We start from the raw sequence: 110,831 nt of genomic DNA, 5'->3' as shown, positions 1-110,831 counted from the left end.
GAGCGCCGCGACCGCCATTCTCCACTCGAAGGCGATGGCCAGATAGATCACCACGAGGATCATGAAGACCGCGAGACCGGTCCATGCCTTGTTGGCGATCTGCTCACCCCAGCTGGGGCCGACCAGCTCCGCCGCGATCTTGTCCTCGGCGATGCCGAGGTCCTTGGCGAGCTCGGAGCGGACCTGGTCGGACTTCGCGGTGTCGAGGCCGCCGACCTGGATGCGCAGAGCGCCGCTGCCGAGCTCCTGGACCAGCGCGTCGTGGCCGGAGGCCTCTTCCGCGTACTCCCGGGCCTGGGAGACCGAGACCTCGGACTTCGGGGTGGTGAAAACGGCACCGCCCTGGAACTCGATGCCCATGTTCAGGCCGCGGACGGCCAGCGCCACGATCGCCGTGATGGTGATCAGGATGGACAGGCTGTACCAGAGTTTGCGGTTCCCGATGAAGTCGTAGGCGACCTCACCGCGGTTGAGCCGGGCGCCGAGACTGTCGCGCTTCTTCGCCATCTCACGCCTCCTTCGGGTGATCGACGGGGGCGGAGAGACGGCGGGAGCGGCGCAGCGGCGGCTTGGCGCCGAGGCGCTTCGGGTCCAGTCCGGACCAGGGGTGACCCTCGCCGTAGAACTTGGTGCGCGCGAGGAGCGTCATCAGCGGCTTGGTGAAGAGGAACACCACGACCACGTCGAGCAGGGTGGTCAGGCCGAGGGTGAACGCGAAGCCCTGGACCTTGCCGACGGTGACGACGAAGAGCACCGCGGCGGCGAGGAACGACACGAAGTCGGAGACGAGGATCGTACGGCGGGCACGCGGCCAGGCACGCTCGACGGCCGGGCGCAGGGTGCGGCCCTCGCGGACCTCGTCGCGGATGCGTTCGAAGTAGACGATGAACGAGTCCGCGGTGATACCGATGGCGACGATGGCGCCACAGACGGCCGGCAGGTTCAGCGCGAAGCCGATGGCCGGGCCGAGCAAGGACATGATCACGTACGTGAGGAGGGCCGAGACCCCGAGGCTGAGCAGCGCGATCAGGGACAGTCCGCGGTAGTAGACCACCAGGTACAGCACGACCAGGGCGAGACCGATGGCGCCGGCGATCAGACCGGCCTCCAGCTGCTCGCCGCCGAGGGCGGCGGTGACGGTGTCGACGCTCTGGGTGTCGAAGGAGAGCGGCAGGGCGCCGTAGGACAGGATGTTGCCGAGGTCCTGGGCGGACTGCTGGTTGAAGCTGCCGGAGATCTCCGCGTTGGCGCTCAGCGTCGTCCGCACGGACGGGGCCGAGACGACCTCGCCGTCCAGGACGATCGCGAACTGGTTCTGCGGCTCCTGCTGCTGCGAGAGCTTGCTGGTGATCTGCGAGAACTTCTTGGCGCCCGCGTCCGTGAACTCCATGTTCACGATCCACATGCCGCGCTGCTGGTCGAAGGTGCCCTGAGCGTCGTCGACGTCCCTGCCGTCCACCTCGGCGGGACCGAGGAGGTACTTGGCGTCGCCCTCGGTGGAGCACGCGACCGTAGGCTGCTCCGCCGGAACGGTACGGGCCGGGTTGGGCACGACCTTCTTGTCGCCGGACTTCTCGGCCTTGGGAGTGCAGTCGAGCGCGGCGAACTGCTGCTCCAGCTTCGCGGTCGCCGCGTCGGCCGGAGGTGCGGTCGTCGCCGTGGGGCTCGGAGACTTCGAGGCGTCCGGCGAGGTGGCGGAGGCGCTCGGGCTGGGCGCCTTCTTCAGGGCGTCGCTGACGGCGCGGCCCTGCGTGGTCGCACTTGAGGAGGGAGAAGCCGACGTGCCCTCGCCGGCCTTCGTCGAAGACGTGGCCGACGGGCTCGCGGAGGAGCCGGCCGACGGCGTCGCGGACGGCGTGGCGCTGCCGGACGGCGTCGGGGTCGTCGGCCCGCTCGGGGCCCAGGTGAGTACGGGTCGGAAGTGCAGCTGAGCGGTCGTACCGACCTGCTCACGGGCCTGCTTCTCGTTCACACCGCGGGGGATGTTGACGATGATGTTCTCGCGGCCCTGCGTCTGGACTTCGGCCTCGGAGACACCCAGACCATTGACACGGCGGTCGATGATGCCGACCGCTGTGTTCATGTTGGTCTCGTTGACGGCCTCTTCCTTGCCCGGCTCGGCCTTCGCCTTGAGCGTGATCGACGTACCGCCCGCGAGGTCGATGCCCAGCCGCGGTGTGGTGTGACCCGACCAGAACATTCCGCCCGTGAGCGCGACCATGGCGATCAGGATCAGAGCCAGGGCACGCCCCGGCCTGCTCTGGCCCCCCGCCGGCCGTCGGCCCTTCTTCGGTGCTGCCACCTTGTCGTTTCTCCCTGTCCAACCGTCCCGCGCCGGGTGTGCGCGGTGCGGCCACGAAGTGTGTGTGGGGACCTGCCCCCGCAGACGTGGAACCGTGCCGGGGACCGCGGACGCCTGTGGGCGTTCCCGCGGTCCCCGGTCGCGACTACTTCGCCTCGGTCCCGCCGTCGGCCTTGCCGTCCTTCTTGACCTCGGCGTCGGCCTCGACGGCCTCGGCCTTCTTGGTCAGGTCGGGCTTGGCGTCCTCGACAACCTCGTCCGCCGCGACGGGCTCGGCCGTCTCGGTCAGGGAGGAGGCGTCGTCCGGGACGACGGTCTCGGCGTCCGGCTCGTCACCGTGGACGATGCGGTTGTACTCGTCGTCCGGGAGAACGGCGCCGATCGCGTTCTTCGCGTAGACGGCGTGGACGCCGGGAGCGACCTCGAGGAGGACGGTCTCGTCGCCGATCTCCTTGACGGTGGCGTACATCCCCCCGATCGTGCGGATGCCGGTGCCGGGCTGCATCTCGTCGCGCATCTGCGCGGCCGCCTGCTGCTTCTTCTTCGCAGAGCGGGTCATCAGGAACATGGCCCCGATGAGGACGATGAAGGGGAGGAGGGTCACGATACTCACGGGACGGGTTTCCTTCGCACGGACGCGGAGAACCCGCGGCCTGATCTTCGGGGGTGGGCGTGCCGGCCAGAAAGGTCGGCATCGGCGGAGTCTAGGCGAGTCCGCATCATTGGAACAACGTCCAGCATCGCACCGTGGTTCCTCACCCGACGAGTCTCCGCGCCGTCACGCCCCGAAGAGCCCCTGTTGTCCGCTTCCTGGCGCGCCCGGGGCCCCGGCCTGCGGAGGAACGAGTCCGAGATGGGTCCATGCCGCGGGAGTGGCGACCCGGCCACGGGGCGTACGCGCCAGGAGTCCTTCGCGTACGAGGAAGGGCTCGGCGACCTCCTCGACGGTCTCCCGCTCCTCCCCCACCGCCACCGCGAGGGTCGACAGGCCGACGGGGCCGCCGCCGAAGAGCTTGAGCAGGGCCTCCAGGACGGCCCGGTCGAGCCGGTCGAGGCCGCGGCCGTCGACCTCGTAGACGGCGAGGGCGGCGGCGGCGATCTCGCGGGTGATCACCCCGTCGGCCCTGACCTGGGCGTAGTCGCGGACGCGGCGCAGGAGGCGGTTGGCGATCCGGGGGGTGCCACGGGAGCGGCCGGCGATCTCGGCGGCTCCGGCGGTGTCGATCTCGACGTCGAGGAGTCCGGCGGAGCGGTGGATGACGCGCTCCAGCTCGGCGGGGTCGTAGAACTCCATGTGGCCGGTGAAGCCGAAGCGGTCGCGGAGCGGGGGCGGCAGGAGTCCGGCCCGGGTGGTGGCGCCGACCAGGGTGAAGGGGGGCAGCTCCAGGGGGATGGCGGTGGCGCCGGGGCCCTTGCCGACGATGACGTCGACGCGGAAGTCCTCCATCGCCATGTAGAGCATCTCCTCGGCGGGCCGGGACATGCGGTGGATCTCGTCGAGGAAGAGGATCTCTCCCTCCTGGAGGGAGGAGAGGATCGCGGCGAGGTCGCCGGCGTGCTGGATGGCGGGGCCCGAGGTGATCCGGATCGGGGCCTTCATCTCGGCCGCGATGATCATCGAGAGGGTGGTCTTGCCGAGTCCCGGGGCGCCGGAGAGCAGGACGTGGTCGGCGGTGGCCCCGCGCTGGCGGGCGGCCTTGAGGACCAGGTCGAGCTGCTGGCGGACCTTCTCCTGGCCGACGAACTCGTTGAGGTCCTTGGGACGCAGCGCCGCCTCGACGGCCTGGTCGTCGCCGTCGGCGGAGGCGCCGACGAGGCGCGCCTCGTCGTCCCCGGTGGTGTCGTCGTCCCAGTTCACGGAATGTCTGCCTTCTCGGTGCGGTGCGGTGCGGTGGTCGGTCGGCCGGGCGCCGGCCTGTTCCCGGCCGGGGGCCGGGGGGCGCGGTTCGCGGTCAGCGGGCGCGGTTCAGGGTCTGGAGGGCCGCGCGGAGGAGCTGGGGAACGGGCGCCGAGCCGCCCGCGGCGATCGCGGCCTCGGCCTGGGGGGTGACCGCGGCGACCGCCTCCTCCGCCTCGCGGCTCGCGTAGCCGAGGCCGATGAGGGCGGCGGAAAGCTGCTCCGTCCACGGCGCGGGACCGGCCGCCGCGCGCTGGGCGCCGACCAGGGCGCCGGTGCCGAGCGGCTGGCCCAGCTTGTCCTTCAGTTCGAGGAGGAGCTTCTGCGCGCCCTTCTTGCCGATGCCGGGGACGGCGGTCAGGGCCTTCTCGTCACCGGTGGCGACGGCGAGGCGCAGCGCGTCGGGGCTGTGCACGCCGAGCATGGCCTGGGCGAGGCGGGGTCCGACGCCGCTGGCGGTCTGGAGCAGTTCGAAGACCTGGCGCTCGTCGTCGTCGGCGAATCCGTACAGCGTCAGGGAGTCCTCGCGGACCACCAACGACGTGGCGAGCCGGGCCTCCTGACCGAGCCTCAGGCCGGCGATGGTGTTCGGCGTGCACTGGACGGCCATGCCGATGCCGCCGACCTCGACGACCGCGGTGGTGGGGGCGAGCGCGGCGACCGGGCCGCTGACGAAGGCGATCATGCGGAACGGCCTTTCGATGCGTGATGGGCGGCGACGGCCTGCTGGAGGCGGTTCTGGGCCGGGGCCCGCCAGATGTGACAGATGGCCAGGGCGAGGGCGTCCGCCGCGTCGGCCGGCTTGGGCGGGGCGGAGAGCCGGAGCAGCCGGGTCACCATGGCTCCGACCTGGGCCTTGTCGGCGCGTCCGCTGCCGGTGACGGCGGCCTTGACCTCGCTGGGGGTGTGCAGGGCGACGGGGATGCCACGGCGCGAGGCGCAGAGCATGGCGACGGCGCTGGCCTGGGCGGTGCCCATGACCGTACGCACGTTGTGCTGGCTGAACACGCGCTCCACGGCGACCAGTTCGGGCGAGAAGCGGTCGAGCCACTCCTCGATGCCGCGCTCGATGCCGACCAGGCGTATGCCGATGTCGTCGTCGGCGGCCGTCCGCACGACGCCCACGCCGAGCATGGTCAGGGGCCGACCGGCGACGCCTTCGACGACACCGACACCGCACCGGGTCAGCCCCGGGTCGACACCCAAGACACGCACAGTCCCTCCATCCCTCGGCAACCGCCTGAAGGCTACCGGCTGCCACTGACACCACCGCCGACCAGCGGCCCGGTCGGCGCTCCGGCGGGGCAGGAGCCGAGGCGTTTCAGCTTTACCTCCGTGATCAACAGTCACTATGATCATCAGCGTTCGCACGTTTGACCGACGTGCAAACGTACGATTCGGTCGGATCTCGACCATCCAACTCACACAGGGGGATACATGCGTCGCATGTCCAAGATCGGCGTCACGGGCGCCGCGCTCGCTCTCGCCACCGTGGGCCTCAGCTCGCCCGCCCAGGCGGCGTCCTCGGAAATTCACCGCGGAAAGACCGGCTGCTTCAGCTGGTCCTGGGCCGAGGGCTGGACCACCACCACGGTGTACTACCGCAACACCTGCTCCTACGAGGCCTCCATGAACGTGTGGTGGCAGGACGGCAGGACCAGCAGGATGAAGAAGGTCACCGCCGCTGGTGGCGCTTCGGGGAGCGTCAAGAACTCGGGCGACTTCAAGCGGATCGACTGAGCGTGATCCCGTCTCCCGCTGAGTCCTGACCCAGCCGGGATTTCTATGAGCGGCTCGCCGGTGTTCCGGCGGGCCGCTGTCGTTCGCCCCCAGGGCCCGGCCCTCGGGACAGTCGGCTCGAACGGCCCGACAGAAACAGGCCGGACCGACGGATACCCGTCGGTCCGGCCTGTTCTGTCTGCGGGTGCGGCCCCTGCGTCAGGCGTCGACCTTCTCCATGACCTCGTCGCTGACGTCGAAGTTGGCGAAGACGTTCTGCACGTCGTCGCTGTCCTCCAGCGCGTCGATCAGCTTGAAGATCTTGCGCGCGCCCTCCTCGTCCAGCTCGACCTGCATGGTCGGGAGGAAGTTGGAGTCGGCCGAGTCGTAGTCGATGCCGGCCTCCTGGAGGGCGGTACGGACGGCGACCATGTCGGTGGCCTCGCTGATGACCTCGAAGCTCTCACCGAGGTCGTTGACCTCTTCGGCACCCGCGTCGAGGACGGCGCCGAGGACGTCGTCCTCGGTCAGCTCGCCCTTGGGCAGCACGATGACGCCCTTGCGGTTGAACAGGTACGAGACCGAGCCGGGGTCGGCCATGGAGCCGCCGTTGCGGGTCATGGCGACGCGGACGTCGGAGGCGGCACGGTTGCGGTTGTCGGTGAGGCACTCGATGAGCACCGCGACACCGTTCGGGCCGTAGCCCTCGTACATGATCGTCTCGTAGTCGACGCCGCCGGCCTCGAGGCCGCCGCCGCGCTTGATCGCCGAGTCGATGTTCTTGTTCGGGACCGAGCTCTTCTTCGCCTTCTGCACGGCGTCGAACAGCGTCGGGTTGCCGTCCAGGTCAGCACCGCCGGTCCGGGCGGCGACCTCGATGTTCTTGATCAGCTTCGCGAAGAGCTTGCCGCGCTTGGCGTCGATCACGGCCTTCTTGTGCTTCGTCGTAGCCCATTTAGAGTGGCCGGACATCTGCCTGTCTCCTTCGCGTAACCCATTTCAGAACGAACCCCAGAGATCCTACCGGGACCTCGTCACCGCGCGGAGCGCACCATGTCGACGAACAGGGCGTGGATGCGGTGATCACCGGTGAGCTCGGGGTGGAACGAGGTCGCCAGGGCCGGGCCCTGTCGTACGGCCACGATGTGGCCCCCGTGCTCGGCGAGCACCTCGACCTCCGCGCCGACGGACTCGACCCACGGGGCGCGGATGAAGACGCCCTCCACCGGGCCGTCGTCGACGCCGGTGACGGTGACGCCGGCCTCGAACGACTCGTTCTGGCGGCCGAACGCGTTGCGGCGGACGATCATGTCGATGCCGCCGAAGGTCTCCTGGCCCGAGCGCGGGTCGAGGATCTTGTTCGCCAGCATGATCAGGCCGGCGCAGGTGCCGTACACCGGCATCCCGGCCGCGATGCGTTCGCGCAGCGGCTCCATCAGGCCGAAGAGCACGGCCAGCTTGGAGATGGTGGTGGACTCGCCGCCGGGTATGACGAGGCCGTCGACCTCGGCGAGCTCCTCGGGGCGCCGGACCGGCCTGGCCACGGCGTCAGCCGCGGCCAGGGCGATCAGGTGCTCCCGTACGTCGCCCTGGAGAGCCAGGACACCGATCACGGGTGTGGTCATGAGTGACTACCAGCCGCGGTTGGCGTAGCGCTCGGACTCGGGGAGGGTGTCGCAGTTGATGCCGACCATGGCCTCGCCCAGGTTGCGGGAGGCGTCCGCGATGATCTTCGGGTCGTCGTAGAAGGTGGTGGCCTTCACGATGGCGGCGGCGCGCTTGGCCGGGTCGCCCGACTTGAAGATGCCGGAGCCGACGAAGACGCCCTCGGCGCCGAGCTGGCGCATCAGCGCGGCGTCGGCGGGGGTGGCGACACCACCGGCGGAGAACAGCACGACCGGCAGCTTGCCGAACTCGGCGACCTCCTTGACGAGCTCGTACGGGGCGCGCAGGTCCTTGGCGGCGGCGAACAGCTCGTTGTTGTCGAAGCCGCGCAGCCTGGCGATCTCGTTCTTGATCTGGCGCAGGTGGCGGACGGCCTCGACGACGTTGCCGGTGCCGGCCTCGCCCTTGGAGCGGATCATGGCCGCGCCCTCGGCGATGCGGCGCAGGGCCTCGCCCAGGTTGGTGGCGCCACAGACGAAGGGGGTGGTGAAGGCCCACTTGTCGGAGTGGTTGACCTCGTCGGCCGGGGTGAGGACCTCGGACTCGTCGATGTAGTCGACGCCGAGGGACTGCAGGACCTGCGCCTCGACGAAGTGGCCGATGCGGGACTTGGCCATGACCGGGATGGAGACCGCGCCGATGATCTCCTCGATCATGTTCGGGTCGGACATCCGGGCGACGCCGCCGTCCTTGCGGATGTCGGCGGGGACCCGCTCGAGGGCCATGACGGCGACGGCGCCGGCGTCCTCGGCGATCTTCGCCTGCTCGGCGTTGACCACGTCCATGATCACGCCGCCCTTGAGCTGCTCGGCCATGCCGCGCTTGACGCGCGCGGTGCCGGTCTCGGGAGACTGGGTGCTGTTGGGAAGCGTGGTGGACACGGGGACCTCACTCGTGAAAGCGGTGTTGAGACAAGAGTGAGGAAACAGGCCACCACCAGTCCACATCAAGGGCCAATGGGTAGCCGGTGGATCGTTTTGGCTGTTTCGCAGGCCGGAGCGGGTCAGGCCGGGCGATCGGCAAGGGCGACGGGCGGCTCATCGTCCATTTCGAAGGCGAGCGGAAACGGGGCGTGGCCTGCCAGCCGGAACCAGCGCACCGTGCGGTGGCGGCGCAGCGCCCGTGCTGCGCGGACGGCGTCGTTGTGGAACCTGCGGGCCATCGGAACGCGGCGGACGGCGGCCGCGAGCTCGCCCGCGGCGTCCTCGCCGCCGGGGGCCTCCCGTACCGCCTCGACCTGCTCGGCCTCGCCGAACACGGCCCGCAGCGCCTGGCTCAGCTCGCTCTCGGCGACCTCCCGGTGGTCCTCCTCGGCCTGCCGGGCGGCGTGCGCGGCCTCGTAGAGCACGATCGAGGCGGCCGGGTCGAGCACTCCGGACGTGGCCAGCTCCTGGGCGACCGAGGCGCGGCGCAGCAGCTGGGCGTCGAGGGCGGCGCGGGCGGCGTCGATCCGCGAGTGCAGCCGGTCGAGCCGGCCGGCGGTCCAGCTGAGGTACAGGCCGATCGCGATCAGCGCGACGACGGTCCAGATCAGGGTTACGGTCACGGGCGCACAGGCTACCGTCGCGACGACAGGCCCCCTTCCCGGAGGTCACGGTCGTGGGCGCACCGGACGGTCGCCACCCGCCCGCCCGGCCGGCCCCGCGAGCCGTGTGTTCACCGTCGTGCCACTCCTTCGGGCCGAGCGGGCCCGGGGGACGCCCAGTCCCACTCCGTCGGACCGGGCGGGCCCGGTGGGCGCTCAGTCTCACCCCGTCGGGGAACGCTCAGCCCCACCCCGTCCGACCGGGCCGGCCCGAAAAACGTTCAGCCCCGCCCCGTCAGGCCGGGCGGGCCCGACTGGACGCTCAGTCCCGGCCAGGGCCGGGCGGCCCCGAAAACGCTCAGTCCCGTCCCAGGCCCAACCGCGCCCGCAGGCCCACGCGTTCGTCCGTCGCCACCGACGCCGCGCCGTCCGTCACCGTCTCGTAGACCGCGAGGATGTCCGCGCCCACCGTCGACCAGTCGAAGCGCCGCACATGCGCGCTGCCGCGCCTGCTCAGCTCCTTGCGCCGCACCTCGTCGCCGAGGAGCCGGACCGCCGCGTCCGCCAGCGCGTCGGCGTCCTCGTTGGCGAAGAGTTCGCCCGCGGCGCCCTGGTCGAGGACCTGGGCGAAGGCGTCCAGGTCCGAGGCGAGGACCGCCGCGCCCGCCGACAGCGCCTCGACGAGGATGATGCCGAAGCTCTCGCCGCCCGTGTTCGGGGCCACGTAGACGTCGACGCTGCGCAGCAGCCGCGCCTTGTCCTCGTCGCTGACCATCCCGAGGAACTCGACGCGCTCCCGCATCTCGCGCGGCAGGGAGGCCACCGCCTCCTCCTCGTCACCGCGCCCGGCGACGAGCAGCCGTGTCTCCGGCCGCTCCGCGAGGATCTTCGGCAGCGCCTTCATCAGGACCGGAAGGCCCTTACGGGGCTCGTCGATCCGCCCGATGAAGCCCAGGGTCTGCCCCTGCCACTCCTTCTTCGGCTCGGCCCGGGCGAAGAAGTCCACGTCGACACCGTTGGGGATGACGACCGCGTCGCCGCCGAGGTGCTCGACCAGGGTCCGGCGCGCGTACTCGCTCACCGCGATCCGTGCGCTGATCTTCTCCAGCGCGGGCTGCAGGATCGGGTACGCGGCGATCATCGCCCGCGAGCGCGGGTTCGACGTGTGGAAGGTCGCGACGATCGGCCCCTGCGCCGCCCAGCAGCTCAGCAGGCCCAGCGAGGGCGAGGCCGGCTCGTGGATGTGGATCACGTCGAAGGTGCCGTCGTGCAGCCAGCGCCGTACGCGGGCCGCCGACAGGAAGCCGAAGTTCAGCCGGGCCACCGAGCCGTTGTACGGCACCGGCACCGCGCGCCCCGCCGAGACGACGTACGGCGGCAGCGGTGTCTCGTCGTCGGCGGGGGCGAGCACCGAGACCTCGTGCCCGAGCCTGATCAGGTGTTCGGCGAGGTCCCGGATGTGGAACTGGACGCCGCCCGGCACGTCCCAGGAGTAGGGGCAGACGATTCCGATCTTCACGTCCGTCGCTCCTCTCCGAGCGGCTCGCGCTCCTCCAGGTCCTTCAGCCACAGCCGCTGGAGCATGTGCCAGTCCTCCGGGTGGTCCGCGATTCCGGCGGCGAAGGCATCGGCCAGCGCCTGTGTCATCACGGACGTCTTCTCGGCCCGGGTACCTGACTCGGGTACGTCGACGGGCGTATGGATCTGCCCCCTCATGACCGGGGTGTCGTCGTACCAGAGGGTCACCGGAAACAGCAGCGCGCCCGTCTGCTGGGCGAGCAGCGCGGGGCCGGCCGGCATCCGCGCCGTCTCCCCGAAGAAGGTGACCTCGGTGCCCGAGGCCGACAGGTCACGGTCGGCGACCAGGCAGATCAGGCCACCGTCCCGCAGCCGGCGTGCGAGCGTTCCGAAGGCGGAGCCTCCGGAGTGCGGCAGGACCTCCATGCCCAGCGACTCGCGGTAGGCGACGAACCGGTCGTACAGCGTCTCCGGCTTGAGCCGCTCCGCGACCGTCGTGAACGGCACGCCGAGCGAGCGGGTCACCCAGACGCCCGCGAGGTCCCAGTTGGCCAGGTGCGGCAGCGCGAGGATGACGCCACGGCCCGCGGCGAGACCGTCCTTCAGATGATGGACGTCCTTGATGTCGATGCCGCTGTCGACCCGTTCCCTGCTCCAGGTCGGCAGCCGGAAGGACTCCATCCAGTACCGCATGTACGAGCGCATGCCGGCCTTCGACAGCTCACGGAGCCGCTCGGGGCCGGCGTCGGGCACCACACGCGCGAGGTTCGACTCCAGCCGCAGCACGCTCTTGCCGCGCCGCTTCCAGGCGGTGTCGGCGATCCTTCGGCCGAGCCCGGCGGCCACCGGCTCCGGCAGCTTCTTCACGGTCGCCCAGCCCAGCCCGTACAGGCCGTCCGTCAGCCGGTCCTTCATCCCGCTCATGACGTCGCCTCGTTCCCCCGCGCACCGGGCGCGTCCGCGGCCGCGTCGGCCTCGGCCGATTCCCGTCGTACCGTGACCACTCGCTGACCGAGGGTCACCGCGCTGCCCGCGGCCACGATCCAGAGCGCGATCGGCAGCAGGACGTCGACACCCGGCACGCCGAAGGCGTGCAGTCCGGCGAGGCCCGCGGCGACGAGGGAGATCACGAGCCGCTCGGCCCGCTCCACCAGCCCGTTGACCGCGACCGGCAGGCCAATCGATTCACCACGCGCCTTGGTGTACGAGACGACCTGACCGCTGGCCAGGCAGAAGATGGAGACCGCGCACAGCACGTTGTCGTTGCCGGTACCCGCGTACCAGAGCGCGAAGCCACCGAAGATGGCGCCGTCGGCGACCCGGTCGAGGGTCGAGTCGAGGAACGCGCCCCAGCGGCTGGAGATCCCCGCCTGGCGCGCCATGTTCCCGTCGACGAGGTCGGAGAAGACGAAGAGGGTGATGACGATCGTGCCCCAGAAGAACTCCCCCCTGGGGAAGAAGACCAGGGCTCCCGCCATCACTCCGGCCGTGCCGATGAGCGTGACCGCGTCGGGGCTGACGCCCCGCCGGAGCAGAAACGCGGCGAACGGTGTGAGGACACGCGTAAAAAATGCACGCGCGTACTTGTTCAGCATGGCCTTCCCGAGGTTCGGTGGGCCGCGGTCCCTACGACCACCGGCCCGCCCATCGTAGCCAGCGAGCCTTCCGGCGGACCGCGGGGCACCCGCACGCCGCGTCGGGTACGACGTATGGACGCACCATGACGTCGGTGCAAAGCTCGAAGGACAACCGCGGGCACCGCCGGAGCTGCCCAGCGTCTCCCCCTGCGCCCGCGTCCCGCCTCACCGCGCGAGCGAGCGGTGCAAGCGATCGGGAGGACCCCTCATGGGCGACAAGGCGAACGCACACTCCGGAGCCGCCGGCAGGGCTCCAACGGCCGACCGGCCCTCGGCCGTACGGAACGTGGTGCTGGTCGGCCACAGCGGATCGGGAAAGACGACGCTCGTCGAGGCGCTGGCGCTGACCGCGGGGGCGGTCAACCGGGCCGGACGGGTCGAGGACGGCGGAACGCTCTCCGACCACGACGAGATCGAGCACCGCCAGCAACGTTCCGTACAGCTCTCCCTCGTCCCGCTCGAATGGGACGGGGTCAAGATCAATCTCCTCGACACACCCGGATACGCCGACTTCGTCGGGGAGCTGAGGGCCGGTCTGCGCGCCGCGGACGCGGCCCTCTTCGTCGTCTCGGCCGCCCAGGAGGCGGACGCGATCGCCGGGTCGACCCGCATGGTGTGGGAGGAGTGCGCGGCCGTCGGCATGCCCCGCGCCATCGTCGTCACGCACCTGGACACCGCCCGCACCGGCTTCGACGAGCTGACCTCGGTCTGCTCCGCCATGTTCGGCGGCGACGATCCCGACGCCGTACTCCCGCTGTACCTGCCGCTGTCCGGCGCGGAGGCACCGGACGGGCACGCGCCGACCACCGGTCTGGTCGGGCTGCTCTCGGAGCGGATCTTCGACTACTCCACGGGGGTACGGCAGGAGAACGCACCGGACGAGGGGCAGCGGCCGCTGATCGCCGAGGCCCGCAACCGGCTCATCGAGGGGATCATCGCCGAGAGCGAGGACGAGACCCTCATGGACCGCTATCTCGGCGGCGAGGACATCGACATCACGTCGCTGATCGACGACCTGGAGAAGGCCGTCGCCCGGGGCACCTTCCATCCGGTGCTCGCCGCCGCGCCCGCCGCGGACGGCGGCAAGCAGGGACTCGGCACCGTCGAGCTCCTCGATCTGATCACCGGCGGATTCCCGACCCCGCTGGAGCGTGAGGCTCCCGCGGTGACCACGCCCGACGGCGTCCCGCGGCCCCCGGTCACCTGCGATCCCGAGGGGCCGCTCGTCGCCGAGGTCGTCAAGACCGCCTCCGATCCGTACGTCGGCCGGATCTCGCTGGTCCGGGTCTTCTCCGGAACCCTGCGCCCGGACGAGACGATCCATGTCTCCGGGCACGGGCTCTCCGACCGCGGGCACGAGGACCACGACGTCGACGAACGGGTCGGCGCGCTGACCGCCCCCTTCGGCAAGCAGCAACGCCAGCTGAGCAAGTGCGTGGCGGGCGACCTCGCGTGCGTCGCCAAGCTCGGCAGGGCGGAGACCGGCGACACCCTCTCCAGCAAGGACGACCCGCTCCTGATGGAGCCCTGGACGATGCCCGACCCCCTGCTCCCGCTGGCGATCGAGGCCCACAGCAAGGCCGACGAGGACCGTCTCTCGCAGGGTCTGGCCAGGCTGGTCGCCGAGGACCCCACGATGCGTCTGGAGCAGAACCAGGCCACCCACCAGGTCGTCCTGTGGTGCCTGGGCGAGGCTCACATGGACGTGGCGCTGGAACGCCTGCGCAACCGGTACGGAGTGCAGGTCGACGCGGTGCCGTACAAGGTGGCGCTCCGCGAGACCTTCGGCGCGGCGTCGGCCGGGCGGGGCCGGCACGTCAAACAGTCCGGCGGCCACGGCCAGTACGCGATCTGCGAGATCGACGTCGAGCCCCTGCCTACGGGGAGCGGGATCGAGTTCGTCGACAAGGTGGTCGGAGGGGCCGTTCCGCGCCAGTTCATCCCCTCCGTGGAGAAGGGCGTGCGCGCCCAGGCCGCGCGCGGGGTGGCCGCGGGGCACCCGCTGGTCGACGTGCGGATCACGCTGCGCGACGGCAAGGCGCACTCGGTCGACTCCTCCGACGCCGCGTTCCAGACCGCGGGTGCGCTGGCGCTGCGCGAGGCGGCGGCCGAGGCGGACATCCAGCTCCTGGAGCCGGTCGCCGAGGTGCGGGTGCTCGTCCCGGACGAGTACGTGGGCCCGGTGATGAGCGATCTCTCCGGGCGTCGCGGCCGGGTCGTCGGCACCGAACAGGCGGGTCAGGGGCGGACGTTGGTGTGTGCCGAGGTCCCCGAGATCGAGATCGGGCGGTACGCGGTCGACCTGCGGTCGGTCTCGCACGGCACCGGCCGCTTCGACCGCTCGTACGCCCGGCATGAGCCGATGCCGTCCCATGTCGCGGAGAAGGTCCGGGAGAAGGCGGGGAAGGGTTCCTAGCCGCTCCGCGTCGGCCGAATGCCGTCCGTCCAACTCCCTTTCGCCAGGGCGGCATTCGGCCGACCCGTGACGCATCCGCCGGTACCCGGTTACGCTGTGGTGCCCAGCTCAGCAGGTGTGCGGGGCGCGGTAGTCGGGAACAGGCCGCAGAGGGATACGCGGTGAACCACGCGGGCACGCGGCGATGGGGGCATCAGTGACGATCGGCAGTTTCGGACCCGGGGCGCAGATTCCCCTGCAGGGCTCGGACGGACAGACGGCGGCGACCCACGCCCTGGCCTCCGCCGCGTACCGCGACAGCCCGGTGGAAGCGATCCTGGACGCCAACAGCGAGTGGCACAAGTCCAAGGTCACCGACGGCAAGTGGCAGAAGCTGTTCCGGCCCGACCTGGGCGAGGCCTTCTCCCGGGCGGTCCAGGTGCGGATGCTCGGCGGTGCCCGGAAGGCGCTCATCCAGTCCTTCGGCACCGAGCCGCAGCCCGTGGTCGAGCACTGCCTGGCCGCCACCCGTATCCGCAAGCAGCGCGACGTGCGGCTGACCCTGGTCACCTTCGTCTTCGGCGTCCTCTTCCTGCCCGGTCTGCTGCTCTGGCTCGGCGTCATCCAGCTGCGCCGCATGGTCGCCGGCACGGAGAACAAGCGCACGAGCGCGGTGGGCTCGGTGATCCTGGTGGTGGCGGGCCTGATCGCGGTGGGCTTCCTGATCAAGCTGCCGCTCGACGGCCCCCTGTCGGTCTATCTGCGGGCCATGATCGTCGCGCCGGTCGTCGGCTGGTTCCTCGCCAAGCGGATCTGCGAGTCCACGGCCCGGGATCTGCGCGAGCGCTGGACCGCGCTGCTGAGCGGCGGGGGCATCGGGGCCAAGATCCCCGAGGCGGTCCCCCAGGACCCGGGCGAGAAGGCCGCCGAGGAGCTGCGTCAGAACCTGGAGAAGCTGTCGGCGGAACAGCAGTCCAACATCGTCTTCTACGCGGGCCCGAAGGGAATACTGGGCATGGGCACCCGCTGGGGCAGCTGGACGCTCGCCGAGGAGCTGATCCCCAAGGACGGGCGCGAGATCCACGACTTCCGCGCCTGGGACGTCGTACGGAAGATCCACGACCAGCTCACGATGCTGGAGCGGGGCTCCCTGAAGACCGGTTTCCCCAAGCCGACCGTCAAGCACTGGATCGTCTCGCCGGTCGGCGAGGGCGCCGACGAGGTCGCCAGGCCGGACGGTGACAACATCGTGCACTTCCAGGTCAAGCCGCACGAGATACAGCGCATCTGCAACGACCAGCAGTTCGGCGCCGGCAACCGGCACTACCTCGGCGTGCAGTTCACGCTCTGGGACGGGCAGCTCGTCCTGACGATGATGATCACGGTGACCTCGCTGCACCACACGCTGCGCGTGGAGGTCACGGGGCACGCGCTCGGCCCGGTCCACTCGCTCTTCACCTCCAAGCCGGCGGCGAAGACCAAGGACGTCTCCAAGACGGTCAAGTTCTGGGAGACCCGGACGGTCCAGCTGCCGCTCCTGGAGACGGACGAGATCGTCCGCAAGGCGGTCCGCGCCCCGCTGACCTGGTTCCCCCAGGTCCTGGACTTCCTCGGCGGCAAGCTCGTCCTGCCGGAGCCCTTCGGGCTGCGGCACGCCTGGGCCGCACAGCCCTGGCGGCACCGCTTCATGGCGGACGACGCGATCCGCGCCGCGACGCCGGTGATGCGGGCGGTCCACGCCGCGACCATCCAGGTGCTCGACGATCACGGCGTGGACACGGAGCGCTTCACCAACCGCTCGCTGATTCTGAGCGGGGCGGTCCAGGACCCCGGCACGAAGAAGGCCGACGTCTACGACGCGTAGGGGCTAGGCCAGTTCCGAGGAGGCCGGCCAGGCGGCGGCGAGCATCGTGCGGGTGTCGGCGAGGAGCTGCGGCAGCACCTTGGTGTGTCCGACGACCGGCATGAAGTTGGTGTCGCCGCCCCAGCGAGGCACGATGTGCTGGTGCAGGTGGGCGGCGATGCCGGCGCCCGCGACCGTGCCCTGGTTCATGCCGATGTTGAAGCCGTGCGCGCCGGACGCGGTGCGCAGGGCGATCATGGCCCGCTTGGTGAACTCGCCGAGCTCGGCGGTCTCGGCCGCGTCCAGATCCGTGTAGTCGGCGACGTGACGGTACGGGACGACCATCAGGTGCCCGCCGTTGTACGGGTAGAGATTGAGCACGGCGTACACATGCTCGCCGCGCGCCGCCACGAGGCCGTCCTCGTCCGACTTCGACGGAATCACGCAGAACGGACAGCCGTCCTCGGCCCCCGGCCCGGTCGGCTTGTTCTCGCCCTGGATGTACGCCATACGGTGAGGCGTCCACAGGCGCTGGAACGCGTCCTGCGTCCCGACTCCGATCTGCTGCTCCGGCTCAATCGTCATGCTGTGCAGCATATTGCTTCGCCCGTTCGGAACGTGTCGCCGGGGCGAAGCTCCCCCGCTCCCGGAGATGCTGATCCGATGGACGAGAGGCCGGAGAAGCAGGAACGCTGGGACCGCCGCATGGAGACACCGCTCGCGGTGGCGTCCCTGCTCTACCTCGCCGGGTACACGGTGCGGGTGCTGGCCCACGGCATGGCCCAGGTCTGGCTGGACGTCTGCCTGGCGGTCACACTCACGGCCTGGAGCGTCTTCGTCCTCGACTACGCGGTACGGCTCCGGCTCAGCGGCCTCGGGCCGCTGCGCTTCGTCCGCGCGCACGTGCTGGGCACGGTGGTCCTGATCCTGCCGCTGCTGCGGCCCCTGCAGATGGTGAAGATCTACGAGCGGATCCAGCGCCGCCGCGACCAGCCGCGTCTGACCCTCTACGCCCGGGTCATGGCCTACTCCAGTCTCACGGTGTCGCTGCTCGGCTTCGCGGGCGCGCTCGCCGTCCTCCAGCACGAGCGCGGGGCCCCGGGCGCCACGATCCGTACCTTCGGCGACTCCCTCTGGTGGGCGGCGGAGACGCTGACCACGGTCGGGTACGGGGACGTGACCCCGGTGACCCCGACCGGCAGGGTCATCGCGGTGGGCATGATGGCGTGCGGCGTCGCCCTGATCGGGGCCGTGACGGGTTCGTTCTCGTCCTGGCTGATCCAGTCGTTCACGCGGGAGGACGAGAAGAGGCCCCCGGGTGGTACCCCGGGGGCCTCCTGAGCCTCTGCGCTCGGCGGGTCAGATCTGGACGCGCTCCTCGACGACCTTGGCGATCTTGGCGATGGCCTCGTCGACGGGGATGCCGTTCTCCTGCGAACCGTCGCGGTAGCGGAAGGAGACGGCGCCGTTGGCCATGTCCTCGTCACCCGCGATGATCATGAACGGGACCTTCTGCTTCTGCGCGTTGCGGATCTTCTTCTGCATCCGGTCCGAGGAGGCGTCGACCTCGACCCGCAGGCCCCGCTTCTTCGCCTGGGCGGCGAACTCCTGGAGGTACGGGATGTGGGCGTCGCCGATCGGGATGCCGGTCGCCTGGACGGGGGCCAGCCACGGCGGCATGGCGCCCGCGTAGTGCTCGAGCAGGACGGCGAAGAAGCGCTCGATGGAGCCGAACAGCGCGCGGTGGATCATGACCGGACGCTGCTTGGTGCCGTCGGGGCCGGTGTACTCCAGGTCGAAGCGCTCGGGCAGGTTGAAGTCCAGCTGCACGGTCGACATCTGCCAGGTGCGGCCGATGGCGTCGCGCGCCTGCACGGAGATCTTCGGGCCGTAGAACGCGGCGCCGCCCGGGTCGGGGGTGAGCGGCAGGCCCTGCTTCTCAGCCACCTCCTGGAGGACGGCGGTGGCCTCCTCCCAGACCTCGTCCGACCCGACGAACTTCTCCGGGTCCTTGGTGGACAGCTCCAGGTAGAAGTCGGTCAGGCCGTAGTCGCGCAGCAGGTTGAGGACGAAGGTGAGCGTCTTGTCGAGCTCCTCCGCCATCTGCTCGCGGGTGCAGTAGATGTGCGCGTCGTCCTGGGTGAAGCCCCGGGCGCGGGTCAGGCCGTGCACGACGCCGGACTTCTCGTACCGGTACACGGTGCCGAACTCGAAGAGGCGCAGCGGCAGTTCACGGTACGAACGCCCGCGCGCGTCGAAGATCAGGTTGTGCATCGGGCAGTTCATGGGCTTGAGGTAGTAGTCCACGCCCTCGTCGAGCTGCATGGGGGGGTACATGCCCTCGGCGTACCAGTCGAGGTGGCCCGACTTCTCGAACAGCTTGCCCTTGGTGGCGTGCGGCGAGTAGACGAACTCGTAGCCCTCCTCCTCGTGGCGCTTGCGCGAGTAGTCCTCCATGACCCGGCGGATGATGCCGCCCTTGGGGTGGAAGACCGCCAGGCCGGAGCCGATCTCGTCCGGGACGGAGAAGAGGTCGAGCTCGTTGCCGAGCTTGCGGTGGTCGCGCTTCTCGGCCTCGGCGAGGAAGTCGAGGTGGGCCTTCAGCTCGTCCTTCGACGGCCAGGCGGTGCCGTAGATGCGCTGGAGCATCGGGTTCTTCTCGCTGCCGCGCCAGTACGCGGCGGCGTTGCGCATCAGCTTGAACGCCGGGATGTTCCGGGTGGTGGGCAGGTGGGGGCCTCGGCAGAGGTCCTTCCAGCACAGCTCGCCGGTCTTGGCGTCCAGGTTGTCGTAGATGGTCAGCTCGCCGCCGCCGACCTCGACGTTCGCGCCGTCGTCGGTCGACGCGGAGCCCTTGATGCCGATGAGCTCCAGCTTGTACGGCTCGTCCGCGAGCTCCTCGCGGGCGCCCTCGTCGGTCACCACACGACGGGAGAAGCGCTGGCCTCGCTTCTGGATCTCCTGCATCTTCTTCTCGATGGCCTTGAGATCCTCGGGGGTGAACGGCTTCTCGACGTCGAAGTCGTAGTAGAAGCCGTCACGGACCGGCGGGCCGATGCCCAGCTTGGCCTCGGGGAAGAGCTCCTGCACGGCCTGGGCCATGACGTGCGCGGTGGAGTGGCGCAGGATGTCGAGACCGTCCGGGGAGGAGATCTCGACGGGCTCGACGACATCGCCCTCGGCGACGACGTACGTGAGGTCCTTCAGCTCACCGCCGACCCGGGCGGCGATCACGGACCGGTCGTCGGCGAACAGCGCGCCGGCGGTGCTGCCCGCGCTCACCGCCCGATCCTCGGCTCCTGAGGCGGACTGGACGGTCACACGGACATCAGACACGGATGCTCTTTCCATAAGGGCGCAGGCAGACACGACGTGCCGGCGTCGACGGTGCGCGGCAGAGACGAGGTGCCGCGTCGCAGCAATCCTAAGGGCTCGGTTCCCCTCCGGGCGCTGAGAGCCGGGCTCGCAGCGCCTGAGGTGCGGGTCCTCGGAGGGTCACTCCCCCGGGCCGCACGCCTCCTCGAAGAAGTCCAGGTTCTCGTGGAGCGACTTCATCAGACGGTCCCGCTCCGCCTCGTCCACCTGCACCGGTACGACCCCGGAGGCGTCCGTCAGCCGCCGGAAGCCGCCCCGGCTCTCCAGGCGCCCCACCACCCGGATCGGCAGCCCGACCAGATGTGCGTGGCCGGCCGTGCGGTACGACTCCTCGTCCAGGGTCACCCGGACGTGCGGCACCTCCGCGCCGCCCAGGACCCGCAGCCGTACGGTTCCCTCGCCGCGCGGGCCCGAGCGGCGCATGCGGACGACGGCGCCCGTGATCCGCACCGGCACGGACGGCTCGTCGGTCAGATAGCGCGCACTGGCCTCGCGCAGGGCCGGCAGGTCGCCCGCCGAGAACTCCACGGGCTCGGGCCGGGGGGCGCACCCCACGGGCGTCCCGGCGGCCGGAGCCCACTCCAGCGCGATCCTGGCTCCTTCGGTGCCCCGCACCAGCGCGACGAGCGCCTCGGTCAGCTCACGGCTCACACCCGCCTCGACCGCGGCGTCGAAGGCCTCCATCCCGCCCGTCGCGCGCTGGTAGTCGGTGGCCTCACGCGCCGCGTACAGCGCGTGGTACAGCCGTACGGCGATGGCCCGGCCGGAGTCGACCGGTACGAACGCGGTCAGGCCCCGGCCGCCCGGCGCCGCCCCCACGACCACCGCCTCCAGGGACGCCTGGGCCTGCCGCCGGTGCCGGGCGCCGTAGTAGCCGGCGCGGCCGCGGACGGCCAGCGCGCCGGCGAGCAGCAGCTGCCGGGCGGCCGACCTGAGCTGTTCCTGGACGGTCCACGGGACCGTGCCGGCGGGGCCCGGCGGCACGTCGCGCCACCAGCGGATCTCGTCGCTGGGCACGGTCAGCCCGACCAGGACCTCCCGGGCGGAGGGCGCCGCGCTGCGCTGGAGCGCGGTGAGCGCCTCGCCGAGCAGGTCCTCGCAGTCGGGAAAGGCGCGGCTCTCGGGCACGAGGAGGCTGGTGGCGCCCGAGGTGCCGCCCGGTCCCGGCGGTGTCCAGCGGCTGTAGCGGCCCGCGGCCCCGCCGCGCCGCCGCCAGCCGTGCCGGGCGAGCAGCGCGCCGAGGACCAGCGGGTCGACGCGTCCGGGGTCGGGGAAGCCCCCGGCGTCGGCCCAGGGGCCGCCGGGGTACTCGCCGGGAGCGGGGTGGGGGCGGAACGGTGGCAGAACGGGGCCGTAGCCGGCCCCGCCCTCCGGTTCGCCGATCGGCCGGTGCATCAAGGTCTCCCTCCCACGCCGACCCGGGTCATGATCTCGCACAGAGCCCGGTCGTCGAAGATCCGTGCCGTCGGTACGCGCACGGTCGTCCGCCGCCGCCCCGTCACCGGGTGGCCGGCCAGGTTGATCCAGTAGCAGCAGTGCCGCAGGTCCAGTCGGTCGTGCCCGGCCCGCAGCCAGTCCTCCCGGTCACGCGGCACGATCATCACGACCAGGATCTTGTGCACCGAGACCGGGGTCCGCGCCAGCTTCACCAGGTGGTCGTTGTCCAGAGTGAAGGAGAACGCGGGGCCGGGCGGCCGCGGCGGCAGCTGGTAGGTGCACTTGAGCTGCACCTTGATGGTCACTTCGTCGTCCACGGTGTGGCCGGGAGCGCTGTGGCTCACGTGCCAGTCGATGCCGTTGTCCGGAAACGGCTGCGACAGCGAGCAGCCCGCCGCCGCCGCGACCGCGTGCAGATATCCCACCTGGAGCGTCTCCATGCAGGCGGTGGTGGCCAGTGAACCGCGCAACGGTGCTGCCCGCTGAGGTGGCAGCCCTCCCGATTCGGGCTGGGCGAGCGCCATGTCAATTCCCTTCCCCGTCATCTGTGTTGTCACCGGTTCGCGTAGGGGGCAAACAGCCCGGGTATCACCGATTCGGGCAGAGGGATCGCCATCTGCCGCACATGTGCGAGGAGTTCGGGGATGACGCACTGGTACGAAGGGCCCCTGGCCGCATTCGACACGGAAACCACGGGAGTTGACGTCGAGCAGGACCGCATCGTGTCGGCCGCTCTCGTCGTCCAGGACACGGCCGGCGGACGTCCGCGGGTCACGCGCTGGTTGGTCAACCCCGGGATTCCGGTGCCGCCCGCGGCCACCGAGGTCCATGGACTGACGGACGATCACCTACGGCGGAACGGGCGCTGGCCGGCGCCCGTGATGGAGGAGCTGGGGCGGGCGCTGGCCGAGCAGTGCGCGGCGGGCCGGCCGCTGGTGGTGATGAACGCGCCCTTCGACCTGACGATCCTGGACCGCGAGCTGCGCCGCCACCGCGCCTCCTCGCTCGGCCGCTATCTGGAGAACGCGCCGCTGTGCGTGCTGGATCCGCGCGTGCTCGACAAGCACCTGGACCGGTACCGCAAGGGCCGCCGGACGCTGACGGATCTGTGCGCGCAGTACGGCGTGCAGCTGGACGGCGCGCACGACGCGGCGGCCGACGCGACGGCGTCGCTGGATGTCGTACGGGCGGTGGCGCGACGGTTCGCGTCCCGGCTGGAGCGGCTGTCGCCGGCGGAGCTGCACACCCTTCAGGCGATGTGGCACGCGGCGCAGGCGCGCGGGCTGCAGGCGTGGTTCACACGCAACGGGACGCCGGAGACGGTGGATCCGGCGTGGCCGCTCCGTCCGGAGCTGCGGACGGCCGCGTGAGGCGTCGGTCGCCCCTGACATGCGGAAGGCCGGTCCGTCTTTCGACGGACCGGCCTGTCCCGGTGGGCGATACTGGGATCGAACCAGTGACCCCTTCGGTGTGAACGAAGTGCTCTCCCGCTGAGCTAATCGCCCGGGAACGGGTTGAACCATACAGGTTTCCGCTGGGTTCCTTCAAACCGCGCGCAGGTGCGCCGCAAGGCCCCTCCGCCCGGCGCGCATCATCAGGGCGTGGTTGGCGCGGAAGACGGGCCGGCCCGGGACGGCGAGCCGGCGCATCAGGGGGCTGGTCACCTCGACCTCCTGCTCGTAGAGCGCGCGGGTCCCCGGGCCCCGGGAGGTCAGCGTCCAGCGCGCCCACCCCTCCAGATCGCCGTGGAGGGCGATCTCCAGGACGTGGGCGACGGGATCGCGGCGCTGGGCCTCGGCGGTGACGACGAGGTCGTACGGGAGGAAGGAGCGGAACCGGGCGGTGCCGGTGACGTCGTCGACGGGGACGACCTCACGGACCTGGGGCCACCAGCCCGGGTACTCCTCGGCGCGTTCGAGCACGGCGTAGACGGCGTCGGGCGGGGCGGCCAACAGCCAGACGCTGCGGAAGCGGTAGCGGCACCAGTCCATGACCCCAGTGTGTACGTACTCAGGCCCGGAGATGAGTACCCGCGCGCATGGCGCCGGAGTGTGGCCCGGCGCACACTCCGGGCATGGACAACGCTCTCCCGCCCGCCGACGAACTGGTGCTCGTCGACCGCGAGCTGGCCCGACTCGACGCCCGCAGGTCCCAGTTGCTGACCCGCCGGGCCTGGCTGCTGCGGGTGCTGCACACGCCGGTCGCGCTCCCGGCGCCGGCGAGGCCCGGCGCTCGGCCGGTCGCCGACTCGACGCCGCGCAGCGCCCAGAACGTGCTGCTCACGCTGGGCGGGGTGCTGCTGACGATCGCCGCGCTCGCCTTCACCCTGGTCAGCTGGGGCTCGATGGGGATCGGCGGTCGTGCGGCCGTACTCGCCGTCGTGACGTCCGCGGCGCTGACGGTGCCGGCGGTCCTGCTGCGCCGGGGGCTCGGCTCGACGGCGGAGGCGGTCGCGGCCCTGGGTCTCGTGCTGATGGTCCTCGACGCGTACGCGCTGCGCCGGGTGGCGTTGCCGGAGGCCGACGGGGCGGCCTTCACAGCCGTGGCCTCGGCGGTCCTCGCGGGCGCGTGGACGGCCTACGGGGCGGCGCTCGGGCGGCTGCGGACTCCGCTGCCGGTGGCGGTGGTGACGGCCCAACTGCCGCTGCCGCTGGGTGTTCTGGCCCTGGACGGCGGCCCGCTGGCCCTGGCCTGGGCGGCGCTGGCGACGGCGGTCGGGGATCTGGCCGTGGTCCTGTTGGCGAAGCCGGCGGCGGTACGGATGACGGCGGCCCTGGGGGCCGGTGCCCTGGGCGGCTGGGCGCTGCTCACGGGCGGTGGCCTGTCGCTCTCCTCGGCGCTCCCGGCGGGCGCGCTGCTGCTCGCCTGCGCGGCGGTGGCGCTGTGCGTGGCGTGGCGAGCGGCCCGGGCGGCGGTGGCCGCGTCGGTGGTGGCGGGGCTCGCGGTGGTCTCGGCGGCGGGCGGTGCGCTGCGTCCGGTGCTGCCGGGCGACTGGGAGGTGCCGGGGTACGTGCTGTGCGCGGTGGCCCTGGCGGCCGCGCTGCGGTCGGCGGCCCCGCGCGCGGTACGGACGGGCCTGGCCGGGGCGGGCGCCGGGGTGCTCGCCCTGGGCGTGATGTGGGCGCTCCCGCCGGTGGCGGCGGGACTGCTCGCCCCCGTGGCGCGGACGACACCGGTCTGGTCGGGGGCGCACGGGGACCCTGTCCTCGCCGGGTACCCCTCGACGGCCCCCGTGGTGCTGATCGTCGCCGCGATCGCCGTCGCGGCCCTGCCCCGCCTGTGGTCCCGTTGCGCCGCGCTCTTCCTGGTCTGGGCGACGCTGACGGCGCTCCCGGTCTCCTCAGAGCTCCCGTACGCGCCGACGCTGGCGCTCCACCTCGCGACGACCACGGCGGCCCTCTTCCTGGCGATCCGCCCGGAGACGCTCGCCAGGGGCCTCCACGTGCCTGCCGCGCCGCGTCCGGAATCGGGTGCGTCGGCGGCCGGCGGAGAGCCGGGCACGGCGGGGCGCGACGCGTCCGGGGACGGCGACGCAGCAGGGCGGACCGGCTCCGACGCCGGGCAGGGGTCGCGGTGGCCCGGTTGGGCGCCCGTGGGTGTCCCGGTGGCCGCTTCGGCGCCCGTGTCGCCCCGGGAGGTGTTCGGATGGAGCGCGTTCGGCTGTGGGCTGGCGTCCGCCGCCGGCGCGGTCGCGCTCGCCCTGGACTCGCGAGGGGCGACGTTCGGCACGCTCGGCGTGCTGACGGCGCTCTTCGTCGCGGGTGCCCTCCTCGCGGAGGGCGCCCGGCGGACCGTGGCCGCCTGTCTGGCGGTCGTCGTGACCGCCGGGCTGGTCTCCGCCGGGGCCGCCGCGGCCGAGTTCCCGGACCACCACACCGCCCTGGCCCTGCTCCTCGTGCCGGCGGCGACCGCCCTGCTCGGCGCGCGGCTTCGCCGCCACTTGCTCGCCCTGCCCGTGGAGATCACGGGCGCGGCGGTCGGGGTGCTCGCGATCGGCCTCGCGGCGGCGTCGCGCCCCGCCGTCCTCGCGCTCGTCCTCGCCCTCGGCGGCGTGATCGCCGCCGCCACGGCCCTCAGGCCCGAGCGCCGGCCGTTCGCCTCGTGGACGGCGGGAGCCCTCTTCCTCGTGGCGACCTGGGTGCGCCTGGCCGTCTGGGACGTGACGACACCGGAGGCGTACACGCTGCCCGTCACGGTGCCCGCCCTCGTGGTCGGTGTGCTGCGGCGGCGCCGCGACCCGGAGGCCTCCTCCTGGGTGGCGTACGGCCCCGGCCTCGCGGCCACGCTCGTACCGAGCCTGTTCGCCGCCTGGGCGGACCCGGACTGGCCTCGCCCGCTGCTCCTCGGCGTCGCCACGCTCGTGGTGACGCTGCTGGGGGCGCGGTTCCGGCTCCAGGCGCTGCTGGTGCTCGGCGGCACGGTCCTCGCCCTCGACGGGCTGCACGAGCTGGCCCCGTACGTCGTCCAGGCCGTCGGCGCTCTCCCCCGCTGGCTGCCCCCGGCGCTCGCCGGTCTGCTGCTGCTCGCGGTCGGGGCGACGTACGAGCAGCGGCTCCGGGACGCCCGCCGGCTCCGGGAGCGGCTCGGCCGCATGCGGTGACCCGACGCCCGACGGGAAACGCCGAAGGCCCGGAGACTGGATCCAGTCTCCGGGCCTTCGGTCCGGGTGGTGGGCGATACTGGGTTCGAACCAGTGACCTCTTCGGTGTGAACGAAGCGCTCTCCCACTGAGCTAATCGCCCGGGCGCACCGCAAACATTACCGCATGTCAGCCGGTGCCCCGGACCGTCCTCAGGTCAGTCGTTGATCTTCCACGGCATGACGAAGCCGTACTTCCACAGGTAGAAACCGAGCAGCGCGGCGATGATCACCAGGCCGACGGTCGTCAGGATGATGTTGCGCCGCCGGACCTTCGGATCGAGGGCGCGCTGAGCGGCCTCGGTGACCTTCCTCTTCGTCCAGCGGAGCACGAGCTGCGCCCAGACGAACTCGGTGGCCCAGATCGCCATGCCGCCGAAGATCACCAGCCAGCCGGGGCCGGGCAGGGGCAGCATGACGACGCCCGCGCCCACCACCGCCAGCCCGACGATGAAGACGCCGACCTGCCAGCTCACATGCAGGCTCCGCCGGGCCTTGATGAACTCGGGGGCCCGGGATCCCAGCTCGGATTCCCCGTCGGCCGCGGACTCCCCGGTGCGCTCGTCACTCTCCGCATTCATGGTCACCAACTTACCCGACGGAACGTCCTCACTCATTTGGCGGTATTACCCAAAGTTACACACCCCCATACGAGCTACCTGAACGATCACAAAACAGACAGAGGGGTTTACAACGGCACCGTAGGTGGCATGTCGATTTCGCCGACGTGCGAATCCCCGAGCGCACACTGAGCGAAAGGCCCTGGCGCTTATGAACACCACGGTCAGCTGCGAGCTGCACCTGCGCCTCGTTGTGTCGAGCGAGTCCTCACTGCCTGTACCCGCGGGCCTGCGGTATGACACGGCCGATCCGTATGCCGTGCACGCCACCTTCCACACCGGAGCCGAGGAGACGGTCGAGTGGGTCTTCGCCCGCGACCTTCTCGCCGAGGGGCTGCACCGGCCCACCGGCACCGGCGACGTCAGAGTCTGGCCGTCCCGCAGTCACGGTCAGGGCGTCGTCTGCATCGCGTTGAGTTCCCCCGAGGGCGAAGCCCTGCTCGAGGCCCCGGCGAGGGCCTTGGAGTCGTTCCTGAAGCGGACCGACGCCGCGGTCCCACCGGGCACCGAGCACCGTCACTTCGACCTCGACACCGAGCTCTCCCACATCCTGGCCGACAGCTGAGCCAGGCCGAGAGCCGCACGGCGCCGTCCGACTCGGGGCGACGGCGCCGCGCGGACAACCCCATACGGCAGACATCGGCGTCCTCACCGCGCAGCCGGCGCGGAAGAGGGCGCCGCTGCCCGTTCCCGGCCCGCGGCCCGATCCCGGCTCGCGGCCGACGGTCCCGGGCCCTCCGGTCGGGGCCGGGTTTCGGTCCCGTTCCGGCCCGCTTTCGGACCCCTCCCGGCCGGGCGCGGCGAAGCCGCTAGAGTCAGCGCAATTCCGCGGGCGTCCGCCCGCAGCCGGCCAGGGAGCGAATCGTGCTGATCCCCCACGACACCCGGATCGCCCTCGACACCGTCGTCGATCTGATGAACACCGCGCCCCAGGGTGACCGCGACGACGAGCTCGTGGACGTCCCGTCGCTGCGCACCTTCGTTCGGGCCCACGACATCAGCGACGTGGGCACCCTCGACGAGGACGACCTGCGGGCCGTCCAGGAGGTGCGGGCCAGGTTCGCGGCGGTCTTCGCGGCACAGGACACCCGGATCGCGACCACGCTGATCAACCAGCTGGTGGCCGCCGCGGGCACGACGCCGCAGCTCACCAACCACGACGGCTACGACTGGCACGTGCACTACTTCGCGCCGGGCGCCTCGGTCGCCGACCACCTCGGCGCGGACTGCGGGATGGCGCTGGCGTTCATCATCGTCGCGGGCGAGCAGGAGCGACTGAGGCGCTGCGAGGCTCCCGACTGCGGCCGCGCCTTCGTCGACCTCTCCCGCAACCGCTCGCGGCGCTACTGCGACAGCCGCACCTGCGGTAACCGGCTCCACGTCGCCGCGTACCGCGCGCGCCGCAAGGAAGCCGCCGGCTGAGAAGCCGTGAGCCGCCCCGCGGCGGCGGGCCGCCTCACAGCAGGAAGAGGTCGTGCACGGCGGCCGTCAGGAGCAGAAAGCCGATCACCGCCAGGAAGATCATCAGCGGCGGCTGGGAGAGCGCGAAGAGGCAACCGCGCGGTTCTTCGGTGGGGGCGGGAACATGATCCCGGGAGGTATCGAGCATCTCGGGAGCGATCATGGCGCAGCGCGCCCCGCGACCGCCCGCAACACGCCCCTCGTGAGCGGGAGTTCATCACATCCCGTGGATGCCCCGCATGTCAGATCCCGTGCTTCTTCAGAATGGCCTCGATGTCGCTGAAGTCGTCCCCGGCCTTCGTCTCCTGCGGCTTCGGGGTCGCACCGCGCTGCCCGCGGCCCAGCGAGGGCGCGGACGCGGCCGGTGCGACCGTTCCGGGCCGCTCACCCGTCGCGAGCTGCTCGGCCTTCTTCCGGCCCGACCTGCGCCGCTCGACGGCTCGGCTGGACATGAAGAGCAGCCAGGCCACGCCGAGTACGCCGAAGCCCGCCCAGGCGGTCGGGCTGAAGGCCGTGTCGAAGGCCCACTCCACCGCCCCCGTCATCACCAGGCCGATGGGCACGAGGGAGTAGGCGGCGATCCGTGTCGCGGCGAGGAAACGCTTGCGGTACGCCGTGATCGCGGCGATGCCCATGCCCGCCACGGACACCGCGGAAAAGATGGTCTCGGCGAGCATGCGATCCTCCTGGGCCGGGCGATACGTCCCTTCCATCCTGCACCGCCGGCACGCCCCGCGGCCATCTTCCGGGGCCTACCTCAGGGAGATCTCCGGGTCACCCCTGCCGGATCTCCTCCCCAGGTCCCGGTTGGGCCGTGCCCGCGCGGGCTGGAAGACTGCCCTCATGAGCGACTCCACCACCCCGTCCGCCTCCCCCGTCACTGTGGAGGCCTGGTTCGACCTCCAGTGCCCCGACTGCTTCCGCGCGCTCGACGACGTACGCGCGCTGCGCGAGAAGTACGGCGACCGGGTCGACGTACAGCTGCGGCACTTCCCGCTGGAGAAGCACAAGCACGCCTACGCCGCCGCGCAGGCCGCGGAGGAGGCCGCCGACCAGGGCAAGGGCTGGCCGTACGCGGAGGCGCTGCTCGCCAGGACCGCGGAGCTCGGCGAGCGCGGCGAGCCCGTGCTCCTGGAGATCGCGGCCGAACTGGGCCTGGACGCCGAGGAGTTCGACACCGCCCTGATCGACGGGCGCCATCTGCTGACCGTCGACGCCGACCAGGCCGAGGGCAAGGCGATCAAGGTCACCGGAACCCCGACCTATGTCGTCGGCGGCGAGCGGCTGGACGGCGGCCAGAGCCAGGACGGCCTGCGCGCCCGCGTCGAGGAGATCGCCGACCGTCTGCTCGCCGCCTGACGCACTCCCCAGACGGGGGGCGCCCTAGAGCAGGGCCTTGTAGCTGTTGACGTACGTCGTCCGGTAGCCGAGCGACTCGTAGAGCCGGATGGCCGGGGTGTTGCCGGTGAAGACATGGAGTCCGAGCAGGCGCTCCCCGGCGCCGAGCGCGACCCGCTCGGCGACCAGCATCAGGGCCCGGCCGTAGCCCTGGCCCCGATGGGCCTCGGCGACCTCGATGTCGTAGACGTAGCTCCCGGACACGCCCGGTTCCAGATCGCGGGCGGCCGTCCACACCTGGCCGACCGTCGCGCCGTCCCGCACCGCCACGCTGATGGCCACCCCGGGCGAGTCCAGCCCCTGCGGCAGCAGCTCGCGGTGGCTGGCCTCGGCCTTGGCGCGCGCCTGGTCCGCGGGGACCCCGCGCTCGATCCAACTCCGCGCGTAGCCCTCCTTGGCCTTCGCCTCCCACACGACGAACTCCGCCGCCGTCATCGGCCGGACCTCGACCCCGGGCGGCAGCGCCGGCGGCTGAGCCGGGAGCTCCTTGGCCATGTTCCGGCCGCGCTCGGTGTAGCCGAGCACCCGCGCCATCCTGAGCGCCGCCTCCGCCCGCGACGGTACGGAGATCTGGACCTCGCCGCAGCCCCAGCCGCGCAGCACCTCCTCCGCGGCGAGCGCCGCGACGGTGCCCCGGCCTCGGCGGCGGTCCTTCTCGTCGATGCCCAGATCCGCGATCACCCCGGCCCGGGCGCCGAAGCCCGCCGCGGTGGCGAGCCGTACGGAGCCGACGCGACGGCTGTTCACACAGACGTCATAGGTGCGCGAACGTCCGCCGTCGGCGGTCTGCTGAAGCGGCTCGGCCGGCCGCAGGGTGGTGGTCATCACGGGTGTTCTACCCAGACTCCGGCCGTCCGTCATCAGGTTTTGCGCGACGTGGTTCCGCCCCGCGGCCGTTCTACGCGAGGCGCGGATCCCGGTCCGCCGCCGCGCGCTCGTCGAAGATCCTCATCGCCTTCGCCGTCACCGGCCCCGGCGCGGGCGTCGTCCCGCGGTCGTCGACGCGGTGCACGGCCTGGATGTCGCGGAGGGTCGAGGTCAGGAAGATCTCCTCGGCGCTCCGCAGGACGTCCAGCGGCAGATCCGTCTCCTGCGCGCCGGTCCACTCCACCGCGAGGGCGCGGGTGATCCCGGCCAGGCAGCCGGAGGAAACGGGCGGGGTGTGGATGCGGCCGTCTAGCACCACGAAGACGTTGGAGCCGGTGCCCTCGCAGAGCTGCCCGACCGTGTTGGCGAACAGCGCCTCGGAGGCGCCCTGTTCGTGCGCGCGGGCGAGCGCGACGACGTTCTCGGCGTACGAGGTGGTCTTCAGACCGGTGAGCGCGCCGCGCTCGTTGCGGGTCCAGGGGACCGTGATCACGGCGGTGGAGTCGGGGCGGCGGCCGGACTCGCCGAGGGCGACCACGAGGCTGGCACCGGCGTCGCCGCGCTCGGAGCCCAGCGGCGAGAGTCCGCCGGTGTACGTGATGCGGAGCCGGCCGAGCTCCATCGGGTTGGCCTCCAGGACGGCGGCGCAGGCGCGGCGGACCTCGTCGAGGTCGGGGTCGGGCAGGCCCAGACCGCGTGCGGAGCGGGTGAGCCGCTCCAGGTGCAGGGTGAGGGCGAAGAGCTCGCCGCGGACGGCCTTGACCGTCTCGAAGACGCCGTCGCCGACGGTCAGCCCGTGGTCCAGTACGGACACCTGTGCTTCCTCCGCGTCGCGCAGTCCGCCGTTGACCCAGAGTTTCATCGCGATATGGCCTTTCCGCTCGCCTCGTACCGGCCCGACGCTACCGCCAGCAGGCGCGACGCCTTCAATTCGGTCTCCGCCCACTCGCGGTCGGGGTCGGAGCCCCAGGTGATGCCGGCGCCGGTGCCGAAGCGGAGCAGACCCTCGGGGCGGTCAATCCAGAAGGTCCGTATGCCGACGGCGAGCTCGGCGGTACGGCGGTCGGCGTCGACCCAGCCGATGCCTCCGCAGTAGGGGCCGCGGGGGGCGGTCTCCAGGGCCTCGATGATCCGCAGGGCGCTCGACTTGGGGGCGCCCGTGACGGAGCCGGGCGGGAAGGTGGCGGCGAGCAGCTCCGGCCAGCCCGCCTTCTCGCCGAGCCGGCCGCGGACGGTGGAGACCAGGTGGACCAGGCCGGGGTGGGGCTCGACGGCGCAGAGCTCGGGGACGGTGACCGAGCCGGTGGCGCAGACCCGGCCGAGGTCGTTCCGCACGAGGTCCACGATCATCACGTTCTCGGCGTGGTCCTTCTCCAGCAGGTCCTCGGCGGTGCGCCCGGTGCCCTTGATGGGGCCGGACTCGACGGTGGCGCCGTCGCGGCGCAGATAGAGCTCGGGGGACGCGGTGGCGATCTCCACCCCGTGGGCGGGCAGCCGAATCGTTCCGGCGTACGGCGCGGGGTTGCCGCGGGCCAGCAGCGCGGTGAGGGCGTCGACGTCGGCCGCGTCGGGGTCGGGCAGCGGCGCGGACATCACGCGGCAGAGGTTCGCCTGGTAGACCTCACCGCGCGCGATGTGCGCGCGGATGGCGCGGACGCCCGCGGTGTACGCGGCGCGGTCGAGGGACGACGTCCAGTCACCGGCGCCGGGCCCGCGCCAGGCGCCGGGGGTGGGGGCGGGGACGGGGTCCACGCGTACGTCGCCGAAGCGGGCGCAGGTCAGCCGGCCCTCGAAGTCCGCGGAGACGGCCCAGAAGCCGACGGAGTCCAGGGCCGCGGGGTCGCTGGTGACGTCCCGCAGGTCGGTCGCGACGAGGCCGCCGAAGCGGGCCAGAGGAGCAAGGTCGTGCACGAATCGAGTCTAGGCGGGTGGGACGCGCGGGCGGGCCCGGCCGGGAGGGGGCGCTCTCCTGAGGCGGCTGCGCGCCACCTCGGGGACACGGGGAGTGAACGTCGCGCGAACGCTCCCGGCCACGCGGCTCCGTGCGCGGCTCAGCACGCTGCGGAAACGCGTTTTTGTGCTGGCCCAGGAATCCGCTAGAGTTCAACACGTCGCCGGGACGCGCAAGCGGAACGGAACCGACAAGCGGACGTGGCTCAGTTGGTAGAGCATCACCTTGCCAAGGTGAGGGTCGCGAGTTCGAATCTCGTCGTCCGCTCGATGTGGGGGATCTTCCCGAACCCCTGTATTCACTCCTGGTGGAGTGGCCGAGAGGCGAGGCAACGGCCTGCAAAGCCGTCTACACGGGTTCAAATCCCGTCTCCACCTCCAAGCGCGATTAGCTCAGCGGGAGAGCGCTTCCCTGACACGGAAGAGGTCACTGGTTCAATCCCAGTATCGCGCACGCAGAACAACCGAAGATCCGGTCCGCATGGACCGTCCCGCGCGATTAGCTCAGCGGGAGAGCGCTTCCCTGACACGGAAGAGGTCACTGGTTCAATCCCAGTATCGCGCACGCAGCAACACCACCCCTGGTCCTGTATGGTTTGGGACCGGCCCGCGCGATTAGCTCAGCGGGAGAGCGCTTCCCTGACACGGAAGAGGTCACTGGTTCAATCCCAGTATCGCGCACCATACGACGGAGCCCCCGGTCGCCTCTCGCGACCGGGGGCTTCGTCGTACCCGCTCCTCGTCAGGAGGAGAAGAGCATCCGGCCGAAGCCGCGCTGGTGGTGGTGACCGCCGTGGTGGCCACCGTGGTGCGGGGCGCCCCAGGCGGGCGCGACGGGCGCGGCCTGGCCCGGGTAGGCCGGCGGGGCGGGCGCGGGCGGGGCCTGCTGGACCCACTGGGACTCGAGCCGGGTCAGGGCCTCCAGCTCGCCGTAGTCCAGGAATATCCCCCGGCAGCCGCTGCACTGCTCGATCTGGACACCGTTGCGGTTGTACGTGTGCATCGCCGCGTGGCACTTGGGACACTGCATGGTCGGCTCAACTCCCTGCCGTTCGAATGGTGCTCTCAGCTTATGGGGACGCAGGCCGGGCCAACTCGGTTCGGAGCGAGCCTATTCGGGCGCACGTGTCGATCATCACCTCCTCGACCTCGTCGAGGGGGCGCTCTTCGGCCGTCGACTTGGCGAGGGCGAGCGCGGCGGTCTGGACGGTCAGGGCACGGGCGGGGATGTCGAGTTGGGCCCAGGGGTCGTGCGCGGCGACGGCGGGGCCGCCGGCCCGCGTGTACGCGTCGAGGAAGCGGGACCAGACGTCCGGGGACAGGATGCCGGCGGCGAACCAGGCGGCGGGGCGCGCCAGGTCCCACGCGGGGTCGCCGAGGCCGAGGTCGTCCACGTCGATGAGGACCCAGGGGGCGCCGGGGGTCCGCGGGTCGCGCACGAGCTGACCGAGATGGAAGTCGCCGTGGCAGAGGAGGTCGTGGGCCACCGTCTCCTCGGGGAGTGTGCGCCAGGCACGGAGCACGGTCCCGACGGCGGAACGCGGGGCGCCGGAGCGGAGCATCCGCTCGACGGCGAGGGCCGCCTTGACCGGCGCGCGCATGGGCGGCAGGCCGGGGGGCGGCGTGGTCCGGTGGAGCCGGGCGAGGAGCCGGGCCGCGTCCTCCCAGGGGGCGGCGTCGGGATCGGCGGGGTCGACGGGAACGCCGTAGGGCCAGGTGGTGAGCGGCCGGGCGGCGACAGTGGGGGTGGGTGGGACATGGGGCGGGAGCAGGATCCCGCCCAGCGCGTCGAGGGCGGCGACGGCGATCCTGGCGGCGTGCTCGTCGGGGTCGAGGCCGGGGGCGTGGGCCTTCACGACGACCGCTCCGTGGCGCACGACGGTGCCGTCGTCGCGGTCGGCGAGGACGGTACTGGCGTGCGGGGCGCACGGGCAGGCCGCGTCGGCCCGGTGCGCGGCGTCCCGCGCGAGGTCGCTGAGCTGTTCGAGTTGGGCATGCTCCACGCGGGGAGCGTACGCAATGCGGTGGCGCTGCGGGGGCGGTGGCCGGTGCGGGGGCCCGGCGCGCTCCTCCCGGGGCACGTGCGCAATGCGGGGGCTCCCCGGCGCGCTCCCGTCCGGGGCCCGGGCTTGCCCGGAAGGGCGCTCGGGCCGGGGGCTCGACGACCGGGAACGCTCGGCGGCCGGGAACGCGCGAGGGCCGGTCAGCTCCCCAGCTGACCGGCCGCACGCTGCCGTCCGCCGCACCCCCGTCCCCACGGGGTTGTTGGCCGGATGTCCCCGACCCGGGCCGCTCTCCCGGGTCCGGGGCGCCGTTCAGCGCCCCAGCATCACGCCCACGGACGACGCCTGTGTGACCACTGCGTCCCAGCCGCCGAAGACGACGACCAGCAGGGTCGCGAGAGGGAGGACCATGGCGGTCGCCACCAGGGGGTGACGGCGGCCCGAAGGTCGGGTGGTGAACCGCGGTGCCGGGTACGCCATGAGTCCTCTCCTGTCCTGTTCTGGAGCGGCGGGTGTCTGACCTCGGGGGACGAGTGCTGCACCCGCCGCTTGACCTCAACACTAGGGATCGGATGCCGCCCGGACGTCATGCCCGCGTACCGATCTCCGGGCCTCCCGGAGGATGAGGAGCACCCCACGGCGTACTCCCCAGGGTGGAGGGCGCGGCCTAGGTCTGAGGGTCTTCCCTGAGAGGGACCGGCTGCTCGACCAGTGCGAGGACCCGGCTCGCCATGAACCGGGCCGTCCGGACGACCACCCCCGTGCGCGTGACTTCGCTCACTTCCACGACCCCGCGCCGTACGGCCGTCTCCACCCTCCGGCCCGCCCGGCTTGCCACCACTTCGTACGTCCGTGTCGTGTCCCCCGCGTCCACGACTATCTCCACGCGATCACCCTTCATCGACCGAATCCCCCTTCTGCGATTGGATGTTGGAGAATCCCGCGGCCCGGACGGGCGTCCGTTCCGCCGCCCTGACCACCCCTCAAGTGTCCTCCCCAGCACTGACAATCGATCCGCGCGCGAGGGCGCGGCCTATGAGCACACCGGGTCGTCACTACGTAAGCTGTGCCACGTCGAACGGACGAGGGGACGGACATGGCGATGATGCGGCTCCGGCGCGAGGATCCGCGGATCGTCGGGTCGTTCCGGCTCCACCGCCGGCTCGGGGCCGGTGGGATGGGGGTCGTGTACCTGGGGTCCGACCGGCGCGGGCAGCGGGTGGCGCTGAAGGTGATCCGGCCGGATCTCGCCGAGGACCAGGAGTTCCGGTCGCGGTTCGCCCGGGAGGTCTCCGCGGCCCGGCGGATCCGGGGCGGCTGTACCGCCCGGCTGGTCGCCGCCGATCTGGACGCCGACCGCCCGTGGTTCGCCACCCAGTACGTGCCCGGACCCTCCCTGCACGACCGGGTCGCCGAGGAGGGCCCGCTGCGGGCCGCCGACGTGGCCGCCATCGGGGCCGCGCTGTCGGAGGGCCTGGTCGCCGTCCACGAGGCCGGTGTCGTCCACCGGGACCTCAAGCCCTCGAACATCCTGCTGTCCCCCAAGGGCCCCCGGATCATCGACTTCGGCATCGCCTGGGCCACCGGCGCCAGCACCCTCACCCACGTGGGGACGGCCGTCGGCTCCCCCGGCTTCCTCGCGCCCGAGCAGGTGCGGGGCGCGGCCGTCACCCCGGCCACGGACGTGTTCTCGCTCGGTGCCACCCTGGCGTACGCGGCGATGGCGGACTCGCCCTTCGGCCACGGCAGTTCCGAGGTCATGCTCTACCGCGTCGTCCACGAGGAGCCGCAGCTCGGCGGCGTACCGGACGCGCTGGCGCCGCTCGTCCGGGCATGTCTGGCCAAGGATCCCGAGGACCGGCCCAGCACACTGCAACTGTCCATGCGGCTCAAGGAGATCGCCGCCCGCGAGGCCCAGGGGCTGCCGACGGCCCGTCCGCCGGCGCAGCGGGAGCGTACGGAGGAGTCGACCGGGAGCCGGCCGACGGAGCGGTACACCGAGCGCAGTACGCAGGGGCGGACCCAGGGCCCTGCCTCCCGACCGTCGTCACCGCGTACGGGCGGCGGCTCCTCGCGCGCCTCGCAGTCCCGGCCCAACGGGCGCCCCTCGCCCTCCCGCCCCGGTGGCGCGCGCACGACCTCGACGGGCCGCCGCCCCGCCAACCCGCGGCTGCTGCGGCAGCGGCTCTTCGTCTTCGTCGTGGTGACGCTCGTCGTCGCCCTGGGGATCGCGGCGGCGCAGGCCCTCCAGGGCTAGAGCCCGCCCCGGGCGTCGCCGGTCAGTCCTGCGGGCGGCCGCTCGCCACCGCGTAGAAGGCCACGGCCGCCGCCGCGCCCACGTTGAGCGAGTCGACCCCGTGCGCCATCGGGATGCGGACCCATTCGTCCGCCGCCCGCAGCGCCTGCGTGGACAGTCCGTCGCCCTCGGCGCCGAGCATCAGCGCGGCCCGCTCAAGCTTGTGCGGGGCCGCCACGTCGATCGGGGAGGCCTTCTCGTCGGGGGTGAGGGCGAGCAGCTTGAACCCCGCCTCCCGCACCGCCTCCAGACCGCGCGGCCAGGTGTCCAGGCGGGCGTACGGGACGGAGAAGACCGCGCCCATGGAGACCTTCACGGACCGGCGGTAGAGCGGGTCCGCGCAGTCCGGCGACAGCAGCACCGCGTCCATCCCGAGGGCGGCCGCGCTGCGGAAGATCGCGCCGATGTTGGTGTGGTCGTTGACCGACTCCATCACGGCGACCCGGCGGGTGGTACGGAGCAGGTCCTCGGCGCTCGGCAGCGGCTTGCGCTGCATGGAGGCGAGGGCTCCGCGGTGCACGTGGTAGCCGGTGACGCGCTCGGCGAGCTCCGGCTGCACCGCGTACACGGGGGCCGGGACCTCGTCGATGACGTCGCGCATGACATCGACCCACTTGGCGGAGAGCAGCATCGACCGCATCTCGTACCCGGCCTGCCTGGCCCGGCGGATGACCTTCTCGCCCTCGGCGATGAACAGACCCTCGGCGGGCTCGCGCCTGCGGCGCAGCTCCACGTCGGTCAGGCCGGTGTAGTCGCGCAGGCGCGGGTCGTCGGGGTCGTCGATCGTGATGAGTTCGGCCACGAGGTGATACTGCCTTGTCCGGGATGCGGTGCCAATGTCGTGCGAGGGGGAGTTCGGCCCCGGGTCACCTCACCAGCTTGTCGGGGCCCTCCGTGACCACGTCGCCGATGACGATGACGGCCGGGGGCCGGACCTCGTGGGCCCTGACCGTCTCCGCGACCGTGGCCAGCGTGGCGTCCACCCGGCGCTGCGTGGCCGTGGTGCCCTCCTGGACCAGGGCGAGCGGGGTCTCGGGGGACTTGCCGTGCGCCACGAGCGCCTCGGCGATCTTCCCGATCTTGTCGACGCCCATGAGGATCACCAGCGTGCCGGTGAGCTTGGCGAGCGACGCCCAGTCCACGAGGGAGCGCGGGTCGTCGGGCGCCACATGGCCGCTGACGACGGTGAACTCGTGGGCCACCCCGCGGTGCGTGACCGGGATGCCGGCGGCGCCGGGGACGGAGATCGAGCTGGAGATGCCGGGGACGACCGTGCAGGGGATGCCCTCGGCCGCCAGCGCCTGGGCCTCCTCCATGCCGCGGCCGAAGACGAAGGGGTCGCCGCCCTTGAGCCGTACGACCGACCTGCCCGCCTTGGCGTGTTCGATCAGCGCGTTGTTGATGGCCTCCTGCGCCATGAACCGGCCGTACGGGATCTTCGCCGCGTCGATCACCTCGACGTGCGGGGGCAGTTCGTCGAGCAGGTCGCGGGGGCCGAGGCGGTCGGCGATGACGACGTCGGCCTCGGCGAGCAGCCGGCGGCCGCGGACCGTGATCAGGTCGGGGTCGCCGGGGCCGCCGCCGACCAGCGCCACGAACGGGGTACGGGAGCGGTGCTGCGGGGCCGCGAGGGAGCCGTCCCGCAGGCCCTCGACGATCGCGTCCCGCACGGCGGCGGAGCGGCGGGGGTCGTGGCCGGTGAGGACGGCGACGGTCACGCCTTCGCTGCGGCCGGTGGCCGGGGTCCAGGCGGTGGCCGCCTCGGCGTCGTCGGAGCGCACGCACCAGGTCTTGGTCCGCTCGGCCTCGGCGGACGCGGCTGCGTTGGCGACGGGGTCGCTGGTGGCCACGAGGGCGTACCAGGCGTCTGCGATGTCCCCGTCCTCGTAACGGCGCCTGACCCAGGTGATCTCGCCGGCCTCGGCCATCGCCTCGACGGACGGGGTCGCGGAAGGGGAGACCAGGGTGACGTCGGCACCGGCCGCGATCAGGGCGGGGAGCCTGCGCTGCGCGACCTGGCCGCCGCCGAACACGACGACGCGCCGGCCGGAGAGGCGGAGTCCGACGGGGTAGGCGGGGTACGCGGCGGTCTCGACGGGGTCGGCCATGGGTGTACGGCTCCTCGGAGAGGCGGGGTGCGGGGGCCGCTGCGGCGGTGAAGCGGCTGGTGGGGACCGGTGCCCACGATATCGGTCACCGGGAGGGGGCGACCCTGTGACGGATGTCCCCCAGGGCAGGGCCCCGGGCCCGGCGGCCCACGGGCACGCACCGCCCCCGTGGGCTGTGCCCACCCGTTCCGCCGGGGCGGAAGGGTGGGCACACCGGTCACGGGGGGGCTGGCGCGGGGGTTACTTCTCCGTCACGCCCGCCGAGTCGAACGTGGCCACCTCGTGCATCGCGCGGGCCGCGCTCTGCACGATCGGGAGTGCCAGGAGGGCGCCGGTGCCCTCCCCCAGGCGGAGGTCGAGGTCGACCAGGGGACGCAGACCCAGCTTGTTCAGGGCCGCCACGTGGCCCGGCTCGGCGCTGCGGTGGCCGGCGATGCAGGCGGCCAGGGACTCGGGCGCGACCGCCCGGGCCACGAGCGCCGCCGCGCCCGTCGAGACGCCGTCCAGCACGACCGGGGTACGCAGCGAGGCCGCGCCCAGGATCAGGCCGACGAGCGCCGCGTGCTCCAGGCCGCCGACCGCCGAGAGGACACCGACGGGGTCCGCCGGGTCCGGCTTGTGGAGGTCGAGGGCGCGGCGGACCACGTCCACCTTCCGGGCGTGCATCTCGTCGTTGATGCCGGTGCCGCGACCGGTCACCTCGACCGGGTCGACCCCCGTGTACACGGAGATCAGCGCGGCGGACGCGGTGGTGTTCGCGATCCCCATCTCGCCGGTCAGCAGGGCCTTGTTGCCCGCCGCCACGAGGTCCCGTGCGGTCTCGATGCCCACCTCGATCGCGGCGAGCACCTCCTCGCGGGTCATGGCGAGACCGGTCGTGAAGTCACCCGTGCCGGGACGGACCTTGCGGGGCAGCAGGCCGGGGGTGGCCGGCAGGTCCGAGGCGACACCGACGTCGACGACGCAGACCTCGGCGCCGACCTGGTTCGCGAAGGCGTTGCAGACCGCTCCCCCGCCGAGGAAGTTCGCGACCATCTGGCCGGTCACCTCCTGGGGCCAGGCGGTGACGCCCTGGGCGTGCACGCCGTGGTCGCCGGCGAAGATCGCGACGGCCGCGGGCTCCGGGATCGGCGGCGGGCACATCCGGGAGAGCCCGGAGAGCTGCGCGGCGATGATCTCCAGCATGCCGAGCGCCCCCGCGGGCTTCGTCATGCGCTTCTGCCGCTCCCACGCCTCGCCGAGCGCCTTGGCGTCCAGCGGGCGGATGTTGGAGACGGTCTCCTGGAGCAGGTCGTGCGGCTCCTCGCCGGGCAGCGCCCGGCGGCCGTACGTCTCCTCGTGGACGACCCAGGACAGCGGGCGGCGCTTGGACCAGCCCGCCTGCATCAGCTCGGGCTCCTCGGGGAACTCGTCGACGTAACCGACGCACAGGTACGCGACCACTTCGAGGTGCTCGGGCAGGCCGAGGGCCCGCACCATCTCGCGCTCGTCGAAGAAGCTGACCCAGCCGACGCCGAGACCCTCGGCGCGGGCGGCGAGCCAGAGGTTCTCGACGGCGAGGGCCGAGGAGTACGGCGCCATCTGCGGCTGCGTGTAGCGGCCGAGGGTGTGCCGGCCGCCCCGGGTGGGGTCGGCGGTCACGACGATGTTCACCGGGGTGTCGAGGATGGCCTCGATCTTCAGTTCCTTGAACTGCTTCGCCCGGGCCTTCGGGAGCGACTTGGCGTAGGCCTCGCGCTGGCGCTGGGCGAGTTCGTGCATGCTCCGGCGGGTCTCGGCGGAGCGGATGACGACGAAGTCCCAGGGCTGGGAGTGGCCGACGCTGGGGGCCGTGTGGGCGGCCTCCAGGACGCGCAGCAGCACCTCGTGCGGGATCGGGTCGGAGCGGAAGCCGTTGCGGATGTCGCGGCGCTCGCGCATGACGCGGAGCACGGCCTCGCGCTCGGCGTCGTCGTACCCGGGCGCGGGCGCGCCGACGGGCTCATCGACGCCGGGCTCGTCAGCAGCGGGCTCGTCGACGCCGGGCTCTTCAGCACCGGACTGGGCGCCCGGCTCCTCGTCGAGGGGCTGCTCCTCGGCCACGGGCTCCTCGGCCACGGACTCCTCAGTTGCGGCCTCCGCCGCGACGGGCTCTGCGGCTACGGCGGGCTCCGCGGTCTCCGCGGACTCTCCGGCGGCGGCGGGCTCCACGGCCTCTGCGGCCTCCGTGGGCTCCGCGGCGGCCGGGGCCGGCTCGGTGGGGGGCTCGTCGATCGCGACCGCCTCGTCGGGCAGCGGCTCCGCCACGGGCTCCTGCGCCGGGGCCTCTTCGACCTGCGCGACCTGCTCGGTGGGCTCGGACGGTTCGACCTGCTCGGTCGGCTCGGACGGCTCGACGGCGGGTTCCGCCGCTGCGGGCTCCTCCGCCGCCGGAGCTTCCGCCACCGGCTCGACGACGGGCTCGGGCTCGGCCACGGTCTCGACCGCAGCCTCCGCCCCCGTCTCCACCTCGGGCTCGGCCTCGACAGGAGCCTCGGGCTGCTCCTGCTCCTGCTCGGGCGTCACGGGCTCGTGCACCGCCTCGGCGGCGGCTTCCTCGACCGGAGGTACGGGCACGGCGGCGGCCGGGCCGCCGTCGCGCGGCGCGGGGACGGCCGCGGGGGCCTCCTCCACGGGCACGTCGACCGGAGCGGCCGCCTCCACGGGCCGGGCCTCCGCCACGGCGGGAACCTCGGCGACGGGCTGCTGGACGGGCTGCTCGGCCACCGGGATCCCGGCGGCCGGTGTCGGCGCCAGGTGCGGGGTCGTCGGGACGGTGCCCTCGACCTGGACGAACTGGCCGACCGTTTCTGCGGGCATCGGCTGCTGCACGGGCCCCTGGGGCTGCGCGTCCCACGGAACGGCGCCCTGCGGCGGGATGTCGCCGCGCTGCGGCCCGACCGGAGCGGCCGGCTGCTCCTGCGGGTCGTCGAGGTACTCGGGGCCGGTCGCCGGCGGGCCGGGGATCCGGGCGGGGATCGGGGTGGGCGCACTCGCGGCGGCGTGGGCCGCGACGGGCGCGGGCGCGGCTACGGCGGAGGCGGGGCCGCGGTCGGCGAGGGACCGTACGACTCCCCCGTTGTTCTCCGGCACCGGCGGGCCCATGTGCAGCGGGCGGCGGGCGGGCGGCGGGGTCGGCGCGGCGGCCGGCGGCGGCACACGGACACCACCGAGGTCGACCGAACCGGAGTCGCGGCCGGCCGCCTCGTGGGCGCCGGTGTCCAGGATTCCCGGCTCGTAGCCGTGGTCGGTCACGACCTCGGCCGCGTACGGCTCCTGGTGCGTGACGGGCACGCCGTGGGCGGGGGTGGAGAGGAGCTGACCGGACTCGACGGGCATCGGCACGCCGTGCGAGGGGGTCGGCACGCCGTGCGCCGGGGTGGAGAGACCGTGGACGGACTCCGGAGCGGCGGGGACGCCGTGCGCGGGGGTGGAGACGGCCTCGTGGGCGACCGGGGCGACGGGCGGGGCCATCGGGGCCTGGGCGGCCAGCGCGTCGGCGATCGGCCCGGCCAGCGGGTCGGTGAGCGGGTCGCCCATCGGCGGCAGCTGGCCCTGCATCATGCCGGGTGCGGGGACGGTGACGGGCGGCGCGGGCACGGAGCCCGGCTGGTGCTCGCTCCAGGCGCCCTGGGCGCCCGGCATCAGAAGCAGGTCGTCGTCCTCGGCTGCGCTCTCGGAGGGGTCCAGGAAGGTGTACGCGCCCGGAGCGGGGATGCCCGGCTGCTCGACCATGCCTGCGTTCTCCGGCAGCCCCTCGCCCGGGACCTGGCCGGTGTCCGTCATGCGTACCCCTCGCCCATCGGTTGTGCTCCTTCAGACCTTCGCCCGTCAACAAGAACGAGCGTGCGCGCCGTGCGGCACGAATGACGCGCGGACACCCCAGCATTGTCGCGGCCGTCGGCCGTCATGACAGGCGGATCCGCCACGGTTTGCTGTGGACTGCGCCACGTCGCGCGTCCCCCGGTCGTCGCGTACCACACAGCGACCTGAAGAGGTCCCTACATCCGGACATGGGCGAACAAAGCACCGAAGGTCCGGGTGCGGTACGACGATCGGCCAGCCTACCCGGCCCCGCGGTGCCGCTCGGTCACGGGTGGGGTGCTCCCAGCGACGCTAGGGGGAGGTCGACCGGCGTCCGGACAGCAGGAAGACGACGGAGCGGTCGCGTTCCGACCAGTCGCCGGGATCGAGGCCGACGCTCTGCAGGAGGGCGCATTCGACCGTGTAGCCGCCCTCGGAGAGGGCGGCGCCGATGGCTTCGGCCTCGTCGCGGGTGGAGGCGTGGGCGACGATCCGCTCGGGCCTGCGGTCGGTGCAGGCGGTGACGACGGGCACGCCGCCGCCCCCGATCCGTACGACATCGGGTTCGGGGAGCCGTTCCAGGACGTGCGGGGCCCGGCCCCTCACGGCCTGGAGCTGGACGCCGTGGCGGCGGGCGGCCGCCTCCGTGCGGGCGCAGGCGTCCGGGTCGGCGTCCACGGCGATGACGGCGGCGCCGAAGCGGGCGGACTCGACGGCGAGCGCGCCGCCGCCGCAGCCGATGTCCCAGACGAGGTCGCCGACGCGGGGGCCGAGGCGGGCGAGTTGGGCGGCGCGCAGGGTGGGGTCCTCGCCGCTGCCGCCCCGGGCGGCGGAGGGGTCGTCCGGGGGGAGGGCCCAGCCGCGTACGGCCGGGGTCTCCTGGCCCATGATCCAGCCGCCGGGCGGGGCGCCGGCCGTGCCGCCGATGACGATGACCACGTTGGGGTCGCGCCAGGCGTGGTCGGCGGCCTTGTCGGAGGTGAGGACGGTGACCTGCTCGCGGTCGGTGCCGAGCTCCTCGCAGATGACGAAGGTGCGGTGGACGCCGTCGAGGAGGAGGGCGAGTTCGGCGGGTCCTGCGCCGGGCGAGGTGAGGACGGCGACCTTGGGGTGGGCCCGGCAGACGTTGACCGCACGGCGCAGGGTGCGCTGGTGGGCGACGACGATCCGGGCGTCGTCCCAGGGCATGCCGGCGCGGGCGAAGGCGGCGGCGACCGAGGAGACGGCGGGTACGACCTCGACCTCCAGGCCGTGCTCGGGGGCGCGCAGGGTGCGGACGACGCCGAAGAAGCCGGGGTCCCCGTCGGCGAGGACGACGGCGGTGCCGCGGTGGCCGGCGATGCGGCGGGCGGCGAGGTCGACGCTGCCGAGGCGGATGCGCTCGGCTCCCGGCGGTACCTCGGGCAGCGCGAGGTGGTGCGCGGCGCCGGCCACGAGCGTGGCGGCGGAGAGCGCGGACCGGGCCGCTGGGGTGAGGGGCGAGCCGTCCCAGCCGATCACCGTGACCCGGTCGGCCATCGTCGTCTGTCTCCTGAGGTCTTGTCGCAGGTCGGGGGCGTGTCGAGGGTACCCGGGATCGGTTGCGGGCTCAGCTCCAGTCGGTGAAGGACGAGTAGCCGGCCTCCGCCATCTGGTCGGCGACCCCGTCGAGGTCCTCGGGGAGCAGGCCCCAAACGATGAAGTCGGTGCGCAGGTCGGCCCATGTGCCGTCCTCGGTGCGGGTGCGGGCTATGCACGCGCCGCGCAGGACTCCTTCGCTGATGCAGCCGATCTTCTGGGCCACCTGCTGGGAGGCGGTGTTGTCGGCCGCGGTGCGCAGCTCGATGCGCTCGAACCCCTGGTCGCCGAAGAGCCATTGGGCGGTGGCGAGGGCGGCCTCGGTGGCGTATCCCTCGCCGCGGGCCCAGGGAGCGACGATGTAGGAGATCTCGGTGGAGCGGACCCGCCAGTTGGTGTTGCTGAGCTGGATGATCCCCACCAGGCGCTGGGTGAGGAACTCGGTGACGGCCAGGTCGAGGCCTCGGCCTTCGGTGCGCTCGGTGGGGGCGTACTCGGTGATCCAGCGGAGCGCGGCGTCCTCGGTGTAGGGCTGGGGGACGGCGGTCCAGGCCGCGACCATCTCGTCGTTCATCATCTCGGCGAGGGCGGGGGCGTCCGCCTCTTCGAGCGCGCGCAGCACCAACCGGTCCGTGTTGATGGAGATGTCCGGAAAGGTGGTAGTCATGCGCAGCTCCATGCCGTGGACCGTCCGAATCGACCGTGAACGCACAGCATGCAGCATGCAGCTGCCGGTGTGCATGGCCGGGTCCGATGTGGCGTCAGATACGGCGGGATGCGACGAAGGCCCCGCGCACCGGACGGGATGCGGGGGCCTTCGTTGCATGTACTGTACTGCGGGCCTTACTTGGCGACGGCACCGAAGGCCGGGACGACCGAGCCGTTGTAGGTGTCCTCGATGTACTTCTTCACCTCGGGCGAGTTGAGGAGCTTCGCGAGCTTCTGCACGCGCGCGTCCTTCTCGTTGCCCTCCTTGACGGCGAGGAAGTTGGCGTACGGGTTGCCCTCCGCCTTCTCCAAAGCGATGGCGTCCTTGGCGGGCGAGAGCTTGGCCTCGATGGCGTAGTTACCGTTGATGACGGCGGCATCCACGTCGTTCAGGGCGCGGGGCACGGTGGCGGCCTCCAGCTCCTTGAACTCCAGACCCTTCTTGTCCGTGATGTCCGAGAGCTTGGCGTTGGTGCCGACGCCGTCCTTGAGCGTGATGAGACCGTTCTCGGCGAGCAGCTGGAGCGCGCGGCCGCCGTTGGTGGTGTCGTTGGGGACGGCGATGGTCTGGCCGGCCTTGATGTCCGAGAGCGCCTTGACCTTCTTGGAGTAGAGGCCGAGGGGCTCCAGGTGCACGTTGACCACCGGGACGACGTGGGTGTTGTTCTTCTTGTTGAAGTCGTCGAGGTACGGCTTGTGCTGGAAGAAGTTGGCGTCGACCTGGCCGGACTCGGTGGCGGTGTTCGGCAGGACGTAGTCCGTGAACTCCTTCACCTCCAGCTTCAGGCCCTCCTTCGCGGCGAGGTTGTCCTTGACGAAGTTGAGGATGTCGGCGTGCGGCGTCGGGGACGCGGCGACGACGAGCGGCTTGTCGGCGGAGCCGGCCGAGTCCTTCGCGGAGGACGGGTCCGACGCGGTGCCGCAGGCGGTGAGGCCCAGGGCGAGCGCGGCGGTGGCGGCGATACCGGCGGTGAGCTTGATGTTCTTACGCACGAAAAGTGCCTCTTTCTGGTGGTGCGGTGGACGCCTGGACAACGAGTCCGGGCTTTTCTTCGACGAACGAAGCCTGGGGGTGGGGCGGTGGCTCAGGCCGTGCGTCCTCGGCGGGCGAGGAGGCGGACGGCGAGGTCGCCGATGAGCTGGACGACGGTGACGATCGCGATCAGGACGACGACGGTGACCAGCATGAACTGGGTGTCGAAGCGCTGGTATCCGTAGGTGATCGCCTTGGAGCCGAGGCCTTCGCCGCCGACCGCGCCGGCCATCGCGGAGTAGCCGACGAGCACGATGACGGTGGTGGTGACGGCGGAGACCAGCGAGGGCAGCGCCTGGGGCAGCAGCACCTTGCGGACGATCGTCGGTACGGAGCCGCCCATGGACTGGACGGCCTCGACCAGCCCGTGGTCGACCTCGCGGATCGCGGTCTCGACGAGGCGCGCGAAGAAGGGGATGGCGCCGATGGCGAGCGGCACGATCATCGCGGTGGGGCCGATGAAGGTGCCGACCACGAAGGTCGTGAAGGGGATCAGGGCGATCAGCAGGATGATGAACGGCAGCGAGCGGCCGATGTTCACGATCACGCCGACGACCTTGTTGACCACGGTGTTCTGCAGCAGGCCGCCCTTGTCCGTGAGGACGAGGAGGATGCCGAGCGGCAGTCCGCCGAGGACGGTGACGACCGTGGCCCACAGGACCATGTAGAGGGTGTCGACGGTGCCCTGTTCGAGGAGGGGCTGCATCTCCGACCAGGTCACTTGGCACCTTCCTTGACGAGTACGGCGCCGGCGGCGGCGTCCTCTTCGACGACGTCGACCTGGAGGCCCTGCTCGCGCAGGAAGCCGACGGGCACGACGTTCTCCTCGTAACGGCCGGGCAGTTCGATCCGCATCCGGCCGATCTGCTTGCCGCCCACGGTGTCCATGGCGGCGCCGAGGATCGAGATGTCGATGTTGTACGTACGGGAGAGCTGGGAGATCACCGGCTGGGTGGCGGCCTCGCCGTGGAAGGTGACGTCGACGACCGTGCGCTCGGGGCCCGTGGCGGCGCCGCTGACCGGGAAGAGCTCGGCCGCCAGCTCGGAGCCGGGGGTGGCGAGCAGTTCGCTCACGGTGCCGGACTCGACGATCCGGCCCTTCTGCATCAGCGCGGCCGAGTCGCAGATCGTCTTGACGACGTCCATCTCGTGCGTGATGAGCAGGACGGTGAGGCCGAGCTGCCGGTTGAGGTCGCGCAGCAGCTGGAGAATGGAGCGGGTGGTCTCCGGGTCGAGCGCGCTGGTGGCCTCGTCGGAGAGCAGGACCTTGGGGTTGCCGGCCAGGGCGCGGGCGATGCCGACGCGCTGCTTCTGGCCGCCGGAGAGCTGGCCGGGGTAGGCCTTCGCCTTGTCGGCGAGGCCGACGAGGTCGAGGAGTTCCAGGGCGCGGCGGGTGCGCTCGGCGCCGGAGACCCCGAGGATCTCCAGGGGAAGCTCGATGTTGTCCTTGACCGTGCGGGAGGACAGCAGGTTGAAGTGCTGGAAGACCATGCCGATGCTGCTGCGGGCGCGGCGCAGGTCCTTGCCGGCGCGGCGGCCGGAGGCGGCGAGCGCGGTGAGGTCGACGCCGTCCACGGTCACGGTTCCGGAGGTGGGGCGCTCCAGGAGGTTGACGCAGCGGATGAGCGAGGACTTGCCGGCGCCGCTCTGGCCGATCACGCCGTACACCTCGCCCTCGCGGACGTGGAGGTCGACACCGTCCAGAGCGGTGACCTGGCGGCCTCGCGACTCGTAGACCTTGGTGAGGCCCGAAGTGGTGATCACAGGGGTTTCCGTACTGTCGAGTGCGCGGCGCGGGGTCCGCCGGGCACGGGGCATTCGTCGTTCGGACAGTCAGGCGCAGAAGGGCCGGCTCCGGTGGTGACCGAAAGGCGGTGTGTGCGCGGGGCGGGCACGGTCCGGCGCCGGTTCGGGCGGTCGGATCGGCTCGGCCGTCGGGGTCTCGCTTCGGGGCGTGAGACTCAGGCGGGGGCCCTCAGAAGGCGCACATTCGACACATACAACGAGCACCGGGCGTCGTGATCGCCTCGGTCGCAAGGGTGCGGCTGCTCGTCGTGGTCATGTCTGCAAGTAAAGCACGCACCTGTCCTGCCGAATCGGGGGTGTCCGAATAGCGGACGTCGTTGAGACACCATGCGGACACCCCGGCCGACCGTCACGCTCCGGCGGTGATCCCCGCTCCCCCGTCGGTGGCCTGCGCGGATACCTCCCACAGGACGCTCACGACGGCAGCGGCTTCGGGCTCGGATCGGTCGTGGGTTGTGGTCAAGGCCACGGTCGCCCGCGCGTCCGCAGGACTGCGGCCCGGCCGGCGGCGAGACCCGCGGGAGCCTCCCCTTCACGGGTCTCGACCCTACGGGGCGGGTGGGGGGCGAGCGCATCGGGCCATTCGGCCCGTAATACCCTCGGGCCCATGCTTGACGCCCTGACGGTCGCGGTCTCGGTGGCCGCGCTCGCCCTCGCCGCCTGGTGCGGCTTCGCCTTCTCCCGCGACCAGCCGACCAAGGACTGGCACTTCATCGGCATGGCCGTGGTGACCTTCCTCGCCCTGGTGCAGCTGGTCGTCGGCATCGTGCGGCTGTCGAGCGGCGAGAAGGCCGAGGAGGGGGCGACGATCTTCGTCGCGTACCTCCTGGGCTCGCTGTGCGCGGTACCGGCGGCCGGCTTCATGTCGCTCACGGAGCGGAGCCGCTGGGGCTCGGCGACGGTGGCGGCGAGCGGGGTCGTCCTTGCGGTCCTCGAGGTACGTCTCTTCGACATCTGGACGGTGGGCTGATGACCGCGACGCAGGAGACCGGCGCGGGCACGCGCCTGGTCAAGGGGCCCGGCATGCTGCTGGTCTGGCTGTACGGCGTGATGTCGGTCGGCGCGGTCTCGCGCTCGATCTACCAGATCGCGACCGAGTTCGACCGGGCGCCGCTCGCCTACGCCCTGTCGGCCGTGGCGGCCGTGGTGTACGCCTTCATCACGTACACGCTGGTCAGGGGCGGGGAGGCGGCCCGCAGGGCGGCGCTGGTGTGCTGCGCCGCCGAGCTGGTGGGCGTGCTGACCGTGGGGACCTGGACGCTGGCCGACCCTTCCGCGTTCCCCGACGCCACGGTCTGGTCGGACTACGGCTACGGCTACATCTTCATCCCGGTGCTGCTGCCGGTCACCGGGATCTGGTGGCTGCGGCGTTCCCGGGCGACCGTCGCGAGCGCCTCCTAAGCCGCCTTCTCCAGGGTCACCAGGGTGAGCCGGGGGCCGATCTCGCGCACGGCGACCTGTTCGTACCCCTTGCTGCGGTACAGCCGCAGGTTGCCCTCGCTGCGGTGGCCCGTGAAGAGCTGGAAGCGCTTGGCGGTGGGGGTCGGGTCGCCGGCGAAGTGGCCCTCGATGGCGTCGAGCAGCCGGCCGCCGAGGCCGTGGCGCCGCATCCGCGGGTGGACGATGAGCTTGGCGATCCGTACGGTGCCGGCCTCGTCGACCCGCCCGCGTACGGAGGCGACGACCTCGTCGCCGAGGCGCGCCACGAGCCCGTGTCCCTGCGCGAGTTCGGTCCGCAGGGCGTCCAGGGTCTGGGTGAGCGGCTCGATCGAGTAGTCGCCGTAGAGCTCGGCCTCGCTCTGGTAACAGAGGTACTGCAGCTTGAGTATGTGCTCCGCGTCCTGCGCGTCCGCCACTGAGATGGTCACGCTCATGCCCATGTGCGCATGCCTCCCGCTCACCCGGTCCATCGGTCGGTCTCCCGCACCCTTCCCCTCGGGGTCGCCGCGGGAACCTCTGCAGCCAGCATTCTGCGCAGGCATCCCAGGCAACGGGAACGCATCGGCCCCAGACTGCCCTGTGAGATACCCAACTCCCCTGCGATTTCCCGGTAGGTGGGGTCGGCCGGGTCGAGCATCGCGGTGAGCAGGCGCGGGCAGTGGCCGGGGGTGCGGCGGACGGCGGCGCGGACGACCCGTCGGCGTTCGGAGGTCAGGGCGGAGCTCTCGGGGGAGTCCTGCGGCTCGGTGGCCTCCTCACCGCGGTAGGGGCGCTCCCGGAGGGTGGCGCGGCGGGCGCGGCGGGCTTCCGCGCGGACGGCCCGGCGCAGCCAGTCGGCGGGGCGGGTGGGCGCGTCGTCCCTTTCGAGGCGCTCCAGGAGCCGCAGCCACACTGCTTGTTCGAGGTCCCCGGCCTCGACGCCGGCGGCCGGGGCCTCGGCCTTCGATTCCGCGGCGAGGAGGGGTGCGAGGGTGCGCAGGAGGTGGGTCATGCCCGGCACGATGCGGGTCCGGGGCGGGGCGGTTGCGGGAAGGGGCGTAAACCACCCGGTCGGGCGTTCCGACCGGGTGGCGCGGCTCAGCTCTTCGTGAAGTCCGCCGCCGCGAGGAGCGCCGTGTCCGGGTTGTCGGAGAAGATGCCGTCGATGCCCGTGGCGAGGTAGGCCTTCAGGGCGCCGAAGACGTCTCCGTAGGCGTTCGGGTCCGTGCCGCGGCGGAACTCGGCGGGCAGGAAGCTGTTCTCGTTGCGCTGGGTGTACGGGTGGAGGATCAGGCCCTTCGCGTGGGCGTCGCGCACCAGCGTGGTCGGGGTGCCGAGCCGGCCGCTCGCGTCGCGCGGGATGACCAGGTCGAGGGTGGGGCCGATGCCCTGCGCGTACGAGGCGATCCAGCGCAGGCCCTCGGGCGTGACCAGGTCGGTGACGGTGCGCGGGTCGCCCGCCTGGACGAAGTCCCAGGGACGGCTGCTCGCGGCGGAGAGCAGCACGACGCGCGGGGAGTTCACCAGCCTGGCCAGGCGCTGGATGCTGCTCGGCTCGAAGGACTGCAGGAAGACCGGGGAGTCGGTGCGGTGGCGACCGTACCGGCGCAGCAGCGTGGCGAGGCGCTCCTCCAGGCCGAGGCCGAGGGAGCGGAAGTAGGTGGGGTGCTTGGTCTCGACGTGCAGCCAGACCTCGCGGCCGCGCCGCCGGCCCTCCCGTTCGGCCCAGCGCAGCACCTCCTCGAAGGTCGGGATCTGCCAGCGGCCGTCGTAGAGGGTGTTCTCCTGTCGGGTGCCCGGGATGCGCTCCTTGGCACGGAGGGTCTTGAGCTCGGCGAGCGTGAAGTCCTCGGTGAACCAGCCGGTGTACGAGACGCCGTCGACGGACTTGGTGGTCCTGCGCGAGGCGAACTCGGGGTGGTCGGCGACGTCGGTCGTGCCGGTGATGTCGTTCTCGTGGCGGCAGACCAGATGCCCGTCCTTGGTGGGGACGAGGTCCTGCTCGATCACGTGCGCGCCGAGGTCGAGGGCGAGCTGGTAGGAGCCGAGGGTGTGTTCGGGGCGGTAGCCGCTGGCGCCGCGGTGGGCGATGACGGTGGGGACGGGGAGGGCTCGGTAACCGTGCCCGTGCCCCTCGCCCCGGCTCTCCGCGGCCTGCGCGGTGCCCGGGGAGAGAGCCGCGGAGGCGCCGAGGACGGCCGCGCCCGCCGCCCCGATGACCGTGCGCCGGGCCGGGCTCCGGTACTCACCCTGTGTCATGAAGGCTCCTTCGATGTGATGTCCCGCACCTGTCAAACGTTGCTCCGACCGTAGGCAGTCGCCCCTTACCTGCGGCAGATCCTGGCCGAACATGGCGGAAACACACGTCAACACTGCGTATCCACTCGATGAACCCGATGTGCGGACGACCACGACCCGCGAGTATCGTCCTCACCTGCACGGCGCCCGTTTCGACCCCGCCCCTCGCCCCGACACCGGAGGAACCGTTGTCCCGTCTCGCACTCATCAAGGCAGTGCTCGGACCGATGCTGCGTCTGATGTTCCGCCCCCGTGTGGAGGGCGTCGAGAACATCCCCGGGACGGGTCCGGTGATCCTGGCGGGCAACCACCTCACGTTCATCGACTCGATGATCATGCCCATCTGCACGGACCGTCCGGTCTTCTTCATCGGCAAGGACGAGTACGTCACGGGCAAGGGCTTCAAGGGCCGGCTGATGGCCTGGTTCTTCACCAGCGTCGGCATGATCCCGGTGGACCGCGACGGCGGCCGGGGCGGTGTCGCGGCGCTGATGACGGGCCGACGCGTCCTGGAGGAGGGCAAGATCTTCTCCATCTACCCCGAGGGCACCCGCTCCCCCGACGGCCGGCTCTACCGCGGCCGTACCGGCATCGCGCGGCTGACGCTGATGACCGGCGCGCCGGTGGTTCCGTTCGCGATGATCGGCACCGACAAGATCCAGCCGGGCGGGGCGGGGCTGCCCCGGCCGGGCCGGGTGACGGTGCGCTTCGGCGAGCCGATGGAGTTCTCGCGGTACGAGGGGATGGACCGGGACCGCTACGTGCTGCGGGCGGTGACGGACTCGGTGATGTCCGAGGTGATGCGGCTCTCCGGCCAGGAGTACGTGGACATGTACGCCACGAAGGCGAAGGCCGCGTAGCCGCCACGACGTGAATGCGCTGGGCCCCGTACGGCAGTTGCCGTACGGGGCCCACTCGTGTGCGAGGGCGTTCGTGACGCCCGGGCGTCAGTGCCGTGTGCGAGGGCGTTCGTGACGCCTGGGCGTCAGTGCTCGGCGCCCTCCTCCAGCTTCTGGCCCTTCAGGAGGAACCAGGCCGCGACCGCCGTGGCGAGGAGGACCGCCGCGCCGACGCCCGCGGCGATGTTCAGGCCGTCGACGAAGGCCGCCTGCGCGGTGGAGACCAGGCCGGTCGCCGTCTCGGGGGCGAGACCCGCGGAGGCCTCGACCGCGCCGCCGAGCGACTCGTGGGCCGCCGCGGCCACGTCCGCCGGGACGCCCGCCGGGGCCGTGAAGCCCTGGTAGACGCCGGTGACGATCGAGCCGAGGAGCGCGATGCCGAGCGCCGCGCCCAGTTCGTACGCGGTCTCGGAGACGGCGGAGGCCGAACCCGCCTGCTCCTTGGGCACGCTGGAGAGGATCACGTCGGCGGTGACGGTGAACGAGAACCCGGCGCCGAGGCCGACGACGAGCAGGGCCGCGCCGAGCAGCGGGTAGCCCGTCTCCTTGTGGACCAGGGTGATGGCGGCGAGCGCGAGTCCGATCGCGCCGAGACCGCCGGCCACCACACCGCGTACCGAGAACCGCCGGGCGTACCGGCCCGCCAGCAGACCCGTGGCCACCGCACCGATGGCGGCGGGCAGTTCGGCCAGGCCGGCCTCCAGCGGGTCACGCCCCTGGACCAGTTGCAGGAACTGGGAGAGGAAGAAGACCAGTCCGGACAGTCCGAAGACGGTGAGCAGGTCGGCCAGGACCGCGCCCGAGAAGCCGCGGTGCTGGAACAGCCGCATGTCGAGCAGGGGCGAGGCCAGCCTGTGCTGACGTCGGACGAAGGCGTACAGGGCCGCGGCGCCGATGACGGCGGCCGCCCCGACCTCCCACGTCAGGCCGTGCGAGGCGACTTCCTTGATCGCGTAGACGACGCCGATGACACCGACGAGCGAGAGACCGACGCTGACCAGGTCCCAGGGGCCGGCGACCGGGTTCTTGGACTCGGGCAGCAGCTTGACGCCGACGAGGACCAGGGCGGCCATCACGGGCAGGTTGATCAGGAAGACCGAGCCCCACCAGAAGTGCTGGAGCAGCGCGCCGCCGACGACCGGACCGACGGCCGCGCCGGCCGAGGCGGTCGCGCCCCAGATGCCGATGGCGAGGCTGCGCTCCTTGGGGTCGTGGAAGATGTTCCGGATCAGGGCCAGGGTCGACGGCATCAGCGTCGCACCGGCGACACCGAGGAGGGCGCGGGCGACGATCATCATCTCGGGGCTCGTGGCGTACGCGTTGAGCACCGAGACCGCGCCGAAGGCGGTCGCACCGATCAGGAGCAGCTTTTTGCGGCCGATCCGGTCGCCGAGGGAGCCCATGGAGACCAGGAGTCCGGCGATGACGAAGGAGTAGATGTCGCCGATCCACAGCAGCTGCGTACCGGACGGCTTGAGGTCCTCGCTGAGCGCCGGCGCCGCGAGCCCGAGTACGGTGGCGTCCACGGCGACCAGCAGGACGGCCAGGACGAGAACCGAGAGCGCGAGCCAGCGGCCGGGGCTCTTCACCTCCGTCCCCGAAGTCGGGCTCGTCCGCAGGGTGCTGCTCATTTCTCCACGCTCCGTCGTGCGCCACCGAGCAGCAGCTCGGTGATCATGTACTGAAAGTCGTTGGGGGCGACCCGGCCGTCCATCACGGACCAGGCGCAGGCCGAGACGAGGCCGTAGAGGGCCTCGGTGAGCCACGCGGGGCTCAGGTCGATCCGGAAGGTGCCTTCCTCCTGGCCGCGCCGGAAGAGGGTGCTGACCCTGGCGTCGAGCCGGGCCCAGCCCTCGTCGACGTCGTCGCCCTCGAAGAGCTGGTTCTCGGTGACGAGGAAGGCCAGCAGCTGCGCGTTGGGCTGCGTCTCGGCGACGAGCCGCCGCAGTGCCTCGTCGGCCGGACCTTCGTCGAGACGCGCGGCGTCGCACGCGGCCTCGAACTCCACCAGGCCCATCGCCTCCAGCGCCCTGACCAGCGCGTCCCGCCCGGCGAAGTGCCGGTGCAGGGTGGCGCGGCCGATGCCCGCGGCCCGGGCGACCTCGTCCATGGTGGCGGTCGATTTCCGGGAGAGCAGGGCGGCAGCGGAGCGGAGCACCTGGGTGCGGTCGACTGACATGAGACGACCATACACCGTATGAGACGTTGTTGTCTCATACGATAAATCGATGCCTCATCGAGGGCGGGAAAGGGCGAGGCCAACGGGTGGACCGGTCACAGCTCGGGTTGCCGGAGCTGCCGTTCATCGACCGGCCCCAGATACACGGAAAGGCCCCTCGCGGGACCTTCTGGAAGACGCAGTACATCCTGGCGTGGAGCAGAACCACCTCGCCGCCGCCCTGTTGCTGCGCGTCGATGAGCGGATCGGGCTGACCCGGCCGGATTTCGACGCGCTCGCGGAGTGGGCGGCGGCGCGGTGACGTGCTGAGGGTTACTTCTTGGCGGTGGCCCAGGCGTGCTGGATCACCAGGTCCGCCTTGACCTCGACCAGCTGGGCGGCGACCGCCGACGGGGCCGTGCCGCCCCGGCCGTCACGGGAGGCCAGCGCGCCCGGCACGTTGAGGACCGTGCGGACCTCGGGGGTCAGGTGCTCGGAGATCTTGACGAACTGGTCGTCGGTGAGCTCGTCGAGCTCCTTGCCCTCCGCCTCGGCGACCTTCACGCACTCGCCGGCCACCTCGTGCGCCACCCGGAACGGCACGCCCTGCTTGACCAGCCACTCGGCGATGTCGGTGGCGAGCGAGAAGCCGGCCGGGGCCAGCTCCTCCATGCGCTCCCGGTTGACCGTGAGCGTGGCCATCATGCCGGTGAAGGCGGGCAGCAGGACCTCCAGCTGGTCGCAGGAGTCGAAGACCGGCTCCTTGTCCTCCTGAAGGTCGCGGTTGTAGGCGAGCGGGAGGGCCTTGAGGGTGGCCATCAGACCGCTGAGGTTGCCGATGAGGCGGCCCGACTTGCCCCGGGCCAGCTCCGCGATGTCCGGGTTCTTCTTCTGCGGCATGATCGACGAGCCGGTGGAGAAGGCGTCGTGCAGGGTCACGAAGGAGAACTCCTTCGTGTTCCAGATGATGATCTCCTCCGCGATACGGGAGAGGTTGATCCCGATCATCGCGGTGATGAAGGCGAACTCGGCGACGAAGTCGCGTGAGGCCGTGCCGTCGATGGAGTTGCCCGCCGAGCCCCGCTCGAAGCCGAGGTCCTTGGCGACCGCCTCCGGGTCGAGCCCGAGCGAGGAGCCGGCCAGGGCGCCGGAACCGTACGGGGAGACCGCGGTCCGGGTGTCCCACTGCCGCAGCCGCTCGGCGTCCCGGGAGAGCGACTGGACGTGGGCGAGGACGTGGTGGGCGAAGAGCACGGGCTGGGCGTGCTGGAGGTGGGTCCGGCCCGGCATGGCGACGTCCGGGTGGGCCTCCGCCAGGCCGACCAGCGCGTCCTGGAGCTCGGCGACGAGGCCGCCGATGATCCGGGCGTGGTCGCGCAGGTACATCCGGAAGAGGGTGGCGACCTGGTCGTTACGGGACCGGCCGGCGCGCAGCTTGCCGCCGAGATCGGGGCCGAGGCGCTCCAGGAGACCCCGCTCCAGGGCGGTGTGGACGTCCTCGTCGGCGATGGTGCCGACGAAGGAGCCGTCGGCGACGTCCGCTTCCAGCTGGTCGAGGCCGGCCAGCATGCGCGTCAGCTCGTCCTCGGTGAGCAGCCCCGCCTTGTGGAGCACGCGCGCGTGGGCACGGGAACCGGCGATGTCGTACGGCGCCAGCCGCCAGTCGAAGTGGACCGACGCGGACAGCTTCGCGAGGGCCTCGGCCGGCCCGTCGGCGAAACGGCCGCCCCAGAGCCGGACGTCACCGTTGTTGCTGCTCACAGCTACTGCTCCTCAGGAGGTGGATAACAGGCCGCCTCCCCGGTCCCTGCGGTGGGGAGGCGGCTGTGGAACGAGTCGTGGTTACGCGAGGTCACGCCGTGCGGCGATCTTCGCGGAGAGGGCGAAGATGTCGATGAAGCCCTGCGCCTTGGACTGGTCGAACGTGTCGCCCGAGTCGTAGGTCGCGAGGTTGAAGTCGTACAGCGACTCCTCGGACCTGCGGCCGGTGACGACGGCGCGGCCGCCGTGCAGGGTCATCCGGATGTCACCGGTGACGTGCTGGTTGGCTTCCTGGATGAAGCCGTCGAGCGCGCGCTTGAGCGGGGAGAACCAGAGGCCGTCGAAGACCAGCTCGCCCCAGCGCTGCTCGACCTGCCGCTTGTAGCGGGCCAGCTCGCGCTCGACGGTGACGTTCTCCAGCTCCTGGTGGGCGGTGATCAGGGCGATCGCGCCGGGAGCCTCGTAGACCTCACGGGACTTGATGCCGACGAGCCGGTCCTCGACCATGTCGATCCGGCCGATTCCCTGGGCGCCGGCGCGCTCGTTGAGCTGCTGGATCGCCTGGAGGACGGTGACGGGCCTGCCGTCGAGGGCGACGGGGACGCCCTCCTTGAAGGAGATGACGACCTCGTCGGCCTCGCGCGGGGCGGCCGGGTTCGAGGTGTACTCGTAGATGTCCTCGATCGGCGCGTTCCAGATGTCCTCCAGGAACCCGGTCTCGACGGCGCGGCCGAAGACGTTCTGGTCGATGGAGTACGGGGACTTCTTGGAGGTCGCGATCGGCAGCTCCGCCTTCTCCGCGAAGGCGATGGCCTTGTCGCGGGTCATGGCGTAGTCCCGGACCGGGGCGATGCACTTCAGGTCGGGGCCGAGGGCCTGGATCCCGGCCTCGAAGCGGACCTGGTCGTTGCCCTTGCCGGTGCAGCCGTGGGCGACGATGCCGGCGTCGTGCTTCCTGGCGGCGGCGACGAGGTGCTTGACGATGGCGGGTCGGGAGAGGGCGGAGACCAGCGGGTAGCGGTCCATGTAGAGGGCGTTGGCCTTGATCGCGGGGAGGCAGTACTCGTCGGCGAACTCGTCCTTGGCGTCGGCGACCTCGGCCTCGACGGCGCCGCAGGCGAGCGCGCGCTTGCGGATGACGTCCAGGTCCTCGCCGCCCTGGCCGACGTCCACGGCGACGGCGATGACCTCGGCACCGGTCTCCTCGGCGATCCAGCCGATGGCGACGGAGGTGTCCAGGCCGCCGGAGTAGGCGAGTACGACACGCTCGGTCACGGGTTTCTCCTTACCTTGCAAGCACGGGTAGGTATAACTATGCAGTCCTCCGTATGTTTTGTCAATGCAGTCGAAAACGGCTGGTCGGAGGGGTGCCGCCCTCCCTAGGCTGCGCCCCATGAGCGATCGGATGGAGGAGGTGGCGCGGCGGCTGGCCGACGGAGCGCCGCTCACGGAGGTACTGGACGTGGGCTCCCCGACGGCGTGGATCACGTTCGATCAGGGCGTACGGGAGGAGATCCGCTGGGGCCGCTGCCGGGCCCCCAGCCACGCCTGGCTCAGCGGCCGGCGCCTGCGCTGGGACTGGAACAGCCCGCTTCCGACCTTCAACCCCTCCCGCACCCCGCCCGATGGATCCGCACTGGCCCTCGCCCTCTGCGACCCCGACGGCCGTGTGCGCGAGGCGGCCCTCGGCCGGGCACGGGACATCCCGTCCCTGCTGCCCCTGGTCGCGATCCGATGCGCGGACTGGGCACCGCCCGTACGGGACCGGGCGCGGGAGGTGCTGCGCGGGATGCTGCCCGGTGTCGGCCCGGAGGCGATGGCCGTTCTCGCCGCCGTGATCCTCCGGATCGCCGCCCGGTGGCGCGGCGGCGCGGCGCGCGAGGCCCTGGAGGAGACCCTGCGCGCGTGCGACGCCTCCGTGTTCGGCGCCGTTCTGACCAGCGAGGACCGGGCGACGCGGCGGCTCGCCCACCGGATCGCCGTCGGACGCGGACACTTCTCTCCGGAGCGTCTGGCCGCGCTCGCCGCCACGGAGGGCGATGTCGTCATCCAGGACATATGCGCCGAGGGCGCACTCTCCACCGCCGGTTCCGCGACGACCGACGCCGTCCTGCTGCCTCTGCTCGGTTCCCGCCAGGGCAGGGTGCGGTCGGCAGGCGTCACGGCGCTGCACCGGGCAGGCCGCCACGGCGAGGCCGAGCCGTTCCTCTGGGACCGGTCGGGCATGGTGCGGGCGTGCGCGCGCTGGGTCCTGCGCCAGGCGGGTACGGACCCGGTGCCGATCTACCGCGCCCGCTGCACGGGCGGGAGCGTCCCGGACCACGCGCCGCTCGGCCTCGCCGAATGCGGCGAGCGGTCGGCCGCCCTCCCCCTGCTGTGGGACCTGGTCCGTCACCCCGCTCCCGGCGTCCGCGCCGGCGCCGTGGCGGGGCTGCGCGTCATGGACGCCGTGGACCTCCCCCGGCTGCTCCCCCTGCTCGACGACGCGTCGCCGCGCGTCGTGCGCGAGACCGTGACCGCACTGCTGCCCTGGGCGGACCGCGTGCCCGTCGGCGAGTTGAGTCACCGCGCCGCCCCCGACCGGCCGCGCCCGGTGCGCGCGGGCGCCCTGCGCCTCCTCGGGGCGTGCGGCGGCCCCGCGTACCTGGCGGCGGCCCGCCGACTGGCCGAGGACCCCGACCCGAAGCTCCGCACGCACGCCCGCCGGGCCCTCGGGCCGACGCCGCCGCCCGTGCGCTGAACCACGCCTGGCCGGCTCAACCCCCTGCACGAGAATGAGGACATGGGAAAGACATATGAACGCATCGACGGACGACTCCGCGCCTTCATCGAGGCCCAGCCTCTCTTCTTCACCGCCACCGCCCCGCTCGACGCCGAGGGGACCGTCAACCTCTCCCCCAAGGGGCTGACCGGGTCCTTCGCCGTCGTCGACGAACTGACCCTCGCCTACCTCGACTTCGCCGGATCCACCGCCGAGACCGTGGCGCATCTGCGCGAGAACGGCCGCATCACCCTCATGTGGTGTGCCTTCCAGGGGCCCCCGAACATCGTCCGGGTGCACGGGCGCGGCGAGCCCGTGTTCCGGGACGATCCGCGGTGGGACGGGCTCATGGCGCATTTCCCGGGCATCGACGTCACCCAGCACGGGCTGCGTGCGATCGTCGTCGTGACGGCCGACCTGATCCGGGACTCCTGCGGGTACGGGGTGCCGTTCATGACGTACGACGAGGACCGCGATCTGCACGGAAAGCGCTTCGCGCGGGAGGACGACGCCTCGCTGAGCGCGTACTTCGGGAAGAAGGAACACATCGCGACGAGCCTCGACGGGCTGCCGGGGCTGCCGCTCCCGCTGCCGCCGCTGCCGAGTCGCTGAACGCCGGTCGCCGCCGGCACGAAGAACGTGCCGGCGGCGATCGGTCGTTGCCCGGGGACCGCCTAGGCCCTGTCGTCGAAATGGCCTAGCGGTCGTTCTGCGCGAGCCGCAGCAGATGGTCGGCGAGTGCCTGGCCGCCCGCCGGGTCGCGGGAGATCAGCAGCAGTGTGTCGTCTCCCGCGATCGTGCCGAGGATCGCGTGGAGTTCGGCCTGGTCGATGGCCGACGCGAGGAACTGGGCCGCGCCCGGCGGGGTCCTCAGGACCACCAGGTTGGCGGAGGCCTCGGCGGAGATCAGCAGTTCCCCGGAGAGGCGCCGCATACGCTCCTCCTTGGCGGACTCGCCGAGCGGCGCCTGCGGGGTACGGAAGCCGCCCTCGCTGGGGACCGCGTAGATCAGCTCGCCGCCCGTGTTGCGGATCTTCACCGCTCCGAGCTCGTCGAGGTCGCGGGAGAGCGTCGCCTGGGTGACGCTCAGCCCGTCGTCCGCGAGGAGCTTCGCGAGCTGGCTCTGCGAGCGCACCGGCTGCCGGTTGAGGATGTCGACGATCCTGCGGTGGCGTGCGGTGCGGGTCTGCGGAACGGACGGCCCTCCGTGCTCGGTTTCCTGCGCGTCGGTCATCGTCGTCTCATTCCTCGGTTCGTCCTTCCCCGTTCACCGCTTCGTCGAGGACACCGGGCAGCGCTGCCAGGAACGCGTCCACCTCCGCGTCTGTGATGATCAGTGCCGGCATGAGCCGTACGACATCGGGGGCGGGCGCGTTCACCAGGAGACCGGCGTCCTGAGCCGCCTGCTGCACCCGGGGTGCGAGGGACTCGGTGAGCACGATACCCAGCAGGAGGCCCGCACCACGGACATGGGAGACCAGCGGGTGGTGCAGACCCTCGATTCCGCTCCGCAGCTTCTCGCCCAGCCGCTTGACCTCGTCGAGGGTTCCGTGGGCCGCGAGGGTGTCGACGACGGCGAGGCCGGCGGCGCAGGCGACCGGGTTCCCGCCGAAGGTCGTGCCGTGGTGACCGGGCGCGAAGAGCTCGGCCGCCTCGCCGAAGGCGACGGTCGCGCCGAGCGGCAGACCGCCGCCGAGACCCTTGGCGAGGGTCACGATGTCGGGCTGCACACCGTCGTGGCCCTGGTACTCGAACCACTGGCCGGTCCGGCCGATGCCCGTCTGGACCTCGTCGAGGACCAGCAGGGTGCCGGTGGCGCGGGTGATCTCACGGGCGGCCTGGAGGTAACCGACGGGCGGCACGACGACGCCGTTCTCGCCCTGGATCGGCTCGATGATCACCAGCGCGGTGTCCTCGGTGACCGCGGCGCGCAGCGCCTCCGCGTCTCCGTACGGGACGTGGGTGACGTCGCCGGGCAGCGGCAGGAACGGCGTCTGCTTGCCGGGCTGTCCGGTGAGGGCGAGCGAGCCCATGGTCCGGCCGTGGAATCCGCCCTGGGTGGCGACCATGTGGGTCCGGCCGGTCAGCCGGCCGATCTTGAAGGCGCCCTCGTTGGCCTCGGCGCCCGAGTTGCAGAAGAAGACCCGGCCCGGCCGGCCGAAGAGCTGGAGCAGGCGCTCGGCGAGCGCGACGGGCGGCTCGGCGACGAAGAGGTTGGAGACATGGCCGAGGGAGGCGATCTGCCGCGACACGGCCTCGACGACCGCCGGATGGCCGTGACCGAGCGCGTTGACGGCGATGCCGCCGACGAAGTCCAGGTACTCCGTGCCGTCCGCGTCCCAGACCTTGACGCCCTCACCGTGGACGAGCGGCAGCCGGGGCGTGCCGTAGTTGTCCATCAGCGAGCCCTGCCACCGCCGGGTCAGTTCCTCGTTGCTCATTTCCCGTTCCCCGTCGTCTCGTCGGGCACGACCATCGTGCCGATGCCCGAGTCGGTGAAGATCTCCAGCAGGATCGAGTGCTGGACGCGGCCGTCGATCACACGGGCCGTGGTGACCCCGTTCCGTACGGCGTGCAGACAGCCCTCCATCTTGGGGACCATCCCGCTGGAGAGCTCGGGCAGCAGCTTCTCCAGCTGGCTCGCGGTGAGCCGGCTGATGACCTCGTCGCTGTGGGGCCAGTCCTCGTAGAGGCCCTCGACGTCGGTCAGGACCATCAGGGTCTCGGCGCCAAGCGCCGCAGCGAGAGCCGCAGCCGCCGTATCAGCATTGACGTTGTAGACATGTCCGTCGTCCTCGGAGCGGGCGATGGAGGAGATGACCGGGATCCGGCCGTCCTCCAGGAGCGCCTCGATGGCGCCGGTGTCGATGGCGGTGATCTCGCCGACCCGGCCGATGTCGACCTGTTCGCCCGCGATGACCGGCTGGTGCTTGGTGGCGCTGATGGTGTGCGCGTCCTCGCCGGTCATGCCGACGGCGAACGGGCCGTGCTGGTTGAGCAGCCCGACGAGCTCCCGCTGGACCTGGCCGGCCAGGACCATCCGTACGACGTCCATGGCGTCCTCGGTGGTGACGCGCAGGCCTGCCTTGAACTCGCTGATGATGCCGTGGCGGTCCAGGGCGGCGCTGATCTGCGGGCCGCCGCCGTGTACGACGACCGGCTTGAGACCGGCGTGGCGCAGGAAGACGACGTCCTGGGCGAAGGCCGCCTTGAGTTCGTCGTCGATCATGGCGTTGCCGCCGAACTTGATGACGACCGTCTTGCCGTTGTGGCGGGTCAGCCACGGCAGGGCCTCGATGAGGATCTCGGCCTTGGGAAGCGCGGTGTGCTTACGGGTCTCGGTCATGACGAGTAGGCGCTGTTCTCGTGGACGTAGTCGGCGGTGAGGTCGTTGGCCCAGATGACGGCGGTCTCGGAGCCGGCGGCGAGGTCGGCGGTGATGGTGACCTCGCGGTAGCGCATGTCGACGAGGTCGCGGTCCTCGCCGACCGAGCCGTTCCTGCAGACCCAGACGCCGTTGATGGCGACGTTCAGCCGGTCCGGCTCGAAGGCGGCCCGGGTGGTGCCGATGGCGGAGAGCACCCGGCCCCAGTTCGGGTCCTCGCCGTGGATGGCGCACTTGAGGAGGTTGTTGCGGGCGATGGAGCGGCCCACCTCGACGGCGTCGTCCTCGGTCGCGGCGTTGACCACCTCGATACGGATGTCCTTGCTGGCGCCCTCGGCGTCGCCGATCAGCTGGCGGGCGAGATCGTCGCAGACGGCCGTCACGGCCTCGGCGAACTCCTCCTGCGCGGGGGTGATGCCGGAGGCGCCGGAGGCGAGGAGGAGGACGGTGTCGTTGGTGGACATGCAGCCGTCGGAGTCGACCCGGTCGAAGGTGACCTTGGTGGACTGACGCAGCGCGCTGTCGAGGTCCTTGCTCTCCACGTCGGCGTCGGTGGTGAGGACGACGAGCATCGTGGCGAGGCCGGGGGCGAGCATGCCCGCGCCCTTGGCCATGCCGCCGACGGTCCAGCCGTCCTTCGACACCACGGAGGTCTTGTGGACGGTGTCGGTGGTCTTGATGGCGATGGCGGCCTTCTCGCCGCCGTACTCCGAGAGCTCGTCCGCCGCCTTCCCGACGCCGGCCAGGACCTTGTCCATGGGCAGCAGGAGGCCGATGAGGCCGGTGGAGGCGACGGCGACCTCGCCGGCCCCGACGGACCGGCCGTTGGCCGTGAGCACCTCGGCGACCTTCTCGGCCGTCGCGTGGGTGTCCTGGAAGCCCTGCGGGCCTGTGCAGGCGTTGGCGCCGCCGGAGTTGAGGACGACGGCGGCCAGTTCGCCGGTGGTCAGCACCTGCTGGGACCACAGCACGGGCGCGGCCTTGACGCGGTTGGAGGTGAAGACGCCCGCGGCGGCGCGGCGGGGCCCGTCGTTGACCACGAGGGCCAGGTCCGGGTTGCCGTTCTCCTTGATCCCGGCGGCGATGCCCGCTGCCGTGAATCCCTTCGCTGCGGTGACGCTCATGGAGCGACTCCAATCGTGGAAAGTCCGGTGTCCTCAGGGAGCCCGAGGGCGATGTTCATGCTCTGCACCGCGCCGCCCGCCGTGCCCTTGGCCAGGTTGTCGATGGCGCTGATCGCGATGATCCGGTTCGTCGCCGGGTCGTGGACGACCTGGACCTGCACGGCGTTTGAACCGTATACGGACGCCGTGGCGGGCCACTGCCCCTCGGGGAGCAGGTGGACGAACGGCTCGTCGGCGAAGGCCTTCTCGTACGCGGCCCGCACGGCCTCCGCCGTGACCCCGGGCTTCGCCTTGACGGAGCAGGTGGCGAGGATGCCGCGGGACATGGGGGCGAGGGTCGGCGTGAAGGAGACCGCCACCCGCTCCCCCGCCACGGCGCTGAGGTTCTGGATCATCTCGGGGGTGTGGCGGTGGCCGCCGCCGACGCCGTACGGGGACATGGAGCCCATGACCTCGCTGCCGAGCAGATGGGGCTTGAGGGCCTTGCCCGCACCGGAGGTTCCGGTGGCGGCGACGATCACCGCTTCGGGTTCGGCGAGGCCGTTGCCGTACGCGGGGAAGAGCGCGAGGGAGACGGCGGTGGGGTAGCAACCGGGCACGGCGATGCGCTTGGACCCCTCCAGCGCGGCGCGGGCGCCCGGCAGTTCCGGGAGGCCGTAGGGCCAGGTGCCGGCGTGCGGGGAGCCGTAGAAGGTCTCCCAGTCGGCGGAGTCCGTGAGGCGGAAGTCGGCCCCCATGTCGACGACGAGGACGTCCGGGCCCAGCTGTTCCGCGACGGCGGCGGACTGCCCGTGCGGGAGCGCGAGGAAGACGACGTCGTGTCCGGCCAGCGCCTCGGCGGTGGTCGGCGCGAGGACGCGGTCGGCGAGCGGAAGCAGATGCGGCTGAAGGCCGCCGAGCCGCTGACCGGCGTTGGAGTGGCCGGTCAGGGTGCCGATCTCGACGTGGGGGTGGGTGAGCAGGAGACGCAGGAGCTCTCCGCCCGCGTACCCGCTCGCGCCTGCCACTGCTGCTCGTACCGTCATCAGAACCCTCCTCATGGATGGCATGACTATACGTGTCGCCGCAGTTTTATGCAAAGCACGGGATCCGGGCGGCTCGGGCGGGTCCGAGCCGCCCGAGCGGCCGGATGCTCAGCCGGCGGGAGCGGCCGGGTGGTCAGCCGGCGGGAGCGCCGAACCACTCGGGCAGCTTGGCGAACAGTTCCTCCTGATCTTCACCTACCCACGCCACATGGCCGTCAGGCCGCAGCAGCACCGCGGGCACGTCGAGCTCCTCTCCGACGTCGACGACGTGGTCGACCCGGTCCGCCCATCCGTCCACCGAGAGCCGGCCGGTCTGGTCGAGCAGCAGGCCCCGGCCGCCGTGCGTCAGCTCGTAGAGGCGGCCGCGCTTCAGCGTGACGTCCCGCATCCGCCGGCCGAGCAGTTCATGACCCTCGCCGAAGTCGTAGCGGACCCCCATCGCGGTGATCTTCTCGATCAGGTAGCGGTTCACCTCGTCGAAGTCCATCAGCTGTTCCAGCAGCCGGCGCACCGCCTGCGGGCCCGGCTCCGTGGAGAGCAGTTCCATCTGCGCGCGGGTGTTGTCCAGCACGTCGGCGGCCACCGGGTGCCGTTCGGAGTGGTAACTGTCGAGCAGCCCCTCCGGCGCCCAGCCGCCGACCTCGGCGGCCAGCTTCCAGCCGAGGTTGAACGCGTCCTGGATGCCGAGGTTGAGCCCCTGCCCGCCGGTCGGCGGATGGATGTGCGCCGCGTCGCCGGCCAACAGCACCCGGCCGGTCCGGTAGCGCTCGGCCTGCCGGGTGGCGTCGCCGAACCGGGACAGCCAGCGGGGCGCGTGCACGCCGAAGTCGGTGCCGGCGACCGCTCGCAGCTGCTCCTTGAAGTCGTCCAGCGTCGGCGTGACCGAGCGGTCCCCGATCACCCCCGCTGCGGGCACCACGACGCGGTACACCCCGTCCCCGACGGGCCCGAGGCCGAACCGCTTCTGGGTCTTGCGGACTTCGCCCATCACGGCGGCCAGCGTCTCGGGCGACGCCGTCACCTCCATCTCGCCCAGCAGGGTCTCGACCCGGCTCGGCTCGCCGGGGAAACCGACGCCGAGCAGCTTGCGCACGGTACTGCGCCCGCCGTCGCAGCCGACGAGGTAGGCCGAGCGCAGCCGCGTGCCGTCCGCGAGCTCGACGGTCACCCCCTCCTCGTCCTGGCTCAGCCCGACGACCTCGCAACCACGGCGGATCTCGGCACCGAGCTCGGCGGCGCGCTCGGCCAGCAGACGGTCGGTGACGGTCTGCGGGATACCGAGGACATAGCCGTGCGCGGTGTCCAGCCCGTCGGGCGCGGGCTTGGTGATGGCGGCGAAGAAGCCGCCGACCGGGTACTGCTTGCCGTGCGCGAGGAACCGCTCCAGCAGCCCGCGCTGGTCCATCACCTCGATGCTGCGCACATGGAGCCCGAGGGCGCGGACGTACGCGGTCGGCTCCGCCTCCCTTTCGAGCACGACCACCCGCACACCGTGCAGCCGCAGCTCGGAAGCCAGCATCAGACCGGTCGGTCCACCGCCGGCGATGATCACGTCCACCATGAAAAACCGCCCCACTTACCAAGGTCATCATTCCGGCCAGCCGCACAAAAGTTGTGAAATACGCATTTGCGCAGGTTCTGACTTCGGTCGGTAATTCTGCTCCACGAGGGGGGCCTTGCCGCAAGGCCCCCTGTGCGCTATACCTTGAGAGTGGCAAGGAGTCGGTGACCTCCTTGCCTTTTCTGTTTTCCGGGGGCGCCGACCGCCCGGGGGCCTCGTACGGCAGAGCGGGACGGAATCCGCGGCGGCTCTGTCATTCTTGAGGCTGTGCAGCCGCCCTCGTCCGTGACGCCCGACGCGCCCGTCCGCATACGGGACCCGCTCCTCACCCAGGAGTGGCTCGACCTCTCCTTCATCCACTGGGCCGTCGACCCGGACCTCGTGGCCCCGCTCCTGCCGCGCGGGACCGTCCCCGACACCCACGACGGCGTCACTTACGTCGGGCTGGTGGCCTTCCGGATGCATCGCGTCGGCTGGCTCCGGATGCCCGGAGTGCCGTACCTCGGCTCCTTCCCCGAGACGAACGTGCGCCTCTACTCGGTCGACGCGCACGGGCGGCGCGGTGTCGTGTTCCGGTCCATGGACGCGTCCCGGCTGATCCCGGTCGTCATGGGCCGCGCCGGCTTCCGGCTTCCGTATCTGTGGTCCCGGATGAGCGTCCGCGCCGACGGCGACACGGTCGACTACGCCAGCTCCCGCCGCTGGCCGGGCCCGCGCGGGGCGCGCAGCCGCATCACGGTGGCGCGGCGCGAGCGGATCGAGGAGCCCACCGAGCTGGAACACTTCCTCACCGCGCGCTGGGGCATGCACAACGCTTTCTTCGGCGGCGCGGCCTACCTGCCCAACGACCATCCGCGATGGCCGCTGTACCGCGCGGAGCTGGTGGCGTGCGAGGAGAACCTCCTTGCCTCGGCGGGCCTCCCGGGCCCTCGCGAGGCCCCGGTGAGCGTCCTGTACTCGCCCGGCGTCCCGGTACGGCTCGGCCTTCCGTCCCGCGCGGCACCCACCGTGCCGCGCCCGCGCCGACCGCTCTAGCGCTGTCGCTGTCACACCGCTCTCGGCGGACGCGTCATGGCTTCGTGGGCGGACGAAGAGGAGTGATGCGCCGATGGACGACGGGGACGCGATGGTGGCCCGGCAGTTCGACCTCCACCACGAACGGCTGCGGGCCGTCGCCCGCCGGATGCTGGGCTCGTGGCACGAGGCCGAGGAGGTGTTGAGCGAGGTCAGGGCGGTCGGGCTCGGGGGAATCGATGCCTGGCTGACGGCGGCGGTGGCACGGGCGTGCGTGGAGCGGCTGCGGGCACGCGGGGGCGGTGCGGCCCCGGCGGGCGTGGAGCCGGCGGGCGTGGAGTCGGCGCTCGTGGAGTCGGCGCTCGTGGAGGGGGCGGGGCTCGGGGAGGGGGCGGGGACCCTGGACGGGGCGGGGCTCGCGGACGGCGCGGGGCTCGCGTTGTTCGCCGTTCTGGAGTCCCTCGCTCCGGACGAGCGGCTCGCCTACGTGCTGCACGATCTGTTCGCCCTGCCGCTGCCCGAGGTGGCCCGCCTCACCGGCCGTACGACGGCCGAGGCTGCACGGCTCGCCCGCCGCGCCCGACGGCGCGTACGGGGTGACGGCGGCGGTACGGCGGACGCGGGCGGGGGCCCGGTCCGTCAGCGCGCGGTCGTGGAACGGTTTCTCGCCGCGGCCCGCGCGGGGGACGCCCGCGGACTGGCCGTCGTCCTCGCCCCGGACGTCGTGGCGTACTCCGAGCACGGGCCGCTCCACGGGGCGCCCGCTGTGGCGGAGGGCGTGACCGCGTTCGCGCGGACGGGGGCGGTGGCGCGGCCCGCGCTGGTCGACGGGGCGCTCGGGCTCGTGGCCTTCGCCGGGGGACAGGCCGTCTCGGCGGTGGCCCTCACGTTCCGCCACGACCGGATCGTCACGCTCGACATCACGACGGGGCCGGAGCGGGTGCGAGACCTGCACCTGGCTTTCCCGGACCGGTGACGGCGCGGGCGCGCGCCGCGCGAGGAGTACCGCGACCTCGTGGTTCCGGCCCGAGGCCACGGGGCTACGCTCGCCCCATGGACGTCCCCTTCCTCACCCTGGCGAGCGTCATCGAGCGGCGGCTCCTGGTCAACTACCGGGTCGAGCCGGAGGTCGCCGCCCGCCTCCTGCCCGAGGGCCTGCGCCCCCAGGTCGTCCGCGGTCACGCCGTCGCGGGCATCTGTCTGCTGCGGCTCGGCTCCGTCCGGCCCGCCTGGGCGCCCGCCGCGGTGGGCCTGCGCAGTGAGAACGCGGCGCACCGGATCGCGGTGGAGTGGGACGGTCCCGACGGCGTCGAGACCGGCGTGTACATCCCGCGCCGGGACACCGCCTCGTTGGTCAACCGCTGGGCGGGCGGCCGGGTCTTCCCCGGCGAGCACGGGCACGCGGACTTCGAGGTGAGCGAGAGCCCGGACACCGTACGGGTGGCCTTCGCGACCCGCGACGGCGGGACGCGTGTGGACGTCACGGCGGAGATCACCGCCGAGCTGGAGGGCAGCGGGCTGTTCGCCGGTCTCGACGAGGCGTCGGCGTTCTTCCGCGGTGGCGCCAAGGGCTGGTCCGCGACGCGGACCGGCTCGCGCCTCGACGGTATGGAGCTGCGTACGGACGCCTGGCACATCGAGCCGGGCCGGGTCCTGTCCGCCCGGTCCAGCTTCTTCGAGGACACCGACCGCTTCCCGTCGGGCAGCGCGGAGCTGGACTCGGTCCTGGTGATGCGTCAGGTACCGGTGCGGTGGCTGCCGCTGCCCGGTCGGGTCAGCGGGCCGGACCGCCAGTCCGCTTGACTGCGCGCAGGACGACGAACTTCGGGTCGCTCGCGACCAGTTCGCAGGAGCCGAAGATCCGGCGCAGCGTGACGTGGTAGCCGAGGTGGCGGTTGCCCACCACCCACAGTTCGCCGCCCGGCTTCAGGGCGCGGCGGGCGTCCGTGAACATGCGGCGCGCGGTGCGGTCGGTGGTCGCCTGGTGGCTGTGGAAGGGCGGGTTGTTCAGGACGAGGTCCACCGATCCGGTGGGCAGTCCCGCGGTCCCGTCCCCGACCACGAACTCGGCGGTGCGGCCGTCGGCGGCGTGGGTACGGAAGTTCTCCTCGGCCGAGGAGACGGCCGGGTACGACTCGTCGGTGAAGACGAGTTCGGCCTCGGGCTCGGCGAGCGCGACGGCCAGGCCGACGACGCCGTTGCCGCAGCCCAGGTCCACGACGCGGGCGGGGCCGATCCCCGTGGGCAGGTGCTTCAGGAAGAAGCGGGTGCCGATGTCGAGGCGGTCGGCGCAGAAGACACCGGCCTGGTTGACGACGGTCCGTCCGGCGACGGTCCCGGCGTCGGCGGGGAGTTCGTACCGGTACGGCCAGGGGTTGGACGCCCGGTCGAGCGCGGGGTCCGGGGTGCAGAGGATCAGCCGGGCCTTCTTCACCGCGAGCGAGGTGCGGGTGGGGCCGAGGATCGTCTCGAAGAGCTTGAGCGTGGAGGTGTGGATCTCCTTGACCATGCCGGTCCCGACGACCACGGTGCCTTCGTGCAGGGCGGGCGCGAGGCGGTGCAGCTGGTCCTCCAGGAGCGCGAGGCTCTTGGGGACGCGGACGAGCAGGACGTCGATCCGCTCGGGCGGCGCGTCCTGGGTGGTGAGCAGCCGGACGGCGTCCGGGGCGGCCCCGGAGCGGGCCAGGTTCTCCGTGGTCGCCCGGCGGCCGAGGTAGGAGTCGGAGATCTGCGCGAGAGCGCCGGGGCGGCGGGCGGCGAGCGCCGTGGAGAAGGCGCCCCAGCGGTCGCCGACGACGGCGACCGAGCCGGACAGGTCGGTGTCCGTCTCGGCCAGGTGTCGCAGCAGGTACTCGTCGGACGCGTCCCAGGCACGGAGGGGGTCGCGCGGGTCCTCGGGGAAGCGGGTGAGTGGGAACTCGCCCCATGACGTGGTCAAACGATTCATCGTGCTCTCAGGCTAGCCGGTCGCCGCATGTGCCCCGTCCGTCCGCCCCCGGGGGCGTCAGCCGACCGCTGCCTGGAGGTGGAGGTGCCAGAGGCCCGGGCGGCCGGTGAGGGTGACCGTGGAGAGCGGGCGGACGTCCACGTTCCAGAACGTGCTGGGCGGGGCCTTCAGCGCGTACACCAGGGCGGCCCGGACGACGGCGGGTTCGGCGACGGCGACGATGGATCCGTCGTCGGCGGGGCGGGTGTCGAGCCAGCCCCCTATCCGCGAGATGAAGGCGAGGAGGGTCTCGCCGCCGTGCGGGGCGATCCGCGGGTCGGTGAGCCAGGCGTCGACGGCGGCGGGTTCGAGGGCGGCGACCTCGCCGAGGGTCAGTCCGCGCCAGCGGCCCATGTCGCAGTCGCGCAGGGCGGGCTGCGCGAGCGGAGCGTAGCCGAGCGCGGTGCCCGTCGCCCGGCTGCGGGGCGTCGGGGAGCAGTAGCGCAGCTCGGCCGCGCCGAGCGGGACCAGTGTGTGCGCGGCGAGCTGCACCTCGTACCAGCCGGCCTCGTCGAGCGGCCGGTCGTCGTCGAACCGCTCGGCGAGCAGGGAGGAGCTGCGCGCCGCTGCGACGAGCGTGACCCGAAGACCCATGGCCGCGATCGTGAGGCCGGACGCCTGGCAGGTCAAGAGGGCATATGCGCGGGCTTCCGCCACGGCCGTGGGCCGGTCGTTGTCAGTGCGCCCCGAGAGCCATCCACTTCTCCGGGTTCCGCAGGGCCTCGAAACCGACTTTCTCGTACACACCGTGCGCGTCGTCCGTGGCGAGAAGGATGCGGCGCAGGCCGTACGGCGCCAGTCGGTCCCGTACGGCGGTCACCAGCGCCGTACCGAGGCCGGTGCCGCGGGCCGGCCGGTCGACGTAGACGTCGCAGAGATAGGCGAAGGTGGCGCGGTCGGTGACGATCCGGGCGTACGCGGCGATCTCCCCCGTCTCGCGGTGGTACGCGGCGAAGTTGAGGGAGCCGTCGATGGCGCGGTCCTGCTGCTCCCGGGGGCGGCCGAGCGCCCAGTAGGCGTCGGTCGAGAGCCAGTGGTGGACGCGGGCCCGGTCGATGCGGGCCGGGTCGGTGGAGATCTCGTACGCGCCGTGCGTGAGGAGCGGTCGGGCGTCGGTGTCGGTGGTCGTCTCACTCATGCACCGCAGGCTCGCAGGCCGCCCTGCCGCCTGTCAGGTGGTTAAACCGGGCCCCCTCGTCCAGGCCGCTCCCGCCCGGCGCTCCCGTCAGGCCGTGAGTTCGTCGACGGCCGACCGCAGACGGCGTATCCCCTCGGCGATCTCGGTGGCCCCGGCCACACCCGCGAAGCTGAGGCGGATGTGTCCTGCGGACGGTTCGGCGCTGAAGTAGGGGCGGCCGGGGGCGACGGCGACGCCGGCCCTCAGCGCCCCCGTGAGGAGCGCCGCCTCCGGAAGGGCGTCGGGCAGCCGGAGCCAGAGCTGGTAGCCGCCGGACGGGATGTGGGGCAGGGCCAGCTCCGGGAGGTGGAGGGCGAGGGCGGCGGTCATGGCGTCGCGGCGGTTCTTCAGCTCCTGGGAGACGGCGCGCAGATGGCGGCTCCAGGCGGGTGAGCCGACGAGCTCCAGGGCGGCCTCCTGGAGGGGGCGCGGGACGAAGAAGCTGTCGACGACCTGGATGGCGCGCAGCCGCTCCAGGACGGGGCCGCGGGCGGCGAGGGCGCCGACGCGCAGGCTGGGCGAGGTCGGCTTGGTCAGGGAGCAGACATGGACGGCGACGCCGTCCGGGTCCTCCGCGGCCATGGGGGCGGGGAGCGGCCCGGCGTCCTCGTGGACGAGCCTGCGGGCGAAGTCGTCCTCGACGACGAAGGCGCCGGCGGCCCGCGCGATCCGGACCACCTCGCGCCGCCGGTCGGCGCCGAGGACGGCGCCGGTCGGGTTCTGGTAGAGCGGCTGGCAGACGAAGACCCGTGCGCCGGTGGCCCGGAACGCGGCTTCGAGGAGTTCGGGCCGTACTCCGTCGGCGTCGACCGGTACGGGTACGGGGCGCAGGCCCGACGCGCGGGCGACGGCGAGCATGCCCGGGTAGGTGGGCGACTCGACGAGGACGGGTGTGCCGGGCGGGGCGAGGGCCCGCAGCGCCGTCGTGAGCGCGGGCTGCCCGCCGGCGGTGATGAGGACGTCGGCGGCGGTGACCGTGCCGCCGATCTCACGGGCGAACCACTCGCGCAGCTCGGTGAGGCCGTCGGTGGGCGGTCGGCCCCAGGCGCCGGGGCGGCGGCCGGCGCGGGCCAGGGCGGCGGCCATGGCCCGTTCGGGCTGGAGCGAGGGGTGCAGATAGCCGCCGTTGAACTCGACGACTCCCGGTGGCGGCGCCGACAGGGTCACGAGGACGCCGGACGCGTCGACGCTGCGCGGCACGAGCTCCGTCGCCGTGTCGGCGCTCAGCGCGACCTCCTGCCAGGAGGTGTCGCCCGCCACGGGTGTCCGGTCACGCGGCTCGGCGCGGTACGCCCCGGCCCCCGGACGCGTGACGACGAGGCCCTCGGCGGCGAGCCGGGCGAGGGCTCGGGTCACCGTCACCGGGGAGACGTGGTACCGCTCGACCAGGGCCCGGCTCGACGGCAGCTTCTCTCCAGGTGAGTAGCGGTTCAGCTCCGCCCTCAGAGAGTTGGCCAGTTCACCCACGCTGCTACGCTCGTGCATGACAGCACAGAATAGCGCTACTCCCACCACCACGATAGCGGTCGACGGCTCCACGGAGCCTCGGGCCGAGGGCGGCCAGGCGGCTTCCCCGGAGGCCCGCGGCACGCTCCTCGCCGGTCTCGGCGTGGTCGCGTTCTCGCTCACCTTCCCCTCCACCGCCTGGGGGCTGGAGAGCTTCGGCCCCTGGTCCCTCGTCGCCGTGCGCTCGACGCTCGCCGCTCTCATCGCGGGCGCCTTCCTGCTCACGGCGGGGGCGGCCCCGAGCGGGCGGGGCAGGCCGCGGGGCAGGGTCCCGTTGCCCGAGCGGCGCCACTGGGCCGGCCTCGCGGTCGTGGCCGGTGGTGTCGTGGTGGGCTTCCCCCTCCTGACGACCCTCGCCCTGCAGACCTCCACGACCTCGCACGCGGCCGTGGTCGTGGGCCTGCTGCCGCTCACCACGGCGGCCTTCGCCGCGATCCGTACCGGCCGGCGACCCTCCCGTACGTTCTGGATCGCGGCCGTCTCGGGCGCCGTGGTCGTCCTCGCCTTCACGCTCCAGCAGAGCGGCGGCGCCCTGTCCACGGGCGACCTGTACCTCTTCGGCGCGCTCCTGGTCTGCGCGGCCGGCTACACCGAGGGCGGCCGGCTGGCGCAGTCCATGCCTGGCTGGCAGGTCGTCGGCTGGGCCCTGATCCTCTGCCTGCCGCTCATGGCCGTCGGCTCGGCCGTCGCCCTCTGTCTCGAACCCGTCCACCTGAACGCCCACGGCATCGCCGGGCTGATCTGGGTCGCCGCGGGCTCCACCTTCTTCGGCCTGTACGTCTGGTACCGGGGCATGGCGGCCATCGGCATCCCCAAGGCCAGCCAGCTCCAGCTCGCCCAGCCCCTGCTGACCCTCTTCTGGTCGGTGACGCTGCTCGACGAGACCCTCTCCCCCGCCGCGCCGCTGACCGCCGCCGCCGTGCTCGTCTGCATCGCCGTGACCCAGCGCGCGAAGAGCTGAGGCCCCGGGACCGCGCGCGCCTGGAGTCGGGACTGAGCGCGCGCCCCGGAGTGACGGGGGTCACAATGGCGGACATAGACTGCGAAGCAGGACTAACACGGCCGCGAGGAGGTCACCCCGATGGAAGCGAACGTGGGCGACAAACTGCTGGTGCACGGCCGGACCGTCGGTCAGCACGACCGTACGGCCGAGGTTCTTCAGGTACTCGGCGAGAACGGCAACCCCCCGTACCGCGTCAAGTTCGACGACGACGGCCACGAGGCCCTGATGGCTCCGGGCCCCGACACCGTCGTACGCCACCACGACAAGATGTGATCCGAGCGGTCTACCGCGCCGGGAGGGCCGAGGTCGGGTAGTGGTCGGCCACCACCGTGGCCATCGCCCCGATCCGGTCCGCGGCGACCTGCGTCGCCGAGAAGAAGCCGTGCCCGCCCACCCCCGGGTAGCGGCCGGCGAGCGTCAGATGGCGGGAGAGCTCCTTCGGATCCTGCCACGCGGCCGGCTGGGCGGGGTCACCGCACTTGTAGAGCGCCTCACCGATGTACAGGCGGACGCCGGTGCCCCGGACCGCCGCCTCCCACCAGGGCACGAGCTTGGCGTAGTCCGCCGACTCGAAGCCAATGTGCCAGTACAGCTGCGGGACGATGTAGTCGATCCACCCCTCCTTGACCCATTTCCTGGTGTCGGCGTGGAGATCGTCGTAGGTCTGGAGCCCCATCGGGGTGTCCGAACCCGCCGGGTCGGTGTCGGCGTTGCGCCAGATCCCGAAGGGGCTGATCCCGAAGGTCTGCTGCGGGTCGATCTCCTTGATCCGGGCGGACGTCTCGGAGACCAGGAGATCGATGTTGTTCCGCCGCCAGGCCGCCCGGTCGGGGAAGTTCCCGCCGTACTGCGCGTAGGCGTCGTCGTCGTCGAAGACCTGACCGGCGACGGGGTACGGGTAGAAGTAGTCGTCCCAGTGCACGGCGTCGATGCCGTAGCGGCGGACCGCGTCGAGCATCGCGTCCTGGACGAAGCGGCGGACCTCCGGCAGGCCGGGGTTGTAGTAGAGCTTGCCGCCGTACGCGACGACCCACCGCGGATTGCGACGGGCCGGGTGGTCGGGGGTCAGCCGGGTGGGGTCCGTGTGATTCGCCACTCGGTACGGGTTGAACCAGGCGTGCAGCTCCAGGCCCCGCTTGTGGGCCTCCTCGACGGCCGTTCCCAACGGGTCCCAGCCGGGGTCGCGGCCCTGCACCCCGGTGAGGCACTCCGCCCACGGCTCGTGCGGGGAGGGCCACAGGGCGTCCGCGCTCGGCCGCACCTGGAGCATCACGGTGTTCAGCCTGCGCTCCACGGCCGTGTCCAAATGGGCGAGGAGTTCGGCCCGTTGCCGCTCGGCCGCGAGGCCCGGGGCGGAGGGCCAGTCGACGTTGGCGATCGTCGCCAGCCACACACCGCGGAACTCACCCCCCGCCTTCGGTTTCCTCCGCCCCGACGCCTTCATGTCCGCGCGTTCCGTGCCCGCTCCATCCGTCGCGCCCGCCGCGCTGCCGCCGCCGACGGCGGAGAGCGCCGAAAGTGCGGCGCCCGTCACGAACCCTCTTCTGCCGATGAGTCCCATATGTCACCCCTCAGGTGTCGGATAGGTCACACACATGGGCAGATCATGCCCGCCCCGGCCGATCGATCATCGGTTAATGAGCGGTAACGTCGTGGGGTCGAGGCGGCGCACCGGAATCACACGGGGCCCGCTGCCAGAGAAAAGCGAAAGGCACGAGGTGACGGACTCCATGGCCGACATTGAGCGCGTCGGAGTGGTGGGCTGCGGCCAGATGGGCGCGGGCATCGCGGAGGTGTGTGCCCGCAGCGGTCTCGAGGTGATGGTCGCCGAGACGACCGGCGAGGCGCTGGAGATCGGCCGTACGCGGCTCTACAACTCGCTCGCCAAGGCCGCCGAGCGCGGCAAGATCAGCGACGAGGAGCGCGACGCGACGCTGGCGCGCCTCAGCTTCACCACCGACCTGGGCGAGTTCGCCGACCGCGACCTCGTCATCGAGGCCGTGGTGGAGAACGAGCAGGTCAAGACCGAGATCTTCCAGGTGCTCGACCAGGTGATGACCCGGCCCGACGCGATCCTGGCCTCCAACACCTCCTCGATCCCGCTGGTGAAGCTGGCCGTGGCGACCTCCCGCCCGGACAGCGTGATCGGGATCCACTTCTTCAATCCCGCGCCGGTGCAGAAGCTGGTGGAGCTGATCCCGGCCCTCACCACCTCCGAGGGCACGATCAGCCGCGCCCAGGTCTTCGCCGAGAAGATCCTCGGCAAGCACGCGATCCGCGCGCAGGACCGTTCCGGCTTCGTCGTCAACGCCCTGCTGGTGCCGTACCTGCTCTCGGCGATCCGGATGTTCGAATCGGGCATCGCCAGCCGCGAGGACATCGACAACGGCATGGAGTACGGCTGCGCCCACCCGATGGGCCCGCTGAAGCTCGCCGACCTGATCGGCCTGGACACCATCGCCTCGATCGCCGACTCGATGTACACCGAGTACAAGGAGCCGCTGTACGCCGCTCCCCCGCTCCTCCAGCGGATGGTGGACGCGGGCAGGCTCGGCCGCAAGACGGGCTCGGGCTTCTATCCGTACCCCTGAGCCCCACCGATCACCGTTCGGCCCGTACACCCGCACAGGTACGGGCCGTTCGGCGTTCTGCGGCACGGTTGCGCCGTTGACGACGCACGGCGGCCGGGCTGGTCAGCCGAGGCGCAGATGGTGGAGCATCAGCAGCCCGGCGGCCATGTTGGCGGCCGGGATCTCGCCCCGGGCGATCATGTCCGGGACCAGTTTGAGCGGTATCCACTCACGCCGTGACGACTCGAAGTCGTCCTCGGGCGGTCCGATGTACGTGGCCTCCTCGGCCCAGTAGAGATGGTGCCGGGCGTCGGTGAGGCCGTTGGAGGGCTCGACGGTGAGGAGATGGCGCAGGGGCCCGGGGCGCCAGCCCGTCTCCTCCTCCATCTCGCGGGCCGCGGCCGTCGCGAGCTCCTCACCGTCCTCGACGACACCGGCGGCCAGTTCCCAGCCCCAGCTGTCGGTGATGAAGCGGTGCCGCCAGAGCATGAGGACTTCGTTGGCCTCGTTGACGGCGGTCGCGACGGCGACCGGGCGGAGCCGGATCAGATAGTGGTCGAGGTGGCGGCCGTCGGGGAGCTCGACGTCCGCGAGGTTCACCCGGAACCAGCGGTTCTCATAGACAGGCTGTTCGCTTAGTTTCGTCCACTGCACGTTTCTGCCACCTTCCGATTGGTCGGTGGCAATATGGCAGCAGTCCGGGGCTCACAGGGGAACGCGTAGCGCCCCGTCGATGAGTTCGGCCGCCTGTCTCGCGTCCCCGCAGTCGGTGGCCAGCAGATACTCCCGGACCAGCCGCAGCCGGTCGCGCAGCCTCCGCGACTCCATCCCGCGCGCCCGCTCGGTCATCTCCACGGCCGTCCGCGCCGCGGCGTCCGCCTCCCCCTGCCGCAGCTCGATCTGACAGAGCATCGCCAGCCGGTGGACCCGGCCCCGGTCGTGCGCCGGTGTGTCCACGGCCGCCCGCGCGTGCTCCGCCGCCGCGGGAAGATCACCCAGACTGAGCAGCGCCTCCGCCACCTGCACATCGACCAGCCCCGGCTGGACGTAGCCGGTCTCCGCCGGCTCGTGCCCCGGCCGGATCCGCTCCGCCTCCGCCTCCGCGCGCCTGATACAGGCCAACGCCGCCGCCCCGTCGTCGAGATGGGCGTACGCCTTCGCCTGCATCGCGGAGAGATCGGCGGCGAGCGCCGGCGTGATCTGCCGACCGGCGGACCGCAGCGCCGCCTCGGCGAAGGCCACCGCCTGCCGGTACTCCCCCATGAACAACGACTGGTTGACGAGCAGCGCGATCACATAGGCGCCGAGACCGCGGTCCCCGCTCGCCTTCGCCAGCCGCAGCGCCTGGTGGAAGTAGCGCTGTGCCAGTCCGTGGGCGTCGGAGTCGTACGCGCAGATGCCCGCCACCGCGACCAGGCCGCCCGTGGCGCGGTGCAGCTCCCTGCCCAGACCGTCGCTGTACGCGCCGCGCAGCAGCGGCGCGGCCTCGGCGTTGAGGAAGCCGACGATCCGCACCCGGGTCGCCACACCGCCGGCCTTGCGGTACATCTGCTCGTAGTGCGCCCGGGCGGCGCCGAGCATCGTGATGTCGGCCATCGAGACCCGCGTCCGGCCGTCGCGGGAGACGTCGGAGTCCTCCGGTGGGTTCTCCCACTCCCAGACGGGCATCACGGCGGGCGTGCCGGTCACGGCCTGCGCACCGAGTATGTGCGGCCGCTGCTGCTCGTCGGAGCGCCACAGGGCGGTGGCCCGCTCGACGAACCCGGAGAGCGGGGAGCTCTGTCCGACGGCGTCGCCGCCGACGCCCAGGCCGATGTCGTCGAGCGTGACCGCCCGGTGCAGCCGCACCCCGAGCACCTCGCAGATCAGGTCCGGCACCTGGCCGCGCGGCCGCTGGCCCTTCAACCAGCGCGCCACAGCGGTGTGTTCGTACCGCAGGGCGAGGCCCCGGGCGCGGCCCGCCCGGTTCACATGTGCGGCGAGGCCGGCCCGCGAGATGCCGGCTTCGTCCAGCAGGGCGTCGAGCAGGGTGTTGGGCTGCATGGCCCCTCCGGTGAACTCGGTCCGCGCCCGGCCACCGTACCGGCGGGCGGTTTCGCACGGGGTGTGAATGAAGTGCCCGTTCTTCCGGCCCGAGCGCGCTGCCGCCGTGGCCCCCGTGCCGGTTGACTGAACCCCTCGCCGCAAGGCGACCCGGGCCGCCGGGCTCCCCCCTCGTACAGTGCGGCGGCCCGCCCCGCGCCGCCCGCCCGCCGACCTGCCCGACACTCCCAGGCGGTCCGGGCGGCGCCGGCCTCATGTCCCGTCGCTCAACAGTGAGGGGAGGGTGCAGGTCGGGTACGGCGCAGCCCGGGTTCGGCGGGCTGCGCCGGAACCCGCACCCGGTCGTTGCGGACGACCATCAGGGCCACGTCGTCGGCGAGCCGGCCGCGGGTGTGCCGCAGCAGCGCGCCGTGCACACGACGGACCAGCGCGGCCGGGGGGACGGGCGCGTCACGGGCGGCCTCGGCCAGGACCCGTTCGAGGGCGAAGAAACGTCCCGCCCGGTCACGGGCGTCCTGCGCGCCGTCGGTGTGCAGGAAGAGCGCCTCACCCGGCAGGAGCCGGGTGCAGTGGTACGCGGAGAGGTCGGCCGGCAGCGGGAAGGCGCCCAGCGGCGGGAGCGGGTCGCCGGCGTGGACGGCCTCCACGCGGTGGGCGATCCGGTACGGACCGGGGTGCCCGCAGTTGAGGGCGTACACCTCTCCGTCCGTGTGGATCTCCAGGAGCAGTACGGTGACGAACTCCTCGGCCGCGGGGTGCTCCGGCTCCCGTCCCGCACAGGCCGCCGGATGCTCGTCACGGGCCCGCTCCCGCAGGTGACGGGCGAGCGCCCGGTCGAGCCGCCGCAGCACCCCGCCGAGTTCGGGCTCGTCGTGGGCGGCCTCGCGGAAACTGCCGAGGACGGCGACCACCGCGCCGAGAGCCGCGAGACCGTGGCCCCGGACGTCGCCGATGACGATCCGCACCCCGTACGGCGTGGCGACCGCCTCGTACAGATCCCCGCCGACGGCCGCGCCCCTCCAGGCGGAGAGCTGGCCGGCGGCGACCGACAGGCCGTCGAGCCGCGGAGACGGCGGGCGCAGCAGCACCCGCTGGGTGGCGTCCGCGATGGCCCGCATCCGCTCCAGCTCGCGCGAGAGACCACGACGGATGCCGAGAACGAGCCCGGTGCCGACGGTGAAGAAGAGCACGCTGGTCGCGATGCGCATGGGGAGGCCGGGTTGCTGTGCCAAAGACAGCTGAGTTTCCAGGTCACCGCCACGGCACCCCAGAGGGTGGGAAGGGCGAGTGGTCCCAGCCGGCGCAGCCGGGAGTCGTCGGAGAGCAACGTCCTGGTACGGATCATGCACGGCCCTTCCTGAGCCCTGCAGCGCCCGAAGGCCCTGCGGCGCACAGGCCCGCCCCTGTGGCCGCGTCGATTCTCCCGACCGGGTGGGGCACGAGGGAACAGCGACCGGACATCTCACCCGAAGGAGTGACCACCCCCCACGCGCCGCGCCACGCCACCCGTCCGCCACCCGCACGGACACGGCCCCTTCGTACGCGGGCTCGACCGGCGGGGCCTCCGGCAACGCCGGAGGGGGCCGGCCCGGTGGTGTCACCGGGTCGGCCCCCTCCGGGGGCGGAACGCTCAGGCGCCGCGCAGTACGGCGCCCGTGCGCTCGGACGCGAGGGCCACGGCCGCGTCGCGCGCGGCGCTGGCCTCGTCGACCGTGAGGGTGCGGTCCGTGGCGCGGAACTTCAGCGCGTACGCCAGGGACTTCTTGCCCTCGCCGAGCTGGTCGCCGGTGTACACGTCGAACAGCCGGATGGCCTCCAGGAGTTCACCGGCGCCGTCGCGCAGCGCGGCCTCGACCGTGGCGGTCGGGACCGACGCGTCGACGACCAGGGCGACGTCCTGCGTGGCGACCGGGAACGAGGAGATGGCCGGGGCCTTCAGCGGGCCCTCGTTCGCCTTCTCCACCAGGTCCAGGTCCAGCTCCATCGCGCAGGTGCGGTCCGGCAGGCCGAGCGCCTTCACGACGCGCGGGTGCAGCTCGCCGCCGTGGCCGACGAGCACCTGCTCGCCGTCCACGACCACGTGGAACGCGGCGCAGCGGCCGGGGTGCCACGGGGCGTGCTGGTCGGCGCTGATGATCAGCTCGACACCGGCCTCGGCGGCCACGGTGCGCGCCGCCTGGATCGCGTCGGCCCAGTCGGTCGGGCGGCCCTTGCCCCACCAGCCGGCCTGCTCGCGGGCGCCGGCGAGGACGACGGCGACACGGCGCGGCTGCGCGGGCAGCGCGGCGTTGACCGTGGCGATCTCCTCGTCGGTGGGGCGACGGTCGACGGGCAGCCGCACGGCGACGCCCTGCCGCTCGCCCGGCCGGAAGACCAGACCGGTCTCGAAGAGCGCCAGGTCGTGGCTGCCGCGCCCGTCGTTGCGGCGCAGCGCGCCGAGCAGGCCCGGCAGCAGCGTCGTACGGAGCGCGGGCTCCTCGTCGGAGAGCGGGTTGACGAGCGTGACCACACGGCGGCGGGCGTCGTCCGCCTCCAGGCCGAGCTGGTCGAAGACCTGCGCGCCGATGAACGGGTAGTTCAGCGCCTCCACGTAGCCGGCGCCGGCCAGCGCGCGGCCGACCCGGCGGTGGGTGCGCTGGCGCTCGGTGAGGCCACGCCCGGCGGGCGGCTTGGGCAGCGTCGAGGGCAGGTTCTCGTAGCCCTCCAGCCGGATGACCTCTTCGGCGAGGTCGTTCGGCACGTAGAGGTCGGGGCGCCACGACGGGACGGTGACGACGAGCTCGTCCTGCCCGTAGACGTCGCAGCCGATCTCCTGGAGGCGGCGGACCACGGTCTCGCGGCCGTAGGAGACGCCCGCGACCTTGTCCGGGTGGTTCGCCGGCATGGTGACCGTGCGGGGCGCGGACGGCGCGACGATCTCGGTGACACCGGCCTCGGCCGTACCGCCCGCGAGCAGCACGAGCAGGTCGACGCAGCGCTGCGCGGCGGCGGCCGCGGCCTGCGGGTCGACCCCGCGCTCGAAGCGCCGGGACGCCTCGGAGGCCAGCTTGTGCCGGCGCGCCGTACGGGCGATCGAGATCGCGTCGAAGTGCGCGGCCTCGATGACGACCTCGGTGGTGCCCGTGACGATGCCCGTCTCGGGGTCGGTCACCGGGTCGGCGATCTCCGTGTGGGCGCCGCCCATCACACCGGCGAGACCGATGGGCCCGCTGTTGTCGGTGATCAGCAGGTCCCCGGAGTCGAGGACGCGCTTGACCCCGTCGAGCGTGGTGATCGTCTCCCCGGCGGCGGCACGGCGGACGCCGATGGGGCCGTCGAGCCGGGTGCGGTCGTAGGCGTGCAGCGGCTGACCGAGCTCCAGCATCACGTAGTTGGTGATGTCGACGGCGAGCGAGACGGTGCGCATGCCGGCCTTCTGGAGCCTGCGCTGCATCCAGAGGGGGGTACGCGCCTCGGGCGTGACCCCGACGACCGTACGGGCGGTGAAGCGGTCGCAGCCGATCGGGTCGGCGACCTGGATCGGGTAGCCGTACGAGTTCGGGGCGGGCACGTCCAGGAGCGCCGGGTCGCGCAGCGGCAGGCCGTACGCGATGGCGGTCTCGCGGGCGATACCGCGCATCGAGAGGCAGTAGCCGCGGTCGGGCGTGACGGCGATGTCGAGGACCTCGTCGTACAGCTCCAGGAGCTTCGTGGCGTCGATGCCGATCTCGAGCTCGGGCGGCAGCACGATGATGCCGTGCGAACCGTCGTCGCCCATGCCCAGCTCGTCGCCGGAGCAGATCATGCCGCGGGAGACCCGGCCGTACGTCTTGCGCTCGGCGATCCGGAAGTCACCGGGGAGCACGGCGCCGGGCAGCGCCACGACGACCTTGTCGCCCTCGGCGAAGTTCCGGGCGCCGCAGATGATCTCCTGGGGCTCGCCCGTGCCGTTGGCCTGGCCGACGTCGACGGTGCAGAAGCGGATGGGCTTCTTGAACTCCGTCAGCTCCTCGATGGTGAGGACCTTGCCGACGACCAGCGGGCCGGTCAGGCCGGCGCCGAGCTGCTCGACGGTCTCGACCTCGAGTCCTGCCGGAATGAGCTTGGCCTGGACGTCGCGTCCGGTCTCCGTCGCCGGCAGGTCGACGTACTCCCGCAGCCAAGAAAGCGGGACCCGCATCAGATCTCCATCCCGAACGGCCGGGTGAACCGGACGTCACCCTCGACCATGTCTCGCATGTCTTCGACGTTGTGGCGGAACATCAGCATCCGCTCGATGCCGAACCCGAAGGCGAATCCGCTGTACTTCTCCGGGTCGACACCGCAGGCGACGAGCACCTTGGGGTTGACCATGCCGCAGCCGCCCAGCTCGATCCAGCCCTCGCTGCCGCACGTGCGGCAGGGCCGGTCCGGGTTGCCGACGGACTCGCCGCGGCAGACGTAGCAGAGCATGTCCATCTCGGCGGACGGCTCGGTGAACGGGAAGAAGTTCGGGCGGAGCCGGGTCTTCATGTCGGGCCCGAAGAGCGCCTGGACCATGTGGTCGAGGGTGCCCTTGAGGTCGGCCATGGTCAGGCCCTCGTCGACGGCGAGCAGCTCGATCTGGTGGAAGACCGGGGTGTGCGTGGCGTCGAGCTCGTCCGTGCGGTAGACGCGGCCGGGGCAGACCACGTAGACCGGGGGCTCCCGGTCGATGAGCGTGCGGGCCTGCACCGGGGAGGTGTGCGTACGGAGCACGACACCGGACTCGTCGCCGGTGGTGGCGGTTCCCTCGACGGAGGTTCCCTGGACGAAGAAGGTGTCCTGCATCTGGCGCGCCGGGTGGTCCGGCACGAAGTTGAGGGCGTCGAAGTTGAACCACTCCGCCTCGACCTCGGGCCCCTCGGCGACCTCGTACCCCATGGAGACGAAGACGTCGGCGACCCGCTCCATGAGCGTGGTCAGCGGGTGGCGGGCGCCGGCGGGGACCCGGTCGTACGGCAGGGTGACGTCCACCGCCTCCTCGACCAGGACGCGCGCGTCGCGCTCGGCCTCCAGCTCGGCCTGGCGGGCGGCGAGGGCCTTGGAGACCGCCCCGCGGGCCTGGCCCACGAGCTTGCCGGCCGCGGCCTTGGCCTGCGGCGGCAGCGCGCCGATCTCGCGGTTGGCCAGCGCGAGCGGCGAGGTGCCGCCCGTGTGCGCGACCTTCGCGTGCGCGAGCGCGTCGAGGTCACCCGCGGCGGCGAAGGCGGCGAGCGCCTCGTCCCGCATGCGCTCGATCTCTTCCGGTTTCAAGGCCTCGACCTCAACCGGGTCGTACGACTTATTGGGTGCGGACATCTCTTCCCGTGCTTCCGTTTGGCTGGCTTGGGCGCGGCCCCGCTCGACGTCAAGGGCGCAAACGTGCCAAAGGTCGAGTCTAACGGGGCGCGGGGACGCGAATGAGCCCGTGGGCGGCCCGGGCGGCTGGTGATCTCGTCAGGCGAGATAGGCCGGGGCGCCGACGGGCAGGATAAATCGGAATTCGGCGCCGCCCCGGGGGGCGCGGCCGACGGTGATGGTGCCGCCGTGGGCCTCGACGATGCCCTTGACGATGTACAGGCCGAGTCCGGTGCCACCGCGCTTGCTCCCCCGCCAGAAGCGGGTGAAGACACGGCCCATCGACTCCTCGGGGATGCCGGGGCCTTCGTCGCTCACGGTGACCGCCGTTCCCTTCTCTCCGTCGGTGGTGGCGCTGGTGGGTGCCACCTCGATGGTGACGGTTCCCTCGCCGTGGCGCACCGCATTTTCCAGCAGGTTGCCGAGGATCTGGTCGATCTTGTCGGGGTCGGCCCACAGGTCGGGCAGCTGGGGCCGGACCCGGACGAAGAAGCGGTCCGGGGACTGTCCGCCGGTGGTGTGCGCCTGGATGTGGCGGCCGACGGCGGCGGCGATGTCGACGGGCTGGCGGCGCACCTCGAGCCGGCCGGAGTCGATCCGGGAGATGTCGAGGAGCTCGGCGATGAGCCGGGTGATGCGGCCGGCGTCGGCGTCGACGGTCTCCAGCATCAGTCGCTTCTGGTCGTCGGTGAACCGCTCCCACTTGGCGAGCAGGGTCGCCGTGAAGCCCTTGACGGAGGTCAGGGGCGAGCGCAGCTCGTGGGCGACGGTGGCGATGAGCTCGGCGTGGCTGCGCTCGGTACGGCGCCGGGCCTCGGTGCCGCGCAGCGAGACGACGACGCGGCGGACGGGCCCGGTGGGGTGCTCGCGGACGTAGCGGGCGGAGACGAGGACCTCGCGGCCGCCCGGCAGGAGCAGATTGCGCTCCGGCTGGCCGCGGCGGGTGGCGAGCCCGCCGTACGGGTCGGTGAGGGTCCACCAGCGGCGGCCCTTGAGGTCCTCCAGGGGCAGCGCCTGTTCGAGCGGGAGGCCGAGGGCCTGGTCCTGGGCCACGGAGGTGATCCGGGCGGCGGCGGCGTTGAAGCAGACGATGCGTCCCGTGGCGTCGGCGACGACGAGACCGTCGGGCAGCTCGTCGGGGTCGACGCCGGGGCCGTCCGATGCCGTACGGGAGGACCCGTCCGGGTCCTCCGGGGCATCGGGCGCGGTACTCCGTGCCTGTGCGGGACTGTCCGTGCCGACCGTCATCCCCGTTCCCCACCCCTCCGTGTAGCGCAGTGGGCCCCCGAGTTGGTCACCCTACTAGGTGCGGGTGACGCTTTGGAGCCCCTCAGCGGGAGGTTCGGGGGCGCTGGGCGCGCGCGGAGGCGTAGAGGCACACGGCGGCGGCCGTCGCGAGGTTGAGGCTCTCGGCCTTGCCGTGGATCGGTACGCGCACCACCGCGTCGGCGAGGGCGCGGGTCTCCTCCGGGAGCCCCCAGGCCTCGTTGCCGAAGACCCAGGCGGTGGGGCCGCCCATGGTGCCCGCGTCGAGCTCGTCGTCGAGGTCGTCCTGGCCGGCGCCGTCGGCGGCGAGGATCCGCACGCCCGCGCTCTTCAGACCGGCGACGGCCTGCTCGACCGGGACGCCGACGACGACCGGGAGGTGAAAGAGGGAGCCGACGGAGGCGCGGACGGACTTGGGGTTGTACAGGTCGACGGAGGCGTCGGTGAGGACGACGGCGTCGGCGCCGGCCGCGTCGGCGCAGCGCAGGACGGTGCCGGCGTTGCCGGGGTCGCGTACGTGGGCGAGGACGGCGACCAGCTTGGGCTTGGCCGCGAGGATCTCCTCGAACGGCGAGTCGAGGAAGCGGCAGACACCGACGAGGCCCTGCGGGGTGACGGTCTGGGAGACCTCGGCGAGGACGGCGGCGTCGGCGTAGTGGACACGGGCCCCGGCCGCGCGGGCGGCGTCGACGATCCCGGTGTACCGCTCGGCGGCCTCGACGGTGGTGAAGAGCTCGACGAGGGTGGGCTCACCGGAGCCGCTGCGGTGCTCGACGGCCTCGCGGACGGCCTGCGGGCCCTCGGCGATGAAGAGACGGTCCTTGCCCCGGAAGTTGCGCTTGGCCAGCCGCCTGGCGGCGACGACACGCGGCGAACGCGGGGAGATCAGCTCGGGGGTACCCATGGGGTCGGCGGCTCTTTTCGGGGGTCCGGGCGGGTCGTGGCCTGGCGGCCTGGCTTCGAACACGACCGGACCCGCAGGCCCGAAGGCCTGCGGGTCCGGTGCGGAAGATCTGCGGCCTGGAGATCAGGCAGCGGCCTTCGGCGCGTTGACGTCGGCCGGAAGGGCCTTCTGCGCGACCTCGACCAGCGCGGCGAACGCGTTGATGTCGTTGACGGCCAGCTCGGCGAGGATCTTGCGGTCCACCTCGATGTTGGCGGCCTTCAGACCCTGGATGAGGCGGTTGTACGTCATGCCGTTCTGGCGGGCAGCGGCGTTGATGCGCTGGATCCACAGCTGACGGAAGTCGCCCTTGCGCTTCTTGCGGTCGTTGTAGTTGTAGACCAGGGAGTGGGTGACCTGCTCCTTGGCCTTGCGGTACAGGCGCGAACGCTGACCGCGGTAGCCGGAGGCCGCCTCGAGGATCGCCCGGCGCTTCTTGTGGGCGTTGACTGCCCGCTTGACGCGTGCCACTTCTTAACTCCTTGTAGCGGGGTCGCGGTGGTACTCACACGACCCGGAAATCGGATGGGTCCCGGTCTTGGCCGGATGCCCTCGTCGCCGAGGGCGGGAGATCAAGATCAGATGCCCAGCATCTTCTTGATCTTGGCCGCGTCGCCCGGGGCCATCTCGGCGTTGCCGGTGAGGCGACGCGTCAGCTTGGACGACTTGTGCTCGAGCAGGTGGCGCTTACCGGCGCGCTCGCGCAGCACCTTGCCGGAGCCGGTGATCTTGAAGCGCTTCTTGGCACCGGAGTGCGTCTTGTTCTTCGGCATCGCGCCGTTATCTCCTCGTCAGTGGCGCTCCCCCGGTGCAGGCACCGGACATCCGGGAGCGTCAGTTCGTTGGTGGTTCCGGGCGGGGCCCAGGGCTGCCTGGGTGGCAGCCCCTCGGGTCACGCCTCGGGGTTCTCGGCCTCGGCGGGAGCCTCGGCCGAAGCCTCCTCGGCCGGAGCCTCGGCGGTCTCGTCGGACGAGACGCCCTGACGCTCCGCCTTGCGCGCGGCCTGGGCCTCACGCGCCTCGGCCATGGCCTCGGTCTTCTTCTTGTGCGGGCCGAGAACCATGATCATGTTCCGGCCGTCCTGCTTCGGGTTGGACTCGATGAAGCCAAGCTCCTCGACGTCCGAAGCCAGCCGCTGCAGCAGCCGGAAGCCAAGCTCGGGGCGGGACTGCTCACGACCACGGAACATGATCGTGATCTTGACCTTGTCGCCCTGCTTGAGGAACCGGACGACGTGACCCTTCTTGGTGTCGTAGTCGTGCGGGTCGATCTTCGGCCGGAGCTTCATCTCCTTGATGACCGTGTGCGCCTGGTTCTTGCGCGCCTCACGGGCCTTCATGGCCGACTCGTACTTGAACTTCCCGTAGTCCATGAGCTTGCACACGGGCGGACGGGCGTTCGCCGCGACCTCGACCAGGTCGAGGTCGTACTCCTGTGCGAGCTCCAGGGCCTTGGCAAGCGGAACAATCCCGACCTGCTCGCCGCTGGGGCCGACAAGTCGCACCTCGGGAACGCGAATCCGGTCGTTGATGCGGGGCTCGGCGCTGATGGATCCTCCTCGGTAGCACCACGCGACCGCCTGGCGGACGGACGCGTATGTCTATGACATTGAGACCAACCGCGCCGGGATATGAAAAATGCCCCGGACGGGACACAGGCGGGGCTCCACGGAAATACCGGAGCACCGCCGCGGTGAACCGCGGGGCGCACATCGGGCGGCTCCATCGTCCGTACGGAACGATGGGCGCCACCTGACCGGTGACCCGCCGCCCGCGAGGGCAGCCAGGTGGGAGATCGGAGCCTCCACTTGTGGGCCGGGCACACAGGTGTCCGGCCGGTCGTTACACAAGGTTAGCACCGTCGGAGTGGGATGGCTAACCGAGGACCGAGGCGGGGAGGACACGCCGCCCGGCATATCGTGTGGGCATGAGCGAGACGCCCCACACCGAGTCCGCGGACTCCCCCGACTTCGACGACATGACCCGTGACATCGCGGAGGTTCCCGCGGTCGAGGTCATCGTGACCGTCGCGGTGAACCTGATGAGCGCCGCCGCGGTGAAGCTCGGGCTCACCGAGGACGGCGAGCAGCACAAGGACCTCGACGAGGCGCGCAAGCTGGTCCACGCGCTGGCCGGGCTCCTCGACGCCGGCGCGACGGAGATCAGCTCCTTCCACGCGGCGCCGCTGCGGGACGGTCTGAAGTCCCTGCAGCTGGCCTTCCGCGAGGCCTCCCTCGTCCCGGACGAGCCGGGCCAGGGCCCGGGCGAGAAGTACACGGGGCCTGTCTACGGATAGGGCCTCAACGGGGGTGCGGGGCCCGTCCCGGACCCCGCACCCGATCAGTTCCTCACGTAGAAGGGCTCGCCCGGAGGCGTGGCCGTGGCCGGCAGGATTGCCAGGTCGAGGCCGCGTACCAGGCGGGCCCTCAGTGTTTCGTCGGCGGCCAGGGCACGGGCCACGCGCTGGGCGGCCTCCGCGGGCGCGGCGCCCTCGGCCAGGACGAGCGCGAGCGTGCCGTCGGCGGCGCCGGGGCCGAGGTGGGCGCGGAGGACGGCGGGCTCGGCCGCGACCGCGCTGCGTACCGCCTCCCGTACCGCCGGGTCGTCCAGTGGGTCCGTGCTCGTGCGGCCCTCCGCGAGGGCGAGCAGCGCCGGGCCGGTCAGCTGGTACGGGACGGGGCCCGCCAGGTCGAGGACGACGGTGTCGGCCTTCTCGTGCGCGGCGGCCTGGAGCGCCTGGTGCAGGGGGACGGCCACCGGCCGGGCCTCCGGGTCCCAGAGGGCGAGCGAGGCGATCGAGGTGAACGCCGGCAGCGCCCGCCGGTCGCCCGCGGTGAGCGTGGGCACGGCCATGTCGCTGGTCTTCTCGCGGCGCAGACCGGTCTCCGGGTCCTCCTCGACCTCGCCGAGGACAGCGACCACCGGGACCAGCAGGCGCGCGTGCCGCAGCGCCTCCAGGACCGGGCCGTGGGCGGATCGGTCCGCGGCCCAGGCAGCGAGGGCCTCGGCGAGCCGCGGGTCGGCGGTTCCGTCGTCGTCGGAGAAACCGGGGTCAGGGATGTTCTTGAGCGCCACGCACCGAGCCTAACCGCCGTCGGACGGCCGCTTTCCCGGCGGGTCGCCGGCGCGGGCGCGGGCCACACCCGGGCGGCGTCCTGGCGTCAGGCCCCTGCCCCGCCCCAGACTTGCCCTGCCCGCCGTCGTGCCCGCGGTCGCCGTCCCGTACGGGCCCGCGCGGGGCTGTACGCATCGGCCCCGCCGCCGCACGACCGACCCTGGAGGAGACGGCCGCCGTGACCGTGGAAGTGGATCTCGACGCCGTCCTCGCGGAGGCGGTCGCACCCGTCCTCGCCGGGAGCCGGGCCTCCCTGTCGGTCGCGGTGCTCGACCTCGGGACCGGACGCTCGGCCTCGTACGGCGGCGAGGGGCGGACGTACGACACGGCCAGCGTGGTCAAGCTCGACATCCTCGTCGCCCTGCTGCTGCGCGCGCAGGACGAGGGCAGGGGGCTGACACCCACCGAACGGGCGGCCGCGGACGCCATGATCCGGCGCAGCGACAACGCCTCGGCCACCGCGCTCTGGGAGAGGATCGGCGGAGCGGGCGGTCTGGACGCGGCCGGCGCCCGGCTCGGGCTGTCCCGGACGAGCGGCGCGACGGCGTGGGGGCTGACGCAGACCACGGTCGCGGACCGGTTGGCGCTGCTGGAGGCGGTGTTCGGCGCGGACTCCCCGCTGGCCGGGGATTCCCGTGCGTATGCCACGGAGCTCCTGGAAGGCGTGGTCGCCGACCAGGGGTGGGGTGTCTCCGCGGCGGGTGACGGTCCGGCGCTGAAGAACGGATGGCTCCCCCGTGACGCGACCGGTCTGTGGGACGTGAACAGCGTGGGGCGCGTGACGGCCGACGGGCGGGCGTTCCTCGTCGCGGTCCTGTCCGACGGGCACGTCACGAAGGACGCCGGGGTGGAGAGCGTGGAGCGGGCCGCGCGGGCGGCGGTCAGCGCGGTGGGCGCGGCCCTGTAGTGCGGCTGCCGCGCCACAGGACGACGGCGGCCACGAGCAGGACGGCGCCGAGGCCGCCGACGGCCGGGGCGAGCAGGCCGATCGGCCTGCCCTCGTCCGCGGCGGTGTGCGGTCCGGAGCCGAAGAACCGGCCGCCGTAGCCGGCGGCGGCCTTCTTGGGGTCGGCGCCCTTGAGCTCGGCGCCTGCCTTGATGGCGGCGGCCGGGTCGACGGTGCCGTAGCCCTTGTCGTCGCTGCGGCCGTTCTTGGGCCGGTTGCGGGCGGTGTCGATGAGGAGCTGCTTGATCTGGGCGGGCGTCAGGTCGGGGTGGGCGGACCGGACGAGGGCGACGGCGCCCGAGACGAAGGCGGCGGCGGCGCTGGTGCCCCAGCCCTCGTAGTAGCTGCGGTCCGGGTCGGCGATGACGACGTCGACGCCGGGGGCGCTGACGGTGGCGTACCAGCGGCTGGTGGAGAAGGAGGCGTGGGTCCCCCACCGGTCGACGGCGGTGACGGCGACGACGCCGGGATAGGCGGCGGGGTACGAGATGTGGTCGCCCTTCTCGCCGCCGTTGCCGGCCGAGGCGACGACGGAGACGCCCTTGGAGAGGGCGTACTGGACGGCGGCGTCCTCGCCCGCGTCGGCGTGGGCGGACTTGGAGTCGTCGCCGAGGGAGAGGTTGATGACGTCGGCGCCGTTGTCGGTGGCCCAGCGGATTCCTTCGGCGAGGGCGGTGCCGCGGGTCTTGCGGGCCTTGTCACGGGCCTTGTCGGTGCCTTCGAGGATGACCCGGACGGGCAGGATCTCGGCCTTGGGCGCGATGCCGAGGACGCCGTCCTGACGGCCGACGCCGTGGCCGTGCCCGGCGATGATGCCGGCCATGGCGGTGCCGTGGCGCGCCCAGGCGCGGTCACCGCGCTCGGCGCCGAAGCCGACGAGGTCCTTGCCGGCGCGGACCGACCCGGTGAGGTCGGGGTGTTCGGCGTCGACTCCGGTGTCGAGGACGGCGACGGTGATGCCCTCGCCCTGGGTGGTGCGCCAGGCCTCGGTGGTGTGGAGGGCTTCGAGGCCCCACTGGCGGGCGCGGATGGTGTCGGCGTACGCCGGGGTGGTGGTCCCGGGGAGGACGGCGAAGGCGGTGGCGAGGAGGGCCGCTACGGCGCGGGAGCGGGTCACTCGTCACCCCTGGCCGCCGTGGTGACCGTGGTGCGCAGGGCGCGTTCGATCCGGTCGGCGACGCCCTTGGCCTCGTGCCCCAGGCCGGCCTGGGCGGTGGCGCTGGTCTGTCCGTCGGCCATGGCGCGGTCGGCGGGTACGGGGTCCCCGGCCGGGCGGCCGTCGGCGAAGCCGGAGACGGCGGTGACGACGACGGGGAGGTCCGTGAGGGCGCGGGTCCACCAGCTGGCCCGCTGCGCGGCGCCGAAGCGCGCGGCCGCGGTGCCGGGGGCGGAGAGGGCCGGGGGCACGTCGGCGCCGAGGCGGGCGGCGGACTGGACCCCGAGGGAGCGCGCGGCGGTGGGGTCGGCCTGTGTGAAGACCAGGCCGACGGTGATGACGCTGCTGGCGGTGGCGTCGGTGTACGTGGCGCGCAGGACGCGGTCGCAGCCGACGGGTTGCAGGGTGGTGAGCACGCTCTTGGGCAGGACGGCCGGGGTGCAGGGGGTGTCGGCCGCGACGACGACCCGCGTCCAGGTGCGGTCGGCGGCGCCGGGGCCCTCACCGGGGCCCGCGAGGGTGCGGGGGAAGAGGGTGTCGACGGGGACGCTGTGCCACACGGTCCTGGCCTCGGCGTAGCCCTCGGGCTCGTCGGGCGCGCCGGCGTCGGTGGTGGCGAGGACGGCTCCGGCGACGGCACCGCCGACGAGGCCGACGCCGAGGACCAGACAGGCTCCGGCCGCGACGACACGGCCGACGCGGCGCTCGCGGATGGGCCGCAGGCGGGTGGTGGTCTCGGCCAGGGTCTCCGGCGGCGCGGTGTAGGGCCGGTAGGCGCCGTACGTGCCGTACGTCTGCGCCGGCCTCGGCGGGGCGGGCGTCGTGGGGCGCACCGGGGCGGGGTGGGTCGGCGCCGGGGGCGGTGTGGCGGGACGCGGCGGTCCGGGCCGGGAGGGGGTGTCGCGGATGGGCCGCAGCCGCGTGGTCCGCTCGACGGCCGGCACGTCGGCGGCCGGAGCCGACGCCGCGGGGCGGGCGGGGGTGGTGGGCGGCGCGGGGTGGGTGGGGGTACGGGGCGCCACGGGGTGGGCACCGGGCGTTCCGGAGCGGGCGGAGGTGCCGGGCGACGCGGGGTGGGTGGGGATGGTGCGCGGGGGCGTCGCGGGCCTCGGCGGCGGGGCCGTCGGGCCGGTGGCGGCGCCGGGAGCGGGCACGGGCGCGGAAGGCCGGCCGGCCGAGGCCGGGGGTTCCGTCGGCTGCGGTGGGACGCCGTGCGGGCCCGCGGCGCTCGTGGTGTTCGGTGCGGGGGTGTCCGGGCGGGGGGCCGGCGGGCGGCCGGACGGGCTCGCGGCGCTCGTGGGGTTCGGTGCGGGGGTGTCCGGGCGGGGGGCCGGCGGGCGGCCGGGCGGGGCGGGGTGCGGGGCGCCCTGTGGTGCGGCGTCGGGCGCCGGCGTCGGGGGCGGGAGCAGGGCCTCGCTGATGCGGGACGTGGGGCGGTGCGCGTCGGTGCTCATCCCCGCCCCCTGGTCGTTCCGTCCTGATGCCTGCCCTCGCAATGCCCGCCACTCTACGGGCTGTTCCCCCCGGTGCGGGAACTCAGGGGCTACCCACCCGTAAACCCGTCTGGCAAGCTCGGGCCATGACTCCCCGCGCCGCCGACCGGGCCCGGTACGACCGGGCCACCGCCCATCTCGACGCGCCTGTCGCCATCGTCGACCTGGAGGCGTTCGACGCCAACGCCGACGATCTCGTACGCCGGGCCGGCGGCAAGCCGATCCGGGTGGCGAGCAAGTCCGTGCGGTGCCGTGTCCTCCTGGAGCGGGTCCTGGCGCGCGAGGGGTTCGCGGGGATCATGTCGTTCACGCTCGACGAGTCGCTGTGGCTGGCCCGGGCCGGGTTCGAGGACGTGCTGCTCGCCTATCCGTCCGCCGACCGGACCTCGTTCGGCGAACTCGCGAACGATCCGAAGCTCGCCGCCGCGGTGACCGTGATGGTCGACGACCCGGCCCAGCTGGACCTGATCGACGCGGCACGCGCGGGTGGCGGCGAGGAGATCCGGATCTGCCTGGAGCTGGACACGTCGCTCCGGCTGCTCGGCGGCCGGGTACGGGTCGGCGCGCTCCGCTCCCCGCTGCGCGAGCCCGCCCAGCTCGCCGAGCTGGCCCGCTCGATCGCCCGTCGGCCCGGCTTCCGGCTGGTCGGGATCATGGCGTACGAGGGGCATGTCGCCGGGGTCGGGGACGCGGTCGCCGGGCGCCCGCTGCGGTCCCGGGTGATCCGGCTGATGCAGTCGGCCGCCCGCAGGGAGCTGGAGACCCGGCGCGCGGCCGTGGTCCGTGCCGTACGGGCGGTGGCGCCGGACCTGGAGTTCGTCAACGGCGGCGGCACGGGCAGCGTGCAGCACACGGCGGCCGAGGAGGCGGTGACCGAGATCGCCGCCGGTTCAGGGCTGTACGTGCCGCGTCTCTTCGACAACTACACGTCGTTCACCGGCCGTCCGGCGGCGCTCTTCGCCCAGCCGGTCGTGCGCCGCCCGGGCGTCGGCGTGGTGACCGTGCTCGGCGGCGGCTATCCGGCGTCGGGCGCCGCGGGCGCGGACCGGCTGCCCGTCCCGTACCTGCCGGAGGGGCTGCGCTACGACCCGCAGGAGGGCCCGGGCGAGGTGCAGACACCGCTGCTCGGCTCCGCGGCCGACGATCTCCTCATCGGGGACAAGGTGTGGTTCCGGCACGCGAAGGCCGGGGAGCTGTGCGAGCGGTTCGACAGCCTCCAGCTGATCGACGGCGACCGGATCACGGCGACGGTACCGACGTACCGGGGCGAGGGCCGTACGTTCCTGTAGCGGGCCACCCGTGGGCTCTCAGGCCCCCGGGGTGATCGAGCTGCCCACGCCCCCGCCCGTGTCACTGCCGATGGGGCGGATCCCCCGCGCGATCTCGTCCATCGTGGCGAGCGAGGGACCGTCCGGACCCGCGTCGAACGCGAAGCGCACGACCACCGGGGACTCGCTCCCCATCGGGGACGGGAAGGCCAGCGACTGGACGAAGCCGCCCGGGCCCTTGCCGGTGACGACCTGCCAGCGGACCAGGTAACCGGTGCGCCCGGCGACCGCGGCGGGGCGGGCGGCCACCACCTTGTGGGAGACGATGCCGCCGTGGGTGCGGTTGTCGAGGTAGTCCTCCTCGTAGGCCGCGTCGGCGGCCAGCGCGATGTCCTCCTTGGCGACGGCCTCGGGGGTCGTCGCGTCGGTGCCCGACACGGAGTGGGAGGAGACCATGCCGCGACGGCAGTCGCGGCTGGTGGCACCGGGGCACGGATAGGCGCCGACGGTCGCGACCCTCGGCACGTCGCCCGACATGTAGCGCGGTTTCTCCCAGCCCTTGAGGACGGGCAGGGTGATGCCGTTGAGCGGGTCGGCGACCTGGGTGGCGTTCTCGTCCTCGTCCTCGGCGGGCGCGCCACTGGTGGCCGAGGAGGAGGGCGCCACACCGGTGCTCACGGTCCCGGCCGGGCCCGCCGTGGGCGGGTCGTCCCGGTCGTCGCCGCCGAACACGACCACGCCCGCGACGACCGCCGCGACCACGGCCACCGCGGCGGCGCCGATGCCGACGGCCTTGCCCCGCCCCGCGCGTACGGGCAGAGCGGGCGCGAAGACCGTGGGCGCGGCCGGCGCCTGCCGGGTGTGCGCGGTCCAGTTCGTACCGTCCCACCAGCGTTCGACGGTGGGCATGGCCGGGTCCGGATACCAGCCGGGAGGGGTCGTCATGCTCATCCCGCAAGCCTAGGGGGTGTCTTGTGGACCATGGCCGGGCCGGCGAGGCGAGCACGGCAGGCCCTAGAGCGGGGTCACGTACGCGCCCGAGATGCCGCCGTCCACGAGGAAGTCGGTGGCGTTGATGAAGGAGGAGTCGTCGCTGGCGAGGAAGGCCACGGCGGCGGCGATCTCCTCGGCCTCCGCGAACCGGCCGACGGGGATGTGCACGAGCCGGCGCGCGGCCCGCTCCGGGTCCTTGGCGAACAGCTCCTGCAGGAGCGGGGTGTTGACCGGTCCCGGGCAGAGCGCGTTGACGCGGATGCCCTCGCGGGCGAACTGCACGCCCAGTTCACGGGACATGGCGAGCACGCCGCCCTTGGAGGCGGTGTACGAGATCTGGCTGGTGGCCGCGCCCATGATCGCGACGAACGAGGCGGTGTTGATGATGGAGCCCCGGCCCTGCTGCCGCATGTAGGGCAGGGCGGCCTTGCAGCACAGGTACACCGACGTGAGGTTGACGTCCTGGACGCGCTTCCAGGCCTCCAGGCCGGTGGTGAGGATGGAGTCGTCGTCGGGCGGCGAGATGCCCGCGTTGTTGAAGGCGATGTCGACGGAGCCGTAGGTGTCGAAGGCGGTCCTGAAGAGCGCCTCGACCTGCTCGGGGTCGGTGACGTCGACCTGGACGAAGGTGCCGCCGACCTCCTCGGCCGCCGCCTTGCCCGCGGTCTCGTCGATGTCGCCGCAGACGACGTTGGCGCCTTCGGAGGCGAGGCGGCGGGCGGTGGCCAGGCCGATGCCGCTGCCGGCCCCGGTGATGACGGCGGTGCGGCCGACGAGGCGGCGGCAGATGGTCTCGTTGCTCAGGGTCTCGTTGCTCACAGTGCGGGGCCCTCCGTGCTGATGAAGACGTTCTTGGTTTCGGTGAAGGCGGTCAGTGCGTCGGGGCCGAGTTCCCGGCCGAGGCCGGACTGCCGGTAGCCGCCGAAGGGGGTCCAGTAGCGGACGCTGGAGTGGGAGTTGACGGAGAGGTTGCCGGCCCTGACGGCGCGCGAGACGCGCAGGGCGCGGCCGACGTCGCGGGTCCACAGGGAGCCCGAGAGGCCGTACTCGGTGGCGTTGGCGAGCCGTACGGCGTCCTCCTCGTCCTCGAAGGGCAGGACGACGGCGACCGGCCCGAAGACCTCCTCGACGGCGCAGGGGGCGTCCTCGGCGACGTCGGTGAGGACGGTCGGCGGGAACCAGAAACCGGGGCCCTCGGGGGCCTTGCCGCGGATGCCGGGGAGGGAGTCGGGGACGTACGCCCGTACGCGTTCCAGCTGGGCCCTGGAGATCAGCGGGCCCATCTGGGTCCTCTCGTCGGCCGGGTCGCCGACGACGATCTCCTCGACGGCGGGGGTGAGGAGCTCCAGGAAGCGGTCGTACACGCCGCGCTGGACCAGGATGCGGGTGCGGGCGCAGCAGTCCTGGCCGCTGTTGTCGAGGAAGGACATGGGGGCCGCGGCCGCGGCGGCCTCGATGTCGGCGTCGGCGAAGACGATGTTCGGGCTCTTGCCGCCGAGTTCGAGCGTCAGGCGCTTCACCTGGTCGGCGCACTTCGCCATGATGCTCTTGCCGACCCGTGTCGAGCCGGTGAAGACGATCTTGGCGATGCCGGGGTGTTCGACGAGCGCGTTGCCCGCGACGGCCCCCTCGCCCGGCAGGACCTGGAAGAGGCCTTCGGGGAGCCCTGCCTCCAGGGCGAGTTCGGCGAGGCGGAGCGCGGTGAGCGGGGTGGTCTCGGCGGGCTTGAGGATCACCGCGTTGCCGGCGGCGAGGGCGGGGGCGGTGGCCCACGCGGCGATCGGCATGGGGAAGTTCCAGGGCGCGATCACGCCGACGACGCCGAGGGGTTCGAGGATGGTGACGTCGAGTCCGCCGGCGACGGGGATCTGCCGGCCGTTCAGCCGTTCCACTCCCCCGGCCGCGTAGTCGAGCAGGTCGCGGACGTTGCCCGCCTCCCAGCGGGCGTTGCCGAGGGTGTGGCCGGCCTGGCGGACTTCGAGGAGGGCGAGCTCCTCGGTGTGGGCGTCGACGACGGCCGCGAAGCGGCGCAGCAGCCGGGCGCGGTCGGCGGGGGCGGCGGCGGCCCATCCGCGCTGGGCTTCGGTGGCCCGTACGACGGCGGCGTCGACGTCCTCGGTGGTGGCGGCGGGGACGGTGGCGACGACCTCCTCGGTCGCCGGGTTCAGGACAAGCAGTTCGTGCGGCAACTCGTTCCTCACATGCGTTCGAAGGAGCGGCGCAGCTCCCAGTCGGTCACCGCGGCGTCGTACGCGTCCAGTTCGACGCGGGCCATGTTGCGGTAGTGCGCGACGACCTCGTCGCCGAAGGCGGCCTTGGCGATGGGGCTGGTCTCCCAGAGCTCGGCGGCCTCGCGCAGGGTGGTGGGGACGTGGGCGTGGTCGGCCGTGTAGGCGTTCCCGTCGCAGGCGGCGGGCAGTTCGAGCCCCTGCTCGATGCCGTACAGGCCGGCGGCGATCAGGCCCGCGACGGCGAGGTGGGGGTTGACGTCTCCGCCCGGCAGACGGTTCTCGAAGCGCATCGAGCGGCCGTGGCCGACGACGCGCAGGGAACAGGTGCGGTTGTCGACGCCCCAGGCGACGGCGGTCGGGGCGAAGGAGCCGGGCTGGAAGCGTTTGTAGGAGTTGATGTTGGGGGCGTAGAGGAGGGAGAAGTCGCGCAGGGCGGCGAGCTGGCCGGCGAGGAAGTGCCGCATGACCTGGGACATTCCGGCGGGCCCGTCGCCGGCCATGACGTTGGTGCCCTCGGCGTCCTGGAGCGAGAGATGGATGTGGCAGGAGTTGCCCTCGCGCTCGTTGTACTTCGCCATGAAGGTGAGCGAGACGCCCTCCTGGGCGGCGATCTCCTTGGCGCCCGTCTTGTAGACGGCGTGCTGGTCGCAGGTGACGAGGGCCTCGTCGTACTTGAAGGCGATCTCGTGCTGGCCCGGGTTGCACTCGCCCTTGGCGGACTCGACGGTCAGGCCGGCGCCGGCCATCTCGTTGCGGATCCGCCGCAGCAGGGGCTCGACGCGGCCGGTGCCGAGGACCGAGTAGTCGACGTTGTACTGGTTGACCGGCGTCAGGCCCCGGTAGTTCGCGTCCCAGGCCTGCTCGTAGGTGTCCTTGAAGACGATGAACTCGAGCTCCGTGCCGACGTGCGCGGTGTAGCCGTGTTCGGCGAGCCGCTCCAGCTGGCGGCGGAGGATCTGGCGCGGCGCGGCGACGACGGGCGAGCCGTCGTTCCAGGCGAGGTCGGCGATGAGCATCGCCGTACCCTCGTTCCAGGGCACGCGGCGCAGGGTGGAGAGGTCGGGACGCATGGCGAAGTCGCCGTAGCCGCGGTCCCAGGAGGACATCGCGTATCCGTCGACCGTGTTCATCTCCGTGTCGACGGCCAGAAGATAGTTGCAGCCCTCGGTGCCGTGGTCGAGGACGTCGTCGAGGAAGAACGGTGCGGCGAACCGCTTGCCCTGGAGCCGTCCCTGCATGTCGGGGAAGGCCAGGACGACGGTGTCGATCTCACCGCTCGCGACGAGGGCGCGCAGCTCCTCGACGGAGAGCGGGGCTTTGCGGTCTGCCACGGGATTACTCCTCCTTGGGTCAGCCGGAAGCCATAAGGTATTGCCGAAGACCATTGCTTGGGAAGGGGAAACGGGAACGTGTCCAGTACGAGTGAACCGGCGGACCGGCTGACGCCCGTGCTGCGGCCGGTCCGAGCGGGCAACGGCTTCGAGGAGGCGCTGGAGCAGATCCTCCAGGTCGTACGGCTCGGGCTGGTCCCCGGCGGTGAGCGGCTGCCGGCCGAGCGGGAGCTGGCCGACCGGATGGGGATCAGCCGGGTCACCCTGCGCGAGGTGCTGAAGGTGCTCCAGGAACAGGGCCTCGTGGAGAGCCGGCGCGGGCGGTACGGCGGCACGTTCGTGCTCCAGCGGCCGCGGACGGCCGACGAGGACGAGCTGCGGCGCCGGATCGCCTCCGTCGACGTGGAGGACACGCTCCGGTTCCGCGAGGTCCTGGAGGTCGGCGCGGCGGGGCTGTGCGCGGCGCACGGTCTCGACGACGCCGGCGCGGAGCGGCTCCGTACGGCCCTCGCGGCCACGCACGACGCGCCGCTGGACGACTACCGGCGCCAGGACACCCTGCTCCACCTCACGCTGGCCGAGCTCTCCGGCTCCCCCACGCTCACGGCGCAGTACGCCGCCGTGCGGGCGACGGTGAACGACCTCCTGGACTGCATCCCCCTGCTCGTACGCAACCTGGAGCACTCGCAGCACCAGCACGCGGCCCTGGTGGAGGCGGTGCTCGACGGTGACGCGGACGCGGCCCGCGAGGTGATGCGCGAGCACTGCGGGGGCACGGCGGCGCTGCTGCGCGGCTTCCTGACCTGAGGCGCGCGGGCGCCTGAGGCGAGGGGCCGGCCGTCGGCGCGCGCGAAGGGGCGGCCGGTGGGAGCTCCGGCTAAGCCAGGGGGCGGCCGGTGGGAGCTCCGGCGACGCCAGGGGGACCGAGCCCCACAGGAGGGGGCGTAACCCGAAAGTAACGCACGGGGGTTGCGTTCCAGCCGAGGCGGCGCAAAGGTATGGCACCAATCCATTGGGCCCGACGCGGGAGCTGACGCTGCCATGACGCTCGAAGACACCACCGGGAACAAGACGGCACCTGACGACTACCTCGAACGCCGGGCCCTGCGCCGTGGCAGCGCCGGCTGGCTGCTGCTCACCGGCCTGGGCGTCGCCTATGTCGTCTCCGGCGACTTCTCCGGCTGGAACATCGGCCTGTCCAAGGGCGGCTTCGGCGGACTGGCCATCGCGACCGTCCTGATGGGCGCGATGTACGCCTGTCTCGTCTTCGCGCTCGCCGAGCTCTCCGCCATCCTGCCCACCGCCGGCGGCGGCTACGGCTTCGCCCGCCGGGCGCTCGGCACCTGGGGCGGCTTCCTCACCGGCACCGCGATCCTCATCGAATACATCCTCGCCCCCGCCGCGATCTCCATCTTCATCGGCGACTACGTCGAATCCCTGGGCCTCTTCGGCCTGGAGTCCGGCTGGCCGGTCTATCTCGCCTGCTTCGCCGTCTTCATCGGCATCCACCTGTGGGGCGTGGGCGAGGCGCTGCGCTTCAGCCTGATCGTCACGGCCATCGCGGTCGCCGCGCTCGTCATCTTCGCGCTGGGCGCGCTCAGCGACTTCCACGTCGACGGGCTGAACGACATCCCGGCCGACGGCGAGGCCTTCGGCGCCAACTCCTGGCTGCCGTACGGGCTCCTCGGGATCTGGGCGGCGTTCCCCTTCGGCATGTGGTTCTTCCTCGGCGTCGAGGGCGTGCCGCTCGCGGCGGAGGAGGCCAAGGACCCGGTCCGCTCGATGCCGAGGGCGCTCGCCCTGTCGATGGGCATCCTGGTGCTGCTCGCCGTGGTGACCTTCTTCGCCGCGACCGGAGCGCGCGGGTCGGCCGCGATCCAGGAGGCGGGCAACCCGCTGGTCGTGGCGCTGCAGGGCGACGGCGACCCGACCGCCCTGAGCCGCTTCGTGAACTACGCCGGTCTCGCGGGGCTCGTCGCCTCGTTCTTCTCGCTGATCTACGCCGGTTCGCGCCAGCTCTTCGCCCTCTCCCGGGCCGGCTACCTGCCCCGGTTCCTGTCCCTCACGAGCCGCCGCAAGTCCCCCTACCTGGGGCTGCTGATCCCGGGCGCGATCGGCTTCGCGCTGGCCGCGGGGACCGGGGACGGCGCGCGGATGCTGAACATCGCGGTGTTCGGCGCGACCATCTCGTACGCCCTGATGGCGCTCTCGCACATCGTGCTGCGGCGCCGCGAGCCGGACCTGCCGCGGCCGTACCGGACGCCGGGCGGCGTCGTGACCTCGTCGGTGGCGTTCGTCCTGGCCCTGTCGGCGCTGGTGGCGACGTTCCTGGTGGACAAGGACGCGGCGTTCATCGCGCTGGGGGTCTATGTGATCGCCCTCGCCTACTTCGCGTTCTACAGTCGGAAGCACCTGGTCGCCAAGGCGCCGGAGGAGGAGTTCGCGGCGCTGGCGGCGGCCGAGGCCGAACTCGAACGCGACTGATCCACCGTCGGTCCCTCTGGAGGAGTGTTCCGTGTCCAAGCCGCTCATCGGCGTGACGACCTATCTGGACCAGGCCCGCTGGGGCGTGTGGGAGATGCCCGCGGCGCTGCTGCCGGCGCAGTACCCGCGCCTGGTGCAGGCGAGCGGCGGCCTGGCGTCGATGCTCCCGCCGGACGCGCCGTCCGCCGCCGCGTCGGTGGTGGCGCGGCTCGACGGTCTGGTGATCGCGGGCGGGGCGGATGTGGAGCCCGTGCGGTACGGGGCCGAGCCCGACCCCCGTACCGGCCCGCCGGCCCGGGCCAGGGACGCGTGGGAGCTGGCCCTGATCGAGGCGGCACTGGCCTCCGCCACCCCGGTGCTGGGCATCTGCCGGGGGATGCAGCTGCTGAACGTGGCGCTCGGCGGCACGCTGGTCCAGCACCTGGACGGCCATGTGGAGGCGGTCGGCGTGATCGGCCGCCACACGGTGAAGCCGGTCCCGGGCACGCGGTACGCCTCCCTGGTCCAGGAGCAGACCTCGGTGCCGACCTACCACCACCAGTCGGTGGACCGCCTCGGCGAGGGCCTGACCCCCTCGGCGTACGCGGAGGACGGCACGATCGAGGCCGTCGAACTCCCGGACCCACTCTGGGCCCTGGGCGTCCAGTGGCACCCGGAGATGGGCGAGGACCTCCGGGTCATGCGCGGCCTGATCACGGCGGCGGGCTGAGACCGACCCGAGGAGCCTTTTTACCCCGTCGTAGCCCGAGTCAGGGACAGCAGGTCACGCGCCGGCCCCGTCGGCCGGTGGCCCGTGGGCCAGACCGCGCGGAGTTCGCGGCGGAGGAGGACGCCCTCGACCGGGATCTCGACCAGACGGCGGGAGGCCAGCTCCTCCACGATCGCGAGCTCACTCAGGACGGCGGGGCCCGCGCCGCTGACCGCCGCCGCCTTCACGGCCGTGGTGGAGGCGAGTTCGAGGAGCGGCCGGGCCAGCCCGCCGTGGGCGGAGAGCGCGGAGTCGAGGACCTGGCGGGTCCCCGAGCCGCGCTCGCGCAAAATCAGCGGGGTCGCTGCCAGCTCGCCCGGGTCCAGCTCCCGGCGGCGCCGGGCCCACGGGTGGGACGGTGCGGCGACCACGAGGAGCCGGTCGCGGGCGACCACCGCCCCGTCCAGGCCGTCGGGCACCGCGAGCCCCTCCACGAAGCCCAGGTCCGCCTCGTCCGCGAGGAGCCGCTCCGCGACGGCCGCCGAGTTCCCCGCCATCAGCGACACGGCCGTGTCCGGCCGCTCGCCGCGCAGCGCGATCAGCCACCCCGGCAGCAGGTACTCGGCGATCGTCATCGACGCGGCCACCCGCAGCCGCGAGTCCCGCCGCCCCCGCAGCGCCTGCGCCCCCGCGTCGAAGGCCTCCGCGGCCTCGACGATCCGCCGCGCCCAGTCCGTCACCAGCGCCCCCGCGTCCGTGAGCCTGGAGCCGCGCGGCGAGCGGTCCACCAGCGCGACCCCGAGCTGCCGCTCCATGGACCGGATCCGGCTGCTCGCGGCGGGCTGGGTGATGCCCACCTCGCGGGCGGCCCGCCCCAGACTCCCGTGGCGGGCGACGGCGAGCAGCAGTTCCAGCGCGCCGAGGTCGGGCACCCGGTGGGACAGGGGTGAGGTCGGGGAAGGCTCGCTGCTCATAAAGTCAGCTTATGACGTCATAGCGCCAAGATCCCTGGTCGGGCCCGCGCGGCCGCGCGAGGGTGAGGTCATGGCAACCCTCGCTCCTTCCCGTCCGGCCCCCCTCGCCACCACCCCCGGCGTGCGGGCGGCCGCGGTCCGTCACCTCGGCCCCCACTGGTACGCCTCGGTGATGGGCACCGCCATCGTCGCCAACGCGGGGGCGGCCCTCCCCGTGCACGTCCCCGGGCTGCGCGCCGTCTGCACGGCCGTCTGGGCCCTCTCCCTGGCCCTGCTCCTCACCCTGCTCACGGCCCGCTCCGCGCACTGGATCCACCACCGCGACCGGGCCAGGGAGCACCTCATGGACCCGGCCGTGGCCCCGTTCTACGGCTGTCTGTCGATGGCGCTGCTCGCCGTCGGCGCCGGCACGCTGACCGTCGGCCAGGACTGGATCGGCCTGCCCGCCGCCGTCGCCGTCGACACCGTCCTGTTCACGGCCGGTACGGTGATCGGCCTGGCCGCCGCGGTCGCGATCCCGTACCTGATGGTGGTGCACCACAGGATCGAGGGCGCCTCGCCGGTGTGGCTGTTGCCCGTCGTCGCGCCGATGGTCTCCGCCGCGGTCGGCCCGCTACTCCTGCCCCACCTGCCCGCCGGGCAGCCCCAGCAGACCCTCCTGATCGCCTGCTACGCGATGTTCGGCGTCAGCCTGCTCGCCACCCTCGTCATGCTGCCGCTGGTCTTCGGCCGGCTCGTCACCGGCGGCCCGCTGCCCCTCGCGCTCACCCCGACGCTCTTCCTGGTCCTCGGCCCGCTGGGCCAGTCGACGACCGCCGCGAACAAGTTCGCCGACGCCGCGACCGGTGTGCTGCCCGCCCCGTACGCGCACGGATTCGCCGCCTTCGCCGTCCTCTACGGCGTGCCCGTCATGGGCTTCGCCCTGCTCTGGCTCGCGCTGGCCGGGGCGATGGTGGTGCGGGCCCGCCGTCAGGGCATGGGCTTCGCGATGACCTGGTGGGCCTTCACCTTCCCGGTCGGCACCTGTGTGACGGGTGCGGAGGGGCTCGCCCACCACACCGGACTCGCCGCCTACAGCGCCCTCGCGGTCGCGCTGTACGTGTTCCTCGTCGCGGCCTGGCTGGTGGCCGGATTCCACACCGTGCGCGGGCTGTTCAGCGGTGCGCTGCTCGCAGCGCCCGGGCGAGGACCCGTGGCGCCTCGGCCAGTGACGGCCCGTACCACGTGAGGTGCCGCCCGCTGACGAGTGCGGCGGCGGCCCCGGGGAACGCCTCGGGGCCGTCCTCGCGCGTGAAGCGGTACGGCTCGTCGGGCAGCACGACCAGGTCGGCTCCCGCCGCCCGGAGCTCGTCGAGCGGGACGCGCGGATAGCGCTCGGGGTGAGCGGAATACAGATGCCGTACGCCGAGACGGGCGAGCAGGTCGCCGGCGAAGGTGTCGCGGCCGAGGACCATCCAGGGCCGGCGCCAGATCGGGACGACGGCGGTGACCGGCGGGCCCGGCGCCTCGACGGCGGCCCATGCCTGCTCCGCCTCGTCCAGCCAGCGCGGCCGGTCCGGGACGCCACAGGCGCGCAGCACGCGGTCCAGTTCGCGGAACGCCTGGTCCAGCGTGCGCACCTCGGTGACCAGGACCTCGGTCCCGGCGGCGCGCAGGGCGGCGATGTCGGGGGCGCGGTTCTCCTCCTCGTTGGCGATCACGAGGTCGGGGCGGAGCGCGGTGATCGCCGGGACGTCGGGGTTCTTGGTGCCCCCGATCCGTACGACGTCGAGGTCCGCCGGGCGCTCGCACCAGTCGGTGGCGCCGACGAGCAGGCCCGGCGCGGTGACGGCCACGGCCTCGGTCAGCGAGGGGACGAGGGAGACGACGCGGGCCCCGGTCCCGGTGCCCCCCGGTCTCATGTGTCGTCGGCCTCGATGTGCTCGGCGACGGCGACGACGAGGAGACGGGTGCCGGGCTCGGTGGCGCGCCACCGGTGCCGTACGCCCCCGGAGAGGTAGAGCGTGTCGCCGCGTTCGAGCCGGTACGCCCGGCCCTCCGCCTCGACCTCGGCGGCGCCGTCGGCGACGAACAGCAACTCGTCGTTGCGGTGCTGGAATTCGCGGCCCGCGTCCCGCTCGCCGGTGAACTCCAGCGCGTGCAGCTGGTGCCGGCCGCGGACCAGGGAGCGTACGCCCTCGGGCATCGCGTGCGGATGCTCTTCGGCCCGTACGACGTCGACCGTGCGGGCGGCCTCCGCCGCGGCGAGCAGTTCGGCCGCCGAGGTCTCCAGCGCGCCTGCGACGAGCTCCAGGGACCGCTCGCTGGGGCGGGCCCGCTCGTTCTCGACCTGGCTGAGGAAGGGCACGGACAGGCCGCTGCGCGAGGCCACGACGGCCAGGGTGAGTTTCAGGGCGCGGCGGCGCTTCTTCACGGCCGCGCCCACGCGTGGGGAATCCTTGTCGTCCATGTCGGCTCCCTCCCTCGCCCTCGGTGCCGCGTACTGGTCGGTTACCTGAACCTTACGCAGCTTTGGCGCGGGGTTTCGCGTCGTGGCGAAAAGGGGTGGCCACCGAACACGTTCGGCGACCACCCCTGTTCGGACAGGAGTCGGAAATCCCTGTTCGGGGCTACTGCGGGGCGAGCTTCTCGGCGAGGCCGGGGTTCTTCTCCAGCCAGCCGCGGACCGCCTCCTGCTCCTTGCCCTTGCCGGTCTCCTGGATGGTGGCTTCGAGATCCGTCAGCTGCTTCTCGGTCAGCTCGAAGTTCTTCAGCCAGGCGCCGACCTCGGGGTTGTCGGCGGTGAAACCCTTACGGGCGAGGGTGTGGACGCCGTCGCCCTTGCCCCAGGTGCCCTTGGGGTCCTTGAGCTTCTTCAGGTCGTACGACGAGTAGGCCCAGTGCGGCGACCAGAGCGTGACGACGACCGGTTCCTTCTTGTCGTAGGCGCGCTTGAGCTCGGCGAGCATGCCGGGCGTGGAGCCGTCGACGACCTTGTACTCGCCCTTGAGGCCGTACTGGTCCAGGACCTTGTCCTTGAGGATGCCCATCATTCCGGCGCTCGGCTCGATGCCGATGATCCGGCCCTTGAACTCGCCGCTCCTGCCCTTGAGGTCGTCGAGCGAGTCGATGTCCTTCATGTAGGAGGGCACGGACAGTTCCAGGGAGGTGGGGCCGTACCAGGAGCCGAGGTCCTCCAGCTTGTTCCGGTACTTCTCCCAGTACTGGGCGTGGGTGACCGGGAGCCAGGAGTCGGTCTGGAAGTCGATCTGGCCGCCGGCCAGGCCGGTGTAGAGCGCGCCGGCCTCCAGCTGCTTGGCGTCGACCTCGTAGCCGCGCCGTTCGAGCAGCTCCTTCCAGAGGAAGGTGGAGGCGATGCCCTCGTCCCAGGGGATGTAGCCGAGGTTGATCTTCTTGCCGTGGCCGATGTCCTTGCCGCCGGCGGTCGTCGACGCCGCGCCGCCGCCGAGGAAGCCCATGCCGCCCGCGACGAGCGCGAGGACGACCACGCCGACGAGCGCGGTGACGGGCTGCGGGCGGTGGCTCCAGAGCTTCGCCCCGGCACGTGCGGCGCTCGCGGCGCGCGCCTTGGCGAGCGCCCGGCGGCCGAGCGGCGAGACCTGGCGGCCGAGCGCGCCGGTCATCCGGTCCAGGTACATGGCGAGGATGACGATGGAGATGCCGGCCTCGAAGCCGAGGCCGATGTCGACGTTGCCGATGGCGCGGTAGACCGCGCCACCGAGCCCGCCGCCGCCGACCATGCCGGCGATGACGACCATGGACAGGCCCAGCATGATGACCTGGTTGATGCCGGCCATGATCGTGGGCAGGGCGAGCGGCAGCTGGACGCGGAGCAGCGTGTTGCGCGGGGTCGTACCGAACGCCTCGGCCGCCTCGACGAGTTCGCCGTCGACCTGGCGGATGCCGAGCTCGGTCATCCGGACGCCGGGCGGCAGGGCGAAGACGATGGTGGCGATGATGCCGGGGACCACGCCGACGCCGAAGAAGATGATGCCGGGGATCAGATAGACCATGGCCGGCATGGTCTGCATGAAGTCCAGGACCGGGCGCAGTACGGCGCTGACGGTCTTGGAGCGGGCCGCCCAGATGCCGAGGGGGACGGCGATCACGAGGGTCACGAGGGTGGCGACGAGGACCAGCGACAGGGTCGCCATCGCGTCGTCCCACAGCTCGATCGAGTCGACGAGCGCGAAGCCCGCGAAGGCGAGCACACCGGCGGTCAGCCCGCGCAGCCACCAGGCGGTGACGGCGAGGATGCCGGCGAAGAGCAGCGGCTCGGGCGCGGAGAGGACCGCGTCGATCCCGTCGTAGAGACCGGTGACGACGGCGGTGATGGCGTCGAAGAGCCAGGAGAGCTGGGCCTGGAGCCAGTCGACGGAGCTGTCGACCCACTGGCCGAGGTGGAGCCTAGGCATGCGCGGCCACCTCCCTCGTACCGGTGGAGCCGGGTATGCAGGCGACGGGCGGGCGCTGCTCGTCCCCGATGAAGCCGATCAGCCGGGACTGCGGTACGACTCCGAGGACGGTGCCGTCGGTGTCCTTGACGGCCACCGCGTGCGGGACGCGGGCGCTGACGGCGCACAGGTCGGCGACGAGGGTGTCGGGGCCGACGGTCTCGCAGTCGCAGCCGTCGGGGCGGGGGTGCTCGGCCTCGGTCATCACGGCGGCGGCCGTGAGCACGCGGGAGCGGTCGACGTCCTGGATGAAGGAGGCGACGTAGTCGTTCGCGGGGCGGATCAGGATGTCCTCGGCGCTGCCGAGCTGGACGATCCGGCCGTCGCGCATCACCGCGATGCGGTCGCCGAGGCGCATGGCCTCGTTGAGGTCGTGGGTGATGAAGACGATGGTCTTCTTGAGCCGCTTCTGCAGTTCGAGGAGCTGGTCCTGCATGTCGCGGCGGATCAGCGGGTCGAGCGCGCTGAACGACTCGTCCATGAGGAGCAGGTCGGCGTCGGTGGCGAGCGCGCGGGCGAGGCCCACACGCTGCTGCATGCCGCCGGAGAGCTCGTCGGGCCAGGACTGCTCCCAGCCGGCGAGGCCGCACATCTCCAGCGCCTCGGCGGCCCGGGTCTCGCGCTCGGCGCGCGGGACGCCCTGGACCTCGAGGCCGTACGCGGCGTTCTCGAGGACGCTGCGGTGCGGGAAGAGGGCGAAGTGCTGGAAGACCATGCTGATCTTCTTGGACCGCACGGTGCGCAGATCGCGGGGGCTCAGCGCGGTGAGGTCGCCGCCGTCGAACAGCACGCGGCCCGCGGTGGGCTCGAGCAGGCCGTTGAGCATGCGCAGGAGGGTGGACTTGCCGGATCCGGACAGACCCATCACCACGAAGATCTGGCCGGGCTCGACGGTGAAGGACGCGTCGATCACCGCCGCGGTCGTGCCGTCCGCGCGCAGCTCGTCGCGGTCCGCGCCGTTCGCGAGCTGCTTCACGGCTTCGTCGGGTCGTCTGCCGAACACCTTGTACAGGTGATCGGCCTGGAGCCTGGACACATATACCTCACGCGTTGAAACGAAAACGGCCCGCCACCCCCGCAGCCGGGCCGTGGAGCGGGGCGGTTTCGGCCCGCGACTCCCGTGGCGTCCGCCGATCCGTGTGAGGAATCGCCGGACCGGGTCCGCTCCGGGCCCCCGCCTGCCCCGGGGTTCACGGGCCAAACACAAAGGTGACGGGGGTCACGCGGCTGGTGTGGTCGCCGGGTCCGTTCCCGACGGGGCGTCGTCCTGCGGGGCCGCTGTCAGCGGGGTGCGGCATGATCGGGGTGTGACGCGACGCCTGATGCTCCTCGACACCGCCTCTCTCTACTTCCGCGCGTACTTCGGCGTTCCGGACTCGGTCCGGGCCCCGGACGGCACGCCGGTCAACGCCGTCCGCGGACTGCTCGACTTCATCACCCGGCTCGTCCAGGACCACCACCCCGACGACCTCGTCGCCTGCATGGACGCCGACTGGCGCCCGCAGTGGCGGGTGGACCTGATCCCCTCGTACAAGGCGCACCGGGTCGCCGTCGAGACGGAGACGGGTCCGGACGAGGAGGAGATCCCGGACACGCTCTCCCCGCAGGTGCCGGTGATCGAGGACGTCCTGGACGCCCTCGGCATCGCCCGGGTGGGGGTCGCGGGCTACGAGGCGGACGACGTCATCGGGACGCTGGCCGGGCAGGCGAAGGGGCCGGTGGACATCGTCACGGGCGACCGGGACCTCTTCCAGCTGGTGGACGACGAGCGAGGGGTCCGGGTGCTGTACCCGCGCAAGGGCGTCGGCGACTGCGATCTGGTCGACGGCGGTCTGATCCGCACGAAGTACGGGGTCCGGGCGGACCAGTACGCCGACTTCGCGGCGCTGCGCGGCGACGCCAGCGACGGCCTGCCCGGGGTGAAGGGCATCGGCGAGAAGACGGCCGCGCAGCTGATCACGGAGTACGGCGATCTGGCGGGCGTGCGGACGGCCGCCGTGGACCGTACGTCGAAGCTGACCCCGGCCAAGCGGCGCGGGATCGTGGAGGCCGCCGCCTACCTGGACGTGGCCCCGACGGTCGTCCGGGTGGCGGGCGACGTCCCGCTGCCGGACTTCGACCCGGCCCTGCCGGCCGCCCCGCGCGACCCCGAGGCGCTGGCGGAGCTGGTGACGCGCTGGGGGCTCGGCGGGGCGGTCGGACGGCTGCTTCCCGTACTGGCGCGCTGAGGCGCTGCCGGGCGGCCCGCGGCGCTCTGGGCCGCCGACCGCCGGGGATGCTAGCTTAGGTGAACCTAAGTTCGCAGATGCAGGGAGACCGTCGTGGCAGAGCAGCCCGCGCGCAAGGCACCGCAGGCCCACGAGGCACAGGTGCTGCACACGGAGCGGATCACTCCGCACATGGTGCGGGTGGTGCTGGGCGGGAGCGGCCTCGACGCGTTCGCGGTCGGCGAGTTCACCGACCACTACGTGAAGCTGCTGTTCGCTCCGGAGGGCGTCAGCTACCCGGAGCCGTTCGACATGGAGCGGATCCGCGCGGAGTTCCCGCGTGACCAGTGGCCGACGACGCGGACGTACACGGTACGGAGCTGGGACCCGGTCCAGCGCGAGCTGACGGTCGACTTCGTGGTCCACGGCGACGAGGGCCTGGCCGGGCCGTGGGCGGCGCGCGTCACGGCGGGCGAGACGATCCGCTTCCTGGGACCGGGCGGCGGATACGCGCCGGACGCGGAGGCGGACTGGCACCTGCTGGTGGGCGACGAGAGCGCGCTGCCGGCGATCGCCGTGGCCCTGGAGCGACTGCCGGAGGGTTCGACGGTGCACGCGTTCCTGGAGGTCGCGGACGCGTCGGAGGAGCAGAAGTTCGCGACGGCGGCGGGCGTCGAGGTGACCTGGCTGCACCGGGGCGACCGGCCGGCCGGTGAGTCGCTCGTGGAGGCGGTCCGCGCGCTGCAGTTCCCGGCGGGCGACGTCCACGCCTTCGTCCACGGCGAGGCCGGCTTCGTGAAGGAGCTCCGCCGCCACCTGCGCCTGGACCGCGAGGTGCCGCGCGAGCGCCTGTCGATCTCGGGCTACTGGCGCCTGGGCAAGACGGACGAGGCGTGGCGCGCGATCAAGCGCGAGTGGAACGACCAGGTGGAACGCGAACAGGAGAACTGAGCCCACGGCGGGGGGCCTTGCCGCCCTCGCCCTCGGGGGGCCGTCGCGCTCCCGCGCCCGCGGGGGGCCTTCGCGCCCCCGCGCCCGCCCCCGACCCCGGCTGCGGGCAACTGGTCCGCGGGGCGGACACCCACCCTCGTTGTGGCAACTGTTCCGCGGGGCGGAACGGGTGGGGCAAACCCACGGGGGCGACTGCCGGTCAAGGCCCGTTCGCGCCAGGGGCCTCGACCCCGAAGACCCGCCCCGACGCGTCCACGTGCGCCAGCCTCCGTAGCGCCGCGAAGACCGCGTCCCCCAGCACCGTCCCCACCACCACGCTCTCCACCAGGTCGTCCCGCTCCACGTTCCGCGCGACGTACTCCAGGTCCGCCGCGGCCACCTGCTCCGCCGCCCCCGCGTACGCGTCGAGCACCTCGGCGAAGTCCCCGTGGCCGACCTCCGTCAGCGCCGCCAGGGCGATCGCCAGCGCCTCCCCGGCCGGGTTGCCCGTGTGCCCGTGCCAGCCGCGCCGCGCGATCAGCTCCGCCACCACCTTCCGCGCCGCGACGACACCCTCCCCGGGCTCGTCCGTGTAGCGCGGCACCACCCGGTCCGCGGCCGTGCCCAGCAGCTTGTGCACCGACCGCTCACGGTCCTCGATCGCCGCGAGCACCTCACGGATCCCGGCGACGGACAGCCCGCCGACGTCCAGGAGCGCCCGGATCAGGCGGAGGCGCCGTTCGTGC

General features: G+C 72.4%; 106 protein-coding genes, 7 tRNA genes and 2 pseudogenes (2 of these 115 only partly in view). 36 read left to right on the top strand and 79 right to left on the bottom strand.

The window, feature by feature from the left end; genetic code table 11:
* The 6 genes from secF to ruvC all read right to left on the bottom strand — a co-directional run.
* Window positions 1-507, bottom strand: partial view of a protein translocase subunit SecF gene (gene secF, locus M5362_RS27090; protein ID WP_260230391.1) — the beginning only. Its footprint begins 585 nt before the window's first position; the window shows 507 of its 1,092 coding nt (coding positions 1-507); the start codon lies at window positions 505-507; its stop codon lies off the left edge, out of view.
* Between the two features lies 1 nt (window position 508).
* Window positions 509-2,302 (bottom strand): protein translocase subunit SecD, encoded by a 1,794-nt coding sequence (gene secD / locus M5362_RS27085; protein ID WP_260230390.1) that lies wholly within the window; start codon window positions 2,300-2,302, stop codon window positions 509-511.
* A gap of 145 nt (window positions 2,303-2,447) precedes the next feature.
* The gene (gene yajC / locus M5362_RS27080) at window positions 2,448-2,915 is read right to left on the bottom strand and encodes a preprotein translocase subunit YajC (RefSeq protein WP_260230389.1); all 468 of its coding nucleotides are present in this window, start codon (window positions 2,913-2,915) and stop codon (window positions 2,448-2,450) included.
* 165 nt (window positions 2,916-3,080) lie between these two features.
* The gene (ruvB, locus tag M5362_RS27075; RefSeq protein WP_260230388.1) at window positions 3,081-4,160 is read right to left on the bottom strand and encodes a Holliday junction branch migration DNA helicase RuvB; all 1,080 of its coding nucleotides are present in this window, start codon (window positions 4,158-4,160) and stop codon (window positions 3,081-3,083) included.
* 94 nt (window positions 4,161-4,254) lie between these two features.
* On the bottom strand, window positions 4,255-4,884 hold the full coding sequence (gene ruvA, locus M5362_RS27070) for a Holliday junction branch migration protein RuvA (protein WP_260230387.1): 630 nt from the start codon (window positions 4,882-4,884) through the stop codon (window positions 4,255-4,257).
* Window positions 4,881-5,414, bottom strand: coding sequence for a crossover junction endodeoxyribonuclease RuvC (ruvC, locus tag M5362_RS27065; protein WP_260230386.1), 534 nt, complete (start codon window positions 5,412-5,414; stop codon window positions 4,881-4,883). Before ruvC ends, ruvA begins: the two co-directional genes overlap by 4 nt.
* 231 nt (window positions 5,415-5,645) lie before the next feature.
* Here ruvC and M5362_RS27060 point away from each other — a divergent pair, with 231 nt between their 5' ends.
* The gene (locus tag M5362_RS27060; RefSeq protein WP_260230385.1) at window positions 5,646-5,939 is read left to right on the top strand and encodes a hypothetical protein; all 294 of its coding nucleotides are present in this window, start codon (window positions 5,646-5,648) and stop codon (window positions 5,937-5,939) included.
* A gap of 198 nt (window positions 5,940-6,137) precedes the next feature.
* Here M5362_RS27060 and M5362_RS27055 read toward each other — a convergent pair whose 3' ends face one another.
* From M5362_RS27055 to pgsA, 7 genes are all read right to left on the bottom strand, one after another.
* Window positions 6,138-6,890 (bottom strand): YebC/PmpR family DNA-binding transcriptional regulator, encoded by a 753-nt coding sequence (locus tag M5362_RS27055; protein ID WP_260230384.1) that lies wholly within the window; start codon window positions 6,888-6,890, stop codon window positions 6,138-6,140.
* Window positions 6,891-6,952: 62 nt separating this feature from the next.
* Window positions 6,953-7,543: a pyridoxal 5'-phosphate synthase glutaminase subunit PdxT gene (pdxT, locus tag M5362_RS27050; RefSeq protein WP_260230381.1), complete on the bottom strand. Its 591-nt coding sequence runs from the start codon at window positions 7,541-7,543 to the stop codon at window positions 6,953-6,955.
* A 6-nt stretch (window positions 7,544-7,549) separates the two neighbouring features.
* A complete protein-coding gene (pdxS, locus tag M5362_RS27045) occupies window positions 7,550-8,398 on the bottom strand; it encodes a pyridoxal 5'-phosphate synthase lyase subunit PdxS (protein WP_260230415.1) in 849 nt (282 codons plus the stop codon).
* A 188-nt stretch (window positions 8,399-8,586) separates the two neighbouring features.
* On the bottom strand, window positions 8,587-9,129 hold the full coding sequence (locus M5362_RS27040; RefSeq protein WP_260230380.1) for a hypothetical protein: 543 nt from the start codon (window positions 9,127-9,129) through the stop codon (window positions 8,587-8,589).
* A 337-nt stretch (window positions 9,130-9,466) separates the two neighbouring features.
* Window positions 9,467-10,627: a glycosyltransferase family 4 protein gene (locus M5362_RS27035; protein WP_260230379.1), complete on the bottom strand. Its 1,161-nt coding sequence runs from the start codon at window positions 10,625-10,627 to the stop codon at window positions 9,467-9,469.
* A complete protein-coding gene (locus M5362_RS27030) occupies window positions 10,624-11,550 on the bottom strand; it encodes a phosphatidylinositol mannoside acyltransferase (RefSeq protein WP_260230378.1) in 927 nt (308 codons plus the stop codon). Before M5362_RS27030 ends, M5362_RS27035 begins: the two co-directional genes overlap by 4 nt.
* A complete protein-coding gene (gene pgsA / locus M5362_RS27025; protein ID WP_260230377.1) occupies window positions 11,547-12,221 on the bottom strand; it encodes a phosphatidylinositol phosphate synthase in 675 nt (224 codons plus the stop codon). Before pgsA ends, M5362_RS27030 begins: the two co-directional genes overlap by 4 nt.
* Window positions 12,222-12,471: 250 nt before the next feature.
* Between pgsA and M5362_RS27020 the strand changes: the two genes are divergently transcribed.
* Both M5362_RS27020 and M5362_RS27015 read left to right on the top strand, forming a co-directional pair.
* Window positions 12,472-14,679, top strand: coding sequence for an elongation factor G-like protein EF-G2 (locus tag M5362_RS27020; RefSeq protein ID WP_260230376.1), 2,208 nt, complete (start codon window positions 12,472-12,474; stop codon window positions 14,677-14,679).
* A 184-nt stretch (window positions 14,680-14,863) separates the two neighbouring features.
* On the top strand, window positions 14,864-16,522 hold the full coding sequence (locus tag M5362_RS27015) for a hypothetical protein (protein WP_260230375.1): 1,659 nt from the start codon (window positions 14,864-14,866) through the stop codon (window positions 16,520-16,522).
* 3 nt (window positions 16,523-16,525) lie between these two features.
* On the opposite strand, the gene M5362_RS27010 is transcribed toward M5362_RS27015, so the two are convergent.
* Window positions 16,526-17,098, bottom strand: a complete 573-nt coding sequence (locus M5362_RS27010; RefSeq protein WP_260230374.1) for an HIT domain-containing protein — start codon at window positions 17,096-17,098, stop codon at window positions 16,526-16,528.
* Between the two features lie 66 nt (window positions 17,099-17,164).
* Here M5362_RS27010 and M5362_RS27005 point away from each other — a divergent pair, with 66 nt between their 5' ends.
* Window positions 17,165-17,842 carry a potassium channel family protein gene (locus M5362_RS27005; RefSeq protein ID WP_260230373.1) on the top strand — a complete coding sequence of 226 codons (678 nt, stop codon included), beginning with the start codon at window positions 17,165-17,167 and terminating at the stop codon, window positions 17,840-17,842.
* A gap of 18 nt (window positions 17,843-17,860) precedes the next feature.
* On the opposite strand, the gene thrS is transcribed toward M5362_RS27005, so the two are convergent.
* From thrS to M5362_RS26990, 3 genes are all read right to left on the bottom strand, one after another.
* On the bottom strand, window positions 17,861-19,837 hold the full coding sequence (thrS, locus tag M5362_RS27000) for a threonine--tRNA ligase (RefSeq protein ID WP_260230372.1): 1,977 nt from the start codon (window positions 19,835-19,837) through the stop codon (window positions 17,861-17,863).
* A 159-nt stretch (window positions 19,838-19,996) separates the two neighbouring features.
* Complete coding sequence (locus M5362_RS26995; RefSeq protein ID WP_260230371.1) at window positions 19,997-21,271, bottom strand: hypothetical protein; 1,275 nt, start codon at window positions 21,269-21,271, stop codon at window positions 19,997-19,999.
* On the bottom strand, window positions 21,271-21,837 hold the full coding sequence (locus M5362_RS26990) for a DUF4365 domain-containing protein (protein ID WP_260230370.1): 567 nt from the start codon (window positions 21,835-21,837) through the stop codon (window positions 21,271-21,273). The genes M5362_RS26995 and M5362_RS26990 overlap by 1 nt, the downstream gene beginning before the upstream one ends.
* Window positions 21,838-21,957: 120 nt before the next feature.
* On the opposite strand from M5362_RS26990, the gene M5362_RS26985 reads away from it, so the two are divergent.
* Window positions 21,958-22,683 carry a 3'-5' exonuclease gene (locus tag M5362_RS26985; RefSeq protein WP_260230369.1) on the top strand — a complete coding sequence of 242 codons (726 nt, stop codon included), beginning with the start codon at window positions 21,958-21,960 and terminating at the stop codon, window positions 22,681-22,683.
* Window positions 22,684-22,746: 63 nt separating this feature from the next.
* Here the strand turns inward: M5362_RS26985 and M5362_RS26980 are convergent.
* Both M5362_RS26980 and M5362_RS26975 read right to left on the bottom strand, forming a co-directional pair.
* A tRNA-Val gene (locus M5362_RS26980) sits at window positions 22,747-22,818 on the bottom strand.
* A 39-nt stretch (window positions 22,819-22,857) separates the two neighbouring features.
* Window positions 22,858-23,304, bottom strand: coding sequence for an SRPBCC family protein (locus M5362_RS26975; protein ID WP_260230368.1), 447 nt, complete (start codon window positions 23,302-23,304; stop codon window positions 22,858-22,860).
* Between the two features lie 83 nt (window positions 23,305-23,387).
* Here M5362_RS26975 and M5362_RS26970 point away from each other — a divergent pair, with 83 nt between their 5' ends.
* Complete coding sequence (locus M5362_RS26970) at window positions 23,388-25,913, top strand: SCO7613 C-terminal domain-containing membrane protein (protein ID WP_260230367.1); 2,526 nt, start codon at window positions 23,388-23,390, stop codon at window positions 25,911-25,913.
* Between the two features lie 67 nt (window positions 25,914-25,980).
* Here M5362_RS26970 and M5362_RS26965 read toward each other — a convergent pair.
* Together M5362_RS26965 and M5362_RS26960 are read right to left on the bottom strand one after the other, a co-directional pair.
* Window positions 25,981-26,055: transfer RNA gene (locus M5362_RS26965), tRNA-Val, on the bottom strand.
* A gap of 54 nt (window positions 26,056-26,109) precedes the next feature.
* Entirely contained in the window at window positions 26,110-26,532 is a 423-nt protein-coding gene (locus M5362_RS26960; RefSeq protein ID WP_260230366.1) for a TIGR02611 family protein, read from the bottom strand.
* A gap of 190 nt (window positions 26,533-26,722) precedes the next feature.
* Here M5362_RS26960 and M5362_RS26955 point away from each other — a divergent pair, with 190 nt between their 5' ends.
* Both M5362_RS26955 and M5362_RS26950 read left to right on the top strand, forming a co-directional pair.
* The gene (locus tag M5362_RS26955) at window positions 26,723-27,136 is read left to right on the top strand and encodes an SsgA family sporulation/cell division regulator (protein ID WP_015032345.1); all 414 of its coding nucleotides are present in this window, start codon (window positions 26,723-26,725) and stop codon (window positions 27,134-27,136) included.
* 299 nt (window positions 27,137-27,435) lie between these two features.
* Window positions 27,436-27,993, top strand: a complete 558-nt coding sequence (locus M5362_RS26950; protein ID WP_260230365.1) for a CGNR zinc finger domain-containing protein — start codon at window positions 27,436-27,438, stop codon at window positions 27,991-27,993.
* A 34-nt stretch (window positions 27,994-28,027) separates the two neighbouring features.
* On the opposite strand, the gene M5362_RS26945 is transcribed toward M5362_RS26950, so the two are convergent.
* Window positions 28,028-28,195 (bottom strand): hypothetical protein, encoded by a 168-nt coding sequence (locus tag M5362_RS26945; protein WP_260230419.1) that lies wholly within the window; start codon window positions 28,193-28,195, stop codon window positions 28,028-28,030.
* Between the two features lie 79 nt (window positions 28,196-28,274).
* A complete protein-coding gene (locus tag M5362_RS26940) occupies window positions 28,275-28,709 on the bottom strand; it encodes a hypothetical protein (RefSeq protein WP_260230364.1) in 435 nt (144 codons plus the stop codon).
* Between the two features lie 166 nt (window positions 28,710-28,875).
* Here M5362_RS26940 and M5362_RS26935 point away from each other — a divergent pair, with 166 nt between their 5' ends.
* Window positions 28,876-29,391 (top strand): DsbA family protein, encoded by a 516-nt coding sequence (locus M5362_RS26935; protein WP_260230363.1) that lies wholly within the window; start codon window positions 28,876-28,878, stop codon window positions 29,389-29,391.
* Window positions 29,392-29,415: 24 nt separating this feature from the next.
* On the opposite strand, the gene M5362_RS26930 is transcribed toward M5362_RS26935, so the two are convergent.
* From M5362_RS26930 to M5362_RS26920, 3 genes are all read right to left on the bottom strand, one after another.
* Window positions 29,416-30,255 (bottom strand): GNAT family N-acetyltransferase, encoded by an 840-nt coding sequence (locus M5362_RS26930; RefSeq protein WP_260230362.1) that lies wholly within the window; start codon window positions 30,253-30,255, stop codon window positions 29,416-29,418.
* A 73-nt stretch (window positions 30,256-30,328) separates the two neighbouring features.
* A complete protein-coding gene (locus M5362_RS26925; RefSeq protein WP_260230361.1) occupies window positions 30,329-31,159 on the bottom strand; it encodes an aminotransferase class IV in 831 nt (276 codons plus the stop codon).
* Complete coding sequence (locus M5362_RS26920) at window positions 31,156-32,208, bottom strand: chorismate-binding protein (RefSeq protein WP_260230360.1); 1,053 nt, start codon at window positions 32,206-32,208, stop codon at window positions 31,156-31,158. The genes M5362_RS26925 and M5362_RS26920 overlap by 4 nt, the downstream gene beginning before the upstream one ends.
* 234 nt (window positions 32,209-32,442) lie before the next feature.
* Between M5362_RS26920 and M5362_RS26915 the strand changes: the two genes are divergently transcribed.
* The 5 genes from M5362_RS26915 (at window position 32,443) to M5362_RS26895 (ending at window position 32,931) form a co-directional block, all read left to right on the top strand.
* Window positions 32,443-32,515, top strand: a tRNA-Gly gene (locus M5362_RS26915).
* 39 nt (window positions 32,516-32,554) lie between these two features.
* Window positions 32,555-32,628, top strand: a tRNA-Cys gene (locus M5362_RS26910).
* 1 nt (window position 32,629) lies between these two features.
* Window positions 32,630-32,701, top strand: a tRNA-Val gene (locus tag M5362_RS26905).
* 39 nt (window positions 32,702-32,740) lie between these two features.
* Window positions 32,741-32,812 (top strand) — tRNA-Val (locus M5362_RS26900).
* A 44-nt stretch (window positions 32,813-32,856) separates the two neighbouring features.
* Window positions 32,857-32,931, top strand: a tRNA-Val gene (locus M5362_RS26895).
* A 58-nt stretch (window positions 32,932-32,989) separates the two neighbouring features.
* Here M5362_RS26895 and M5362_RS26890 read toward each other — a convergent pair.
* The 4 genes from M5362_RS26890 to M5362_RS26875 all read right to left on the bottom strand — a co-directional run bounded on the left by M5362_RS26890 (window position 32,990) and on the right by M5362_RS26875 (window position 35,151).
* Window positions 32,990-33,277: a zf-TFIIB domain-containing protein gene (locus M5362_RS26890; protein WP_260230359.1), complete on the bottom strand. Its 288-nt coding sequence runs from the start codon at window positions 33,275-33,277 to the stop codon at window positions 32,990-32,992.
* A 40-nt stretch (window positions 33,278-33,317) separates the two neighbouring features.
* The gene (locus tag M5362_RS26885; protein WP_260230358.1) at window positions 33,318-34,250 is read right to left on the bottom strand and encodes a phosphotransferase family protein; all 933 of its coding nucleotides are present in this window, start codon (window positions 34,248-34,250) and stop codon (window positions 33,318-33,320) included.
* Window positions 34,251-34,562: 312 nt separating this feature from the next.
* Entirely contained in the window at window positions 34,563-34,730 is a 168-nt protein-coding gene (locus M5362_RS26880) for a hypothetical protein (protein WP_260230357.1), read from the bottom strand.
* Between the two features lie 187 nt (window positions 34,731-34,917).
* Window positions 34,918-35,151, bottom strand: coding sequence for a hypothetical protein (locus M5362_RS26875; protein ID WP_260230356.1), 234 nt, complete (start codon window positions 35,149-35,151; stop codon window positions 34,918-34,920).
* Between the two features lie 195 nt (window positions 35,152-35,346).
* On the opposite strand from M5362_RS26875, the gene M5362_RS26870 reads away from it, so the two are divergent.
* Window positions 35,347-36,507 (top strand): serine/threonine-protein kinase, encoded by a 1,161-nt coding sequence (locus M5362_RS26870; RefSeq protein ID WP_260230414.1) that lies wholly within the window; start codon window positions 35,347-35,349, stop codon window positions 36,505-36,507.
* Window positions 36,508-36,529: 22 nt separating this feature from the next.
* On the opposite strand, the gene M5362_RS26865 is transcribed toward M5362_RS26870, so the two are convergent.
* The 8 genes from M5362_RS26865 to M5362_RS26830 all read right to left on the bottom strand — a co-directional run bounded on the left by M5362_RS26865 (window position 36,530) and on the right by M5362_RS26830 (window position 47,538).
* A complete protein-coding gene (locus M5362_RS26865; protein WP_260230355.1) occupies window positions 36,530-37,348 on the bottom strand; it encodes an RNA methyltransferase in 819 nt (272 codons plus the stop codon).
* A gap of 64 nt (window positions 37,349-37,412) precedes the next feature.
* Complete coding sequence (gene cobA / locus M5362_RS26860) at window positions 37,413-38,654, bottom strand: uroporphyrinogen-III C-methyltransferase (protein ID WP_260230354.1); 1,242 nt, start codon at window positions 38,652-38,654, stop codon at window positions 37,413-37,415.
* A gap of 240 nt (window positions 38,655-38,894) precedes the next feature.
* On the bottom strand, window positions 38,895-42,458 hold the full coding sequence (gene cobT / locus M5362_RS26855; RefSeq protein ID WP_260230353.1) for a nicotinate-nucleotide--dimethylbenzimidazole phosphoribosyltransferase: 3,564 nt from the start codon (window positions 42,456-42,458) through the stop codon (window positions 38,895-38,897).
* A 330-nt stretch (window positions 42,459-42,788) separates the two neighbouring features.
* The gene (gene cbiE / locus M5362_RS26850) at window positions 42,789-43,994 is read right to left on the bottom strand and encodes a precorrin-6y C5,15-methyltransferase (decarboxylating) subunit CbiE (RefSeq protein ID WP_260230352.1); all 1,206 of its coding nucleotides are present in this window, start codon (window positions 43,992-43,994) and stop codon (window positions 42,789-42,791) included.
* Window positions 43,995-44,064: 70 nt separating this feature from the next.
* The gene (locus tag M5362_RS26845; RefSeq protein WP_260230351.1) at window positions 44,065-44,700 is read right to left on the bottom strand and encodes a GNAT family N-acetyltransferase; all 636 of its coding nucleotides are present in this window, start codon (window positions 44,698-44,700) and stop codon (window positions 44,065-44,067) included.
* Between the two features lie 176 nt (window positions 44,701-44,876).
* Window positions 44,877-45,734, bottom strand: a complete 858-nt coding sequence (locus tag M5362_RS26840; protein WP_260230350.1) for a MetQ/NlpA family ABC transporter substrate-binding protein — start codon at window positions 45,732-45,734, stop codon at window positions 44,877-44,879.
* A gap of 92 nt (window positions 45,735-45,826) precedes the next feature.
* A complete protein-coding gene (locus M5362_RS26835; RefSeq protein WP_260230349.1) occupies window positions 45,827-46,495 on the bottom strand; it encodes a methionine ABC transporter permease in 669 nt (222 codons plus the stop codon).
* The gene (locus tag M5362_RS26830) at window positions 46,492-47,538 is read right to left on the bottom strand and encodes a methionine ABC transporter ATP-binding protein (protein WP_260230348.1); all 1,047 of its coding nucleotides are present in this window, start codon (window positions 47,536-47,538) and stop codon (window positions 46,492-46,494) included. Before M5362_RS26830 ends, M5362_RS26835 begins: the two co-directional genes overlap by 4 nt.
* A gap of 649 nt (window positions 47,539-48,187) precedes the next feature.
* Between M5362_RS26830 and M5362_RS26825 the strand changes: the two genes are divergently transcribed.
* Together M5362_RS26825 and M5362_RS26820 are read left to right on the top strand one after the other, a co-directional pair.
* Complete coding sequence (locus M5362_RS26825) at window positions 48,188-48,550, top strand: hypothetical protein (protein WP_260230346.1); 363 nt, start codon at window positions 48,188-48,190, stop codon at window positions 48,548-48,550.
* Window positions 48,550-48,981 carry a hypothetical protein gene (locus tag M5362_RS26820; RefSeq protein WP_260230345.1) on the top strand — a complete coding sequence of 144 codons (432 nt, stop codon included), beginning with the start codon at window positions 48,550-48,552 and terminating at the stop codon, window positions 48,979-48,981. The genes M5362_RS26825 and M5362_RS26820 overlap by 1 nt, the downstream gene beginning before the upstream one ends.
* On the opposite strand, the gene M5362_RS26815 is transcribed toward M5362_RS26820, so the two are convergent.
* From M5362_RS26815 to M5362_RS26805, 3 genes are all read right to left on the bottom strand, one after another.
* Window positions 48,978-49,460 carry a GNAT family N-acetyltransferase gene (locus tag M5362_RS26815; RefSeq protein WP_260230344.1) on the bottom strand — a complete coding sequence of 161 codons (483 nt, stop codon included), beginning with the start codon at window positions 49,458-49,460 and terminating at the stop codon, window positions 48,978-48,980. The two genes, M5362_RS26820 and M5362_RS26815, sit on opposite strands and share 4 nt — an antisense overlap.
* Before the next feature lie 17 nt (window positions 49,461-49,477).
* On the bottom strand, window positions 49,478-50,011 hold the full coding sequence (locus M5362_RS26810) for a sigma-70 family RNA polymerase sigma factor (protein ID WP_260230343.1): 534 nt from the start codon (window positions 50,009-50,011) through the stop codon (window positions 49,478-49,480).
* Between the two features lie 86 nt (window positions 50,012-50,097).
* Window positions 50,098-51,258 (bottom strand): glycerophosphodiester phosphodiesterase, encoded by a 1,161-nt coding sequence (locus M5362_RS26805; protein WP_260230342.1) that lies wholly within the window; start codon window positions 51,256-51,258, stop codon window positions 50,098-50,100.
* 227 nt (window positions 51,259-51,485) lie between these two features.
* On the opposite strand from M5362_RS26805, the gene M5362_RS26800 reads away from it, so the two are divergent.
* The gene (locus M5362_RS26800) at window positions 51,486-52,157 is read left to right on the top strand and encodes a 1-acyl-sn-glycerol-3-phosphate acyltransferase (RefSeq protein WP_260230341.1); all 672 of its coding nucleotides are present in this window, start codon (window positions 51,486-51,488) and stop codon (window positions 52,155-52,157) included.
* Window positions 52,158-52,282: 125 nt separating this feature from the next.
* Here M5362_RS26800 and M5362_RS26795 read toward each other — a convergent pair whose 3' ends face one another.
* Window positions 52,283-53,827 carry an MFS transporter gene (locus M5362_RS26795; protein ID WP_260230340.1) on the bottom strand — a complete coding sequence of 515 codons (1,545 nt, stop codon included), beginning with the start codon at window positions 53,825-53,827 and terminating at the stop codon, window positions 52,283-52,285.
* Entirely contained in the window at window positions 53,824-54,375 is a 552-nt protein-coding gene (locus tag M5362_RS26790) for a TetR/AcrR family transcriptional regulator (RefSeq protein WP_260230339.1), read from the bottom strand. The genes M5362_RS26795 and M5362_RS26790 overlap by 4 nt, the downstream gene beginning before the upstream one ends.
* 69 nt (window positions 54,376-54,444) lie before the next feature.
* On the opposite strand from M5362_RS26790, the pseudogene M5362_RS33225 reads away from it, so the two are divergent.
* A pseudogene (locus tag M5362_RS33225) lies at window positions 54,445-54,676 on the top strand (hypothetical protein); the annotation flags it as partial.
* 11 nt (window positions 54,677-54,687) lie between these two features.
* On the opposite strand, the gene argH reads toward M5362_RS33225, so the two are convergent.
* Both argH and M5362_RS26780 read right to left on the bottom strand, forming a co-directional pair.
* Window positions 54,688-56,115 carry an argininosuccinate lyase gene (gene argH / locus M5362_RS26785; protein ID WP_260230337.1) on the bottom strand — a complete coding sequence of 476 codons (1,428 nt, stop codon included), beginning with the start codon at window positions 56,113-56,115 and terminating at the stop codon, window positions 54,688-54,690.
* Window positions 56,116-56,196: 81 nt separating this feature from the next.
* On the bottom strand, window positions 56,197-57,390 hold the full coding sequence (locus M5362_RS26780; RefSeq protein WP_260230336.1) for an argininosuccinate synthase: 1,194 nt from the start codon (window positions 57,388-57,390) through the stop codon (window positions 56,197-56,199).
* A 118-nt stretch (window positions 57,391-57,508) separates the two neighbouring features.
* On the opposite strand from M5362_RS26780, the gene M5362_RS26775 reads away from it, so the two are divergent.
* Entirely contained in the window at window positions 57,509-58,855 is a 1,347-nt protein-coding gene (locus tag M5362_RS26775) for a hypothetical protein (RefSeq protein ID WP_260230333.1), read from the top strand.
* A 42-nt stretch (window positions 58,856-58,897) separates the two neighbouring features.
* Window positions 58,898-59,488, top strand: coding sequence for a pyridoxamine 5'-phosphate oxidase family protein (locus tag M5362_RS26770; protein WP_260230330.1), 591 nt, complete (start codon window positions 58,898-58,900; stop codon window positions 59,486-59,488).
* Between the two features lie 85 nt (window positions 59,489-59,573).
* On the opposite strand, the gene M5362_RS26765 is transcribed toward M5362_RS26770, so the two are convergent.
* The 6 genes from M5362_RS26765 to rox form a co-directional block, all read right to left on the bottom strand.
* Complete coding sequence (locus M5362_RS26765) at window positions 59,574-60,110, bottom strand: arginine repressor (RefSeq protein WP_260230329.1); 537 nt, start codon at window positions 60,108-60,110, stop codon at window positions 59,574-59,576.
* Between the two features lie 7 nt (window positions 60,111-60,117).
* Entirely contained in the window at window positions 60,118-61,317 is a 1,200-nt protein-coding gene (locus M5362_RS26760) for an acetylornithine transaminase (RefSeq protein ID WP_260230328.1), read from the bottom strand.
* On the bottom strand, window positions 61,314-62,222 hold the full coding sequence (gene argB, locus M5362_RS26755; protein WP_260230327.1) for an acetylglutamate kinase: 909 nt from the start codon (window positions 62,220-62,222) through the stop codon (window positions 61,314-61,316). The genes M5362_RS26760 and argB overlap by 4 nt, the downstream gene beginning before the upstream one ends.
* A complete protein-coding gene (gene argJ / locus M5362_RS26750) occupies window positions 62,219-63,385 on the bottom strand; it encodes a bifunctional glutamate N-acetyltransferase/amino-acid acetyltransferase ArgJ (RefSeq protein ID WP_260230326.1) in 1,167 nt (388 codons plus the stop codon). The genes argB and argJ overlap by 4 nt, the downstream gene beginning before the upstream one ends.
* A complete protein-coding gene (gene argC / locus M5362_RS26745; RefSeq protein ID WP_260230325.1) occupies window positions 63,382-64,410 on the bottom strand; it encodes an N-acetyl-gamma-glutamyl-phosphate reductase in 1,029 nt (342 codons plus the stop codon). The genes argJ and argC overlap by 4 nt, the downstream gene beginning before the upstream one ends.
* A 133-nt stretch (window positions 64,411-64,543) precedes the next feature.
* On the bottom strand, window positions 64,544-65,971 hold the full coding sequence (gene rox, locus M5362_RS26740) for a rifampin monooxygenase (RefSeq protein WP_260230324.1): 1,428 nt from the start codon (window positions 65,969-65,971) through the stop codon (window positions 64,544-64,546).
* Between the two features lie 267 nt (window positions 65,972-66,238).
* Here rox and M5362_RS26735 point away from each other — a divergent pair, with 267 nt between their 5' ends.
* From M5362_RS26735 to M5362_RS26725, 3 genes are all read left to right on the top strand, one after another.
* Entirely contained in the window at window positions 66,239-67,006 is a 768-nt protein-coding gene (locus tag M5362_RS26735; protein WP_260230323.1) for a YqjF family protein, read from the top strand.
* Window positions 67,007-67,079: 73 nt separating this feature from the next.
* Window positions 67,080-67,961 carry a sigma factor-like helix-turn-helix DNA-binding protein gene (locus M5362_RS26730; RefSeq protein ID WP_260230322.1) on the top strand — a complete coding sequence of 294 codons (882 nt, stop codon included), beginning with the start codon at window positions 67,080-67,082 and terminating at the stop codon, window positions 67,959-67,961.
* Window positions 67,962-68,038: 77 nt separating this feature from the next.
* Window positions 68,039-68,788, top strand: a complete 750-nt coding sequence (locus tag M5362_RS26725; RefSeq protein ID WP_260230321.1) for a DUF2071 domain-containing protein — start codon at window positions 68,039-68,041, stop codon at window positions 68,786-68,788.
* On the opposite strand, the gene M5362_RS26720 is transcribed toward M5362_RS26725, so the two are convergent.
* From M5362_RS26720 to M5362_RS26705, 4 genes are all read right to left on the bottom strand, one after another.
* Window positions 68,760-69,932, bottom strand: coding sequence for a methyltransferase (locus tag M5362_RS26720; protein WP_260230320.1), 1,173 nt, complete (start codon window positions 69,930-69,932; stop codon window positions 68,760-68,762). The genes M5362_RS26725 and M5362_RS26720 overlap by 29 nt on opposite strands.
* A 57-nt stretch (window positions 69,933-69,989) precedes the next feature.
* Window positions 69,990-70,565, bottom strand: a complete 576-nt coding sequence (locus M5362_RS26715) for a histidine phosphatase family protein (protein ID WP_260230318.1) — start codon at window positions 70,563-70,565, stop codon at window positions 69,990-69,992.
* A gap of 82 nt (window positions 70,566-70,647) precedes the next feature.
* Window positions 70,648-71,109, bottom strand: coding sequence for a GNAT family N-acetyltransferase (locus M5362_RS26710; RefSeq protein WP_260230314.1), 462 nt, complete (start codon window positions 71,107-71,109; stop codon window positions 70,648-70,650).
* 87 nt (window positions 71,110-71,196) lie between these two features.
* On the bottom strand, window positions 71,197-72,633 hold the full coding sequence (locus M5362_RS26705) for a PLP-dependent aminotransferase family protein (protein ID WP_260230313.1): 1,437 nt from the start codon (window positions 72,631-72,633) through the stop codon (window positions 71,197-71,199).
* Between M5362_RS26705 and M5362_RS26700 the strand changes: the two genes are divergently transcribed.
* Both M5362_RS26700 and M5362_RS26695 read left to right on the top strand, forming a co-directional pair.
* Window positions 72,632-73,615 (top strand): DMT family transporter, encoded by a 984-nt coding sequence (locus tag M5362_RS26700; protein WP_260230312.1) that lies wholly within the window; start codon window positions 72,632-72,634, stop codon window positions 73,613-73,615. The two genes, M5362_RS26705 and M5362_RS26700, sit on opposite strands and share 2 nt — an antisense overlap.
* A 120-nt stretch (window positions 73,616-73,735) precedes the next feature.
* Entirely contained in the window at window positions 73,736-73,930 is a 195-nt protein-coding gene (locus M5362_RS26695) for a DUF1918 domain-containing protein (RefSeq protein ID WP_260230311.1), read from the top strand.
* Between the two features lie 10 nt (window positions 73,931-73,940).
* Here the strand turns inward: M5362_RS26695 and M5362_RS26690 are convergent, their stop codons facing one another.
* Entirely contained in the window at window positions 73,941-75,218 is a 1,278-nt protein-coding gene (locus M5362_RS26690; protein WP_260230310.1) for a glycoside hydrolase family 10 protein, read from the bottom strand.
* Between the two features lie 169 nt (window positions 75,219-75,387).
* Here M5362_RS26690 and M5362_RS26685 point away from each other — a divergent pair, with 169 nt between their 5' ends.
* Window positions 75,388-76,248, top strand: coding sequence for a 3-hydroxybutyryl-CoA dehydrogenase (locus M5362_RS26685; RefSeq protein ID WP_260230309.1), 861 nt, complete (start codon window positions 75,388-75,390; stop codon window positions 76,246-76,248).
* Between the two features lie 102 nt (window positions 76,249-76,350).
* On the opposite strand, the gene M5362_RS26680 is transcribed toward M5362_RS26685, so the two are convergent.
* From M5362_RS26680 to infC, 10 genes and pseudogenes are all read right to left on the bottom strand, one after another.
* The gene (locus M5362_RS26680; RefSeq protein ID WP_260230308.1) at window positions 76,351-76,881 is read right to left on the bottom strand and encodes an NUDIX hydrolase; all 531 of its coding nucleotides are present in this window, start codon (window positions 76,879-76,881) and stop codon (window positions 76,351-76,353) included.
* A gap of 51 nt (window positions 76,882-76,932) precedes the next feature.
* A complete protein-coding gene (locus M5362_RS26675; RefSeq protein ID WP_260230307.1) occupies window positions 76,933-78,270 on the bottom strand; it encodes a transcriptional regulator in 1,338 nt (445 codons plus the stop codon).
* A gap of 266 nt (window positions 78,271-78,536) precedes the next feature.
* Window positions 78,537-79,615, bottom strand: a pseudogene (locus M5362_RS26670) (PP2C family protein-serine/threonine phosphatase).
* A 285-nt stretch (window positions 79,616-79,900) separates the two neighbouring features.
* Complete coding sequence (pheT, locus tag M5362_RS26665; RefSeq protein WP_260230306.1) at window positions 79,901-82,429, bottom strand: phenylalanine--tRNA ligase subunit beta; 2,529 nt, start codon at window positions 82,427-82,429, stop codon at window positions 79,901-79,903.
* Complete coding sequence (gene pheS, locus M5362_RS26660) at window positions 82,429-83,568, bottom strand: phenylalanine--tRNA ligase subunit alpha (protein ID WP_260230305.1); 1,140 nt, start codon at window positions 83,566-83,568, stop codon at window positions 82,429-82,431. The genes pheT and pheS overlap by 1 nt, the downstream gene beginning before the upstream one ends.
* A 138-nt stretch (window positions 83,569-83,706) precedes the next feature.
* Window positions 83,707-84,855, bottom strand: a complete 1,149-nt coding sequence (locus tag M5362_RS26655) for an ATP-binding protein (protein WP_260230304.1) — start codon at window positions 84,853-84,855, stop codon at window positions 83,707-83,709.
* Between the two features lie 82 nt (window positions 84,856-84,937).
* Complete coding sequence (locus tag M5362_RS26650) at window positions 84,938-85,777, bottom strand: RNA methyltransferase (RefSeq protein WP_260230303.1); 840 nt, start codon at window positions 85,775-85,777, stop codon at window positions 84,938-84,940.
* A gap of 123 nt (window positions 85,778-85,900) precedes the next feature.
* Window positions 85,901-86,287, bottom strand: coding sequence for a 50S ribosomal protein L20 (gene rplT, locus M5362_RS26645; protein ID WP_017241732.1), 387 nt, complete (start codon window positions 86,285-86,287; stop codon window positions 85,901-85,903).
* Between the two features lie 107 nt (window positions 86,288-86,394).
* Window positions 86,395-86,589 carry a 50S ribosomal protein L35 gene (gene rpmI / locus M5362_RS26640; RefSeq protein WP_019884943.1) on the bottom strand — a complete coding sequence of 65 codons (195 nt, stop codon included), beginning with the start codon at window positions 86,587-86,589 and terminating at the stop codon, window positions 86,395-86,397.
* Between the two features lie 119 nt (window positions 86,590-86,708).
* Entirely contained in the window at window positions 86,709-87,365 is a 657-nt protein-coding gene (gene infC / locus M5362_RS26635; RefSeq protein ID WP_260230413.1) for a translation initiation factor IF-3, read from the bottom strand.
* Window positions 87,366-87,742: 377 nt separating this feature from the next.
* Here infC and M5362_RS26630 point away from each other — a divergent pair, with 377 nt between their 5' ends.
* The gene (locus M5362_RS26630; RefSeq protein ID WP_260230300.1) at window positions 87,743-88,111 is read left to right on the top strand and encodes a DUF1844 domain-containing protein; all 369 of its coding nucleotides are present in this window, start codon (window positions 87,743-87,745) and stop codon (window positions 88,109-88,111) included.
* Between the two features lie 44 nt (window positions 88,112-88,155).
* Here the strand turns inward: M5362_RS26630 and M5362_RS26625 are convergent, their stop codons facing one another.
* The gene (locus tag M5362_RS26625; protein WP_260230299.1) at window positions 88,156-88,890 is read right to left on the bottom strand and encodes an SseB family protein; all 735 of its coding nucleotides are present in this window, start codon (window positions 88,888-88,890) and stop codon (window positions 88,156-88,158) included.
* A gap of 218 nt (window positions 88,891-89,108) precedes the next feature.
* On the opposite strand from M5362_RS26625, the gene M5362_RS26620 reads away from it, so the two are divergent.
* Complete coding sequence (locus M5362_RS26620; RefSeq protein ID WP_308354915.1) at window positions 89,109-89,837, top strand: serine hydrolase; 729 nt, start codon at window positions 89,109-89,111, stop codon at window positions 89,835-89,837.
* Here M5362_RS26620 and mycP read toward each other — a convergent pair.
* Window positions 89,812-90,993: a type VII secretion-associated serine protease mycosin gene (gene mycP, locus M5362_RS26615; protein ID WP_260230298.1), complete on the bottom strand. Its 1,182-nt coding sequence runs from the start codon at window positions 90,991-90,993 to the stop codon at window positions 89,812-89,814. The two genes, M5362_RS26620 and mycP, sit on opposite strands and share 26 nt — an antisense overlap.
* Window positions 90,990-92,486: a hypothetical protein gene (locus tag M5362_RS26610; RefSeq protein ID WP_260230296.1), complete on the bottom strand. Its 1,497-nt coding sequence runs from the start codon at window positions 92,484-92,486 to the stop codon at window positions 90,990-90,992. Before M5362_RS26610 ends, mycP begins: the two co-directional genes overlap by 4 nt.
* A gap of 125 nt (window positions 92,487-92,611) precedes the next feature.
* Here M5362_RS26610 and M5362_RS26605 point away from each other — a divergent pair, with 125 nt between their 5' ends.
* Complete coding sequence (locus tag M5362_RS26605; RefSeq protein WP_260230295.1) at window positions 92,612-93,814, top strand: amino acid deaminase/aldolase; 1,203 nt, start codon at window positions 92,612-92,614, stop codon at window positions 93,812-93,814.
* A gap of 18 nt (window positions 93,815-93,832) precedes the next feature.
* Here M5362_RS26605 and M5362_RS26600 read toward each other — a convergent pair whose 3' ends face one another.
* The 4 genes from M5362_RS26600 to M5362_RS26585 form a co-directional block, all read right to left on the bottom strand.
* A complete protein-coding gene (locus M5362_RS26600; RefSeq protein ID WP_260230294.1) occupies window positions 93,833-94,744 on the bottom strand; it encodes a DUF2510 domain-containing protein in 912 nt (303 codons plus the stop codon).
* A gap of 63 nt (window positions 94,745-94,807) precedes the next feature.
* Window positions 94,808-95,590 carry a 3-oxoacyl-ACP reductase gene (locus M5362_RS26595; RefSeq protein WP_260230411.1) on the bottom strand — a complete coding sequence of 261 codons (783 nt, stop codon included), beginning with the start codon at window positions 95,588-95,590 and terminating at the stop codon, window positions 94,808-94,810.
* A gap of 11 nt (window positions 95,591-95,601) precedes the next feature.
* Window positions 95,602-97,017: an aldehyde dehydrogenase gene (locus M5362_RS26590; RefSeq protein WP_374214533.1), complete on the bottom strand. Its 1,416-nt coding sequence runs from the start codon at window positions 97,015-97,017 to the stop codon at window positions 95,602-95,604.
* Complete coding sequence (locus M5362_RS26585) at window positions 96,984-98,348, bottom strand: glutamine synthetase family protein (protein WP_260230291.1); 1,365 nt, start codon at window positions 98,346-98,348, stop codon at window positions 96,984-96,986. Before M5362_RS26585 ends, M5362_RS26590 begins: the two co-directional genes overlap by 34 nt.
* Before the next feature lie 78 nt (window positions 98,349-98,426).
* Here M5362_RS26585 and M5362_RS26580 point away from each other — a divergent pair, with 78 nt between their 5' ends.
* The 3 genes from M5362_RS26580 to M5362_RS26570 all read left to right on the top strand — a co-directional run bounded on the left by M5362_RS26580 (window position 98,427) and on the right by M5362_RS26570 (window position 101,541).
* Window positions 98,427-99,155 carry a FadR/GntR family transcriptional regulator gene (locus M5362_RS26580; RefSeq protein WP_260230289.1) on the top strand — a complete coding sequence of 243 codons (729 nt, stop codon included), beginning with the start codon at window positions 98,427-98,429 and terminating at the stop codon, window positions 99,153-99,155.
* A gap of 234 nt (window positions 99,156-99,389) precedes the next feature.
* A complete protein-coding gene (gene eat / locus M5362_RS26575; RefSeq protein ID WP_260230288.1) occupies window positions 99,390-100,832 on the top strand; it encodes an ethanolamine permease in 1,443 nt (480 codons plus the stop codon).
* A gap of 31 nt (window positions 100,833-100,863) precedes the next feature.
* The gene (locus M5362_RS26570; protein ID WP_260230287.1) at window positions 100,864-101,541 is read left to right on the top strand and encodes a gamma-glutamyl-gamma-aminobutyrate hydrolase family protein; all 678 of its coding nucleotides are present in this window, start codon (window positions 100,864-100,866) and stop codon (window positions 101,539-101,541) included.
* Between the two features lie 20 nt (window positions 101,542-101,561).
* On the opposite strand, the gene M5362_RS26565 is transcribed toward M5362_RS26570, so the two are convergent.
* Complete coding sequence (locus M5362_RS26565; RefSeq protein ID WP_260230286.1) at window positions 101,562-102,494, bottom strand: LysR family transcriptional regulator; 933 nt, start codon at window positions 102,492-102,494, stop codon at window positions 101,562-101,564.
* Between the two features lie 70 nt (window positions 102,495-102,564).
* Between M5362_RS26565 and M5362_RS26560 the strand changes: the two genes are divergently transcribed.
* The gene (locus M5362_RS26560; protein WP_260230285.1) at window positions 102,565-103,722 is read left to right on the top strand and encodes a TDT family transporter; all 1,158 of its coding nucleotides are present in this window, start codon (window positions 102,565-102,567) and stop codon (window positions 103,720-103,722) included.
* On the opposite strand, the gene M5362_RS26555 is transcribed toward M5362_RS26560, so the two are convergent.
* The 4 genes from M5362_RS26555 to M5362_RS26540 form a co-directional block, all read right to left on the bottom strand.
* The gene (locus M5362_RS26555) at window positions 103,649-104,395 is read right to left on the bottom strand and encodes a helical backbone metal receptor (RefSeq protein WP_260230284.1); all 747 of its coding nucleotides are present in this window, start codon (window positions 104,393-104,395) and stop codon (window positions 103,649-103,651) included. The genes M5362_RS26560 and M5362_RS26555 overlap by 74 nt on opposite strands.
* Window positions 104,392-104,943, bottom strand: coding sequence for a helix-turn-helix domain-containing protein (locus M5362_RS26550; protein WP_260230283.1), 552 nt, complete (start codon window positions 104,941-104,943; stop codon window positions 104,392-104,394). The genes M5362_RS26555 and M5362_RS26550 overlap by 4 nt, the downstream gene beginning before the upstream one ends.
* 160 nt (window positions 104,944-105,103) lie before the next feature.
* Entirely contained in the window at window positions 105,104-106,909 is a 1,806-nt protein-coding gene (locus M5362_RS26545) for an ABC transporter permease/substrate binding protein (protein WP_260230282.1), read from the bottom strand.
* A complete protein-coding gene (locus M5362_RS26540) occupies window positions 106,902-107,984 on the bottom strand; it encodes a glycine betaine/L-proline ABC transporter ATP-binding protein (RefSeq protein ID WP_260230281.1) in 1,083 nt (360 codons plus the stop codon). Before M5362_RS26540 ends, M5362_RS26545 begins: the two co-directional genes overlap by 8 nt.
* Window positions 107,985-108,270: 286 nt before the next feature.
* Between M5362_RS26540 and M5362_RS26535 the strand changes: the two genes are divergently transcribed.
* Both M5362_RS26535 and M5362_RS26530 read left to right on the top strand, forming a co-directional pair.
* A complete protein-coding gene (locus M5362_RS26535) occupies window positions 108,271-109,176 on the top strand; it encodes a 5'-3' exonuclease (protein ID WP_260230410.1) in 906 nt (301 codons plus the stop codon).
* A 93-nt stretch (window positions 109,177-109,269) separates the two neighbouring features.
* Window positions 109,270-110,106, top strand: a complete 837-nt coding sequence (locus M5362_RS26530; protein ID WP_260230280.1) for a siderophore-interacting protein — start codon at window positions 109,270-109,272, stop codon at window positions 110,104-110,106.
* Window positions 110,107-110,305: 199 nt separating this feature from the next.
* Here M5362_RS26530 and M5362_RS26525 read toward each other — a convergent pair whose 3' ends face one another.
* Window positions 110,306-110,831, bottom strand: partial view of a MerR family transcriptional regulator gene (locus M5362_RS26525; protein WP_260230279.1) — the 3' portion only. Its footprint extends 125 nt past the window's final position; 526 of the gene's 651 nt are visible here — the last part of the coding sequence; the start codon falls outside the window, past its right edge; it ends in the stop codon at window positions 110,306-110,308.

This window comes from Streptomyces sp. Je 1-79 (assembly GCF_025195125.1).
In the GTDB taxonomy this organism is placed as follows: domain Bacteria; phylum Actinomycetota; class Actinomycetes; order Streptomycetales; family Streptomycetaceae; genus Streptomyces.
This window is presented reverse-complemented; position numbering and strand designations above follow the sequence as displayed.

Excerpts from the sequence above, each read along its gene's own strand:
- M5362_RS26705 (WP_260230313.1), bottom strand. The coding sequence starts at position 72,633 with ATGCACGAGCGTAGCAGCGTGGGTGAACTGGCCAACTCTCTGAGGGCG.
- M5362_RS26960 (WP_260230366.1), bottom strand. The coding sequence starts at position 26,532 with ATGAATGCGGAGAGTGACGAGCGCACCGGGGAGTCCGCGGCCGACGGG.
- M5362_RS26600 (WP_260230294.1), bottom strand. The coding sequence starts at position 94,744 with ATGAGCATGACGACCCCTCCCGGCTGGTATCCGGACCCGGCCATGCCC.
- M5362_RS26560 (WP_260230285.1), top strand. The coding sequence starts at position 102,565 with ATGGCAACCCTCGCTCCTTCCCGTCCGGCCCCCCTCGCCACCACCCCC.
- M5362_RS26795 (WP_260230340.1), bottom strand. The coding sequence starts at position 53,827 with ATGAGCAGCACCCTGCGGACGAGCCCGACTTCGGGGACGGAGGTGAAG.
- M5362_RS26875 (WP_260230356.1), bottom strand. The coding sequence starts at position 35,151 with ATGAAGGGTGATCGCGTGGAGATAGTCGTGGACGCGGGGGACACGACA.
- M5362_RS26720 (WP_260230320.1), bottom strand. The coding sequence starts at position 69,932 with ATGAATCGTTTGACCACGTCATGGGGCGAGTTCCCACTCACCCGCTTC.
- M5362_RS27030 (WP_260230378.1), bottom strand. The coding sequence starts at position 11,550 with ATGAGCGGGATGAAGGACCGGCTGACGGACGGCCTGTACGGGCTGGGC.
- argC (WP_260230325.1), bottom strand. The coding sequence starts at position 64,410 with ATGACGGTACGAGCAGCAGTGGCAGGCGCGAGCGGGTACGCGGGCGGA.
- cbiE (WP_260230352.1), bottom strand. The coding sequence starts at position 43,994 with ATGGCCGACCGGGTCACGGTGATCGGCTGGGACGGCTCGCCCCTCACC.
- pheS (WP_260230305.1), bottom strand. The coding sequence starts at position 83,568 with ATGTCCGCACCCAATAAGTCGTACGACCCGGTTGAGGTCGAGGCCTTG.
- M5362_RS26685 (WP_260230309.1), top strand. The coding sequence starts at position 75,388 with ATGGCCGACATTGAGCGCGTCGGAGTGGTGGGCTGCGGCCAGATGGGC.
- M5362_RS26710 (WP_260230314.1), bottom strand. The coding sequence starts at position 71,109 with ATGAGTGAGACGACCACCGACACCGACGCCCGACCGCTCCTCACGCAC.
- M5362_RS26765 (WP_260230329.1), bottom strand. The coding sequence starts at position 60,110 with ATGACCGACGCGCAGGAAACCGAGCACGGAGGGCCGTCCGTTCCGCAG.
- M5362_RS27055 (WP_260230384.1), bottom strand. The coding sequence starts at position 6,890 with ATGTCCGGCCACTCTAAATGGGCTACGACGAAGCACAAGAAGGCCGTG.
- M5362_RS26715 (WP_260230318.1), bottom strand. The coding sequence starts at position 70,565 with ATGGGTCTTCGGGTCACGCTCGTCGCAGCGGCGCGCAGCTCCTCCCTG.
- M5362_RS26810 (WP_260230343.1), bottom strand. The coding sequence starts at position 50,011 with ATGACCCACCTCCTGCGCACCCTCGCACCCCTCCTCGCCGCGGAATCG.
- M5362_RS26775 (WP_260230333.1), top strand. The coding sequence starts at position 57,509 with ATGAGCGATCGGATGGAGGAGGTGGCGCGGCGGCTGGCCGACGGAGCG.
- M5362_RS26655 (WP_260230304.1), bottom strand. The coding sequence starts at position 84,855 with ATGACGGTCGGCACGGACAGTCCCGCACAGGCACGGAGTACCGCGCCC.
- M5362_RS26700 (WP_260230312.1), top strand. The coding sequence starts at position 72,632 with ATGACAGCACAGAATAGCGCTACTCCCACCACCACGATAGCGGTCGAC.
- M5362_RS26970 (WP_260230367.1), top strand. The coding sequence starts at position 23,388 with ATGGACAACGCTCTCCCGCCCGCCGACGAACTGGTGCTCGTCGACCGC.
- eat (WP_260230288.1), top strand. The coding sequence starts at position 99,390 with ATGACGCTCGAAGACACCACCGGGAACAAGACGGCACCTGACGACTAC.
- M5362_RS27015 (WP_260230375.1), top strand. The coding sequence starts at position 14,864 with ATGGGGGCATCAGTGACGATCGGCAGTTTCGGACCCGGGGCGCAGATT.
- M5362_RS26695 (WP_260230311.1), top strand. The coding sequence starts at position 73,736 with ATGGAAGCGAACGTGGGCGACAAACTGCTGGTGCACGGCCGGACCGTC.
- rox (WP_260230324.1), bottom strand. The coding sequence starts at position 65,971 with ATGGTGGACGTGATCATCGCCGGCGGTGGACCGACCGGTCTGATGCTG.
- pheT (WP_260230306.1), bottom strand. The coding sequence starts at position 82,429 with ATGCGGGTCCCGCTTTCTTGGCTGCGGGAGTACGTCGACCTGCCGGCG.
- M5362_RS26565 (WP_260230286.1), bottom strand. The coding sequence starts at position 102,494 with ATGAGCAGCGAGCCTTCCCCGACCTCACCCCTGTCCCACCGGGTGCCC.
- M5362_RS26880 (WP_260230357.1), bottom strand. The coding sequence starts at position 34,730 with ATGGCGTACCCGGCACCGCGGTTCACCACCCGACCTTCGGGCCGCCGT.
- M5362_RS26995 (WP_260230371.1), bottom strand. The coding sequence starts at position 21,271 with ATGCACCGGCCGATCGGCGAACCGGAGGGCGGGGCCGGCTACGGCCCC.
- M5362_RS26805 (WP_260230342.1), bottom strand. The coding sequence starts at position 51,258 with ATGACACAGGGTGAGTACCGGAGCCCGGCCCGGCGCACGGTCATCGGG.
- cobT (WP_260230353.1), bottom strand. The coding sequence starts at position 42,458 with ATGACGGACACCGGCCAGGTCCCGGGCGAGGGGCTGCCGGAGAACGCA.
- argJ (WP_260230326.1), bottom strand. The coding sequence starts at position 63,385 with ATGAGCGTCACCGCAGCGAAGGGATTCACGGCAGCGGGCATCGCCGCC.
- M5362_RS26935 (WP_260230363.1), top strand. The coding sequence starts at position 28,876 with ATGAGCGACTCCACCACCCCGTCCGCCTCCCCCGTCACTGTGGAGGCC.
- pdxS (WP_260230415.1), bottom strand. The coding sequence starts at position 8,398 with ATGGCCGAGCAGCTCAAGGGCGGCGTGATCATGGACGTGGTCAACGCC.
- M5362_RS26845 (WP_260230351.1), bottom strand. The coding sequence starts at position 44,700 with ATGACTACCACCTTTCCGGACATCTCCATCAACACGGACCGGTTGGTG.
- M5362_RS26550 (WP_260230283.1), bottom strand. The coding sequence starts at position 104,943 with ATGGACGACAAGGATTCCCCACGCGTGGGCGCGGCCGTGAAGAAGCGC.
- M5362_RS26630 (WP_260230300.1), top strand. The coding sequence starts at position 87,743 with ATGAGCGAGACGCCCCACACCGAGTCCGCGGACTCCCCCGACTTCGAC.
- M5362_RS26650 (WP_260230303.1), bottom strand. The coding sequence starts at position 85,777 with ATGGGTACCCCCGAGCTGATCTCCCCGCGTTCGCCGCGTGTCGTCGCC.
- M5362_RS26820 (WP_260230345.1), top strand. The coding sequence starts at position 48,550 with ATGACCGCGACGCAGGAGACCGGCGCGGGCACGCGCCTGGTCAAGGGG.
- M5362_RS26790 (WP_260230339.1), bottom strand. The coding sequence starts at position 54,375 with ATGTCAGTCGACCGCACCCAGGTGCTCCGCTCCGCTGCCGCCCTGCTC.
- ruvA (WP_260230387.1), bottom strand. The coding sequence starts at position 4,884 with ATGATCGCCTTCGTCAGCGGCCCGGTCGCCGCGCTCGCCCCCACCACC.
- M5362_RS26815 (WP_260230344.1), bottom strand. The coding sequence starts at position 49,460 with ATGGGCATGAGCGTGACCATCTCAGTGGCGGACGCGCAGGACGCGGAG.
- M5362_RS27005 (WP_260230373.1), top strand. The coding sequence starts at position 17,165 with ATGGACGAGAGGCCGGAGAAGCAGGAACGCTGGGACCGCCGCATGGAG.
- M5362_RS26870 (WP_260230414.1), top strand. The coding sequence starts at position 35,347 with ATGGCGATGATGCGGCTCCGGCGCGAGGATCCGCGGATCGTCGGGTCG.
- cobA (WP_260230354.1), bottom strand. The coding sequence starts at position 38,654 with ATGGCCGACCCCGTCGAGACCGCCGCGTACCCCGCCTACCCCGTCGGA.
- argB (WP_260230327.1), bottom strand. The coding sequence starts at position 62,222 with ATGACCGAGACCCGTAAGCACACCGCGCTTCCCAAGGCCGAGATCCTC.
- M5362_RS26730 (WP_260230322.1), top strand. The coding sequence starts at position 67,080 with ATGGACGACGGGGACGCGATGGTGGCCCGGCAGTTCGACCTCCACCAC.
- M5362_RS26890 (WP_260230359.1), bottom strand. The coding sequence starts at position 33,277 with ATGCAGTGTCCCAAGTGCCACGCGGCGATGCACACGTACAACCGCAAC.
- M5362_RS26945 (WP_260230419.1), bottom strand. The coding sequence starts at position 28,195 with ATGATCGCTCCCGAGATGCTCGATACCTCCCGGGATCATGTTCCCGCC.
- M5362_RS27020 (WP_260230376.1), top strand. The coding sequence starts at position 12,472 with ATGGGCGACAAGGCGAACGCACACTCCGGAGCCGCCGGCAGGGCTCCA.
- pdxT (WP_260230381.1), bottom strand. The coding sequence starts at position 7,543 with ATGACCACACCCGTGATCGGTGTCCTGGCTCTCCAGGGCGACGTACGG.
- M5362_RS26545 (WP_260230282.1), bottom strand. The coding sequence starts at position 106,909 with ATGCCTAGGCTCCACCTCGGCCAGTGGGTCGACAGCTCCGTCGACTGG.
- M5362_RS26825 (WP_260230346.1), top strand. The coding sequence starts at position 48,188 with ATGCTTGACGCCCTGACGGTCGCGGTCTCGGTGGCCGCGCTCGCCCTC.
- M5362_RS26610 (WP_260230296.1), bottom strand. The coding sequence starts at position 92,486 with ATGAGCACCGACGCGCACCGCCCCACGTCCCGCATCAGCGAGGCCCTG.
- M5362_RS27060 (WP_260230385.1), top strand. The coding sequence starts at position 5,646 with ATGTCCAAGATCGGCGTCACGGGCGCCGCGCTCGCTCTCGCCACCGTG.
- rpmI (WP_019884943.1), bottom strand. The coding sequence starts at position 86,589 with ATGCCGAAGAACAAGACGCACTCCGGTGCCAAGAAGCGCTTCAAGATC.
- pgsA (WP_260230377.1), bottom strand. The coding sequence starts at position 12,221 with ATGCTGAACAAGTACGCGCGTGCATTTTTTACGCGTGTCCTCACACCG.
- M5362_RS26975 (WP_260230368.1), bottom strand. The coding sequence starts at position 23,304 with ATGGACTGGTGCCGCTACCGCTTCCGCAGCGTCTGGCTGTTGGCCGCC.
- M5362_RS26690 (WP_260230310.1), bottom strand. The coding sequence starts at position 75,218 with ATGGGACTCATCGGCAGAAGAGGGTTCGTGACGGGCGCCGCACTTTCG.
- M5362_RS26535 (WP_260230410.1), top strand. The coding sequence starts at position 108,271 with ATGCTCCTCGACACCGCCTCTCTCTACTTCCGCGCGTACTTCGGCGTT.
- M5362_RS26760 (WP_260230328.1), bottom strand. The coding sequence starts at position 61,317 with ATGAGCAACGAGGAACTGACCCGGCGGTGGCAGGGCTCGCTGATGGAC.
- M5362_RS27010 (WP_260230374.1), bottom strand. The coding sequence starts at position 17,098 with ATGCTGCACAGCATGACGATTGAGCCGGAGCAGCAGATCGGAGTCGGG.
- M5362_RS26555 (WP_260230284.1), bottom strand. The coding sequence starts at position 104,395 with ATGAGACCGGGGGGCACCGGGACCGGGGCCCGCGTCGTCTCCCTCGTC.
- M5362_RS26725 (WP_260230321.1), top strand. The coding sequence starts at position 68,039 with ATGGACGTCCCCTTCCTCACCCTGGCGAGCGTCATCGAGCGGCGGCTC.
- M5362_RS26990 (WP_260230370.1), bottom strand. The coding sequence starts at position 21,837 with ATGGCGCTCGCCCAGCCCGAATCGGGAGGGCTGCCACCTCAGCGGGCA.
- M5362_RS26925 (WP_260230361.1), bottom strand. The coding sequence starts at position 31,159 with ATGAAACTCTGGGTCAACGGCGGACTGCGCGACGCGGAGGAAGCACAG.
- M5362_RS26930 (WP_260230362.1), bottom strand. The coding sequence starts at position 30,255 with ATGACCACCACCCTGCGGCCGGCCGAGCCGCTTCAGCAGACCGCCGAC.
- M5362_RS26675 (WP_260230307.1), bottom strand. The coding sequence starts at position 78,270 with ATGCAGCCCAACACCCTGCTCGACGCCCTGCTGGACGAAGCCGGCATC.
- M5362_RS26770 (WP_260230330.1), top strand. The coding sequence starts at position 58,898 with ATGGGAAAGACATATGAACGCATCGACGGACGACTCCGCGCCTTCATC.
- M5362_RS26985 (WP_260230369.1), top strand. The coding sequence starts at position 21,958 with ATGACGCACTGGTACGAAGGGCCCCTGGCCGCATTCGACACGGAAACC.
- M5362_RS26940 (WP_260230364.1), bottom strand. The coding sequence starts at position 28,709 with ATGCTCGCCGAGACCATCTTTTCCGCGGTGTCCGTGGCGGGCATGGGC.
- M5362_RS26955 (WP_015032345.1), top strand. The coding sequence starts at position 26,723 with ATGAACACCACGGTCAGCTGCGAGCTGCACCTGCGCCTCGTTGTGTCG.
- M5362_RS26605 (WP_260230295.1), top strand. The coding sequence starts at position 92,612 with ATGACTCCCCGCGCCGCCGACCGGGCCCGGTACGACCGGGCCACCGCC.